At 68.5% G+C, this 110379-nt stretch carries 125 protein-coding genes, 1 tRNA gene and 1 pseudogene (2 of these 127 running past the window's edge); 91 read left to right on the top strand and 36 right to left on the bottom strand.

The window, feature by feature from the left end:
- A protein-coding gene (locus AB4070_RS08780; protein ID WP_441979738.1) for an alcohol dehydrogenase catalytic domain-containing protein crosses the window boundary here: on the top strand, window positions 1-375 show its 3' end. The gene continues 714 nt to the left of window position 1, outside the view; the window shows 375 of its 1089 coding nt (coding positions 715-1089); the start codon falls outside the window, past its left edge; it ends in the stop codon at window positions 373-375.
- 101 nt (window positions 376-476) lie between these two features.
- Here the strand turns inward: AB4070_RS08780 and AB4070_RS08775 are convergent, their stop codons facing one another.
- Window positions 477-1028, bottom strand: a complete 552-nt coding sequence (locus tag AB4070_RS08775) for a CinA family protein (protein WP_441979737.1) — start codon at window positions 1026-1028, stop codon at window positions 477-479.
- A gap of 25 nt (window positions 1029-1053) precedes the next feature.
- Window positions 1054-1533: a hypothetical protein gene (locus AB4070_RS08770; RefSeq protein WP_441979736.1), complete on the bottom strand. Its 480-nt coding sequence runs from the start codon at window positions 1531-1533 to the stop codon at window positions 1054-1056.
- A gap of 186 nt (window positions 1534-1719) precedes the next feature.
- Between AB4070_RS08770 and AB4070_RS08765 the strand changes: the two genes are divergently transcribed.
- The 3 genes from AB4070_RS08765 to AB4070_RS08755 all read left to right on the top strand — a co-directional run bounded on the left by AB4070_RS08765 (window position 1720) and on the right by AB4070_RS08755 (window position 4116).
- Window positions 1720-2067, top strand: a complete 348-nt coding sequence (locus tag AB4070_RS08765; protein WP_058632365.1) for a DUF7882 family protein — start codon at window positions 1720-1722, stop codon at window positions 2065-2067.
- Window positions 2068-2194: 127 nt separating this feature from the next.
- Window positions 2195-3079: an SDR family oxidoreductase gene (locus AB4070_RS08760; RefSeq protein WP_441979735.1), complete on the top strand. Its 885-nt coding sequence runs from the start codon at window positions 2195-2197 to the stop codon at window positions 3077-3079.
- A 119-nt stretch (window positions 3080-3198) separates the two neighbouring features.
- Window positions 3199-4116, top strand: a complete 918-nt coding sequence (locus AB4070_RS08755) for an EamA family transporter (RefSeq protein ID WP_441979734.1) — start codon at window positions 3199-3201, stop codon at window positions 4114-4116.
- On the opposite strand, the gene AB4070_RS08750 is transcribed toward AB4070_RS08755, so the two are convergent.
- Both AB4070_RS08750 and AB4070_RS08745 read right to left on the bottom strand, forming a co-directional pair.
- Window positions 4088-4867, bottom strand: coding sequence for a YidC/Oxa1 family membrane protein insertase (locus tag AB4070_RS08750; RefSeq protein WP_441979733.1), 780 nt, complete (start codon window positions 4865-4867; stop codon window positions 4088-4090). The two genes, AB4070_RS08755 and AB4070_RS08750, sit on opposite strands and share 29 nt — an antisense overlap.
- A gap of 66 nt (window positions 4868-4933) precedes the next feature.
- The gene (locus AB4070_RS08745) at window positions 4934-5206 is read right to left on the bottom strand and encodes a DUF6412 domain-containing protein (protein ID WP_441979732.1); all 273 of its coding nucleotides are present in this window, start codon (window positions 5204-5206) and stop codon (window positions 4934-4936) included.
- Window positions 5207-5351: 145 nt separating this feature from the next.
- Here AB4070_RS08745 and AB4070_RS08740 point away from each other — a divergent pair, with 145 nt between their 5' ends.
- Complete coding sequence (locus AB4070_RS08740) at window positions 5352-6398, top strand: NAD(P)H-dependent flavin oxidoreductase (RefSeq protein WP_441979731.1); 1047 nt, start codon at window positions 5352-5354, stop codon at window positions 6396-6398.
- 135 nt (window positions 6399-6533) lie between these two features.
- Here AB4070_RS08740 and purU read toward each other — a convergent pair whose 3' ends face one another.
- Window positions 6534-7385, bottom strand: coding sequence for a formyltetrahydrofolate deformylase (purU, locus tag AB4070_RS08735; protein ID WP_378874075.1), 852 nt, complete (start codon window positions 7383-7385; stop codon window positions 6534-6536).
- Between the two features lie 116 nt (window positions 7386-7501).
- Between purU and AB4070_RS08730 the strand changes: the two genes are divergently transcribed.
- Together AB4070_RS08730 and AB4070_RS08725 are read left to right on the top strand one after the other, a co-directional pair.
- On the top strand, window positions 7502-8716 hold the full coding sequence (locus tag AB4070_RS08730) for a cation:proton antiporter (protein ID WP_441979730.1): 1215 nt from the start codon (window positions 7502-7504) through the stop codon (window positions 8714-8716).
- Window positions 8713-9180, top strand: a complete 468-nt coding sequence (locus AB4070_RS08725; RefSeq protein WP_441979729.1) for a glutaminase — start codon at window positions 8713-8715, stop codon at window positions 9178-9180. The genes AB4070_RS08730 and AB4070_RS08725 overlap by 4 nt, the downstream gene beginning before the upstream one ends.
- A gap of 1 nt (window position 9181) precedes the next feature.
- On the opposite strand, the gene AB4070_RS08720 is transcribed toward AB4070_RS08725, so the two are convergent.
- From AB4070_RS08720 to AB4070_RS08705, 4 genes are read right to left on the bottom strand one after another with little or no spacing between them, the layout of a single operon-like run.
- A complete protein-coding gene (locus AB4070_RS08720; RefSeq protein WP_441979728.1) occupies window positions 9182-9898 on the bottom strand; it encodes a glutamine amidotransferase-related protein in 717 nt (238 codons plus the stop codon).
- Window positions 9899-9938: 40 nt separating this feature from the next.
- Window positions 9939-10679: a substrate-binding domain-containing protein gene (locus AB4070_RS08715; RefSeq protein WP_441979727.1), complete on the bottom strand. Its 741-nt coding sequence runs from the start codon at window positions 10677-10679 to the stop codon at window positions 9939-9941.
- Window positions 10680-10689: 10 nt separating this feature from the next.
- A complete protein-coding gene (locus tag AB4070_RS08710; protein ID WP_441979726.1) occupies window positions 10690-11022 on the bottom strand; it encodes a hypothetical protein in 333 nt (110 codons plus the stop codon).
- Complete coding sequence (locus tag AB4070_RS08705) at window positions 11022-12611, bottom strand: PspC domain-containing protein (RefSeq protein ID WP_441979725.1); 1590 nt, start codon at window positions 12609-12611, stop codon at window positions 11022-11024. Before AB4070_RS08705 ends, AB4070_RS08710 begins: the two co-directional genes overlap by 1 nt.
- Before the next feature lie 114 nt (window positions 12612-12725).
- Between AB4070_RS08705 and AB4070_RS08700 the strand changes: the two genes are divergently transcribed.
- Both AB4070_RS08700 and AB4070_RS08695 read left to right on the top strand, forming a co-directional pair.
- Window positions 12726-13970, top strand: coding sequence for an ATP-binding protein (locus tag AB4070_RS08700; RefSeq protein WP_441979724.1), 1245 nt, complete (start codon window positions 12726-12728; stop codon window positions 13968-13970).
- Window positions 13963-14622, top strand: coding sequence for a LuxR C-terminal-related transcriptional regulator (locus AB4070_RS08695; RefSeq protein WP_441979723.1), 660 nt, complete (start codon window positions 13963-13965; stop codon window positions 14620-14622). The genes AB4070_RS08700 and AB4070_RS08695 overlap by 8 nt, the downstream gene beginning before the upstream one ends.
- Window positions 14623-14639: 17 nt before the next feature.
- Here the strand turns inward: AB4070_RS08695 and AB4070_RS08690 are convergent, their stop codons facing one another.
- The 4 genes from AB4070_RS08690 to AB4070_RS08675 form a co-directional block, all read right to left on the bottom strand.
- Window positions 14640-15047, bottom strand: a complete 408-nt coding sequence (locus tag AB4070_RS08690; RefSeq protein WP_017829277.1) for a DapH/DapD/GlmU-related protein — start codon at window positions 15045-15047, stop codon at window positions 14640-14642.
- 80 nt (window positions 15048-15127) lie between these two features.
- Window positions 15128-15901: a DNA-formamidopyrimidine glycosylase family protein gene (locus AB4070_RS08685; RefSeq protein ID WP_441979722.1), complete on the bottom strand. Its 774-nt coding sequence runs from the start codon at window positions 15899-15901 to the stop codon at window positions 15128-15130.
- Window positions 15901-16734, bottom strand: coding sequence for an EI24 domain-containing protein (locus AB4070_RS08680; protein ID WP_441979721.1), 834 nt, complete (start codon window positions 16732-16734; stop codon window positions 15901-15903). Before AB4070_RS08680 ends, AB4070_RS08685 begins: the two co-directional genes overlap by 1 nt.
- A 23-nt stretch (window positions 16735-16757) precedes the next feature.
- Complete coding sequence (locus tag AB4070_RS08675; protein WP_441979720.1) at window positions 16758-21338, bottom strand: ATP-dependent helicase; 4581 nt, start codon at window positions 21336-21338, stop codon at window positions 16758-16760.
- Between the two features lie 71 nt (window positions 21339-21409).
- Between AB4070_RS08675 and AB4070_RS08670 the strand changes: the two genes are divergently transcribed.
- The 4 genes and pseudogenes from AB4070_RS08670 to AB4070_RS08655 all read left to right on the top strand — a co-directional run.
- Entirely contained in the window at window positions 21410-21817 is a 408-nt protein-coding gene (locus tag AB4070_RS08670; protein ID WP_441979719.1) for a DUF6157 family protein, read from the top strand.
- Between the two features lie 150 nt (window positions 21818-21967).
- Complete coding sequence (locus tag AB4070_RS08665) at window positions 21968-22741, top strand: DUF998 domain-containing protein (protein ID WP_441979718.1); 774 nt, start codon at window positions 21968-21970, stop codon at window positions 22739-22741.
- 35 nt (window positions 22742-22776) lie between these two features.
- Window positions 22777-24048, top strand: coding sequence for a sensor histidine kinase (locus tag AB4070_RS08660; protein ID WP_441979717.1), 1272 nt, complete (start codon window positions 22777-22779; stop codon window positions 24046-24048).
- A pseudogene (locus AB4070_RS08655) lies at window positions 24003-24398 on the top strand (response regulator); the annotation flags it as partial. The gene AB4070_RS08660 and the pseudogene AB4070_RS08655, both read left to right, overlap by 46 nt.
- Window positions 24399-24598: 200 nt before the next feature.
- Here the strand turns inward: AB4070_RS08655 and AB4070_RS08650 are convergent.
- On the bottom strand, window positions 24599-26290 hold the full coding sequence (locus AB4070_RS08650) for an ABC-F family ATP-binding cassette domain-containing protein (protein WP_441979716.1): 1692 nt from the start codon (window positions 26288-26290) through the stop codon (window positions 24599-24601).
- A gap of 288 nt (window positions 26291-26578) precedes the next feature.
- Between AB4070_RS08650 and AB4070_RS08645 the strand changes: the two genes are divergently transcribed.
- Complete coding sequence (locus tag AB4070_RS08645; protein ID WP_441979715.1) at window positions 26579-26869, top strand: hypothetical protein; 291 nt, start codon at window positions 26579-26581, stop codon at window positions 26867-26869.
- Here the strand turns inward: AB4070_RS08645 and AB4070_RS08640 are convergent, their stop codons facing one another.
- A complete protein-coding gene (locus tag AB4070_RS08640) occupies window positions 26870-27526 on the bottom strand; it encodes an alpha/beta hydrolase (RefSeq protein ID WP_441979714.1) in 657 nt (218 codons plus the stop codon).
- Window positions 27527-27646: 120 nt separating this feature from the next.
- Between AB4070_RS08640 and AB4070_RS08635 the strand changes: the two genes are divergently transcribed.
- Complete coding sequence (locus AB4070_RS08635) at window positions 27647-28252, top strand: NUDIX hydrolase family protein (RefSeq protein ID WP_045264599.1); 606 nt, start codon at window positions 27647-27649, stop codon at window positions 28250-28252.
- 12 nt (window positions 28253-28264) lie between these two features.
- On the opposite strand, the gene AB4070_RS08630 is transcribed toward AB4070_RS08635, so the two are convergent.
- Window positions 28265-29338: a threonine aldolase family protein gene (locus tag AB4070_RS08630; protein ID WP_441979713.1), complete on the bottom strand. Its 1074-nt coding sequence runs from the start codon at window positions 29336-29338 to the stop codon at window positions 28265-28267.
- Between the two features lie 55 nt (window positions 29339-29393).
- On the opposite strand from AB4070_RS08630, the gene AB4070_RS08625 reads away from it, so the two are divergent.
- Window positions 29394-30938 (top strand): MFS transporter, encoded by a 1545-nt coding sequence (locus AB4070_RS08625; protein WP_441979712.1) that lies wholly within the window; start codon window positions 29394-29396, stop codon window positions 30936-30938.
- A 41-nt stretch (window positions 30939-30979) separates the two neighbouring features.
- Here the strand turns inward: AB4070_RS08625 and AB4070_RS08620 are convergent, their stop codons facing one another.
- Together AB4070_RS08620 and AB4070_RS08615 are read right to left on the bottom strand one after the other, a co-directional pair.
- The gene (locus AB4070_RS08620) at window positions 30980-31660 is read right to left on the bottom strand and encodes an SDR family NAD(P)-dependent oxidoreductase (RefSeq protein WP_441979711.1); all 681 of its coding nucleotides are present in this window, start codon (window positions 31658-31660) and stop codon (window positions 30980-30982) included.
- A 143-nt stretch (window positions 31661-31803) separates the two neighbouring features.
- Complete coding sequence (locus AB4070_RS08615; protein WP_441979710.1) at window positions 31804-33243, bottom strand: DUF6421 family protein; 1440 nt, start codon at window positions 33241-33243, stop codon at window positions 31804-31806.
- A gap of 72 nt (window positions 33244-33315) precedes the next feature.
- Between AB4070_RS08615 and AB4070_RS08610 the strand changes: the two genes are divergently transcribed.
- Window positions 33316-33774 carry an Lrp/AsnC family transcriptional regulator gene (locus AB4070_RS08610; RefSeq protein WP_441979709.1) on the top strand — a complete coding sequence of 153 codons (459 nt, stop codon included), beginning with the start codon at window positions 33316-33318 and terminating at the stop codon, window positions 33772-33774.
- A gap of 15 nt (window positions 33775-33789) precedes the next feature.
- Here AB4070_RS08610 and AB4070_RS08605 read toward each other — a convergent pair whose 3' ends face one another.
- The gene (locus AB4070_RS08605) at window positions 33790-34815 is read right to left on the bottom strand and encodes a DUF5937 family protein (RefSeq protein WP_441979708.1); all 1026 of its coding nucleotides are present in this window, start codon (window positions 34813-34815) and stop codon (window positions 33790-33792) included.
- 45 nt (window positions 34816-34860) lie between these two features.
- On the opposite strand from AB4070_RS08605, the gene AB4070_RS08600 reads away from it, so the two are divergent.
- From AB4070_RS08600 to AB4070_RS08590, 3 genes are read left to right on the top strand one after another with little or no spacing between them, the layout of a single operon-like run.
- Window positions 34861-35223, top strand: coding sequence for a cupin domain-containing protein (locus AB4070_RS08600; RefSeq protein WP_441979707.1), 363 nt, complete (start codon window positions 34861-34863; stop codon window positions 35221-35223).
- Window positions 35224-35237: 14 nt separating this feature from the next.
- Window positions 35238-35528, top strand: a complete 291-nt coding sequence (locus AB4070_RS08595; RefSeq protein ID WP_441979706.1) for a DUF4287 domain-containing protein — start codon at window positions 35238-35240, stop codon at window positions 35526-35528.
- Window positions 35529-35579: 51 nt separating this feature from the next.
- Window positions 35580-36554, top strand: a complete 975-nt coding sequence (locus AB4070_RS08590; RefSeq protein ID WP_441979705.1) for a 1,4-dihydroxy-2-naphthoate polyprenyltransferase — start codon at window positions 35580-35582, stop codon at window positions 36552-36554.
- 16 nt (window positions 36555-36570) lie between these two features.
- Here the strand turns inward: AB4070_RS08590 and AB4070_RS08585 are convergent, their stop codons facing one another.
- Window positions 36571-36876, bottom strand: coding sequence for a DUF4229 domain-containing protein (locus AB4070_RS08585; protein WP_441979704.1), 306 nt, complete (start codon window positions 36874-36876; stop codon window positions 36571-36573).
- 9 nt (window positions 36877-36885) lie between these two features.
- On the bottom strand, window positions 36886-37893 hold the full coding sequence (locus tag AB4070_RS08580) for a hypothetical protein (RefSeq protein WP_441979703.1): 1008 nt from the start codon (window positions 37891-37893) through the stop codon (window positions 36886-36888).
- A 301-nt stretch (window positions 37894-38194) separates the two neighbouring features.
- Here AB4070_RS08580 and AB4070_RS08575 point away from each other — a divergent pair, with 301 nt between their 5' ends.
- The 5 genes from AB4070_RS08575 to AB4070_RS08555 all read left to right on the top strand — a co-directional run bounded on the left by AB4070_RS08575 (window position 38195) and on the right by AB4070_RS08555 (window position 44128).
- Window positions 38195-39175 carry a glycosyltransferase family 2 protein gene (locus tag AB4070_RS08575; protein ID WP_441979702.1) on the top strand — a complete coding sequence of 327 codons (981 nt, stop codon included), beginning with the start codon at window positions 38195-38197 and terminating at the stop codon, window positions 39173-39175.
- Window positions 39172-40521: a polysialyltransferase family glycosyltransferase gene (locus AB4070_RS08570; protein ID WP_441979701.1), complete on the top strand. Its 1350-nt coding sequence runs from the start codon at window positions 39172-39174 to the stop codon at window positions 40519-40521. Before AB4070_RS08575 ends, AB4070_RS08570 begins: the two co-directional genes overlap by 4 nt.
- Before the next feature lie 35 nt (window positions 40522-40556).
- Window positions 40557-41717: a cytidylyltransferase domain-containing protein gene (locus AB4070_RS08565; RefSeq protein ID WP_441979700.1), complete on the top strand. Its 1161-nt coding sequence runs from the start codon at window positions 40557-40559 to the stop codon at window positions 41715-41717.
- Window positions 41718-41810: 93 nt separating this feature from the next.
- Window positions 41811-42683, top strand: a complete 873-nt coding sequence (locus AB4070_RS08560; protein ID WP_441979699.1) for an N-acetylneuraminate synthase family protein — start codon at window positions 41811-41813, stop codon at window positions 42681-42683.
- A 41-nt stretch (window positions 42684-42724) separates the two neighbouring features.
- Window positions 42725-44128 (top strand): DUF6716 putative glycosyltransferase, encoded by a 1404-nt coding sequence (locus AB4070_RS08555; RefSeq protein WP_441979698.1) that lies wholly within the window; start codon window positions 42725-42727, stop codon window positions 44126-44128.
- A 158-nt stretch (window positions 44129-44286) separates the two neighbouring features.
- On the opposite strand, the gene AB4070_RS08550 is transcribed toward AB4070_RS08555, so the two are convergent.
- On the bottom strand, window positions 44287-45066 hold the full coding sequence (locus tag AB4070_RS08550; RefSeq protein ID WP_441979697.1) for an ABC transporter permease: 780 nt from the start codon (window positions 45064-45066) through the stop codon (window positions 44287-44289).
- Window positions 45063-46118, bottom strand: coding sequence for an ABC transporter ATP-binding protein (locus AB4070_RS08545; protein ID WP_441979696.1), 1056 nt, complete (start codon window positions 46116-46118; stop codon window positions 45063-45065). Before AB4070_RS08545 ends, AB4070_RS08550 begins: the two co-directional genes overlap by 4 nt.
- Window positions 46119-46181: 63 nt before the next feature.
- Here AB4070_RS08545 and AB4070_RS08540 point away from each other — a divergent pair, with 63 nt between their 5' ends.
- The 3 genes from AB4070_RS08540 to arfB all read left to right on the top strand — a co-directional run bounded on the left by AB4070_RS08540 (window position 46182) and on the right by arfB (window position 47855).
- A complete protein-coding gene (locus AB4070_RS08540; protein ID WP_441979695.1) occupies window positions 46182-47168 on the top strand; it encodes a helix-turn-helix transcriptional regulator in 987 nt (328 codons plus the stop codon).
- 87 nt (window positions 47169-47255) lie between these two features.
- Window positions 47256-47331 (top strand) — tRNA-Met (locus tag AB4070_RS08535).
- An 83-nt stretch (window positions 47332-47414) separates the two neighbouring features.
- The gene (gene arfB / locus AB4070_RS08530; RefSeq protein WP_441979694.1) at window positions 47415-47855 is read left to right on the top strand and encodes an alternative ribosome rescue aminoacyl-tRNA hydrolase ArfB; all 441 of its coding nucleotides are present in this window, start codon (window positions 47415-47417) and stop codon (window positions 47853-47855) included.
- A 15-nt stretch (window positions 47856-47870) separates the two neighbouring features.
- On the opposite strand, the gene AB4070_RS08525 is transcribed toward arfB, so the two are convergent.
- Window positions 47871-48476: a TetR/AcrR family transcriptional regulator gene (locus tag AB4070_RS08525; protein WP_441979693.1), complete on the bottom strand. Its 606-nt coding sequence runs from the start codon at window positions 48474-48476 to the stop codon at window positions 47871-47873.
- A 71-nt stretch (window positions 48477-48547) separates the two neighbouring features.
- Here AB4070_RS08525 and tet(42) point away from each other — a divergent pair, with 71 nt between their 5' ends.
- Entirely contained in the window at window positions 48548-49834 is a 1287-nt protein-coding gene (tet(42), locus tag AB4070_RS08520) for a tetracycline efflux MFS transporter Tet(42) (RefSeq protein ID WP_441979692.1), read from the top strand.
- 3 nt (window positions 49835-49837) lie between these two features.
- Here the strand turns inward: tet(42) and AB4070_RS08515 are convergent, their stop codons facing one another.
- The 5 genes from AB4070_RS08515 to AB4070_RS08495 form a co-directional block, all read right to left on the bottom strand.
- On the bottom strand, window positions 49838-50653 hold the full coding sequence (locus AB4070_RS08515) for a nucleotidyltransferase domain-containing protein (RefSeq protein ID WP_441979691.1): 816 nt from the start codon (window positions 50651-50653) through the stop codon (window positions 49838-49840).
- Window positions 50654-50703: 50 nt separating this feature from the next.
- Window positions 50704-52779: a bifunctional lysylphosphatidylglycerol flippase/synthetase MprF gene (locus AB4070_RS08510; protein WP_441979690.1), complete on the bottom strand. Its 2076-nt coding sequence runs from the start codon at window positions 52777-52779 to the stop codon at window positions 50704-50706.
- A 45-nt stretch (window positions 52780-52824) separates the two neighbouring features.
- The gene (locus AB4070_RS08505; RefSeq protein ID WP_441979689.1) at window positions 52825-53637 is read right to left on the bottom strand and encodes a tyrosine-protein phosphatase; all 813 of its coding nucleotides are present in this window, start codon (window positions 53635-53637) and stop codon (window positions 52825-52827) included.
- An 89-nt stretch (window positions 53638-53726) separates the two neighbouring features.
- Window positions 53727-54380 carry a DsbA family protein gene (locus AB4070_RS08500; RefSeq protein ID WP_441979688.1) on the bottom strand — a complete coding sequence of 218 codons (654 nt, stop codon included), beginning with the start codon at window positions 54378-54380 and terminating at the stop codon, window positions 53727-53729.
- Window positions 54381-54451: 71 nt separating this feature from the next.
- The gene (locus tag AB4070_RS08495; protein ID WP_441979687.1) at window positions 54452-54880 is read right to left on the bottom strand and encodes a hypothetical protein; all 429 of its coding nucleotides are present in this window, start codon (window positions 54878-54880) and stop codon (window positions 54452-54454) included.
- A gap of 75 nt (window positions 54881-54955) precedes the next feature.
- Between AB4070_RS08495 and AB4070_RS08490 the strand changes: the two genes are divergently transcribed.
- The 3 genes from AB4070_RS08490 to AB4070_RS08480 are packed head-to-tail and all read left to right on the top strand — an operon-like array spanning window position 54956 to window position 57829.
- Entirely contained in the window at window positions 54956-55306 is a 351-nt protein-coding gene (locus AB4070_RS08490; RefSeq protein WP_282848466.1) for a PLD nuclease N-terminal domain-containing protein, read from the top strand.
- A 14-nt stretch (window positions 55307-55320) separates the two neighbouring features.
- Complete coding sequence (gene menD, locus AB4070_RS08485; protein WP_441980557.1) at window positions 55321-56970, top strand: 2-succinyl-5-enolpyruvyl-6-hydroxy-3-cyclohexene-1-carboxylic-acid synthase; 1650 nt, start codon at window positions 55321-55323, stop codon at window positions 56968-56970.
- A gap of 16 nt (window positions 56971-56986) precedes the next feature.
- Entirely contained in the window at window positions 56987-57829 is an 843-nt protein-coding gene (locus AB4070_RS08480; RefSeq protein WP_441979686.1) for a polyphosphate kinase 2 family protein, read from the top strand.
- 13 nt (window positions 57830-57842) lie between these two features.
- On the opposite strand, the gene AB4070_RS08475 is transcribed toward AB4070_RS08480, so the two are convergent.
- On the bottom strand, window positions 57843-59111 hold the full coding sequence (locus AB4070_RS08475; protein WP_441979685.1) for an isochorismate synthase: 1269 nt from the start codon (window positions 59109-59111) through the stop codon (window positions 57843-57845).
- 56 nt (window positions 59112-59167) lie between these two features.
- Between AB4070_RS08475 and AB4070_RS08470 the strand changes: the two genes are divergently transcribed.
- From AB4070_RS08470 to AB4070_RS08450, 5 genes are all read left to right on the top strand, one after another.
- Window positions 59168-59731 (top strand): DUF402 domain-containing protein, encoded by a 564-nt coding sequence (locus tag AB4070_RS08470; protein ID WP_441979684.1) that lies wholly within the window; start codon window positions 59168-59170, stop codon window positions 59729-59731.
- Window positions 59728-60447, top strand: coding sequence for a class I SAM-dependent methyltransferase (locus AB4070_RS08465; protein ID WP_441979683.1), 720 nt, complete (start codon window positions 59728-59730; stop codon window positions 60445-60447). The genes AB4070_RS08470 and AB4070_RS08465 overlap by 4 nt, the downstream gene beginning before the upstream one ends.
- A 46-nt stretch (window positions 60448-60493) precedes the next feature.
- On the top strand, window positions 60494-61555 hold the full coding sequence (locus AB4070_RS08460; protein WP_282848462.1) for a polyprenyl synthetase family protein: 1062 nt from the start codon (window positions 60494-60496) through the stop codon (window positions 61553-61555).
- A gap of 61 nt (window positions 61556-61616) precedes the next feature.
- The gene (locus tag AB4070_RS08455; protein WP_441979682.1) at window positions 61617-62990 is read left to right on the top strand and encodes an FAD-dependent oxidoreductase; all 1374 of its coding nucleotides are present in this window, start codon (window positions 61617-61619) and stop codon (window positions 62988-62990) included.
- Between the two features lie 71 nt (window positions 62991-63061).
- Window positions 63062-64069, top strand: coding sequence for an alpha/beta hydrolase (locus AB4070_RS08450; protein WP_441979681.1), 1008 nt, complete (start codon window positions 63062-63064; stop codon window positions 64067-64069).
- Between the two features lie 4 nt (window positions 64070-64073).
- Here the strand turns inward: AB4070_RS08450 and AB4070_RS08445 are convergent, their stop codons facing one another.
- The 3 genes from AB4070_RS08445 to AB4070_RS08435 form a co-directional block, all read right to left on the bottom strand.
- On the bottom strand, window positions 64074-64706 hold the full coding sequence (locus AB4070_RS08445; RefSeq protein ID WP_441979680.1) for a GntR family transcriptional regulator: 633 nt from the start codon (window positions 64704-64706) through the stop codon (window positions 64074-64076).
- Window positions 64707-65175: 469 nt separating this feature from the next.
- Window positions 65176-65664 (bottom strand): YajQ family cyclic di-GMP-binding protein, encoded by a 489-nt coding sequence (locus AB4070_RS08440; RefSeq protein WP_045264630.1) that lies wholly within the window; start codon window positions 65662-65664, stop codon window positions 65176-65178.
- Between the two features lie 13 nt (window positions 65665-65677).
- Window positions 65678-66109 carry a hypothetical protein gene (locus AB4070_RS08435; protein ID WP_441979679.1) on the bottom strand — a complete coding sequence of 144 codons (432 nt, stop codon included), beginning with the start codon at window positions 66107-66109 and terminating at the stop codon, window positions 65678-65680.
- A gap of 185 nt (window positions 66110-66294) precedes the next feature.
- Between AB4070_RS08435 and AB4070_RS08430 the strand changes: the two genes are divergently transcribed.
- The 22 genes from AB4070_RS08430 (at window position 66295) to AB4070_RS08325 (ending at window position 87884) form a co-directional block, all read left to right on the top strand.
- Window positions 66295-67503, top strand: coding sequence for a sugar ABC transporter substrate-binding protein (locus tag AB4070_RS08430; protein WP_441979678.1), 1209 nt, complete (start codon window positions 66295-66297; stop codon window positions 67501-67503).
- A 69-nt stretch (window positions 67504-67572) separates the two neighbouring features.
- On the top strand, window positions 67573-69177 hold the full coding sequence (locus AB4070_RS08425) for an ABC transporter permease subunit (protein ID WP_441979677.1): 1605 nt from the start codon (window positions 67573-67575) through the stop codon (window positions 69175-69177).
- 1 nt (window position 69178) lies between these two features.
- Entirely contained in the window at window positions 69179-70117 is a 939-nt protein-coding gene (locus AB4070_RS08420; RefSeq protein WP_441979676.1) for a sugar ABC transporter permease, read from the top strand.
- Window positions 70118-70218: 101 nt separating this feature from the next.
- Window positions 70219-70551: a PadR family transcriptional regulator gene (locus tag AB4070_RS08415; protein ID WP_282848454.1), complete on the top strand. Its 333-nt coding sequence runs from the start codon at window positions 70219-70221 to the stop codon at window positions 70549-70551.
- Entirely contained in the window at window positions 70548-71204 is a 657-nt protein-coding gene (locus tag AB4070_RS08410) for an HAAS signaling domain-containing protein (protein ID WP_441979675.1), read from the top strand. Before AB4070_RS08415 ends, AB4070_RS08410 begins: the two co-directional genes overlap by 4 nt.
- 71 nt (window positions 71205-71275) lie before the next feature.
- Window positions 71276-71428, top strand: a complete 153-nt coding sequence (locus tag AB4070_RS08405; RefSeq protein ID WP_164734115.1) for a hypothetical protein — start codon at window positions 71276-71278, stop codon at window positions 71426-71428.
- A 109-nt stretch (window positions 71429-71537) separates the two neighbouring features.
- Window positions 71538-72569, top strand: coding sequence for an ABC transporter (locus tag AB4070_RS08400; protein WP_441979674.1), 1032 nt, complete (start codon window positions 71538-71540; stop codon window positions 72567-72569).
- Window positions 72570-72634: 65 nt separating this feature from the next.
- Window positions 72635-73069: a hypothetical protein gene (locus tag AB4070_RS08395; RefSeq protein ID WP_441979673.1), complete on the top strand. Its 435-nt coding sequence runs from the start codon at window positions 72635-72637 to the stop codon at window positions 73067-73069.
- Between the two features lie 81 nt (window positions 73070-73150).
- Window positions 73151-73798, top strand: a complete 648-nt coding sequence (locus tag AB4070_RS08390; RefSeq protein WP_441979672.1) for a spermidine/putrescine ABC transporter substrate-binding protein — start codon at window positions 73151-73153, stop codon at window positions 73796-73798.
- A 217-nt stretch (window positions 73799-74015) separates the two neighbouring features.
- Window positions 74016-74384 (top strand): 30S ribosomal protein S12, encoded by a 369-nt coding sequence (gene rpsL / locus AB4070_RS08385; protein ID WP_017201609.1) that lies wholly within the window; start codon window positions 74016-74018, stop codon window positions 74382-74384.
- Between the two features lie 5 nt (window positions 74385-74389).
- Window positions 74390-74860, top strand: a complete 471-nt coding sequence (rpsG, locus tag AB4070_RS08380; protein WP_017201608.1) for a 30S ribosomal protein S7 — start codon at window positions 74390-74392, stop codon at window positions 74858-74860.
- An 87-nt stretch (window positions 74861-74947) separates the two neighbouring features.
- Window positions 74948-77062 carry an elongation factor G gene (fusA, locus tag AB4070_RS08375; RefSeq protein ID WP_046747809.1) on the top strand — a complete coding sequence of 705 codons (2115 nt, stop codon included), beginning with the start codon at window positions 74948-74950 and terminating at the stop codon, window positions 77060-77062.
- A 169-nt stretch (window positions 77063-77231) separates the two neighbouring features.
- Window positions 77232-78422 carry an elongation factor Tu gene (tuf, locus tag AB4070_RS08370; RefSeq protein WP_046747810.1) on the top strand — a complete coding sequence of 397 codons (1191 nt, stop codon included), beginning with the start codon at window positions 77232-77234 and terminating at the stop codon, window positions 78420-78422.
- A gap of 255 nt (window positions 78423-78677) precedes the next feature.
- Window positions 78678-79265 (top strand): hypothetical protein, encoded by a 588-nt coding sequence (locus tag AB4070_RS08365; protein WP_441979671.1) that lies wholly within the window; start codon window positions 78678-78680, stop codon window positions 79263-79265.
- Complete coding sequence (locus AB4070_RS08360) at window positions 79262-81070, top strand: polysaccharide biosynthesis protein (RefSeq protein ID WP_441979670.1); 1809 nt, start codon at window positions 79262-79264, stop codon at window positions 81068-81070. The genes AB4070_RS08365 and AB4070_RS08360 overlap by 4 nt, the downstream gene beginning before the upstream one ends.
- Complete coding sequence (locus tag AB4070_RS08355) at window positions 81067-82203, top strand: DegT/DnrJ/EryC1/StrS family aminotransferase (RefSeq protein WP_441979669.1); 1137 nt, start codon at window positions 81067-81069, stop codon at window positions 82201-82203. The genes AB4070_RS08360 and AB4070_RS08355 overlap by 4 nt, the downstream gene beginning before the upstream one ends.
- Entirely contained in the window at window positions 82200-82823 is a 624-nt protein-coding gene (locus AB4070_RS08350) for a sugar transferase (RefSeq protein ID WP_441979668.1), read from the top strand. The genes AB4070_RS08355 and AB4070_RS08350 overlap by 4 nt, the downstream gene beginning before the upstream one ends.
- Window positions 82816-83478, top strand: a complete 663-nt coding sequence (locus AB4070_RS08345; RefSeq protein WP_441979667.1) for a NeuD/PglB/VioB family sugar acetyltransferase — start codon at window positions 82816-82818, stop codon at window positions 83476-83478. The genes AB4070_RS08350 and AB4070_RS08345 overlap by 8 nt, the downstream gene beginning before the upstream one ends.
- A complete protein-coding gene (locus tag AB4070_RS08340) occupies window positions 83475-84407 on the top strand; it encodes an NAD-dependent epimerase/dehydratase family protein (RefSeq protein WP_441979666.1) in 933 nt (310 codons plus the stop codon). The genes AB4070_RS08345 and AB4070_RS08340 overlap by 4 nt, the downstream gene beginning before the upstream one ends.
- Window positions 84383-85540 carry a glycosyltransferase family 4 protein gene (locus AB4070_RS08335; protein ID WP_441979665.1) on the top strand — a complete coding sequence of 386 codons (1158 nt, stop codon included), beginning with the start codon at window positions 84383-84385 and terminating at the stop codon, window positions 85538-85540. Before AB4070_RS08340 ends, AB4070_RS08335 begins: the two co-directional genes overlap by 25 nt.
- Window positions 85537-86865 (top strand): oligosaccharide repeat unit polymerase, encoded by a 1329-nt coding sequence (locus AB4070_RS08330; RefSeq protein ID WP_441979664.1) that lies wholly within the window; start codon window positions 85537-85539, stop codon window positions 86863-86865. The genes AB4070_RS08335 and AB4070_RS08330 overlap by 4 nt, the downstream gene beginning before the upstream one ends.
- Window positions 86862-87884 carry a hypothetical protein gene (locus AB4070_RS08325; RefSeq protein WP_441979663.1) on the top strand — a complete coding sequence of 341 codons (1023 nt, stop codon included), beginning with the start codon at window positions 86862-86864 and terminating at the stop codon, window positions 87882-87884. The genes AB4070_RS08330 and AB4070_RS08325 overlap by 4 nt, the downstream gene beginning before the upstream one ends.
- Here the strand turns inward: AB4070_RS08325 and AB4070_RS08320 are convergent.
- Together AB4070_RS08320 and AB4070_RS08315 are read right to left on the bottom strand one after the other, a co-directional pair.
- Window positions 87863-89017, bottom strand: coding sequence for a hypothetical protein (locus tag AB4070_RS08320; RefSeq protein WP_441979662.1), 1155 nt, complete (start codon window positions 89015-89017; stop codon window positions 87863-87865). The genes AB4070_RS08325 and AB4070_RS08320 overlap by 22 nt on opposite strands.
- Window positions 89014-90267, bottom strand: a complete 1254-nt coding sequence (locus AB4070_RS08315; RefSeq protein ID WP_441979661.1) for a nucleotide sugar dehydrogenase — start codon at window positions 90265-90267, stop codon at window positions 89014-89016. The genes AB4070_RS08320 and AB4070_RS08315 overlap by 4 nt, the downstream gene beginning before the upstream one ends.
- Before the next feature lie 90 nt (window positions 90268-90357).
- Between AB4070_RS08315 and AB4070_RS08310 the strand changes: the two genes are divergently transcribed.
- From AB4070_RS08310 to rplQ, 32 genes are all read left to right on the top strand, one after another.
- Entirely contained in the window at window positions 90358-92169 is a 1812-nt protein-coding gene (locus AB4070_RS08310; RefSeq protein WP_441979660.1) for a DUF4012 domain-containing protein, read from the top strand.
- A gap of 104 nt (window positions 92170-92273) precedes the next feature.
- Complete coding sequence (locus AB4070_RS08305) at window positions 92274-92486, top strand: hypothetical protein (protein WP_045264638.1); 213 nt, start codon at window positions 92274-92276, stop codon at window positions 92484-92486.
- A gap of 870 nt (window positions 92487-93356) precedes the next feature.
- Window positions 93357-93665, top strand: a complete 309-nt coding sequence (gene rpsJ / locus AB4070_RS08300) for a 30S ribosomal protein S10 (protein ID WP_017201594.1) — start codon at window positions 93357-93359, stop codon at window positions 93663-93665.
- Between the two features lie 8 nt (window positions 93666-93673).
- Entirely contained in the window at window positions 93674-94333 is a 660-nt protein-coding gene (rplC, locus tag AB4070_RS08295) for a 50S ribosomal protein L3 (protein WP_021201123.1), read from the top strand.
- Between the two features lie 2 nt (window positions 94334-94335).
- Complete coding sequence (gene rplD / locus AB4070_RS08290) at window positions 94336-94998, top strand: 50S ribosomal protein L4 (protein ID WP_021201122.1); 663 nt, start codon at window positions 94336-94338, stop codon at window positions 94996-94998.
- Window positions 94995-95318, top strand: a complete 324-nt coding sequence (gene rplW / locus AB4070_RS08285) for a 50S ribosomal protein L23 (protein ID WP_017829206.1) — start codon at window positions 94995-94997, stop codon at window positions 95316-95318. Before rplD ends, rplW begins: the two co-directional genes overlap by 4 nt.
- Window positions 95319-95338: 20 nt before the next feature.
- On the top strand, window positions 95339-96178 hold the full coding sequence (rplB, locus tag AB4070_RS08280; RefSeq protein WP_017201590.1) for a 50S ribosomal protein L2: 840 nt from the start codon (window positions 95339-95341) through the stop codon (window positions 96176-96178).
- 12 nt (window positions 96179-96190) lie between these two features.
- Entirely contained in the window at window positions 96191-96472 is a 282-nt protein-coding gene (gene rpsS / locus AB4070_RS08275) for a 30S ribosomal protein S19 (protein WP_017829205.1), read from the top strand.
- Window positions 96472-96870 (top strand): 50S ribosomal protein L22, encoded by a 399-nt coding sequence (gene rplV / locus AB4070_RS08270; protein ID WP_045264641.1) that lies wholly within the window; start codon window positions 96472-96474, stop codon window positions 96868-96870. Before rpsS ends, rplV begins: the two co-directional genes overlap by 1 nt.
- A complete protein-coding gene (gene rpsC, locus AB4070_RS08265) occupies window positions 96870-97625 on the top strand; it encodes a 30S ribosomal protein S3 (RefSeq protein WP_017201587.1) in 756 nt (251 codons plus the stop codon). Before rplV ends, rpsC begins: the two co-directional genes overlap by 1 nt.
- A complete protein-coding gene (gene rplP, locus AB4070_RS08260) occupies window positions 97625-98044 on the top strand; it encodes a 50S ribosomal protein L16 (protein ID WP_045264642.1) in 420 nt (139 codons plus the stop codon). The genes rpsC and rplP overlap by 1 nt, the downstream gene beginning before the upstream one ends.
- A complete protein-coding gene (rpmC, locus tag AB4070_RS08255; RefSeq protein WP_017829202.1) occupies window positions 98044-98361 on the top strand; it encodes a 50S ribosomal protein L29 in 318 nt (105 codons plus the stop codon). The genes rplP and rpmC overlap by 1 nt, the downstream gene beginning before the upstream one ends.
- The gene (gene rpsQ, locus AB4070_RS08250; RefSeq protein WP_247625175.1) at window positions 98361-98678 is read left to right on the top strand and encodes a 30S ribosomal protein S17; all 318 of its coding nucleotides are present in this window, start codon (window positions 98361-98363) and stop codon (window positions 98676-98678) included. The genes rpmC and rpsQ overlap by 1 nt, the downstream gene beginning before the upstream one ends.
- On the top strand, window positions 98675-99043 hold the full coding sequence (gene rplN, locus AB4070_RS08245; protein ID WP_017201583.1) for a 50S ribosomal protein L14: 369 nt from the start codon (window positions 98675-98677) through the stop codon (window positions 99041-99043). Before rpsQ ends, rplN begins: the two co-directional genes overlap by 4 nt.
- Before the next feature lie 2 nt (window positions 99044-99045).
- A complete protein-coding gene (gene rplX / locus AB4070_RS08240) occupies window positions 99046-99405 on the top strand; it encodes a 50S ribosomal protein L24 (protein ID WP_045264644.1) in 360 nt (119 codons plus the stop codon).
- Window positions 99405-99995 (top strand): 50S ribosomal protein L5, encoded by a 591-nt coding sequence (rplE, locus tag AB4070_RS08235; RefSeq protein WP_045264645.1) that lies wholly within the window; start codon window positions 99405-99407, stop codon window positions 99993-99995. The genes rplX and rplE overlap by 1 nt, the downstream gene beginning before the upstream one ends.
- 132 nt (window positions 99996-100127) lie before the next feature.
- Entirely contained in the window at window positions 100128-100526 is a 399-nt protein-coding gene (gene rpsH, locus AB4070_RS08230) for a 30S ribosomal protein S8 (RefSeq protein WP_021201117.1), read from the top strand.
- Window positions 100527-100532: 6 nt separating this feature from the next.
- Entirely contained in the window at window positions 100533-101069 is a 537-nt protein-coding gene (gene rplF / locus AB4070_RS08225; protein ID WP_045264646.1) for a 50S ribosomal protein L6, read from the top strand.
- Window positions 101070-101071: 2 nt separating this feature from the next.
- On the top strand, window positions 101072-101431 hold the full coding sequence (gene rplR, locus AB4070_RS08220; RefSeq protein ID WP_017201578.1) for a 50S ribosomal protein L18: 360 nt from the start codon (window positions 101072-101074) through the stop codon (window positions 101429-101431).
- Between the two features lie 20 nt (window positions 101432-101451).
- Entirely contained in the window at window positions 101452-102132 is a 681-nt protein-coding gene (gene rpsE, locus AB4070_RS08215) for a 30S ribosomal protein S5 (protein WP_269430495.1), read from the top strand.
- On the top strand, window positions 102132-102317 hold the full coding sequence (gene rpmD, locus AB4070_RS08210) for a 50S ribosomal protein L30 (RefSeq protein WP_017201575.1): 186 nt from the start codon (window positions 102132-102134) through the stop codon (window positions 102315-102317). Before rpsE ends, rpmD begins: the two co-directional genes overlap by 1 nt.
- Window positions 102317-102952, top strand: a complete 636-nt coding sequence (gene rplO / locus AB4070_RS08205; protein ID WP_061016850.1) for a 50S ribosomal protein L15 — start codon at window positions 102317-102319, stop codon at window positions 102950-102952. The genes rpmD and rplO overlap by 1 nt, the downstream gene beginning before the upstream one ends.
- Before the next feature lie 183 nt (window positions 102953-103135).
- Complete coding sequence (gene secY, locus AB4070_RS08200; RefSeq protein ID WP_046747821.1) at window positions 103136-104458, top strand: preprotein translocase subunit SecY; 1323 nt, start codon at window positions 103136-103138, stop codon at window positions 104456-104458.
- Window positions 104455-105060, top strand: coding sequence for an adenylate kinase (locus AB4070_RS08195; protein WP_282848433.1), 606 nt, complete (start codon window positions 104455-104457; stop codon window positions 105058-105060). The genes secY and AB4070_RS08195 overlap by 4 nt, the downstream gene beginning before the upstream one ends.
- A gap of 1 nt (window position 105061) precedes the next feature.
- Window positions 105062-105913, top strand: a complete 852-nt coding sequence (map, locus tag AB4070_RS08190; protein WP_441979659.1) for a type I methionyl aminopeptidase — start codon at window positions 105062-105064, stop codon at window positions 105911-105913.
- Window positions 105913-106581: a DsbA family protein gene (locus AB4070_RS08185; protein ID WP_441979658.1), complete on the top strand. Its 669-nt coding sequence runs from the start codon at window positions 105913-105915 to the stop codon at window positions 106579-106581. Before map ends, AB4070_RS08185 begins: the two co-directional genes overlap by 1 nt.
- A gap of 165 nt (window positions 106582-106746) precedes the next feature.
- Window positions 106747-106968 (top strand): translation initiation factor IF-1, encoded by a 222-nt coding sequence (gene infA, locus AB4070_RS08180; RefSeq protein WP_017201569.1) that lies wholly within the window; start codon window positions 106747-106749, stop codon window positions 106966-106968.
- A 64-nt stretch (window positions 106969-107032) separates the two neighbouring features.
- Window positions 107033-107149 (top strand): 50S ribosomal protein L36, encoded by a 117-nt coding sequence (gene rpmJ / locus AB4070_RS08175; RefSeq protein ID WP_005050492.1) that lies wholly within the window; start codon window positions 107033-107035, stop codon window positions 107147-107149.
- A gap of 178 nt (window positions 107150-107327) precedes the next feature.
- The gene (gene rpsM, locus AB4070_RS08170) at window positions 107328-107702 is read left to right on the top strand and encodes a 30S ribosomal protein S13 (protein WP_017201568.1); all 375 of its coding nucleotides are present in this window, start codon (window positions 107328-107330) and stop codon (window positions 107700-107702) included.
- Between the two features lie 31 nt (window positions 107703-107733).
- Window positions 107734-108132, top strand: coding sequence for a 30S ribosomal protein S11 (rpsK, locus tag AB4070_RS08165; protein ID WP_017829189.1), 399 nt, complete (start codon window positions 107734-107736; stop codon window positions 108130-108132).
- Between the two features lie 134 nt (window positions 108133-108266).
- On the top strand, window positions 108267-109256 hold the full coding sequence (locus AB4070_RS08160) for a DNA-directed RNA polymerase subunit alpha (protein WP_021201111.1): 990 nt from the start codon (window positions 108267-108269) through the stop codon (window positions 109254-109256).
- A 33-nt stretch (window positions 109257-109289) separates the two neighbouring features.
- Entirely contained in the window at window positions 109290-109847 is a 558-nt protein-coding gene (gene rplQ / locus AB4070_RS08155; RefSeq protein WP_378874237.1) for a 50S ribosomal protein L17, read from the top strand.
- A 69-nt stretch (window positions 109848-109916) separates the two neighbouring features.
- Here rplQ and AB4070_RS08150 read toward each other — a convergent pair whose 3' ends face one another.
- A protein-coding gene (locus tag AB4070_RS08150) for an AMP-binding protein (RefSeq protein WP_441979657.1) crosses the window boundary here: on the bottom strand, window positions 109917-110379 show its end. The gene runs 1112 nt beyond the window's last position; 463 of the gene's 1575 nt are visible here — the last part of the coding sequence; the start codon falls outside the window, past its right edge; its stop codon occupies window positions 109917-109919.

Raw genomic sequence — 110379 nt, 5'->3', positions numbered from 1 at the left:
GCACGGTTCGGCGCGACGCATCTCGACCGGGATCCTGATGTGGTGATCGAGGCGTCGGGGCATGCCGTGCAGGAGGCACTCGCCGGCGTGGCGGTCGGGGGGACAGTCGTGCTCGTCGGGAGCGTATTCCCCGCGGATCCGGTTCCGTTCGACGCCGAGAGCATCGTGCGCCGACTCGTCACCGTCGCGGGCATCCACAACTACACGGGAGCAGAGCTGGCTGCAGCGGTGGCGTTCCTCGCGGGCCGGGGGCGCGCCTATCCCTTCGCCGATGCCGTCGGCGCGGTGCGGCCGCTCTCCGAGATCGATGCGGCGCTGCGCGAGGCGACCACCCCACAGGCGCCCCTGCGGATCGGACTCCTGCCCGGCCAGTGAACAGGCGGCTAGTGAACAAGCGGCCAGTGAACAGGCGGCCGGTGAAGTTCCGGCCAGTGCACCGGCGGCCAGGTCAGCTGCGGCTCGTGACGATGACGTGGTCAGCGCGGGCGACGGTCTTCGCCGTCGTCCTCCTGACCGCGCCGCGGACCCAGCGGTCGCAGCCCTTCGGCGTGGAACGCCAGCAGGCCGACGGCTGCCCCGACGGTCGACGCGAGCACCTCTTCCGGGTCGCCGACCAATGCCAGTCGACGGTGGCCCACGTCACCACCGGCCGTGGCCCAGCCCAGATAGACGGTCCCCGCCGGGTGCCCGCCCTGGGGTTCCGGGCCGCCCACACCGGTGGTCGAGACCGCCAGGTCGACGTCGAAAAGGGTCCGTGCACCGGCGGCGAGCTGCTCCGCACAGGCGGCAGAGCACGGATCCGTTCCCGGCGTCAGCCCCAGCACGCGCTCCTTGACATCGGTGAAGTAGGCCACGATGCCCCCGGCGAACCAGCCGGAGGCGCCGTCGCCGGCGCCGATCGTCTCCGCGAGCATGCCCGAGGTCAGCGACTCGGCCACTCCGATGCGGAGCTCCCGCTCGGCGGCGAGTTCGCTCAACCGCACGATATGGCTCTGCGTGTCCGTGTCGAGATCGTCGAGAGCGGTCACCCTGCTGAACGTCCCTTCTCGAGGGTCATCGCTCTTCGCTCTCGTCGTAGTCGGGACGAGGGGGCTGCAGCGGCTGGTCCGAGTACTCTCCGCCCGCGCGCCCGCCGTAGGGGCGTCCGTGGTCGGCGAACTCGTCGCGGGCGAACACCAGGGTCCACGGGCCCGCCGTGAAGTGTGCGCCCGTGCGCAGGGTCTCGGAGTTCTCATCGACATGCGTCGCGTCCACGCCGAGGCTCGCGTTCGTCTCGCCTTCGCCGTGCAGAGTCAGCACGTACTCGTCGCGGTCGTCGTGCGTGATCGTGGCGTGCACCGGGTCGGTGCCGGCGAGGCGCAGTTCGTTGCCCTCGGCCGAGCCGACGCGGACGACGTCGTCTTCGAGAGCGAACTCGGTGCGCTCGTCGTCCCTGGTGATGCGCAGACGGGGGTTCCCCGCGCCCCACGACGCGTGCGTCGTGCCCGGGGTGTTGCCCTCGTCCGGGCGGTCGTCGATGTGTCGATCGTTCATGGCAGTGCCCTCCTCGGGGTCGAGTGGAATGAGATTATGCGCCCCTCGTCATCTCGCCGAGGGGGTTGACTTCGCTGCAGCGACCCGGCATCGGATCCGGCGGTCGAAGGACCGTGTGGCCGTGGGCTGTTTGGGGAACAATGGGTCGCAACCGTCGTCCCCACAGCCACGATCGAGGAGCAGCGCATGGGAAAGTTCGTCTACGAAGGCAGCGTGAAGACCGAGATCGAGGACCGAGCGCTCACGCATCTGCAGCTCGTCATCACCGCCAAGCTGCGTCGCGGTGAGCCCTTCCCGTTCAGCTGGCGAGAAGACACCAGCGTGGGTGGTGGGCGCACGACCGTCTGGATCCAGCCCGGCAGCGCGCTGGTCTTCAAGTACTTCGGCAGCCGGCAGCCCTCCATCAACCGTGCCTGGATCGAGGCCCTCGCCTTCACGGCGAACGCCCCGAGCGGGCTCTACCTCGTTCCCGAGCCCGCGGAATCGGGAACGGAGCCGGGCACCGAGGAAGTCCCGGTCACCCCTCCCGTGTGATCCCCTCACCCCTCGCGCAGGGCGGACCTGTCAACCCCCCTGACGGGAGGACGGCCGTCGGGGAGAGTCGCTCGTACGACGACACGTTCCACGAGACGACACGTTCCACGAGATGAGGAGGATCGCCATGACCGACGACACCACCGACCCCCGGCACGCGCACCGCGAGGAGGGCTTCCCCGCGCAGCACCAGGATCAGCCGGGGCTGACGGAGCGGACCCGGCCGGAGCCCGACCACGGCGAGCAGACCTACGTCGGCCACGGTCGCCTCGAAGGACGCCGTGCTCTGATCACGGGCGGGGACTCGGGCATCGGCCGCGCCGTCGCGATCGCCTTCGCCCGTGAGGGCGCAGACGTCGCCATCGCACACATGCCCGAGGAGCAGGACGATGCGGAGGACACACTCGCCCTGGTTCGCGAGGCCGGCCGGATCGGGGTGGGATTCGCGGGCGACCTGCGCGACGAGGCGTTCGCGACCGAGATCGTCGCCAAGACCCGGAGCGAGCTGGGCGGACTCGACGTGCTCGTGCTCAACGCCGGCTACCAGCACGACATCGACGGCTTCGCGTCGCTGGAGACCGACCGGATGCGCCGGGTCTTCGACACGAACCTGGCCGGAATGCTGTTCTCGGCACGTGCGGCCTATCCCGACCTCGAACCCGGTGCGAGCATCATCGTCACCGCGTCGGTGCAGGCCTACAACCCCTCGCCCGGTCTCATCGACTACGCCATGACCAAGGCCGCACAGGTGGCCTTCGTGAAGGCGCTCGCCGAGGAAGCAGGGCCCCAGGGCATCCGGGTCAACGCCGTGGCCCCCGGACCGATCTGGACACCGCTGATCCCCGCGACGGGCTGGGATGCAGAACGCCTGGCGACCTTCGGTGCCGACACCCCGCTCGGACGGGCAGGGCAACCCGCGGAACTCGCCGGGGCGTACGTGTACCTGGCGTCGGACGAGTCCTCGTACACGTCGGGATCGGTCATCGCGGTCACGGGCGGCAAGCACCTCTGACACGCACAGGCATCCGTCGAGACCCATCGTCGTCGCCGACACCCACGCGCGGCTCGGCATCCGACGTGGGGTCTCGCCGGGGGCGATGGGTCTGGACGCCCGCCGCCTAAGCTTGTCTGGTGCAGAAGCCCGCCGCGTCCGGTCCCCTCGTGGGGGTCGCGCTCGTCATCGGCTCCTGCCTCTCGCTTCCCTTCGGTGCTGCAGTCGCGGCCCAGCTCTTCCCGGTGCTCGGACCGTGGGGGGTGACCTCCCTGCGCGTGGCGATCGCCGCGGTGCTGCTCGTCGTGATCGTGCGGCCGCGGCCGGGGAAGTGGACCCGCCCTCAGTGGCTTGCCGCGGTGCTCTTCGGCGTCTCGCTCGCCGCGATGAACGGCTTCTTCTACGCCGCGATCGATCGCATCCCGCTGGGGCCCGCCGTCGCGATCGAGTTCCTCGGTCCGCTCGTGCTCGCCGCCGTGCTCACCCGGAAGGTCAGGGATTTCGCCTGGGTCGGCATCGCCCTGCTCGGCATGGTCGTGCTCGGCATCGACGGGCTGATCGGGGCCGAGCCGCTCGATCCGCTCGGGGTGGTCTTCATCCTCATCGCCGCCGGCTTCTGGGCCATGTACATCCGGATGAGCGCCCGTGTCGGCGCCCTCATCCCCGGCAGCAGCGGCCTGGCGATGGGACTCGTGGTCGCGGCCGTGCTGCTGATCCCGGTCGGCATCCCCGCCGTGTCGACCGTGGCGATGGATCCGCAGCTCCTGCTGCTCGCGGCGATCACCGCGGTGCTGTCGTCGGTCATCCCCTACAGCTTCGAGCTCGCGGCGCTGCGGCGGCTTCCGCAGCGGGTCTTCGGGGTGCTGCTGAGCTTGGAGCCGGCGTTCGCCACCCTCGCCGGGTGGCTCATCCTCGGCCAGGATGCGACGCCGCTGCGCATGCTCGCCATCGCTCTCGTGATCGCCGCAAGTGTCGGCACCACGCTCGGTGTGCGGAGGGACCGCCGAGACGGCGGCCCCTCCGGTCCCTTCACCGCGCCGATACCGCTGCCCGACTGACAGCGGGCGTCGGCAGCGGGAACCGCCGCCGCAGGATGACGCGCTGCACGAGCGTCCACACCACCGTGACCGTCAGGTACAACGCGGCGGCGAGCGGCACGAACGCGGCGAACACCGCTGTGAGGTAGTGCATCGCCGAGACGACGCGCAGCATGGCGGGGGAGTTCATCGGCGAGTCGTCGCCCTCGACCGGAGTAGGACGGAACACGCGGCGGGTGACCTCTGCGACCGCGACCATGATCGCCAGCAGGACTCCGAACACCAGGAACGTGGCGGGTGTGGCCGAGCCGCCGAAGATCGCGGACACCAGGCTCGTGCCCAGCGGGGCGCCGAACAGGTCGTGCGCGAGCAGTTCGTTCGGATGTCCGGCGATCTCCGGACGCAGGAACAGCGTGTAGAGGATGCCGACCACTGGTGCCTGCGCCAGCACCGGAAGCATCCCGGCGAACGGCGAGGTGTTCTCGGCCTTGTAGAGCGCCAACGTCTCCTTCTGCAGGCGCTCGGGGTTCTTCTTGTGGCGGCGCTGCAGCTCACGCAGCTTCGGGGCGAGGCGCGCCCTGGTCTGTTCGGCCTTGGCTTGGGATATGCCGACGGGGATGAGCAGCGCCCGCACCAGCAGGGTGACGAGCACGACGGCGAGAGCGGCCGCCGAGGCGCCGGCGAGAGGGGTGAGGAGGTCGGAGAGCCCGGTCATGGCGCCGTAGGCGGCGTCGAGGAGGGCAGCGAGAGGGGGGAAGGCGAAGATGTCCAAGAGAGTGTCCGTTCATGGCGTCGGGAAGGGTCGGCGAAAGCCGCGCTGTCCCGTCGTACGAACGGGCTACGCGGCGGTCGCGACTCCCGGCGCCCGAGGGCGCGGATGCCCGGCGGCATCGGGATCACTCTGCGTGAGGAGGGTGCCGACGTCGATGGCCCGCAACGGATGCGGGGCGTCGGCTGTGGCCTCGGGGCGCACGCTCAGGACGATGGCGAGCGTGAGGGCGGTCACGGCGAGCAGCGCGATCGCGACGCCGAGGGCCGCCGCATCGGGCATCGAGACCAGGCCGAGTGCGGTCGCGACGAAGCTCAGCATCTGCCCGAACCACTCGCTCATGTGCGCACTCCTTCCTGCGACGAGGGTATCACCGGGGTCTGGGTGAGGTTCGAATCGCTCAACCGGTTCCGTCCGGGCAGCGGATACGACCTGTTGCGCGATTCGAACGCGGCCCCATGGCCGGCCGCGGGCGTAACGTCGAAGCATGAGTGAGCTTCGCACCCTGCTCGGGATCGAGCATCCGATCGTTCTCGGCCCGTTCGGCGGGCTGTCCTCGACTGCGCTCACCGCCGCGGTCAGCAACGCGGGTGGACTGGGTTCGTTCGGGCTCTACGGTTACGACGGCGATCGCATCCGTGCGACCGGGGCAGAGCTGCGTACCCTGACCGACCGACCCTACGCCGTGAACGTCTGGCTTCCGACGGGGGACGAGGTCGAGCCGAACCCGCAGCACACCGTGTTCGCGCAGGCCCTGCAGCCGTTCTACGAAGCCGTGGGCGTGGAGGTCCCCGCCCGGCCGGAGCAGTACACCCCGACGCTGGAAGAGCAGCTCGAGGCCGTCTGGGAGGTCGGCCCCGCGGTCCTCAGCGTGGTGTTCGGGGTGCCGTCGGATGACCTGGTCGAGGAGGCCCATCGCCGCGGCATCCTCATCGTCGGGACGGCGACCACGGTGGCTGAGGCCGTCGCGCTCGATGCAGCGGGCGTGGACGCCGTGGTCGCGAGCGGCGCCGAGGCTGCGGGTCATCGGGTCTCTTTCCTGCGTTCAGCGGAGGAGTCGCTGGTCGGGACGTTCGCCCTGGTGCCGCAGGTGGTCGACGCTGTCGGGGTGCCCGTGATCGCGGCAGGAGGCGTCGCCGATCGTCGTGGGGTGGCCGCGGCGTTCGCCTTGGGCGCGGCCGGCGTGCAGGTGGGAACGGCGTTCCTCGCGACAGCGGAGTCGGCCGCGAACCAGGCGCACCGCGACGCGATCCGCTCGACCGCCGCCGACGAGACCGTGCTCACGCGCGCGATGAGCGGGCGCCTGGCTCGTGGCGCACGCAACCGCGTGGTGCGGGCGATCGAGGCGAGCGGCACGATCGCGCCGTTCCCGATGCAGAACTGGCTGACCGGCCGCTTCCGCACCGCGGCGGGGGCGCAGAACCTGGGCGCGCTGCAGTCGCTGTGGATGGGGCAGGCAGCGCCGCTGGTGCGTCAGGACTCCGCGTCCGAGGTGCTCGCCGAGCTGGTTGCCGGGCTTCCGACCGCGCCGTGATCATCGCCTGTTCCCAGATCGCGGGCTGCACCGAATCGTGGACGAACGACCGACGCCTCGCAGCCGCCTCCACGGGCTCGCTGTCGATGTCCTGAGCGACCGCGACTGACCCGAGCCCTCCCGGGTTCGACCGGACTAGAGGATCACGGTGGACTTGCCGTGCACGATCACGCGGTCCTCGGCGTGCCACTGCACGGCGCGGGCGAGCACGAGGCGTTCGACGTCGGCACCGCGACTCTGCAGCTCGGCGGCCGACTCGGAGTGGGTGACGCGTGTGACGTCCTGCTCGATGATCGGTCCCTCGTCGAGGTCGGCCGTCGCGTAGTGCGCGGTGGCGCCGATCAGCTTGACGCCACGGTCCTTGGCGCGGGCGTACGGGTTCGCTCCGATGAACGCGGGCAGGAAGGAGTGGTGGATGTTGATGACCGGAGCCTCGAGGCGCGTGATGAAGTCGTCGGTGAGGATCTGCATGTAGCGGGCGAGCACGACGAGATCGACGTTCCCGCGCAGCAGTTCGAGCTGGCGCTCCTCCATGGCGGCCTTGTCGCCGGAAGGGATGTGCACGAACGGCACGCCGAACGAGCGGACGGCCTCGGCCAGGTCGGGGTGGTTGGACACCACCATGGTGATGTCGATGTCGAGCTGTCCGCGCTGCGTACGCCACAGCAGCTCCATGAGGCAGTGATCGTACTTCGAGACGAAGATCGCGACGCGCTTGCGGCGGGCGACGTCGTGCAGCGACCACTCCATGCCGAAGCGCTCGGCGACGGCCGCGATGTCGGCTTCGAGTGCCGGGCGCGCCGCTGCCAGACCGTCGAGGTGGATGACCGTGCGCTGGAAGAAGCGTCCGCCCTCGGAGTCGGTCGAGTGCTGGTCGAGCGAGATGATGTTCGCGCCGTGGTGAGCGAGCACGCCGGCGACGGCGGCGACGATGCCGGGCTGGTCGTCGCAGGCGATGAGCAGGCGGGCGGTATCGGGCTGAGACATGGGGGCTCCTCGAGGGTGTGCATCGATTCTGCCGTGGATGCGCCGAGCGGGCGAATCGCGAAAGATCACCCGCTGCACTGCCTGCGCACCGCACCGCTCTCACCTACCCTGAGAGCATGAATGCGAGTGACCTCGGCCTCGTGCTGATCCCGCTGCTCGCCGTGGCGGCGCCGCTTCTCGCACGCGGCGTGCGGCCGGTGGTCCGGGTGCCCATCGTGGTGTTCGAGCTCGTGCTCGGCATCCTCGTCGGACCGGCCGTGCTCGGCTGGGTCGAACCGGGCCCGCTGCTGGAGAAGCTCAGCGACTTCGGCCTCGCGCTGCTGTTCTTCGTCGCCGGAACCGAGATCGACTTCAAGATGGTGGCGGGAAAGCCACTCGCCCGCGCATCACTCGGCTGGCTGCTCAGCGTGCTCCTGGGCATAGGCCTGGGCTTCTTCTTCGCGCCGGGCGAGGGGATGGTGGTGATAGGCATCGCGCTCAGTTCCACGGCGCTGGGCACCCTGATGCCGATCCTCCGCGACGCCCGTGAGCTCGACACCCCCTTCGGTCGTGCCATCAGCGCGATCGGCGCGGTGGGCGAGTTCCTGCCGCTGATCGCGATCTCGATCTTCCTCAGCACACGGACGACTCCGATCGCCACGGCCGTGCTGCTGACCTTCGTGGTGCTCGCCGGGCTCGCGGTGCTGTTGGCGCACCGCGTGCCGCACGGGCGGCTGCACGGCATCGTGCGCGCCACACTGCACACCTCGGATCAGTTCGGCGTGCGCTTCGTGATCCTGCTCATCGCCGCTCTCGTCGGGCTGAGCGTCATGCTCGATCTCGACATGCTGCTCGGGGCTTTCGTGGCCGGAGCGGTCTGGCGCATCATCATGGCGCGTGCGCCGAAGAAGGACGCGGAAGAGGTCGAGAGCAAGATCGAGGCGATCGCCTTCGGGTTCCTCGTGCCGATCTTCTTCCTCTACACCGGGGTCACGTTCGATCTGCAAGCGCTGCTGTCTTCGCCGACGGCGTTGGGGCTGGTCCCGATCTTCCTGATCGCCCTGCTCGTGATCCGCGGATCGGCGGCGCAGCTCTCGGCGCCGGCGGGGATGAGCGTGCGCGACCGCGCGGCCCTCGGACTGCTCGCCGCGACCGGCCTGCCGATCATCGTGGCCGTCACCGCCATCGGTGTGGATCAGAAGATGCTCGACACCGGCACGGCGGCGGCGCTCGTCGGCGCAGGAATGCTCTCAGTACTGTTGTATCCGCTGATCGGGATGACGCTCCGTGGTGACCGTGCGGAGGTCGTGGGCCCGCAACTGGCCGACAAGACACGACAGGGAGAGCTGTGACCACCGCATCCGCGCTGCTGACACAGGCCGTGCACGACCTGAAGGGCGCTCCGAAGGAAGGGCTCGGCGAACAGCGCGACTCCCGCTGGCGCGGGCGTCGCATCGTGCGGGTCGGGGAGGCGTGGCACCTGGGCGTTCTGCTGTTGACCGAGACACATGCCCTGGCGACGGCCGAGGTCCTGCGTGCGGCGGACCCTGGACGTCGCGGCTACACGGCAGAGTCGGCCAGGGAGCGGGCGGAACGCAGAGCCGAGGCGCTGCGCGGCGGCTTCGACGAGGGCGACGTCGTGCACGTGGGGTGGAGCGTCATCGACGTCGACGCCGTGGACGCCGGAGGTTCATCCGGTCCGCTCGCTCAGGTCGATGGCGTGCCCTCCGTGCGGTGGAGCACCGCGGGAGGATTCATGCCGTTGGAGGCATACCTGGGCGAGCGCGTGTCGCTGCTCCGCGACTCGGCGAGCTGATTCAGGCGAAGGTCTCGGCGAAACGGCGCAGCAGGGCTGCCCCCTCGGTGACAGAGGCTGCGAGAACCTGCTGCTGCACGGCGTCGAATTCCTCCGGATCGAAGTATCCGGTGGTGCGGTAGAACGTCATCCGGTCGGCGAAGTCGCGGGGTGTGGGCTCGGGGTGGAACTGCGCCGCATACAGGTGCGTACCCACGCGGTACGCCTGCACGGGGCAGGCCGCGTTCGTGGCCAGCAGCACGGCGCCGGGTGGGGTCGCCGCCGCGCTCTCCTTGTGAGCCGTGAAGACCGTCAGAGCGGAGCCGCTGGGTCCGAACACCGGATCGGCCGCGCCCGCCTGGGTGGTCTCGATGACCGTGGCGCTCGCGGGCTCCGGAGTGTCGGTCACCACCTCGCCGCCGAGCATGCGGGTCACGACACCGATGCTGAAGCAGGTGAAGAACACCGCGACCTCGGCGGCCATCGCCGCGTCGGCCAGCGTGCGGAGGTCGGCTTCGACGCGAAGCTGCTCGGCGGACTTCACCGCATCGGAGACGTTGAACGGCGAGCCCCCGACGACGATGCCGCGATACCCCCGCAGGCGTTCCATCGGCAACGCCCCGTGCAGCAGATCGAGCCGATCGACCACATCGACGCCCAGCGCCCGACGGAAGGAGGCATGCTCGGCATCCGCCGCCCCGGTTTCGGGTCGCACGCAGACGTAGAGAAGCGAGGCCATCAGGAGATTCTAACGATCGCGCGGGGTCGAGCCGACGCGGTCACCGCGAGGAGTTCGCCGTGCGACCGCGGACGATGCCCACGAACGTCTCGACGTCGTCCGTGGTGCGCGCCCGGGGCCACACCAGCGCGACGGTCGAGGTCGGTCCGTGCGCGAGGACGCGGTGATCGGCGTCCTTGCGGTGGTGCAGACGCGCGAGGGACATCGGGACGACGACGATCCCGACGCCGGATGCCGCCGTCGCGATCGCCTCGTCGGTGGGGAGGGGATCGAAGGTCGCCGGGACTGTCCCCGGGAGCTCAGGAGAACCCAGGACGTCGTCGGTCAGCGCGATCACGACCTCGCCTTCGAGGTCGGCCGCGGTGAGCTGCTCCGCGGCCATCAGATGCGAATCGACTGCTGCGACCACGACCGGGACCTCGTCGTACAGGGGGATGATGTGCAGCGACTCGTCGGTGAGGGGCAGACGAAGGAGCGCCGCATCGACGTGGGCGAGGGCCTCGCGCTGGGCGGCGGGGTCGATCGTCACGAGCTCGAGCGGAACACGCGGCATCCGCTGCTTCCAGGCATCGATCCACTTGCCGGGGGTCGCGCCCGGCACAGCACCCAGGCGGAAGGTGCGCGGCGCCTCCGGTTCGGGCTGCGGGGCATCGAAGACGACCTTGGAGGTCGGCTTCTTCGGCTTCTGCGGGGGATACCGCTCGGCGGGAGCTGCCTTGTTCCGGCGCACCGGGGTGCCCTTGCCAGCGCCCTTCGCGGGCCGTCTTCCCTGGTTCGCCATGCGGTCAAGGCTACTCGGCGGGAGAGCCTGGCACCTCCGTCGGCGCAGCGGGGTCGGTGGCGGAGAGCTTCCGCTGTGCGCGACGGACGAGCCCGGCGGCCCCGCCGACCAAGAGCAGCACACCGACGGTCAGCAGCGCGACCGTGACGGCGGTCGTCGGGGTGAGGGCCAGCAGGGCGTCGGTGACCGCATCGCGGCGGTCGGCGTCTGCCAATGTCCAGAGGGCTGTCGCCGCGATCGCGGCGAACAGGAGGCCCCAGATGATGGCAGCCCAGCGGGTGCGGGGCAAGGTGGTCGCGGTGCGGGGCACGGTGGTGGTCTCGGCGATCGTCGGAGTGCTCATCACTGGTCTTCCTTCGCGGGCTCGGCGACGGCGATGGAGATGTCACCGCTGTTCTGATCGAGGGTGATCGGTTGGATGGTCGTCGGGGACGCGGTGTCGGACGAGATGCTCTGGACGATCACCGTCTCCTCTCCTGCGCGCTCGCCTCGGTCGCGTGTGCCGCGCCACGTGCCGGAGTCGACGATCGCTCCCGAGTCGCCCTCCACGCGGGTCCAGGTCACGGATGCCGTGTCCACCGTCGCTCGGAGCTGCAGCTCGACGCCGGGATCGACATAGATGTACGTCCCCCCGGAGGACTTCTCGATCACGATCGGTCGCGGCGCGCCGTCGTGCTGATAGAGGGTGACGGAGAGGTCGCCGAATGGCTGACGGATGTGCTGCTCCCGGTTGTTGGTGACCGAGGCCCACCCGAAGGTCAGGTCCTGCAGCGTGGAGAACGCTCCGGCCACCAGTCCGCCGACGAGGGTGATCACCGTGACGAAGGCCAGAAAGCCGCTGCGCCGGCGGAACGCCCCGGCGACGATCATCCCGAGCGCGAGGATCAGGGCTGCGGCGAGGAGGCCGAGAGCTCCGCCGAGCTGGGCTCCGCCGGTCGCCAGTCCCACGGCAGCACCCGTGATGATCGCGAGCCCCACCATCGTCGCCACGAACGCGAATCCGGCGCGCGGGTTCGACGCCCGGCGGCTGCGACGGCGTTCGGCGGCTTCGGCGGCGAACACGGCGGCTTCGGCCTGGCGCTCCCGGCGCAGCTGGTCGCGGGCTGCGCGCTCGACGTCCTGCTGCTGACGTCGCCACGCCTGATCCTGCTCCTTCCATGCGGCGTGCTGGGTGCGCCAGGCTTCGAGGGCTGCGGGATCCTGCGAACCGGGCGGCAGAGGCGCCGGCGGTGCCGGCGGGATCGGGCCGAGCGCGGGATCCGGTGACATCGGCTCTGCTGCGGTGCCGGCGTCGGATTCCGCGGCGGCGGAGAGAGTGGCGTCCGCCCCCTCGGCGGTACCCGAACCGGCGAGGGGGGCGGACGCGGCCGGGGCCGTCTGATCTGCGGAAGCCATCGGCAGATCAGACGCGGAAGCGCCCGGGGTGCGGCTGGCAGCACGCACGATCAGGAAGAGCAGGCCGGCGACGAACACGAGCCCGACGATCCAGCTGAGGAGGGAGAGGGCCGACCAGTCGCCGTAGCCGAGTCCGAACAGGCGGCCAGCGAGCGGCGCGGTCGGGAACAGCCCGATGACGGCCATCGCCAGGATGCCCCACTGCACGGGCTGGTAGTCGCGACGCAGCAGGTCGCGCAGGTGCACCCGTCCATCGATGTCGGGCAGCAGCGCCCACGCGGCGGCGTACAGGAAGATCACCGGCAGTCCGAAGAGCGCGGCCACCACCAGCACCCCTCGCACGATGAGCGGGTCGATGCGCAGGCGTGCGGCGATGCCGGCGGCGACGCCACCCAGCCAGCCCTCGGAGCGGGCGACGCCGAGACCGGCGACCCAGAGCAGGAAGCGGTCGGCGCCGCGCGGGATGCCCGTGCCGGAACCGCCGATCGCCGGAGCGTCGGGATCGGCAGGGGGCGGAGGCGCAGTCGGAATCGTCATGCTTCGATCCTGGCGGTGGCGCGGGGCGCTGTGCCATGGGGGGAACCCCTGAGCGGCCCCTGATTCTCGTCGGGGGAGCACCCGGAGCATCGGCGCGGATGATTGGATGGCGACATGTCCTCTTCGGCGCACGCTCCCGCGCGGCCCCCGCGGGTCGCCGCTCCGCCGCGCCCGTCGCTGACCCGCGATCGCAACTGCCTGGTCGCCGGTGTCAGTGCCGGACTCGCACGCCACCTGGGCGCACGGCCGTGGATGGTGCGCGCTCTGTTCATCGCCCTCACGCTGTGCGGCGGCGCGGGGGTGCTGCTCTACGCCTGGTGCTGGATGTTCACGCCATGGGCGGAGGGTGAGGACGCGCCGACCAGACGGATGCCCGTGGCGTGGCTGCTGCTGGCTCCCGCGGCCGTGGGGATGCTCGTCGTGCTGGTGTGGCGTGGCGGCAGCGATTGGCTGACCGGGTCGATCCCTCCCGATATCGCGGCGGTCGTCGTCGGCGGAACGGTGGTCTTCGCGACCGGCGCCGGGCTCTGGGCGACGCTGATCGACAGCACCGACACCGCACGGGGACCCCGGCACACGCTGAGCATCCGGGTCCTCTCGATCGTGCTGCTGGCCCTGCTGTTCACGATCCTGCTGTCCTGGCCGGTGGCCCGGTCGGGCGTGGCGCTGGTGCTGCTCCCACTGGTGGGACTCGCGGCCGTGGTGTCCTCGTCGTTGATACCCCGATGGCGCGAGCTGTCCGGCGAGCGGGTGCGCCGCATCCGCGAGGAGCAGCGCAGCCAGATGGCCGCCCATCTGCACGACTCGGTGCTGCAGACACTGGCGCTGATCCAGAACAGGGCGGGGGCCTCCAGCGAAGCCGCCCGCCTGGCCAGGGCGCAGGAGCGCGAGCTGCGTGCCTGGCTGTATGACGGCGATGCCCCGGCCGACAGTGATCTTCCTACCGACCTGCGCGACTATGCCGGAGCGTTGGAGCTCGACTACCCGGTGCGCATCGACGTGGTCTCCGCCGGCCTGTCGACCGAGCGTGCGAGCGGGGAGCTCGCCGCGGCCGCCAGGGAGGCGATCCTGAACGCGGCCCGCCACGCGGGAGGCGAGATCTCGGTGTACATCGAGGGAAGCGCGTCGGGCGTCGATGTGTTCATCCGCGATCGGGGCCAGGGATTCCAGCTCGATGAGGTGCCCAGCGATCGGTTGGGCGTGCGCGAGTCGATCATCGGGCGTATGCGCCGTGCCGGTGGCAGTGGAGGGGTTCGCAGCGACGAGAACGGCACCGAGGTGCATCTGCGCATCATGACGCCGTCCCACCAGGACCGGCCTGCACCGCGTGCGATGGCTCGGGAGGAGCAGAATGACTGAGACCATCCGTGTCGTGATCGTCGACGATCACTCGATCTTCCGCTCCGGCCTGCGGGCAGACCTCGATGCGGGCGTCGATGTGGTGGGCGAAGCGGCCGACGTGCCATCGGCGATCGCCGTGATCGGCGAGACACGACCGGATGTCGTGCTGCTCGACGTGCATCTCCCGGGCGGCAACGGCGATGACGCGGCCGGAGGGGAGGCGGTGATCAGAGGATCGTCGCCGACCGATGCCCGCTTCCTCGCGCTGAGCGTGTCCGACGCCGCGGCCGATGTGGTGCGGGTGATCCGCGCCGGAGCGCGGGGCTACATCACGAAGGGGTCATCCGGCGTCGAGGTGAGCAGCGCGGTGCGGGCCGTGGCCGAGGGTGATGCGGTCTTCTCACCGAGGCTCGCCGGCTTCGTGCTCGACGCCTTCGGGGCGGTCGCCGGCGAGACCGCGACCGCGACGGACGAACTCGACCGACTCTCGGCACGCGAGCAGGAGGTCATGCGACTGATCGCTCGCGGCTACGCGTACAAAGAGGTCGCGTCGGAGCTGTTCATCTCGATCAAGACGGTCGAGACCCATGTGTCGTCGGTGTTGCGCAAGCTTCAGCTCTCCTCACGACACGAACTCACGGCATGGGCCTCGGAGCGGCGCCTGCTGTGACGCCCGGCTGAGGTCGCTCAGGCCGCGAGCCACAGACCCTTCTGATCCGTCGCGATGGTGAGTCCGGCCGCGACCGTCTCGTCGTCGCCGATCCTGGCGCCGCGGACGATACGCGCCCCGGCGCCGATGTCGGTGCGGACGCCCACGTAGGCGTGGTCGCCGATCGCCGCGCCGTGGCCGACGTGCGCGTGCGCGTCCACGAACGCGCCCTCGCCGATCACGGCGTCTTCGTCGATCCAGGCACCGCGGGCGATGGTCGCTCCGGCACCGACGCGCGCCCCCGGTTCGATATAGGCACCCGCCTCGATGTGTGCCTTCGGGTGCACCTTCGCGCCGTGCGCGACGAGACCCCGGCCGTTCGCGTGCTTGCGATACCGCAGCGTCGCGCCCTGGTCGTTCTCGATGTCGACGTAGTTCTTGCCCACGATTCCTCCCGTGCTCCGGAGTTCTCCGGATATATCAACAACCACGACAGGGGCGGATTCATTCCCGCGGATGGATGTGGTCAGTGTTGACAGGAGGGGCACCAGAAGGTGATGCGTTCGCGGGTCGGATCGGCGCCCTGCTCGCCCCGTCGGATCAGGGTGCCGCAGCGTCGGCACGGACGTCCGGCGCGGCCGTACACCCAGGTGCCCTGACCCGGCCGATCGACGCCGGTGAAGGTGCGGTGACGGCGGTCCCGGTTGGCGCGGATCGTGCGCACACCGAGGTCGAGGAGGGCGACGACATCGACCTCCGGCGTCGGTGTGGTCGGCAGGATTCCTCGCAGGAACAGGAGTTCTGCGGCGTACTCGTTGCCGAAGCCCGCGACGTTGCGCTGATCGAGGAGGGCGACGTGGATGCTGCGGGCGTCGGCCTCGAGACGTCGGACCGCCTCTACCGCATCCCAGTCGTCGGCGAGCGGATCAGGTCCGAGGTAGCCGACGAGCTGATCCTCGTCACGGGTGGGGACGACCTCGATCTCGGCGATGTCGACGCCCACGGCTTCGCTCCGCGGGGTACCGACGACCGCACGCACCTTGAACGCCGGGTGCCGCCACTTCTCGCCGGGACGATAGGTGAACCACGCGCCGTCCATGCGCAGATGCGAATGCAGTGTGCTGTCGCCGATGCGCATGAGTAGATGCTTGCCGCGGGGGATCACGGCATGCACCGGCTGGCCGGTCAGGTCGAGCGTGGCGAACCGCGGGACGCGCAGGTCGAATCGGGTGACCTCCGCGCCGGCCAGAGCCTCGTCGAGTCGTCGTGCCGTGCGGAAGACGGTGTCACCCTCGGGCATCAGGGGGCGCCGATGGGTGTGGGCGGCGGCGGAGTGCGCGGCGACACGGTGGGCGGCGCGGCGGGCGGTGTCGTGGGCGGTGCGGCGGGCGGTGTGGCGGATCCGGCGCGCGCGAGCATGTCTCGTGCGAGCATCGTGCTCCCGGCCACGGCTGCCGGCATGATCGCGACGGCGCCGCCCGGGATCAGGAAGCAGAGCTGTGTCGCTACTCCGAAGCCGAGAACCCGTGCCCGGCTGCCCGAGAACAGGGCGGCACGCTGGGCGGGACTGAGATCGCGGGCATCGAAGGCCCGCCCCGTGAGCTCTCGGGCCAGCAGGCGACCGGTCAGGACGACTCCGGCCACAGGTCCGAAGAACCCGCCGACGGCAGGGATCAGACCGATGAGGAGCACGACGATCGCGATCAGGATGCCGAGCAGGACCAGGCGGAGTCCCTCACCGAGCGTGGTCCAGAAGCTGCCGCCGTCGGCCGGGGGCGCGTCGCCGAGGTCGGCCTCGACCGCGTGCCAGATGCGCTGGTAGAACGGATCCCCGATGGTCAAGGTGAGGGCGCTGAAGACCACGCTGGCCAGGGCGAGTGCGGCCGCGACGATCACGAAGCTCACCGCCGACCGCAGCAGGCCACGCCACGGTTCGAGCCACCCCTCGGCGAACGGCGTCAGCCAGGTCGAGACCGACGGCAGGCCGATGATCAGCGGTACGAGGGCGGCGGCGAGCAGGAGCAGGGCGATGATCGCAGGGACCAGTCCGAGCAGCATGAGTCCCGGCCGGGTGCGCCACAGTCCGAAGCCGCGCAGCAGTGTGCGGATACCGGTGGCGAACTCGCGGATCATGGCTTCCAGCGTAGGCGTAGTGCTCAGACGACCTTGCGGAGCGTGTACCCGCGCGGGGTCGCCACGAAGCCGGACTCCTGCAGGGCGAGGGCGAGCTCGGTGCCGTAGACGCCCTCTCCGTTGAGCTTCTCGACGGTGAGCGTGTCGAGGCGTCGGGCGCGCGCGGTGGCGGCAAGGTCGGAGGCTGCGGCACGCAGCACCTCGGCGTCGTCGCTGAAGGACAGCACCGTGCGGCCGCCGCGTTCGAGGGACAGCACCAGTGCGCCGTCGACAAGCACGACCAGACCGCCCGCTTTGCGCCCTGGACGATGCGAGACCCCGTCGAGCTTGGGCCAGCCGAGGGCGGCGCCGTAGGGGTTCGCCGGATCGGTCGATGCGAGGGTCACTGCCTTGCGCGGCGGCGGGTCCGCGAGGCCCGCATAGGTGCGCAGCCGGTCGACGGTGCCGGACGCGGCGAACTGCGCAGCGCCGAGCTTCTCGATCACGTAGCCCCGGCGGCAATGACCCGCCTCTTCGAAGCCCGCGAGCACCCGATAGGCCTGGGCGAAGCCGCCGGGCACACCCTCGGCCTGCACAGCGCCGCGCGTGACGACGCCGTAGCGGTCGAGCAGGAGCCCTGCGGTGACGGTCGCCCGGCGGGCCGGATCGGTCTCGAGCGCGGGCAGCAGCGACCAGCGGCCGCCGATCGAGGGCGGGCGGGGTGCCGCCGTCCCGGTGAAGGACACCCCTCGGTAGGTGCGGGCGCGGGGCGCACGGCGTTTGACCTTGTGCGCCTGCGAGCCGCCGGTGAGGAGAGAGCGGATCGGGGCGAAGGTGTCGTTGGTGACGTAGCCCGCCCAGGTCAGAGACCACAGCGCTTCGAGCACCGACTGCTCGTTCTCGGCCGCCGCCATGTCTCTCAGCTGTCCGGCGAAGTAGGCGCCCCCGACGTCGAGCGCGATGAGGATGCGCGACTCCAGGGAGTCGGACGCGATCTCGGTGTCGCGCTCCGGGAGGGTGAAGGGCGCGATGTCGGCCGGATGCAGCGACACCCAGCCGTCCCGTCCCGGGAGCGTGCCGTGTCCTGACCAGATGACCTCGCCCGATGCCGTCAGCTCGTCGAGCATCGCAGGGGAGTAGTCGCGTACGCGTGAGGGCAGGACCAGCGACTCCCACGCACTCGCGGGGATCGGCACTCCGGCGAACTGCTCGATCACGTTCAGCACGCCGTCGACGCCCTCGAGCGGCCGACCGACGTGCTGCCAATCCGGGAGGAACCGGGCGTACGCCTCGGGAGAGACCGGCTCGACCGAACCGCGGATAGCCGCCAGCGAGCGCATCCGGAGCCGACGCAGCACTTCGGTGTCGCACCACTCGATCGCGTCGCCGCTGCCCGCCGCCTCGGGGAGGAAGTACCCGCTCGTGAGCCGTCCTGCCGTCTCGAGCCGCTGCAGCGTGTGCCGGGCGACGGCGGCACCGAGCCCGAATCGCGCGGCGACGGCGTCCGTCGTGAACGGCCCGTGCGTGCGGGCATGGCGAGCCACGAGGTCGCCGAGCGGATCGGCGACCGGTTCGAGGAACGCCACCGGGATTCCCGTGGGCAGCGCCGCGCCGAGCGCATCGCGCAGCCGACCGGCATCCTCGATCGCCGCCACCCTGGTCGCCCCGGCGATCGTGACGGGGATCGCCCGTCGCGCGGTGACGAGGTCGTCCAGCAGAGCGGCCGCCGAGGTGCCTGCCGTCGATTCGGGGTCGAGGCGTGCAGTGACCTCTTCGGCGTCGAGCGGGCCGAGCATCCGGAGCAGGTCGGCGACGCCCTCGAGCCCGCGGGCGCGGCGGTCGGGATCGAGACGCTGGGCCTCGCGTTCGAACTGTGCGATCACGTCGGGGTCGAGCAGTTCGCGCAGTTCGACCGTGCCCAGCAGCTCTCCGAGCAGAGCAGGGTCGACCGAGAGTGCAGCGGCCCTCCGTTCGGCGAGCGGAGAGTCTCCCTCGTACATGAACGCGCCCACGTAGCCGAACAGCAGATCGCGGGCGTACGGCGACGGCTGGCCCGGCTCGGTCTCGACCAGGCGGATGCGCCGGTCGGCGATCGAGGTCGCGAGCTTGCGCAGCGACGGCAGATCGTAGACATCCTGCAGCACCTCGCGCAGGGTCTCCAGGATCACCGGGAACGTCGGATGGCGCCTGGCGACCTCGAGCAGTTGGGCCGAGCGCTGCCGCTGCTGCCACAGCGGTGTGCGCTTGTTCGGGTTCATGCGGGGCATGAGCAGCGCTCGCGCGGCGCACTCCCGGAATCGGGAGGCGAACAGCGCGGAGCCTCCGACCTCCTGGGTGACCAGGAGCTCCAACTCCTCGGGGTCGAACACGAACAGCTCGGCGCCGGGCGGCTCGGCCTCGGCATCGGGGATGCGCACGATGATGCCGTCGTCGCTCGCGACCGCCGATCCTTCCACACCGAGACGCTCGCGCACCCGGGCATTGATCGCCAGAGCCCAGGGCGCGTGCACCTTCATGCCGTACGGGGAGTGCAGGATCACCCGCCAGTCGCCGACCTCGTCGCGCCCGCGCTCGACGGTGAGCGTGCGGTCGGTGGGAAGCGTGCCCGTCGCCTCGTGCTGTTCGGTCAGGTGCGCCATGAGGTTCGTCCGCGCCTGTTCGTCGAGCCCCGCATCGATGAGCCGCTGCGCCGCCTTCTCCGGGGTGGCCGCCGACACCTCGCGCGAGAACGCGCCCAGTGCCTCACCCAGTTCGAACGGGCGACCGATGCCGTCGCCGTGCCAGAACGGCACCTTGCCCGGCTGCCCGTAGGCGGGGATCACGTTCACGCGGTCGTGGGTGATCTCGGCGATCCGCCAGCTCGTCGTGCCCAGGGTGAACACATCGCCCACCCTCGACTCGTAGACCATCTCCTCGTCGAGCTCTCCGACCCTGGCGCCGGTCGTCTCGCCGGCGACGAACACGCCGAACAGACCGCGATCGGGGATCGTGCCGCCGCTGGTCACCGCGATGCGCTGCGCCCCCGGCCGTCCGGTCAGCGTGCCGGCGTCGCGATCCCATACGAGGCGTGGCCGCAGTTCGGCGAACTCGTCCGAGGGGAAGCGGCCCGCCAGCAGATCGAGCGTCGCCTCGTAAGCCGAACGCGGAAGCGCCTGGAAAGGCGCCGATCGGCGAACGGTCTCGAACCACTCCTCGACGCCGATGGCTCCCAGCGCGCTCGCCGCGACGGTCTGCTGGGCGAGGATGTCGAGCGGGTTGCGCGGCACCTGGATCGCCTCGATCTTGCCCGCCAGCATGCGCTCGGTCACGATCGCGGTGTGCAGCACGTCGCCGCGGTGCTTCGGGAAGAGGGCGGCTCGGCTGATCTCGCCCACCTGGTGCCCGGCGCGGCCGACCCGCTGCAGACCCGAGGCCGCGGACGGTGGAGCCTCGACCTGGATCACGAGGTCGACGGCACCCATGTCGATGCCGAGCTCGAGGCTGCTCGTCGCCACGACGCACCGCAGCACTCCGGACTTGAGCTCCTCCTCGACCTGTGCCCGCTGCTCTTTCGACACCGATCCGTGGTGCGCCTTCGCGAGCACGGGATCGGCACCCGCGGTGGCTCCGGCCTGCGCCATCATCGCGGCGGGCACGGTCGCATCGGGGAGCGGTACGCCGATCCGCTCGGAGTAGATCTCGTTCAGTCGTCCGGTGAGGCGCTCGGCCAGACGGCGGGAATTGGCGAACACGATCGTCGAGTTGTTCTGCAGGATGCGATCGACGATCGCTTCCTCGACGTGCGGCCATACCGAACCGGTGACCTCGGAGTACTCTGCTTCGTCGGGGTCTCCCGGAACTCCGGGCGGTGGAGGCGGATTCGTCATGTCGTCCATCGGGACGACCACACCGAGCTCGAAGGTCTTGGAAGCGGGCGGAGCCACGATCTCGACCGGGGCAGAGCCGCCGAGGAATCGGGCCACCTCGTCGATCGGCCGCACCGTGGCGGAGAGACCGATGCGCTGAGCCGGTGTCTCGACGCCGTTCGCGCGGCGCAGGGCGTCGAGCCTCTCGAGACTCACGGCCAGGTGCGCTCCGCGTTTGGTGGCGGCGACGGCATGCACCTCGTCGATGATCACGGTGTGCACGCCACGCAGCGTCTCACCGGCGCGACTGGTGAGCATGAGATACAGCGACTCGGGGGTGGTGATGAGGATGTCGGGCGGGTCGGACACCAGCTTGCGTCGGTCGCTCGATGTCGTGTCGCCGGAGCGCACCCCGACCGTGACCGCGGGGGACGTCACCCCGAGCCGTCTGGCCGACTGTCCGATGCCGATCAGGGGGGAGCGGAGGTTGCGCTCGACGTCGACACCGAGCGCCTTCAAGGGAGAGATGTAGAGGATGCGCGTTCGGGGCTCGCCCTTCGCCGGTGGCGTGGTCTCGCCCATGCGTTCGCGGAACACGCTGTCGATCGCCCACAGGAACGCGGACAGCGTCTTGCCCGATCCGGTGGGGGCGACCACGAGGGCGTGCTTGCCGGCCGAGATCGCGTTCCAGGCACCGGCCTGCGCGGGAGTGGGCGCGGGGAACGCCCCCCGGAACCAGTCCTGCGTGGCGGGAGTGAAGCGGTCGAGCACGTCGCTCATCCTTCCATCATCGTCGAGGCCGCCGACATCGGGGTCGTGACGATGTCGGCGGAAAGGAGGATGCTGGGGGAATGGCGCACACCACGAACTACATCGACACGTTCATCGAGGTCGCGGAGGACTGCCCGATCGCGCACGCGACCGAGCCGCCGGTCGCCGTGCAGCCCTCCATCGCGGCGATGCACTACCGTCTGATCGCCGAGCAGCCTTACGCGCGCACCTCCGACGACGTGATCTTCGAGACGTTTGCGTTGCGCAACGACATCGCCGTGGACGACACCGCCGCACGGGAGTCCTTCTTCTCGAAGGGGCAGCCCTGCCTGCGCTCCTCGCCGCTGGGAAAGCGCTACGGATGGGGCATCCATCACGACGCGGAGGGTCGGGTCGCGCTGGTGCCGCGGGACTCGGAGCAGTACACGGCGCTCGCCGCAGACCCCGCACTCGCGCACACTCGGGCGATGCGGAGTCGGCGGGCGTGAGGCCTCATCACGCTCGACGAGGAGACGGCAGAGGCCCGCACCGGCGAAGCTGACGCGCAGTGGAGGGCGTCGTACTGAGGTACGACGCCTCGCGACAGTGGGCACTTCGGGCCGACGCGACGGGGTGGCCCCCGCTCCTACCGTCGCCCTATGCCCGTCGAGAACACCGCCCCTGACTCCGCCCTTCGCCCCGCCGCCAGCGCTCTCCGTGTCATCGCCTCGATCGTCGGAGGCGTGCTCGTCGCCGCCGCTCTGAGCATCATCTGGGTCGCCCGTCTGAGCATCGACCGGGTCCTGTACGTGAGCGGCCTCGGCGCCGACGGAGAGCCGACGGCCGGATGGTTCGAGCTCGCCCTGCTGCTCCTCGTCGTGGGTGGTCTCTCGGTCGCGTGGGCGGCACGCGGACTGCGGTCGACCGTGCCTTGGCTCAGCATCTGGACGCCGTCGTTCTCGGTGGCGATGGCGTCCGCGCTGTTCCTGGTGGCCTCCCAGGTCACGTGCACGACCGGATGCCCGCTGCCGGTGGGGCCCGCGTTCACCTGGCAGGACCTGGTGCACACGACCGTCGCCGTCCTCGCGTTCGCGTTGGCCGCGTTCGCGATGCTCCAGGTGTCGTTCGTCGACGGGAGGCGCACGCTGCGGGTGCTCTCGTTGGCGGCAGGAGTCTCGACCGCGGTGATCGCGGCGGCCGGCGGCCTCCTCTCGCTGCTGCAGTTCCGCACCGACATCGGCAGCATCCTCGAGCTCGTCGCGACCACGATCGGCATGGGCTGGCTCGCGATCCTCGGGATGGACACCGCGTTCGCCCAGCGTGCAGGTGCGGCGCGCAGGCGGACGTGGGTCCGGGTCTCGAAGGAGAGGACCGGCGCTCTGGTGGGGGAGCGTCGCACCGCGACCGGATCACTCCTCGTCGTCTCTCGCTGACGAGGCGACCACGATGCGGTGCGTAGAGTCGTCCCATGCGAGAGCCAGCACCCGTCGCCGCCGGCGAGGCCAGAGCGATGGGTCTGCCTCGGCCTCCCGGTGCGCTGGGGCGGTTCTGGAAGACGCACCCCTGGCTCCTCGACGGGCTCCTCGCCGCCGGCTACCTGATCGTGAGTGTGTTCTGGTCCCTGGTCACTCCGCTGTCCTCCGGCGTATGGTCGCCCGCGTGGCCGTACGTGGTCCCGCTGGTCGTGAGCGTGGTGACCTCCGCCTCCCTGGTGTTCCGCTCCCATCGCCCCTGGCTCACGTTCGCGGTGTTCGGAGCGGGTGCGGTCGTCGCGCTGGTCACCGATACCGTCGTCGAGACGTTCGGCGTGGGCCTCGCGGTCTACGCGCTGTTCGTCTACCGGTCGAATCGCAGCGGCTGGATCGCGTTCGGCATCACCGTGGGGGGAGGGGTCCTCGTCCTCCCTGCCCTGGACTGGCTGCGCGAACCCGATCCGGAACGTCTCTTCGCCTCAGTGCCCACGAGCGTGCTCTTCCTCGCCGTGATGCTGATCGCCGCTCTGCTCGGTGTCAACGTGGGTGACCGTCGGCGGTACATCGGAGCGATCCTCGATCGCGCGAACCAGCTCGCCCGCGAACGTGATCAGCAGGCACGCATCGCGACCCTGGCCGAGCGTGCCAGGATCACCCGCGAGATCCACGACGTCGTGGCGCACAGCGTGTCGGTGATGGTGTCGCTCGCGGACGGCGCGGACGCGCTGGCCGAGAAGGACCCGCAGCGATCGAGGGACGCCGTGCAGGAGATCGGCGAGATCGGACGGCAGTCGCTCGTCGAGATGCGGCAGCTGCTCGGTGCCCTGGGCGACGACACCGTCGCGGGCGAAGAGGATGGTCCGATGCGACCGAATCCGGGACTTGCCGAGCTCGTGCCTCTCGTCGAGACCTTCCGCACGGCCGGGCTCCCCGTGTCGATACGCATGGAGGGGAGCGCGCCCTCGTCACCCGCTCTGCAGAACACGATCCACCGCATCGTGCAGGAGGCGCTCACGAACGCGCTGCGCTACGCGAAGGATCCGCGTGAGGTGCGGGTGCTGCTCGACTTCCGCGACGGCGTCCTCGTGATCGAGGTCACGGACGACGGGCAGCCGGGACCACCGGCCGCCTCGGTCGGATCGGGTCGCGGGCTCGTCGGCGTGCGTGAGCGGGCGCGGCTGGCCGGCGGAACAGTGGAGACCGGACCTCTGCCCGACGGCGGATGGCGCGTGCGGGTGGAGATACCCGAACAGGAGGACCAGCGATGACCGAGGAACCGAACCCGATCCGGGTGCTCATCGTCGACGATCACGAGTTGATCCGGCGAGGGATGAGGATGGTGCTCGACGCCGAAGACGACATGAAGGTCATCGGCGAGGGGGCCTCGGGAGCCGAGGCCGTGCACATGGCCGGAGATCTGCGCCCCGACGTGATCCTGATGGACATCCGGATGCCGGAGATGGACGGCATCGAGGCGACCAGGCGCATCGTCAGGGGCACTCCGGCGAGCAGGGTGCTGGTGCTCACGACGTTCGACCTCGACGAGTACGCGTTCGGGAGCCTTCGTGCGGGGGCGAGTGGTTTCCTGTTGAAGAACACCCCGCCGGCGCAGCTGACCGCGGCGATCCGTGCGATCGCCGCCGGTGACGCTCTGGTCTCCCCACGCGTGACGCGGTCGATGCTCGATCTGTTCGCCACACGCCTGCCCCGACAGGCGGAGCGTGAGGATGCGCGCCTGGACGTGCTGACCGAGCGGGAGCGCGACGTGTTCCTCGCCATCGCCAAGGGGTACAACAACACCGAGATCGCACGTCCGCGTCAGGGCTGGAGCGTCACCTCCTGCAGTGCGCCTTCGCCGTCGATCTCGAGCGTCAGATCGAGGTCGAGGCGACGCAGGAATGCGTCGTCGTGGCTCACGACGAGCACGGCGCCTCGGTAGGCGCGGAGGGCTTCGACGAGCTGGTCGACCGTGTCGAGGTCGAGGTTGTTCGTCGGCTCGTCGAGCACCACGAGGTGCGGCGCCGGGTCGGCGAGCAGCAGCGTCGCCAGCGCGACGCGGAACCGCTCACCGCCGGAGAGGGACGCCACGGGGCGCTCGGCCGTGGCTCCTCGGATGAGGAACCGGGCAAGCCGGTTGCGCAGCTCCTTCTCCGGCACATGGGGTGCCGCAGCGGCGATGTTCTCGAACACCGAGGTCTGCTCGTCGAGTCCGTCGACCCGCTGCGGCAGGTAGCCGATCAGGTCAGTGTGGGCCTCGGCGTGCAAGGTCAGCCGTGCAGAACTCCTCACTTCCGTGGTCGATCCCGCCGTGGGGCCAGTGTTCCCCGCGCTGAGGCCGTTTTCTGAGGAGTTGTTCACGCCACCGGCGACCAACCGCTCCAGCAGTGTGGTCTTGCCCGCCCCGTTCCGGCCGATCAGCGCGACCCGCTCCGGACCCTGGATCACCCAGGCTCGTTCGTGATCCCCGACCGTCGCGATGCGGCGGCTGCGGGACACCTGCGGGTCGGGCAGCTCGATCTTCATCGATGCATCAGAGCGCACTCGGCGCCCCGCTTCATCGAGGAGCGACCGCGCCGCGTCCTCCTTCGCGCCGACCTCGGTGCGCAGTCGGCCTGCCGAGACCTCAGCGGCCATCTTGCGCCCGTGGGCGACGATCTTCGGGACGCGCTTCTCTATCTCCGCCTTCTTCGCGGTGCGTGCGCGGTGGGCGAGCTTCACCTCGGCTTCGATCCGCTGACGTTTCTCCTTGCGGAGCACCTGGGCGGCGGTGACCTCGGCTTGTCTCGCCGCATCCTGCTCGGCGTCCAGCCACGCCCTCCACTCGGAGTACGGACCGCCGAACACGCTCAGCGTCTGGGCGTAGAGCTCGGCGGTGTCGTCCATCAGCTCGAGCAGCGACAGGTCGTGACTCACGACGATGAGCGTGCCCTTCCAGGCTCGCACCATCGCCGCGAGCTTCGCCCTGGCGTCGCGGTCGAGGTTGTTGGTCGGCTCGTCGAGGACCGTGATGGGCGCGCGGCGCAGACGGATGCCGGCGATCGCGACGAGCACCGCCTCCCCTCCCGAGAGCTCGCCGACCGTGCGGTCGAGGAAGTCCGGGGCCAGTCCGGCCTCGGCCAGCGACGCCTCCGCGCGCGCTTCGATGTCCCAGTCGTCCCCGACCGCATCGAAGTGGGCCGGGTCGACGTCGCCCGTGCCGATCGCCCGCACGGCATCGAGGGCGTCGGACACCCCGAGGAGGTCGGCGACGCGGCGGTCGACGTCGAGCGTCAGCTGCTGCGGGAGGTACGCGACCTCGCCGGATGCGGTGACGACGCCCGAGGTGGGGTCGAGCTCACCGGCGATCAGTCGAAGCAGCGTGGACTTGCCGGCGCCGTTGCGTCCGACGAGCCCGGTGCGTCCCGAGCCGAAGGACCCGGAGACGCCGTCGAGCGCGATCGAGCCGTCGGGCCAGGTGAAGGTGAGCCGGTCGAGGACGACCGAGGCATGAAGAGTTGTGGGGGTTGACATGGGTGTCTCCTGTCGAGTGCGAGGGTGCACTGACGCCGAGCCCCTGCCGGGCCGTGACATGCGTCACAGGATGCGGAGGAGTGGGTCTGCCGTGGAGTCGGCGATCGTCGGGTCAGCGCGCGGAAAGGTGAGCGCGGAGGCGACGGATCAGATCAAAGGACTTCCAGACACGGCGGACAGGACTCCCCGACGATACCCGGGCGTGTCGCGATCGCGCAACCCCGGGCGTGTCGGAGAGTCCGTCGCACGGGGGATGCCCTCGGCTCCACGCGTCCGTAGCGTGGAGGCATGGCAGATCATGATCCGAGTCCGCAGGAGTCGCGTTCGCGCATGGGCCTGGGGGTCGGGCTCGCGCTCGGAGTGGCGATCGGGGCGTCGCTGGGCGCCGCCCTGCAGAACTGGGCGCTCGGAATCGGAATCGGAGTGGCGATCGGCGTGGCCCTCTCCGTCGCCATCACCTCGGGCGGCGGAGCCGGTTCCCGCGAGCGCGAGGACGGGGACCAACGCGAGGGCGGCGACGAGACTGACGAGCGCCCTGGCGACGACAGCGGTGCGTCCGAGGAGGATCCGGAGCGCTGATCAGCTCGCGGCGATTCCCTCGACCCACTTGGTGAGGAAGCGGTGCACGTCGGTCAGCTCCTCCTCCGAGATGCTGTGCGTGAGTCCCGTGTACACCCGACCGGACAGCTCGGAGTGCGTCGGCAGCCATTGGGCCGTGTGGTCGACCAGCGCGGGCGGGATGACGTCGTCGTGCGTGCCCCGACCCCAGAACACCGGTGGGCGCAGCTCGGCCAGCGCCTCGTCGTTCGGAAGGTCTCCCGGTGCGGCGTATCCACTCAGCGCTGCCACCGCGCCGAAGCGTTCCGGAGCCAGGCGGAGGGCCTGCAGCGCCACTGCCGCACCCTGCGAGAAGCCGAGCAGCGCCACCGAGGGGGCATCGGCGGCAGCGGAGTCGAGCCAGCGCAGGAAGGCGTCGGCCGCGGCGGTGACCGCCTCCGAGCTGCGTCCGCCGAGTCCTTCGATCGGGTACCAGGAGCGCCCCGGCATGGGCCACGGAGGGGCGAGCGGAGCGGCGACAGAGGCCACGGCGATGCCCTCGGGAAGGTAGGGGATGAGTCCGAAGAGGTCGTGTTCGTCCGCACCGTAACCGTGCAGGAGGACCAGCAGAGGCGCCCCTGCGCGGTCGGTGGACGACCATCTGGTCGCGGAGTCGTCGATCGTCAGGTTCTCGCTCACACCGTCATCCTGCCAGGGGCCACCCTCATCGTCTGCTCCGCCGGCGCGCGTCGGTCGTCCACTCGGGGCGCACGGCCGGGTGCGGTGTCGGTTCTGAGGGACGGCTGGTAGAAAGGACACATGGCGGTCCGCACACCTGATCCTGATCCGGAACCCGACGACGACGGTCTCGGCGAGTTCCCGGATTCGAATCGCCCTGCGCCCGATGCGAACCCCGGCTGGTTGAGCGAGTTCGAGCTCGAAGAGGCTCGGCGTCGACTGCCGATGCTCTATGTCGAAGCGATCCCGGTGCGTACCGACGGCTCCGGCCAGGTGACCGAGATCGGCATCCTGCTGCGCTCCACCCCGATGGGGGAGATGACCCGCACGATCGTCTCCGGTCGCGTCCGCTTCGGCGAGACGATCCGCGACGCCCTCTTCCGCCACGTCGAGAACGACCTGGGCCCGATGGCCTTCCCGCTGCTTCCGCCCCAGCCGCTGCCGTTCACGGTGGCCGAGTACTTCCCGATCCCCGGCGTGAGTGCCTTCCACGACGACAGGCAGCATGCGGTGTCGCTGGCCTTCGTCGTGCCGGTGACCGGCACTTGTGAGCCACGGCAGGATGCGCTCGAGGTCACCTGGTTCTCGCCGGAGGCTGCCGGGTCCGACGCGGTCGCCGCCGAGATGGAGAACGGTCGAGGCACTCTCATCCGCCAGGCTCTCGCGAGCCTCGGTCTGCTGCGCTGATACCTGCTGCGCTCAGGCGCCGGCGGTGGTGAGGCGCGAGAGCTCGGCGACGAACGCGTCGACGTCGGCTTCTTCGGTGTCGAAGCCGCACATCCAGCGCACCTCCTTGCGCGCCGCGTCCCAGTCGTAGAAGCGGAACGAGTCGCGCAGCCGGTCGGCGACGCCGTCGGGGAGCGTGGCGAAGACGCCGTTGGACTGGGTCGGCTGCGTGAAGTCGACGCCGCGGATGGACCCGTCGGCGATGCCCGCCTCGATCTCCGAACGCAGACGCGCCGCCATGGCGTTCGCGTGCTTCGCGTTGCGCAGCCACAGGTCGCTCTCGAGCAGCGCGATCAGCTGCGCAGACACGAACCGCATCTTCGACGACAGCTGCATGTTGAACTTGCGCGAGTACTTCAGGCCGTCGGCGGCGTCGGGGTTCAGCACGACGATGGCCTCGCCGAGCATGGCGCCGTTCTTGGTGCCGCCGAAGGTCAGCACGTCGACGCCGGCGTCGCGGGTGAACGCACGCAGCGGCAGGTCGAGGGCCGCTGCCGCGTTGGAGAGGCGCGCACCGTCGAGATGCAGCTTCATTCCGCGCTCGTGTGCGTGGTCGGCGATCGTGCGGATCTCCTCGGCCGTGTACAGCGTGCCGAGCTCGGTGGTCTGGGTGATCGAGACGACCAGCGGCTGCGCGCGGTGCTCGTCGCCCCAGCCCCAGGCTTCGCGGTCGATCAGCTCGGGCGTGAGCTTGCCGTCGTCGGTGGGCACCGTCAGCAGCTTGAAGCCGCCGATCTTCTCCGGGGCCGCGGCCTCGTCGACGTTGATGTGCGCGGTCGAAGCGGCGATCACGGCGCCCCAGCGCGGCAGCATGGACTGCAGGCCGGTCACGTTGGCGCCGGTGCCGTTGAACACCGGGAACGCCTCGACGCCCTCGCCGAAGTGCTCCTGGAAGACCTCCTGCAGGCGCGCGGTGTACGCGTCCTCGCCGTAGGCGCTCTGGTGGCCTCCGTTCGCCGCGGCGATGGCCGCGAGGACGTCGGGGTGGATACCGGAGTAGTTGTCACTGGCGAAGCCACGGATCGCGGGGTCATGCTGGATGCTCACCGCTCAAGCCTAATCGCCCTTCCGGATGTCCCCGCCCCGCTCTACCCTCGAAACCATGGAGCGCACGGCAGCGAAGAGAGCCTTCGCCAACGTCCTCGTCAACACGCTCATCGCGAACGTGACGACGAGCTTCCTGTGGTTCGCGCTGACGTTCTGGGTCTACATCGAGACGCAGTCGGTGCTGGCCACGGGCATCATCGGCGGCGCCTACATGCTGTTCGTCGCGTTCTTCGCGATGGTGTTCGGCACGATCGTCGATCGCAACCGCAAGCACACCGTCATGGTGATCTCGAGCATCATCTCCGCGGTCTCCTTCCTCGTCGCCGGGGTGCTCTACCTCTGGCAGCCCGAGGCGGCGCTGCTCGATCTGGGAGGGCCGTGGTTCTGGCTGTTCTCCGGCATCATCCTCTTCGGCGGCGTGATCGAGCAGCTGCGCAACATCGCGCTGTCCACGACCGTCACCCTGCTCATCCCCGAGGAGAAGCGAGCGAACGCGAACGGTCTGGTCGGCACCGTGCAGGGCATCGCCTTCCTGGTCACCAGCGTGTTCTCTGGACTGTCGATCGGCTTCCTCGGCATGGGATGGACCCTGGCGATCGCCATCGCCGCCATGGCGCTCACCTTCGCGCACCTGCTGTTCATCCGCATCCCTGAGGGCGCTCCGGAGCCCGACCCGAACGCCTCCAGCGCCCTCGACTTCCGGGGAAGCGTGCAGGCCATCCGGCTGGCTCCCGGGCTGTTCGCCCTGATCATCTTCTCCACGTTCAACAACCTCATCGGCGGCGTCTACATGGCGCTCATGGACCCCTACGGGCTCACGCTGTTCGATGCCCAGACCTGGGGGTTCGCGCTGGCTTTCGCCTCGACCGGATTCCTCGTCGGCGGCGGGCTGGTGGCCAAGTTCGGCCTCGGTCCCAAGCCCATGCGCACGATGCTGCTCGTGGTCATCGCGATGGGGCTGCTCGGGTCGGTGTTCATGCTGCGAGAGTGGTGGCCGCTCTACGTGGTCGGCATGTGGGTGTACATGGCGCTGGTACCTCCGGTCGAGGCCGCGGAGCAGACCGTGATCCAGAAGGTCGTGCCGTTCCAGCGCCAGGGTCGTGTGTTCGGTGTGGCCGCGGCGATGGAAGCGGCTGCGGCTCCGCTCACGGCCTTCCTCATCGCGCCGATCGCCGAGTTCCTGATCATCCCCTACATGAGGACCGCCCAGGGGCAGCAGCAGTGGGGGTGGCTGCTGGGCGAGGGGGAGGCGCGGGGCATCGCACTGATCTGCCTGTTCGCCGGACTGATCATGGTCGTCGCGGCCACGCTGGCCTTCTTCACGCGCTCCTATCGCAAACTCACCGATCTCTACGCCGAAGCTCCGGATCAGGAGATCGACGCTCCGGAGCCGGAGGGTGCGGATGAGGGCGGAGATGAGTTCGCAGACGTAGACGCAGACGCAGACGCAGACGCAGACGTAGACGCAGACGCAGACGCGGACGCAGACGCGGACGCGGACGCGGTCTCGGTCGACCGGGAGCGTGCGCGAGACGTCGGCGAGGCTCGACGTGCGGATGCTCCGCCCGTGGTTCCCGGGATGCCTCCGGATTCCCGCTGACGCTGACCGCCGTCCAGGAGCGGGGCGTGTCGGGACGACGATCAGCCCAGGTCGAGCACTCGGTCGTTGAGCGCGGTCGCGTCCTCATCCCACAGCGCGACGATCCGGGCGGCCAACGCGTCAGGATCGAGCGCCTTGGCACGGAACACCACGGACGCGGTGCGCAGGGGCTCGTCGGCTTCGCGTGCGGCCTTGGCGTAGCCCTGGGCTACCGCTCGCGCCCAAGCCTCGCTCGCGGCCTTGACCGCGGCGTAGTTCGCGCCGCCGGCGAGGGGGCGCGCGACGGCGGTGGATGAGACGATCGCGAAGCGTCCGGCGTCGGAGGCACGCACCGCACCGTCGAATGCCCGGCTCGTGGCGCGCACAGCGTCGAGCGCAGGGAGCAGAGCGGCGAAGTCCTCGTCGGACTGTCCGGCCAAGCCCCCGCCTCCGCGCCAGCCACCGACCAGCGGAACCACCGCGTCCACGGGGCCGAACCGCGAGGCCAGGGCGGTCATCTCGTCGAGAGAGGTCGCATCGGCGACCTCGACCTGAGCGCCGGCATCTGCGAGCTCCCGCAGGCGTTCCTCCGAGCGGCCGGTCGCGACGACCCGTGCTTTCGCGGAAACCAGCGCACGCGTCACGGCGAGGCCGGCCGCACTGGTGGCCCCGGCGAGCAGGACGATGCGTCCGGAAGCCGTCGATTGGGTGCGTCCAACCCCGTCAGCTACGTGTTCAGCCATGTGTTCAGCCATGTCGTCCACTCTTCCGGATCGGAGGGGCTTCTGCGGCCGGGACCTGCGGGAGATCCCGCACGAGAGGTTCCGGCCGCAGCGCGGTGCGCCCCAGCGTCACACTCGGAACGCGCGCGGTGCGCGCGTGGTCATCAGTCGTCCGTGCCGCGGATGCCCACGGTCGACTCGATGACCGGCTTCATCTTCTTGTCGAGGGTCTCGAAGAACATCGACAGCGGGAACTCGTCATCCATCACCGCATCCGTGTAGCCCTTGGGTGCCCCGGCGAGGATCTCGTCGGGCAGGCCTCGGGCCCACTGCGAGGCCGGGTGCGGCGTCAGCGTGCCGCGCACGAGCTCATAGGCGGCGAGCCAGTGAGCGACCTTGGGACGGTCGATCGAGTGCCAGTACAGGTCGTCGATCGCATCGCCCAGCGCCACCACGGCGTCCGGCACGTTCTCCCAGTCGAAGGCGAGGGCCGTGTCGGTCCAGTGCAGCACACCGCGCTGGTGCAGCCACGCGAACAGCAGCTGGCCGCCCACCGCGTCGTAGTTGCGCGTGCGGGTGCCGGTGATCGAGAAGCGGAAGATGCGGTCGAAGATCACGGCGTACTGCACGAGGTGCGCGTAGTCGTGCATCTCCTGCTCGGTCGCGGTGAGCTCCTCGCCGGCTTCGATGCGCGCCGCGAGGGCGCGCTCGATCTTCACGGACTCGCGGAACGCCGTCATGTCGCAGCGCATCTCCTCCAGCGAGTAGAGGAAGAACGGCATCCGCTGCTTGATCATGAACGGGTCGAACGGCAGGTCGCCTCGCATGTGCGTGCGGTCGTGGATGATGTCCCACATCACGAACGTCTTCTCGGCCATCTGCTGATCGTCGAGCATCGCGCTCGCGCGCTCCGGCAGGTCGAGGTTGGTGATCTCGGCGGCTGCGCGCGTGACGCGGCGGTAGCGGGCGGCCTCGCGGTCCTGGAAGATCGCGCCCCACGTGAACGTCGGGATCTCGCGCATCGCGACGGTCTCGGGGAACAGCACGGCCGAGTTGGTGTCGTAGCCGGGCGTGAAGTCGACCAGGCGCAGCGAGACGAACAGCTTGTTGCCGTAGTCGCCGGCTTCGAGCGCGGCGATGAACTCCGGCCAGATCGTCTCGACGATCAGCGCTTCGACCAGGCGGTCGCTCGATCCGTTCTGCGTGTACATCGGGAAGACGACGAGGTGACGGATGCCGTCGACGCGGTTCTGCTGCGGCTGGAAGGCCACGAGCGAGTCGAGGAAGTCGGGCACGCCGAAGTCTTCCGAAACCCAGCGGTCGAAGTCGACCACGGAGGCGGCGAGGTACTCGGCGTCATGCGGGAAGGCGGGCGCGAGGGCTCGGATCGCGGCGGTGATCGCGGCGACGAGTTCGCGGGCGGCCGCGTGGTGCCCGAGGTCCGGGATCGAGCCGTCCTTGATCTGCATCTCCCGGATGGCGATCGCGGCGTCCTTGAGCTGCGCCCAGGCCGCGGACTGCTCGGCGATCGATGCGTCCTCGACGACCTCGGGTTCGCCGACGATGGCCTGGACAGCGGAACTGTTGGCGGAAAGAAGGGACATCGGGACCTCCGATCGGAGTATTCAACGGAAAGATTCCTGTATAAACGGAATCCTGACGATAATCTTACAGCCATGGATGACTCTGTCGACCGCGCGATCCTGACCGCCATCTCCCGCGACGGCCGTGCCACGCTCTCACAGCTGTCCGACGCCGTGGGGCTGTCGGTGTCGGCTGTGCAGTCGCGCCTGCGCAGGCTGGAGACGCGGGGTGTCATCTCCGGCTACCGGGCGATCCTCGACCCCGAACAGGTGGGCACGCCGCTCTCGGCGTTCATCGAGATCACGCCGCTCGACCCCGCCCAGCCGGACAACGCCCCGGAACTGCTCGAGCACCTCGATGCCATCGAGGCCTGTCACTCCATCGCCGGCGATGCGAGCTACATGCTGTTCGTGCGGGTGCCGTCGCCGCGCGCGCTCGAGCAACTCGTGCGCGATGTGAGACTCGCGGCGAACGTCAGCACGCGGACGACCGTGGTGCTGCAGACCTACTACGAGCACCGTCCGATCATCCCGGTGAGCTCCGCGGAGTAGCCCCCACGGCGGGCGTCAGAGCGCGGCGCCCACCAGAGCCTCGCCCAGCGGCGTGCGCAGATGGTGCATCCGGGTGCCGTCGCGTTCGCTGGCGACGAGGCCGGCGTCTCGAAGAACCGAGAGGTGATGCGAGGCCGTCGATATCGCGAGGCCCGCATCGTGCGCGACCTGCGTCGTCGTGCGGGCCGCGCCGGCCCGGAGCAGGATCGCCGCCCGCGCCGGTCCCAGCAGGGCGCCGAGAGCGTCCTCGATGTCCGCGGCATCTCGGGCCCAGCCTGCGGTGACTCCGCGGGCCGGATAGAACAGGGTGGGTTGCGCCGGAGGCTCGGTGAGCACCATGCACCCCCACGACGACATGACCGAGGGCACCAGCACCAACCCGCTTCCACGGCAGTCGACCTGCTCGCTGTGGCGGCGGAGGGAGACGCGGACGGCGCCCGCGCCCCAGGTCACCTGCCGGTGCAGGTCTCCTGCCATCCCGGCGATACCCGCAGTCGCGATGGTGCGGGCGCGCACCGCGATGTCTGCGCGCAGCAGACGTTCGAGCTGCGGCCACACCGGGGCGAGTGCCGCCTCCCATACGGCGGCCCACCCGTCGGCGATCATCCCGCGGGCGCGCTCGGGGTGATCCTGCATCTCTCGCAGGGCCTGTCGGCGGGCGCCGGTCGAACGCTGCACCATCTTCCCGAAGTCGACGCGCATCGGGTCGAGAGGTGCCGCGCGCAGCTCGTCGAGCTCGGCCTCGGGAGTCAGATCCCACCGGGGCGTGGTCGTGAGGAAGTCGGGCAGGTAGCCGTCGTCGCCGATCACGGTGGCGAGCAGTGCGAAGTCGTCGCGCGGGAGCCGGTCGCGCACGGCGCGCAGCCATCCCCACTGCAGCGGATGGGCGGACGGGCGTCGCAGCACCCTCACCGCGTGCGCCAACTCGTGCCCGGGGGAGATGCCGAACCGCACCGCCTCGACGTCGCCGGGGCTCAGGTGGAACTCGACCCGATGGTCCGGGTGCTCGATGCCTTCGACCGGACGGGAGTTTCGATCCACATCGAAACTCTAGGGACTGCCGGCGACTCTGTCGAGACTGGAGCCATGAACAGCACGCCGCCTCTCTCCGCGGTCGTCGCCGGCGCCGACATCCGCATCGGCACGGGGCGCAGCCGCCGGTTCGTCGGTGCCGAGCACGGCGCCGCCGTGTCGTACTTCTTCGTGGAGAACCAGCCGGGGGAGGGGCCGGGGCTGCACTGGCATCCCTATCCTGAGACCTGGGTCGTGATCGAGGGCATCGCCTCGATCACGGTGGGCGAGGAGACCTTCGTGGCCGGGGCGGGCGACACCGCGACCGGACCCGCGTACGTGCCGCACCGCTTCACCAACGCCGGCGACGGGGTGCTCAAGATCATCGGCATCCATGCATCGGCCACCATCATCCAGACGTTCCTCGACGAGGACTGAGCATCGGAGCAGACATGTCCTTCCAGGCATACCTCGACAACATCGAGACCAAGACCGGCCTCACCCCGCGGCAGTTCATCGAACTCGCCACCGAGAAGGGGTTCGACCAGACGACGAAGGCGACGCCGATCGTCGCGTGGCTCAAAGAGGACTACCAACTGGGACAGGGCCACGCGATGGCCCTCGTGCACGTGATCACCAAGGGGCCGCAGATCGGCGACAAGCACGTGGGCAAGGGCGGCGCCCACGGCGACCGGTCCGACACCCTGTGGCTCGATGGCAAGGACACCAACCCGAACCCCTGATGCGCCGTCCCGCTGAGGCCCGACATCGGGTCGGCCAGTAGGATTCCCTGCGTGGCAGCATCCTCCCAGCGCAAGAAGAAGAACCCGACCGCGAAGCGCACGCCGGTACGCACGAGTGGCAACCCGGCGAAGCGTCCGGCGGTCGAAGCCGGGCCTGTGACGGTGGGGGACTGGATCGGTGCCGCACGCCTGCGCACCCTCCCGCTCGCGATCGCACCGGTCGTGATCGGCACGGGGGCTGCGCGCAGCACGGGCCCCGAGTTCCACTGGGTCATCGCGCTCGCGTGCCTCGCCGTGGCGGTGCTGCTGCAGATCGGCGTGAACTTCACGAACGACTACAGCGATGGCGTCCGTGGCACCGATGCCCACAGGGTCGGGCCTGCGCGCCTGACGGCCTCGGGGCGGGTGAAGCCGCGCACCGTGCTGATCATCGGCCTGGTGTTCTTCGCGCTGGCCGCTCTCGTGGGTCTGGGGATCGTGATCCGCACCGGGCAGTGGTGGATGCTGGCCGTCGGCGCCGCCTGCATCGTCGCCGCATGGTTCTACACCGGCGGCAAGCGGCCCTACGGGTACTACGGCTTCGGCGAGGTGTTCGTGTTCGTGTTCTTCGGACTCGTCGCCACGCTCGGCACCACCTGGGTGCAGATCTTCGCCCTGCCGCAGCAGGCGTGGCTCGGCGCGATCGCGACAGGTCTGTTCGCCTGCGCCGTGCTGCTCGCCAACAATCTGCGCGACATCGACCAGGACCGTGAGGTGGGCAAGCGCACCCTCACGGTGCTGATCGGCCGCAGGGCCACTCAGGTGCTGTTCACGCTCTTCGTGCTCGCGCCGTTCGGCATCGCGGCATTCCTGGCACTGGGATTCCCGATCGCGTGGATCTCCCTGCTGGCGCTGCTCGCCGGGCTGCCGGCGATCGCCATCGTCTGGTCGTATCGGCAGCCGAAGGAGCTGGTGACCGCTCTCGCGCTCACCTCACTGACGTCGCTGCTGTACGCCGGGGCCCTGTTCTGGGCGTTCGTGGGCTGATCCGGCCCGCCGGGCCTCAGGCCCTGGCGTCGCCGTCGACGGGATCGTTCGACTCGTCGATCGCCTGGTCCTCGGCGTCGGCGTCGTCCTGACCGCCGGATGAACGGCTCTCGCGGCGCTCCTGCAGGCGGGCGGACGCGTCGGTGAGCGGTGTGCGCAGGAACAGCATCGAGATGCTCATGCCGATGAGCGCGGCGAAGATCGCGGCGAGCCACCAGAACTCTCGGAAGATCGGGAAGAAGAACCAGAGGATGGCGAGCGGGACGAGGAACGCCAGCAGCCGCAGCACGGTGTAGACGAGGAAAGGCGCGGGCTTCTTCACCCCTCCAGTCTACGTTCGTCGTCGGGAGCCCTCGTCGCCGATCCCGAGCCTGGCCACGGGGATGCCGCGCACCACCCGTCGCCACGGATGCTCTCCGAGCGACCACAGCAGTCCGGCCTCGAGGTCGAGAGCCAGGTCCTCGCACCCGACGGGGAGAGGGACGGGGTCCGGAGCCAGGGCCTCGCGTCGGCCGCTCCAGAGTGTGCCGGGGTGCAGGCGGTCGGACTGCGACACGAAGTGATGCCGGCCCCAGCGGACGGCGCCCTGCATCCGCGCGATGCCGGGGGTGAAGCGGTCGAGCTCGGTGAACTCGCCGGCGAGGTCGACGGGGATCGCGAACTCGCCGATCCTTCCGCTCTCATCCCGGCGATGCTCGCCGATGAGCACGCGTGCGAGCGGGGCGCCCTCGTCGTCGAACACCCGCCCGAGGTACGAGCAGCGCAGGGCGATGGGGTGCACTTCGGTACGCACGGCGACGAGTGCGGTGCTGCGGCCGCCGCGCCGGTTCGACCCGGCGAGTCGCTGCGCGAGAGCGCCGCGCACGGTACGGATGTCCGACAGATCGAACTCCCAGATGCCCTGGCCCGTCGCAGCGGCGAACAGCCGATCCCCGAACCACGCGAGTCCGCCGGCGTGGATCCGCGCCGGGTGCAGTTCGCCCTCGTCGTCGGCGGTCGCGAGCAGGACGTCGAGGTGACGCGAGCGCTCGAGATCGACGAGCGTCACGCGGGAGGCGAGATGCTCTCCCGACAGCTCCTGGCGGAACCAGCTCACGGCAAGCGTGCGTCGGCCGCGCCATTCGCCGACGTCGACGCCCTGCGGGTACCAGCGCCTGGTCCAGGTCCTGGCGCTGAGCCAGCGCAGGTCGACGGTGTCGCGCCGCCGCTGTCGCACGGGACGCCAGGTCGATCCGAAGGGCCACAGCATCTCCCCATCGTCGCCGATCCGGCCGGTGGGGGCGAACCGGACCACGGGAGTCGCGAGACGGAGTGCAGCCGGGATGCTGACATGTATCATGTTACTGTCGGGTCGCGCTCTCCTCTCATACGGGGCGGCGCGACGACCAAGAGCGTCTCGTGGTCGTCTGATGGGGGTCAGTCGGCCGCGTGGCAGGCGGTGTCGCATCTGCGACACCGCGTCCCGAACGTGTCTCGTTCGGCAGTGCGATGCACTGGGAGGTGTGGTTCCGTTCGGGTACGGGACCACACCTCAGTGCCTGCTTCCCGAGTGCACGGACACCCGTCGTTCACCTCCGCGTCGCCGTCCGGCAAGGACCGCCTGCGACCATTCCCGCACACCGTCCCCGTCCTGGAGTCCTGTGCGCACACCCCTCGTCACCGTCATCCTGCCCGCGAAAGACGCCGGCGCGTACATCGGGACGACGCTCGAGACGCTCACTCGTCAGTTCGATGATCTCGGAGCGGTGAAGCTCGTCGCGATCGACGACGGCTCGCGCGACGACACGGGTGCTCTCATGCGGCGGTACGCGGAGCGGTTCCCCCGCGCCGAGGTACTGCGCAACGAGTCCGCGCGCGGGTTGGCGACGGCCCGCAATCAGGGGCTGCCGCACGTCGAGGGGGACGCCTTCTGCTTCCTCGACGGCGACGACTGGATGCAGCCGCGTCGGCTCGAGGTGCTCGCCTCGCGGCTGCGAGAGCTCGACTGCGATTTCGTGCGCACCGACCACGTCACGGTGAGGGGTGGGACGCGCGCTCTCGTCCGGGCGCCGTATCCGTGGCGCGATCGGGTCCTTCCTCCGCGAGACGCGATCCTGCCGGAGCACGAGTCGACGATGGTCGACTACCCGTACGCCTGGGCGGGGCTCTTCCACCGCCGGCTCATCGACCGTGGCCTGGCGGCGTTCACCGAAGGGCTGTTCACCGCAGAGGACCGACCGTGGATCTGGCGACTGCATCTGCAGGCGGAGTCGTTCGCGGTGGTGGATGCGCCCGCGCTGCTCTACCGGCGGGGCGTGGCCACATCGCTCACCCAGGCCCGCGACCGGAGGCAGCTCGACTTCGCCAGGGCGATGGACGAGGTCATCTCGCTCGTCGAACGGGATCGCGAGGCTGAGCGGTTTCTCCCGAAGGTCGTCTGGACGGTGCTCGCCCTCAGCTCCCACCACCTCGTGCGCGCCCGCCGCATGAGCCCGCAGCTGCGCGGCGAGGTGCGCACGGGGATCCTCCGCATGCTCCGTCGACTTCCGTCCGATGAGGTGGCCATCGTGCTGGGCCGCCTCGACGGACCGCGCCGGCGGGTCCTCGCGCGCGTCCTCCGTCGGGCGGGACGTGCCGGATGACGCAGGTCTTCGCGCTGCACAGCGCCTATGGACTCGCGACCGCGGTGGCCGCGATGGATGCCGGACTGATCGACGACGAGGCCCGCGGCGAGCGCATCCTTGTGCCCTTCACCTCCTCGACGGTGCCCGAGACCGTCACCGGGATCGCGGATGATGCGGCGCTCGTGTCGCTGCGCGCGCGGTTCGACCGCACGGAGCCGCTCGATGAGATGCTCATGCCGCGGCATCCGCGTTCCTGGGAGCCGAAGGCCGCTGATCTCCCGATGCTCGAGCGCCTGTTCGCGCGCGCGTGGGGTGTGGACCCTCGCGAGCTGGAACTGTTCGTGCAGAGCCCGCAGGTGGCACCCGCCAGGACGTTGGTGGCATTGTTCCCCCGGGCGCGGATCACGATCATCGGGGACGGGCTGATGACCTATGCGCCGATGCGGGTGCGGATGCCGTATCCCGTCGCCGCACGCATCGAGCGGGTCGTCCATGCCGACGTCGTGCCGGGCGTCAAGCCGCTCGTGGGATCGCCGGGTGCGCGGATCGTGCCGGTGCCGCCGGCGTCGTTCGCCGCGGTTCTGCGGGAGACGGACGTCGGGGAGTCTTCGCTCCTGGAGGCTTCCCCCTCGACGGTGCTCGTGCTCGGCCAGTACCTGTCGGCGCTCGGCCTGGTCTCGGTGGCCGAGGAGATCGATCTGCAGAAGCGTCTGATCGACCGCGCGGCGCAGTGGCGACCACGACGCATCGTGTTCAAGCCGCATCCGGGCGCGCCGCCCCTCGTGACGACGGCCGTCGGGGCGCGTGCGATCGAGCGGGGCATCGACTTCGTCGAGTATCGCGGTCCGCTCGCGGCGGAGCTGCTCGCCGAGCGGATCGATGCCCTGGCCGTCGTCGCCGGGTTCTCCACCGCGCTGCCGACAGTACGCACGCTCTTCGGGCGCGCGATCGGGTCGGCCGGCAACGACGCGGTGCTCGCGGCACTGAAGCCGTTCGAGAACAGCAACCGGATTCCCGTGACTCTGGTCGACGCCCTGACGCGCGAGGGTTCGCCCTACACCGACCCCGCCCGACTCCAGCTGCTGATCGACGCGGTCGGCTATGCCATGCAGCCGGAGATCGCCGGACATCTGCGGGGGCGGGCCGAGGAGCTGCTGCACGATCTCGACCCGGCCGAGCGGGATCGGTACTTCTCGTCGCGAAGGCTCGCCGAGCTGCGGCTACCCGGCGCGCCGGTCGAGAACGCCGTGCGTCGTGCACTGCGACCCGCCGGAGGTGTGGGCAGGATCGAGGAGTGGCGACTGCACGTCCTCGGTGCGCGGCGGCGTGCGGGGCGCGTCTGGCGGGCGGTGCGCGGACGATGACGACGAGGATGACGACGAGGACGAGGACCAGGACGATGGAAGAGCAGGGACCCCTCACGGTGGCGATCATCCCGGCACGCGGCGGATCGAAGCAGGTGCCGCGCAAGAATCTGCAGCGCGTCGGTGGTGTGCCGCTGGTCGAACGCGCGGTGCGCGCGGCCACCCGTGCCGCGGGCATCGACCTGGTCGTGGTCTCGACCGACGATGACGAGATCGCCGCGATGGCGACTGCCGCGGGTGCCAGGGTGGTCCGGCGCCCCGCGGAGCTCGCGGGAGACACCGCGACCTCGGAGAGCGCGATCCTGCACGCTCTCGACGCCCTCGAAGCGAGCGGCGACCGCGTCGATGTCGTGGCATTCCTGCAGGCGACGTCCCCGTTCATTCCGAGCGATGCGCTCGCCGCCGCCGTGGAGGAGGTCCGCGCCGACCGTGCCGACAGCGTCTTCGCGGCCCACGAGACGTACGGGTTCCTCTGGCGGGAGAACGAACACGGTGAAGCTGCGGCGATCAACCACGAGGCCGCGCATCGTCCGCGCAGGCAGGATCGCGAGCCCCACCACCTCGAGACCGGGGCGTTCTACGTGTTCAGGGCCGCCGGATTCCGAGAGAGCAGGCACCGCTTCTTCGGCAGGATCCGTATCGCCCCCGTGCCGGAGTGGACCGCGATCGAGATCGACGATGCGGAGCAGCTCCGTGTCGCCCGTGCGCTCGCCGCTCTGCACGACGTGTCTGAGCCCATCCCGGTGCGCGCGGTGGTCACCGACTTCGACGGCGTGCACACCGACGACACCGCGATCGTCGATGCCGACGGCGGGGAGCAGGTGCGGGTCAGCCGGGAAGACGGCATGGGTGTCGCGCTCCTGCGTCGGGCCGGCGTGCCGCTGCTGATCCTGTCGACCGAGGTCAACCCGGTGGTGCGTGCTCGTGCAGACAAGCTCAGGGTGCCCGTGCTGCACGGCATCGATGACAAGGAGAGCGCGCTGCGCACCTGGTCGCACGAGAACGGGGTGCCGCTCGCCGACATCGCGTATCTCGGCAACGACGTCAACGACCTGCCGGCCATGCGGATCGTCGGGTGGCCGGTCGCGGTCGCGAACGCGCATCCGCTGGTGATCGAAGAGGCTCGTGTGGTCCTGCGCCGCCGGGGCGGAGAGGGCGCCGTGCGCGAGCTGATCGAACGGGTGTTGTCGAGCTGACCGATGCCGGTAACCCGGCGGTCTCCCGGTGTTCATCCTCGGCCCGTAGTCAGGAGGGAGGGGTTGCACCAACGCTCGAACACCGGAGGAATCATGACTGTCAGCATCGGCTCACGAGTGATCGGCGGCGGTCGTCCGGCCTACGTCATCGCGGAGATCGGCCTCAATCACAACGGCGACGTCGACATCGCGAAGAAGCTCATCGATGTCGCGGCTCGGGCCGGCGCCGATGCGGTGAAGTTCCAGAAGCGGACACCGGAGATCTCGACTCCTGAGCACATGCGCGACGTCCCCCGCGAGACGCCCTGGGGTGTGATGAGCTACCTCGACTACCGCCGGCGGGTCGAGTTCGGTCGTGAGGAGTACGTCGAGATCGGCGACCACGCGACGATGCTCGGGCTGGACTGGTTCGCCTCCCCGTGGGATGTGCCCAGCGTCGACTTCCTCGAGGACCTCGGCGTCGTGGCTCACAAGGTCGCCTCGGCGAGTCTCACCGACACCGAGCTGCTGATCGCGCTGCGCGAGACCGGCAAGCCCGTGATCCTCTCCACCGGCATGTCGACCATCGAGCAGATCGACCGTGCGCTCGAGACCCTCGGCACCGACCGCGTGGTGCTCATGCACGCGACCTCGACCTACCCGCTGGAGCCCGAGGAGGCGAACCTGCGCGTGATCGCGACGCTGCGCGACCGCTATCCCGGCGTGCCCGTCGGCTACTCCGGGCATGAGCGCGGATTGCAGATCTCGCTGGCCGCGGTGGCCATCGGGGCGGTCGCGGTCGAGCGGCACATCACGCTCGACCGCACGATGTGGGGGTCCGACCACGCGGCATCGCTCGAGCCGACGGGGCTGGAGCACCTCGTGCGCGATATCCGGGTGATCGAGCGCGCGACCGGCGACGGGGTCAAGCGGGTGTTCGACAGCGAGCGGGCGCCGATGGCGAAGCTGCGCCGCGTCGCCGTATGACAGAGGCGGGTATGACAGAGGCGGGCATGACGAAGGCTGGCATGACGAAAGCTGGCATGACGGAGGCCACCGGTCTGCGCGTCGTCGCCATCGCGGACGCCGACTCGTTCGTGAAGTGGGCGGCGTCCCTGCTCGGCGCGGTGCCGGGGCTGCGTCCCCATCTGGTGCTCGTGCGCACCCCGCTCACCGCGAGTGCCGAGCAGGAGCGGTCGGCGCTGGCCGGGACGGGCCTCGGACCGCGGGACGTCACCCGCCTCGGGTTCGCGGAGACGGCGGACTGGTTGACGCGTCAGCGCCCCGATGTGGTGCTGCTCGCCGGGCGCGGACCTTTCGTGCGCCTGCTGGGACGTGTGATCGACGCCCTTCCGCATCGACCTGTGACCGTCTCGGGGCTGCCGGGCATGGCGATCCCCGCACAGCGCGGTGCACTCGACTATCGCCGTCACACCGACCTGCTCGTGGTGCATTCCCACCGTGAGGTGCGCGCCTTCGAGGAGCTCGGAGATCGGATCGGGGTGCAGACGCCGGTGGCGCTCGCGACCCTTCCGTTCGCCCGGCTTCGTCAACGGATGCTGCGCCCGGAGCGGCTCAGGGTCGACGCCGTCGTCAGCAGTCGAGGCGGTGTCGCCGTCGCCGAGCGCCCGGCCCCCACCGCGCCGGTGCGGCCGCCCGCGACGGACATCGTCTTCGCCGCGCAGGCTCTCGTCCCTGCGGCGAAAGAGCATCGCGCCGAGATCGCGGCCCTGCTCGTGCGGGCAGCCGAGGCCGAGCCCCGACGCCGAGTGGTGGTCAAACTCCGTTCGCGGCCCGGGGAGTCGGAGACGCACCTGGAACGCGAACCGTATGCGGGGCTGCTGCCGTCTCGCCTTCCGGAGAACCTGGTGTTCTCCTACGACTCGATGAGCACCGCACTGCAGAGGGCCGCAGGACTCGTCACCGTCAGCTCGACCGCCGCGATCGAGGCCACGGCTCTCGGCATCCCCGTAATAGCGCTCGACTCGTTCGGGGTGAGCAAGAGCCTGTTGAACACCGTGTTCGTCGGCAGCGGTCTGCTCGGCGGCCGCAGCGAGGTCGTCGCAGGGCGCTTCCGGCATCCGCACCCCGACTGGCTGCGCGACAACTACTTCCACCCCGAGAGCGAGTCGACGTGGTGGGAGCGGGTCGAGCGACTCGTGGCGCTGCGGCGCTCAGGGGCACTGCCTGCGCGGCGGGTGCCGGCGGCCAGGGGCGGATCGCTGCACGAGGCCTGGCACCGGGCGAGTGTGCTCGGCACCGAAGAGCGCACGGTGCGCGGAAGAGCGGCGCTCGCCGTGGGAGTGCCTGCGACGAGGGCTCTCGCCGCCCTGCGTCGACACCGGGTCCCCGCGAACGGCGGCACCTGGGCGGACGCCTCGACCGACTACACGCTCGAGCCCAATCCGTTCGACGACTCCCTGCGCCGCTGAGTGCGCCTTCCGCCGGCGGCCGCGGCTGCCCGCCCGCGGCTGTCGCTGCCAAAACCCAGACCGAGCGTGATGTCGGCGGTGTGTCGAGGCGGGACACGCCGATGGTGCGCCGCGGCGTCTGGGTTTCGGCCCTTCGCCGCGGCGCCCCACGGACGGGCTCAGCTGCTGCGACGGATCGCGCGCACCCCGACGATGAGTCCGACCACGGCGACCGCGAGTGCCGAGACCCAGCCCCAGAGCACGGTCGCGTCGCCGAGGTCACCAGCGAACAGTGCACGCTCGGCCTGAACCACCCAGTTCACGGGGTTCACAGAGGCGACGACCTGCATCCATTCGGGTGCTGCGTCGAGCGGCAGCAGCATGCCGGAGAGGATCAGCAGCGGGAAGATCAGCGACTGCTGCACGCCCCAGAACAGCCACTCCCGGTCTTTCGTCGCCAGCGCGAGCGAGTATGACAGCGACCCCAGGCCCACCCCGAAGACCGCCAGCAGCGCGAGCCCGATGAGCAGCCCGGGGATGTCGGCCGCGAAGCCGAACGGCCAGGCGATCAGCACGATCACCAGGGCTTGCACGACGATCGGTGCGATCTCCTTGAGAGCGCGTCCGACCAGCAGCGAGGAACGGGCGAGCGGAGCGACCAGGGTCCGCTCATGCGAGCCGGTCATCATCTCGTACTGCAGGTTCGACCCTGTCGATCCGGTGCCGAACAGCACGATCATCACGAGCACTCCAGGGACGAACCAGGCCAGTGTCTCGCCGGCGGGCTGCCCGGAGTCGCCGATCAACAGCGGGGCGAACAGCCCGAGGAAGATGAGCGGCTGCAGCAGGCTGAAGATCAGCGTGAACGGATCGCGGATCACGGGCCGGAGCTCGCGAGTCAGGACGTTCTTCGTGTCGCGTGCGAGGTTCGGGCGCACGAGGGTGTCGGTGGCGGTCATGAGAGGACTCCTGTCGTGCTGTTCTGGGAAGCGCTGTGGGTGTCGGCAGCGGCGGCCGAATCGGATGCGTCGCCCGTGGCATCGGTTCCTTCGCCGGCCTCGCGCAGAGTGCGGCCGGTGAGGGCGAGGAAGACGTCGTCCAACGTCGGCGGCACGCCGGTCGCGCGGCGGACGAGGATGCCGGCGCTGTCGAGTTCGCGCACGATCACCGGCAACAGTCGATCGCCGTCCTGCACCGCGAGCGAGATCGCGGCGTCGTCGACCGCGATCTCGGCCGGGCTAAGGCGGGCGACCACGGCGCGGGCCCTCACTGCCTCGGAGGCATCCTCGAATCCGAAGGTGAGCACGTCACCGGCGAGTGTGGCTTTGAGGGAGGCGGCGTCGTCGTCGGCGATGATGCGCCCCTTGTCCATGACCATCACGCGCTCGGCATAGCGGTCGGCCTCCTCCAGATAGTGCGTCGTCAGGAACACCGTGGTGCCGTGCTGGGTGCGCAGATCCAGGATGTGCTCCCAGAGATTCGCTCTGCTCTGGGGATCGAGTCCGGTGGAAGGCTCGTCGAGGAAGATCAGGGGAGGTGCGTGCATCAGGCCGAGCGCGATGTCGAGCCGGCGCTTCTGCCCTCCGCTCAGTTGCTGAACGCTGCGCGCCGCGAACGACGAGAGATCGAGCGACTCGATCAGCTCGTCCGCCCGCCGGATGCTGTCGCGCCGCGACATCCCGTAGAACGCACCCTGACTCAGCAGTTCATCGCGCACCCGCTGCGAGAAGCTGCCGCTGGTGAGCTGGCCCACGTAGCCGATGCGTGCGCGGACTCCCGCGGCATCGGTGCGGATGTCGTGCCCGACGACCTTCGCTCGGCCCGACGTGGGCGGGATGAGGGTCGTCAGCATCCGCAGGGTCGTCGACTTGCCGGCGCCGTTCGGCCCGAGGAAGGCGACGAGTTCTCCGCGCACGGCGGTGAAGGAGACATCGGTCACGGCGTGCACCGGCGTCTTCTTGACGGTGAAGACCTTGGTCAGGCCTTCGGTCTCGATGAGGGATTCGTTCATGGAGGAGAGGCTAGAAACAAATGCGGACAGATCATGTCCGCATCATCTGGCAACCTGAAACGCATGACCGACACCACCTCCCGCGCGTTGGCCCTGCTCAACCTGCTGCAGACGCACCGGCACTGGCCGGGAACCGAGCTTGCCACGCGGCTGGGAGTGACCGAGCGCACCGTGCGCCGCGACGTCGACCGTTTGCGCGAGCTCGGATATCGCGTGGAATCGACCCCAGGGGCGGCCGGCGGCTACCGGCTCGAAGCGGGGAGCGCCGTCCCTCCGCTGCTGCTCAACGACGACGAGGCGGTGACGATGGCGATCGGGCTCCGCGTCGCGGCGACCCAGCAACTGGTCGGCGGACCCGAAGTCACGCTCACCGCCCTGGCGAAGCTCGAGCAGGTGCTGCCGTCGGCACTGCGGCAGCGGGTGAACGCGCTCGCCGCATCGGTGCAGGCGCCGCGCATCGGAGAAGGCCCCGTGGTCTCGCCAGAGGTGCTCGGGGAGATCGCCCTCGCCACCCGCGACACCGAACGCCTGCGACTGCGCTACGTGGACGGCGAGGGGCGGGAGAGCGTCCGGCGCACCGAACCGCATGCCCTGGCCCCCGCCGGGCGCAAGTGGTTCCTGCTGTGCTGGGACCTCGACCGCGAGGACTGGCGCACGTTCCGCGTCGACCGCATCGTCGGGGTCGAGCACACCCGCGTGCTGTTCGTGCGGCGCGAGATCACGGAGGAGGAGATCGAGCAACGGGTGCTCGTCGCCTCGTCGTGGTCGCCGCAGAAGGTCGAGGCCGCCGCGGTGATGGAGCTGCCGCTCGCCGAGATGCAGGAGCACTTCGGGCCGTGGTGGCAGGGCGCGACGGCTGCGGGCGAAGACCGCACGCGGTGGCCCGTTGGGGGTTCCGACTGGCGCGAGGCGATGTACGGACTGCTCTGGATCCCCGAGGGCGTCGAGTACACCGTTGCGCTGTCTGATCCGCATCGGAGTGAGCTCCGCGAGGCCGTCGGACGCCTGCTGCGCGCCCTGGACGCTCCGGATCCGGATGACGCCGAGTGACGCAGCGACGTCATCCCGGGACTCATAGGGTTATCCCAGGCAACGGTCCTGGCGGGTCAGATCACGCCCGGGTAACGTCATTCCCATCGCGGCGATCCGGGCGGTCCCGGGCCTCAGTTCATACCTGATGGCGTTGCGGGTTCGACTCCCGCCGTCGCGTCCATTCCATCGGTGCATCCCGGTTCCCGAGATGCCGCCCCTTCCCGGGTGCGGTGCGGGTGCTCCGCGAGGGCGGATGATGGAGGTATGCCCTCCGCCCATCGCCCCGGTCTGCGGGTCTCGTCGGGTCTCATGATCCCCGAGGCCGAGCTGTCGTGGCGCTTCTCGCGGTCGTCCGGTCCGGGCGGTCAGGGTGTGAACACGGCCGATTCCCGCGTGGAGCTGGTCTGGGATGCGGCGCGCTCGCCGGTGCTCTCACCGCATCAACGCGAGCGACTGCTCGACCGGCTGAGCGGTCGTCTGGTCGACGGCGTGCTGACGATCGCCGCCTCGGAGCACCGTGCGCAGCTGCGGAACAGGGATGCGGCGCGCGATCGACTCGTCGCTCTCGTGGGCGATGCACTGCGACCGCCGGCTCCGCCGCGACGTCCGACGAAGCCGAGTCGGGGATCGAAGGAACGTCGGCTGAAGGCGAAGCAGCGGCGCACCGACGTCAAGAGCCTGCGTCGGCGCCCCCGCGACGACTGAACCTGCGACGCCGGCTCAGTCGTTGAGGCCCGCTTCGACCGGGGCCCAGCCGTTCTCGAGGATCACGAATCCCGCTTCGAGTGTTCCGAACGGGTCGTCGTTCTCGTTCACGAGCAACTGCATCTGCAGGATGAACCGCGAGTACACCCGGATCTCCGGGGTGGGGGCGTCGAGCCCCAGCTCGTCGGCGATCGCGTCGGAGAGGGCGTCCTCGTGCCGGAGCCACATCTTCGCCGCGTAGTCGCGCAGCGCCGGCGTCTCGTTCAGGAAGCGCATGAAGGTGCGAGTGACCTCGTCGCCGTGCTCGTCGACGTTCGCGCGGAGCTCGGAGGCGTAGAAGTCGTGGATCGCGCGATTGATGGTGCTCCCCGACGGGCGCTCGCGGACCGCGGCGACCAGGCGATCGCGCTGCTCGTCGTCCTCGTCGAACACCAGCGCCTCCTTCTGGGGGAAGTGCGCGAACACGGTCGTGGGGGAGACGTCTGCGGCATCGGCGACCTCGCGGATGCTCACCTCGTCGAAGCCGCGTTCCAGGAACATGGCCGTCGCGACGTCGGAGATCGCCTTGCGGGTCGCGGCCTTCTTCCGTTCGCGGCGACCGAGGGGTGCGGAGTTCGTCATACCCGACAGCCTATCGTGAACCGACTATAAAACTGGCTTGACGCCAAAACTGGTATGACTACACTTCTGGTATGAATTCACCCACTTCTCTCACGCGACGGGACCAGAACCGCGCGTGGATCATGCTCATCGTGCTCACGATGCTCACCGTCATCGGCATGACGGTCGTCCTCCCCGTCCTGCCTTTCGTCGTGCTCCAGTACGTCTCGCACGAGAGCGACCTGGCCATCTGGGTCGGCGTGCTCGAAGCGGTCAACGGCCTCTGCGCCTTCCTGGTCGCACCTTTCCTCGGGCGCCTCTCCGACCGCTTCGGCCGCCGCCCCGTGATCATCGTCGCCGCGTTCGGCGCCGCGTTCTCGATGGCGCTCTTCGGATTCGGCGGCGCCCTCTGGGTGCTCGTGCTCGCCCGGGTCGTCCAGGGCCTCACCGCGGGTGACCTGCCCGCCCTCTTCGCCTATCTGGCCGATATCACTCCGCCCGAGCAGCGGGCCAAGCGCTTCGGCCTCCTCGGTGCGCTCTCGGGGATCGGCACCATGATCGGTCCGGCCATCGGAGGACTGCTCGCCGCGATCAGCATCCAGCTTCCGGTGTTCCTCACCGCCGCGGTCGCCCTCACGATCGCGATCCTCAGCATCTTCCTCCTCCCGGAGAGTCTGAAGCCGGGCAATCGCATCGCGACCATCAAGATGCGCGACGTGCAGCCCTTCGCCGTCTTCAAGGAGGCGTTCGGACGCAAGGAGCTGCGCGGGCTGATGATCGGCTTCGGTCTGCTCGCGCTGCCGTTCGGGTTCTTCGTGAACAACTTCAGCGTCCTCGCCCTGGACTCCATCCAGTGGGGACCGACCCAGATCGGACTCCTGACCGCGGCCGTCGGCATCATCGACATCCTCATCCAGGGTGTGCTGCTGGGCATCCTGCTTCCGCGCATCGGCGAGCGCGGAGTGATCGTGAGCGGCATCGTCGCGCAGATGATCGGTCTCGCCGCCCTCGCCGTCGTGGCTTCCGTCTTCGCGCAGCCGTGGGTGTTCATCGTCGGCGCCCTCATGCTGGCCGCCGGCCAGGGGGCCTCGCAGGCCGCGATGGATGGAGCGATGTCCAATGCCGTCGGCGACGACGAGCAGGGTTGGCTCGGCGGAGCCACCCAGTCGCTGAACGCGGCGATGGGCACGGCGGCCCCGCTCATCGCGGGTGCGCTCTACGCGCTGGTCAGTCATGCGGCGCCGTACTGGCTCGGCGTCGCGCTCATGATCGTCGCGGTGATCGTCGTCAGCCGCGCGCACATCGCGAACACCGCGAAGCGCCCGGCCGGCGAGCCCACGGGCGACGCGCCCGCGGCACTCGTGGAGACGGCCGGCTGAGGTTCAGTTCGAGGGGGTTGCCGGGCGAGGCAGCCCCCTCAGCGCTGCGATCGACGCCAGCAACTCGTCAGGCGAGGTCCCGATGCATCCGAGCACCGCGGCGGCTGCGGCGCTGAACCCCGCCGTGTCGATCGAGAGGCGTGCCACGTTCGGCACCAGTCCCTTCTCGTTCGTCACCCACTGGCCGGCAACCGCATGCCAGGCGTGGGCGATCAGCATGGTCGTCGTGGTTCCGCACAGCGCCACGTAGGCGACATCGCTCGCCTTCGCGCCCTTCGTGGCTGCGTTCAGCAGGAAGTCGACCTGCCAGAGATTCTCGACGAACGCCGCGCGGAGGGCGTCGGGATAAGGAGTCACGCTGCGAGCCAGCGCGGCGAGGATGCCGTCCTGGTCGCAGAGCGGCACACTTGTCGCCACCTCACCCGCATAGGCGACGTCGAGGAAGCCGAGCGGATGTCCCGGCTGGGTGTGGAAGGCGAACTCGCCACGGACGGCGCGGGCGCACTGCTCCGCGACGCGGGTCACGTCGCGGAGGATGAGGTCGACCGGTGCGCCGTCGACGATCAGCCAGGTCCCGCTGTCGACCCATGGTCCCCATCCGCCGCGGCCGGCGATCTCGACGTCTTCACCGGTCCATCCGCTCGCCGCCTCCGCGAGGGCGGCCCTGTCGACATCGGCGTCCACGTAGAGACCCAGATCGATGTCGGAGTCGGGGCGGTGTGTCCCTCGGGCGCGGCTGCCTCCCAGCGCGACGGCTCGCACCCCGGGCACCCGGCCCAGGTCGTCGGCCATGGAGCGGAGGCGGTCTTCGTCGAGCACGACACCGATCGTACTCGTGCGGTTCGCCGCCGGTGCGGATCGGGCCGGCGTCAGTCCTTGCCGCCGCGGACGAGCTCGAGCCCTGCACCGGCGAACTGCCGCAGGGTCGCGTCCGGGAGGAAGGCCCTGGTGAGCGCTCCGCCGATGCGGGTGAGGTCGCTCTCGTCACGGAACAGCAGGTACATGGTCTCGTACCGCGGGTGGAACTTCTGCTTGAAGCGGTGCAGCGACCCGAAGCCGTACACCGGTTCCAGGGCCTCGGCGAGCCGGTCGCTGAGCGCCGCGATCATCCCGGCATCCGGTGGGTAGTCGTGCGCGAGCGGTGCCCCTGAGAGCGACATGATCTGTGCGCCCTCGTCGGCGAACTGGCGGGCGGAGGAGCCGATGAGGTACTCCATCACCGGCCCGAAGCCGCCCTCGCGACGCCGCATGAGGTCGAGGGTCCAGCCGCGCACGACGCCGCCTTCGCCGTAGACCGGCAGCCACGACAGGAACCCGTCGACGTCGCCGTTCGGAGCGAGGGCCAGCGCGAGTCGCACCTCCGGGTCCTCCGCCTCGTCGAGTGTGCCGAGTGTGAAACGCATCTCCGGGAGATCCTTGTCTCCCACCCAGGCCTCCGAGATCGCGCGCAGCTGCTGCTGCACACCCCACGGCTCGGCCTTCAGGTGCGTCATCCGGAACGTCATCTCCTCGCGGCCCGCCTTGTTGAGCGAGGTGCGCACGGAGTTCCAGCGCTTGCCGGTGAACTCCAGGCCGGGGAGGTCGACGATCGTGTCGTCCGCCACCACGATGCTCCGCCACGTCGAGGGGACGGCGGCGCGCGTGGCTTCGTCGGCGCTGAAGAAGCACGGCACGAGACCGGCCAGTTCCGCTGCGTGGATGAAGTCGGTCACGGCCTCGGCGCGCGTCTGCGCCGGTCCGATCGGGTCGGCGAGGGCGAGGGCGACGCCGTTGCGCCGCTGGTAGGCCACGATGCCGCCGATGACTCTGGCGTAGCTGTTGCCCTCCCATGTCGTCATCCATGACAGTGTGCCGCCCCCGTGCGTGCGGAGCTGCTGCTTCATGTCGTCCACGGTGGGGGCGGGCTGCATGCCGAGCTTGGCTCGCCGCTTGGCGCGGAAGGCGCGGCGTACCCAGATCAGGTACACGAGCATGATCAGCCAGAGGAACCCGTTCGCCAGAGCGAGCTCGGTGTCTCCATCCCAACGGAAGTCGACCTGAGCCTGGCTGTAGACCGTGATCAGGATCAGCACGAGCGTCGCGGTGAGGACGTTGAAGATCCCCAGCAGCAGCGCGAGCACCCAGGTCCAGCGGCGCCCGCGCCGCAGGCCGTTCACGAGCACGAGGATCACGACGAGGTCGATCGCCAGGTCGATGAATCCGCCGGACGCGGGATCGGTCTGGCCGAAGGGGCCGTCGGTCGCGACGAACGTGGTGATGATCTCGACGGCGCCGAGGACGAGCATCGCGACCACGGCGATCAGCCGCTGCTCGCGGACGGTGGTGTGGCGCACCCGAAGCGACCGGTCGACGATGAGGATCAACAGCACCGCGAGGAGGTGTTCGAGGTCGGCGACCTTGCCCCAGAACAGCATCGCGATGAAGACGAAGCCGAGCAGGATGAGCCAGCCGCGCACTCGCCACGGCGGACGGAACAGCCCGACCGCGGCGGCGATGCAGGCCATGGTGCCGCCGGATGCCCCCACGTCGAGTGCCTGGGCCTGCTCCGTCGCCCAGGCCCAGGGGAACTGCGACAGCACGAACAGCAGCAGCGCGGTGGCGAAGATCGCGAACAGCTGCCCGATCCAGTAGTAGGCGAGCGCGACGCGCGACCCGCGACGGAACTCCAGGTAGGCCATGCCCCAGAAGCCCGCGAGGGTGAACACATACACCCATGGCTCGTTGACGAAGAACGTGCCGGTGAGCGGAGTCCACCACTTGCCATCGGTCAGGCTGGGCAGACCGTAGGCGACGGTCGGGAAGAGTGCGGTGTCCTCGAACGGTGTCCAGAGTCCGCGCGAGGCCACCCCGACCACGAGGATCAGCAGCACCATCGTCAGCGTCGCGGGGATGCGCCGTACGACGGCGATCGCGGGATGCGGAGAGGGGGAGTGCTCCTCGGTCATGCGCTCAGCGTAGCGAGGGAGGTGGCGCCGCCGCGGAGGGCGCTCCTACTCGCCGCGGAGAACCCGGCGGAGGTCGGCGATCTCCTCGTCCGTCATGCCACCGCTGCGCAGGTACCCCGACACATCTCCGTGATTCGCGGTGATCCACTCCATCGCCGCTTCGATCGCCGACGCCGGCGACTCGGTGGCGAGGGTCTTCAGCGCCGGGGTGAGGGGGACCCCGAGCGAGGTGATCAGCGCGGTGAGGGCCTCGGCGAATCCGCGCGCGAGGTTCTTCTCCGTGAGGGTGTAGTCCGCGACGATCTCCTCACGAGGAACCTCCGCGACGAGCAGCAGGATCGCAGCAGCGAGGCCGGTGCGGTCCTTCCCCGCGGTGCAGTGGAACAGCACTCCCGGCCGCTCGGTGCGCGCGGCGGCGAGCACGGTCCTGGCGATGGTGGCGAACTGCGGGGCACTGGACTCCAGGATCGAGGTGTAGAGCTCCTCCAGAGTCGGCACCTGCTTCAGCACCTCGGCGACCTGGGTCACGGAGAGACCCGCGCTCCCGGCCGCGGGGAGGAACCTCTTGACCATCTCGTCCATCGCCCCACCCTGCATGGGAAGTTCGATCAGCGTCACGCTGCCGTCGTCGGGCAGTCGGTCGGCGGCACGGGAGCGCTCGCCGTCCGTGCGCAGGTCGATGACCGTGCCGATACGCAGATCGGTCAGGGCCTGCATCCCCTCATCCGTCAATGCAGCCAGCGCGTCCGACCGGAAGAGGAGGCCGGAGGCGAGCATCCCGCCGTCGGAGGTCGGGAGCCCCGCGAGTTCGCGGGCGTTGTGGGTCGTCTGCAAGGCGGTCGAGATGTCGATGGTCATTCTGGCCTCTCCTGGGTGTGCGGCCAGAATATCGGTGTGACGAGAGCGCGCGGCTTCGACACGGAAGCCGCGCGCGCCCGCCCGCCGTCTCAGCCGTTCACGGCCTTCTCGATGGCCTGCTCGAGGTCATCCCACTCCTGCAGCACGACCTTCTCCCCGGCGACGAAGAAGGTCGGCGTGCTGTTCACCCCGAGCTTCTCACCGTCCGTCTTGTCGGACTGCACGCGCTCCGCGGTGGCCGGATCGGCGATCGCGGCGTCGTAGGCGGCCATGTCGAGGCCGAGTTCCTCGGCGAAGCCTCGGAACACCTCAGGGGTCTCCTCGGGCTGCTCGCCCCACTGCGCCTGGGTCTCGAACAGGCGGTGGTACATGTCCTCGAAGCGGTCCTGCCGAGCAGCAGCCTCGGCGGCCAACGCGGCCTGCGTGGAGTTGATGTGACCGGGAAGCGGGAAGTAGCGCACGACGTAGGTGATGTCGCCCTCGTACTTCTCGCGGAGGTCTTCCACCACGGGGTAGAAGGCACCGCACGCCTCGCATTCGAAGTCGAGGAACTCGACGACGGTCACCGCGCCGTCGCCCCCGTCGTCGAGCACATGCGAGTCGGTGCGGACGGTCTGCTGCGGTTCTCCTTCTGCCGAGGGTGCGGCGGGTTGCTGCTGGCTGATCGCGAACACGATCCCGGCGATCAACAGGACGATGGCGACGGCGATGGCGACCAGGGTCGCTTTGACAGAGTTCTTCATGGGGTCTCCAGACACACGGGTACGACGAGGGAAGGGTGCCGCCTGCGGGCGGCGCGGACGCCTGCCGTCGATCAGGTGCGGGAGATGGAGAGCTGCGTGAGGGTGAGAGCGGAGACGAGGATCCCCGGGCCCGCCCGGCTCGGAGTCGCCGCCCGCGGAGAGTGGACGTCGAGCGTTCGTGTGGCATGGCCGGTGAGCCGGCGGAACAGCAGGATCAACGCGACGGACCCCAGTACCGCGAGCAGGCAGATCCCCACGCCGGAGGAGAGCGCATCGACCGTCGCTGCGCCCTCGACATCGGCTGAGGTCGGGGCAGTCGCGGCCGACTCCGAGACGCCGGAGGCGAGACACAGTGTCGCGTGCACGTCGGCGGAACCCCGAGACGTCGACCAGGCGCCGACGACGAGCAGGAGCGCGAGGCCGACGGCGATGATCACACGGGCGATCAGCAGCCGTTCGGCCCCCGCTCGCGGCGACGGATCAGGCGATGGGGGCAGCATTTCCCGCGCAGTCTAGCAACGCCGCCTCTGTCCTCTCCGGGGCCGGAGAGGTCGCGACACGCCTAGACTGGAGGGGTGGCGAGACTACTGATCGTCGGCGGCTTCCTCGCCGCCGTGTTCTGGGTGTTCAGCATCGTCGACTGCGCAGTGCAGCCGGCGACGCGACACCGGGGCGTGTCCAAACCGCTCTGGATCGCGATCGTCGTACTCCTTCCCGTGATCGGCGGCATCCTCTGGTTCGTGATCGGCCGCCGTCGGGCGAACGATCCCGGTGTCCGTCCTGCCGTCGCACCGGATGACGACCCCGCCTTCCTCCGCAGCATCAGCAAGTCCGAGCAGGATGCGCGTATCCGCCGCCTCGAGGAGGAGCTCGCACGCCTCGACGACGAGACCGACGAGCCTCCTGCCACGGACCAGCGCCCGTGACGTCGTCGCCGGCGATGGACGCCGCGGCGACCCTGATCGCCGAGCTCGTCGCCCAGGGTGTGCGCGACATCGTGGTGTCGCCGGGCTCGCGGTCGCAGGCACTCGCGCTCGCCGCTGTGCGTGCCGCCGATGACGGACACCTCCGCGTGCACGTCCGCATCGACGAGCGGGTCGCGGGGTTCACCGCCCTCGGCATCGCCAGGGAGACGCGCGTGCCCGCAGCGGTGGTGTGCACCTCGGGAACGGCCGTCGGCAACCTGCTTCCCGCGGTCATGGAAGCGTTCCACTCCGGGGTCCCGATGCTCCTGCTCACCGCCGACCGCCCCCCGGAGCTGCGCGGCGTCGGCGCCAACCAGGCGACGCTCCAGGAAGACCTCTTCCGTCCGTGGGTGCGTGACGCGCTCGATGCTCCCGTGCCGGGCGAGGGTGACTGGGCCGGACTCGCCGAACGGGCGGTCGCCGCGTCGATGGGGGCACGCGAGGTCGAGAGCGGCCTCCGTGGCGTCGCCGGGCCCGTGCACCTGAACCTTCCCACGAGAGAGCCCCTCTCGGGGAACCTTCCCTCCATCGATCTCGTCCAGGGCGAGGCTCCTTCGGCGCTGAGGGAGGAGCCGTTCGAGCTCGACCGCAGCCGGCGCACCGTCGTGATCGCAGGTGCCGATGCCGGCCCCGACGCCGAAGATATCGCGCATGCCGGTGGGTGGCCGCTGATCGCCGAGATCGTGAGCGGTGCGCGGTTCGGGCGTCAGATCGTGCACGGCTATCGCCGTCTGCTGGCTCGCGAAGACCTCGGCGGACGCATCGAGCGGGTGGTGGTCCTGGGCCATCCGACTCTCAGCCGCGAGGTGGCCGCGCTTCTCGCGCGACAGGACGTCGAGATCATCGCCGTGCGCCGCGGGGGGGAGCAACTGAACCTCAACCATCGCACGCGCGGAGTCGACGCGGTCGCGGTCGCCCCGGGGGCCGCCGATCGCGACTGGCTCGGCGAGTGGATGCGCGCGTCCGCCGCCGAGGTCGTGGACCTGAGCGAGCACGCCCCCGACCCGGAGGCGCTGGCATCCGCCGACTTCGCGGCGCGCAGAGAAGCGGTGAAGGCCGAGCTCGACGCGGTCCGCCGCCCGCTCGATCGTGAGCTGCTCGTCGATGCCGTGTGGCGCGCCACCTGGCCGCACGATCGCCTGATGTTCGGATCCTCGCGCCTGGTGCGCGTCGCCGATCAGGTGCTCGGCGGCAAGAAGGTCCCCGTCCACGCCAACCGTGGTCTCGCCGGCATCGACGGCACGATAGCCACCGCCACAGGTATCGCGATCTCCAGTCAGGCTGCCGGAGCCCCCGGAATCACCCGTGTGCTGCTGGGTGATCTGGCCTTCCTGCACGATGTCGGCGCACTGCTGCTGCCGCCGGACGAGACGGAGCCTCGGCTGCAGGTCATCGTCGGCAACGACGGCGGTGGCACGATCTTCGATGCCCTCGAGGTCGCATCCTCCGCGCGGCCGGGCGACCTCGACCGTGCCTTCTACACGCCGCACACCGTGCGCCTCGAACACCTCGCCCTCGCCTACGGCTGGGAGTACCAGCGGGTCACCACCCGCACGGCCCTCGATCAGGCGCTGACCTCGCCGCGCGGCGGCCGTCAGATCATCGAGGTGCCGCTGGCGCGTTGACTGGCAGGATGTGCGTATGAACGCGCACACCTGGACGCAGAAGCTGCGGGTCGGCGAAGGGTTCCGTCTCGCCGACGTCGACCCCGATGCCAAGCCCGGCTACGACCACGGCAAGTCGCACGGGGTCTCCGACCTCGCGGCAGGTCTGGCGGACCTCAACGTGCTGCAGGAAAGGCTGTTCGCCGAGAGCCGCGTCGGCGTGGCGAAGGACGCCGTCCTCCTGGTGCTGCAGGCGATGGACTCCGCGGGCAAGGGCGGCATCGTGCGGCACGTGGTCGGCGGTGTCGATCCGCAGGGCGTCGCGCTCGCCGCATTCAAGGCGCCGACGGCGGAGGAACGCGAACACGACTTCCTCTGGCGCGTCGAGAAGCGTCTGCCGGAGCCGGGCTTCATCGGGGTGTTCGATCGCTCGCACTACGAGGATGTGCTGATCGGGCGCGTGCGCGAACTCGCGCCGCCTGCGGAGATCGAGCGCCGCTACGACGCCATCAACGAGTTCGAGGCGCGCGTCGCCGCATCGGGCACCAGGATCGTGAAGGTCATGCTGCACATCTCGCCCGAAGAGCAGAAGGCGCGGCTGATGGAGCGCCTCGAACGTCCGGACAAGTACTGGAAGTACAACCCGGGTGATGTGGACGAGCGGATGCTGTGGCCGCAGTACATGGAGGCGTACCAGACCGTCTTCGACCGCACGTCGACCGACGCGGCACCGTGGTTCGTGATCCCGGCGAATGCGAAATGGTACGCGCGTCTCGCGGTGCAGGAGCTGCTGCTCGCGGCACTGGAGGACATCGATCCGCAGTGGCCGAGCGCCGACTTCGACGTCGAGGCCGAGAAGAAGCGCCTCGCCGCCAGCTGACCGTGCGCCGCGGTCAGGCCAGCGCGTCGACCAGCGGGCGGAACTTCACGCGCGTCTCGAGCAGTTCGCTCTCCGGGTCGGAGCCGGCAACGATACCGGCGCCCGCATAGGCGGTCACGCCGATCTCTCCCGCCCGTGCGGTGAACTGGGCGCAGCGGAGCGCGATCGCCCACTCGCCGTTGCCTGCGGCGTCCACCCAGCCGACGGGGCCCGCGTAGCGCCCCCGGTCGAAGGGTTCGAGCTCGCGGATCGCCGCGATCGCCGCCGGTGTGGGGGTGCCGGCCACGGCCGCAGTCGGGTGCAGCACGCGGACGAGGTCGAGTGCCGTCTCGCCGGAGGCGAGCTCGCCTTCGACATCGGTCGCCAGATGGAACAGGTTGGGGAGCTTCAGCAGGAAGGGCTGCTCGCTCGCGGCCAGAGCCCTGGTGTGGGCGCGCAGCGAGGCGAGCACACTCTGCACGGCGTACTGGTGCTCGTCGAGATCCTTCACGCTCGACGCCAGATGAGCGGACGCGGCGGTGTCGGCATCCGCATCGGCTCCGCGGCCGATCGTGCCCGCCAGCACCCGCGCGGTCACCGTCCCCCCGTGCACGGTCACGAGCGTCTCCGGGCTCGCGCCGATCAAGCCGTCGACGGCGAAGGCCCAGGTGTCGGGGTAGCCGGTCGACAGGGCGCGCACCAGACGACGCAGGTCCGATCCGGCGGGGATGCTGCCGGTGAGGTCGCGTGCGAGCACGACCTTGCTCACCTCGCCATCGGCGATGCGGGTGAGGGCACGGCGCACCGAGTCCTGGTAACCCTGAGGCGTCTGGGCCCCCGGACCCACTGTGCCGGCCCAGTGCGGCCCATAGGGCTGCGTGACCAGGTCGACCGGGTGTTCCGGCGCACCTGCCTCCTCGGTGCCGGCGAAGCGGATCGTGGTGCGCCAGAAGCGGTCGCCGTGTCGTCCGATCACCTGCGTCGGGATCACCAGCACGCTGTCGGCTGTCGAATCCTCATCGAACGCGATGGTCCCGAAGGCGACGAGCCCGGTACCGGGAAGCTCCATCGGGTCGGAAACCTCGGCATGCGCGGCCATGTCCCGCCAGGCGCTCGCGAGGGACGTGACCCGGGACGCTTCCGCATGTGCGGGAGGCCGGATCTCGCTGAGGGTCTCGCCGACGGCGACGATCCCGTCTCCGCGCCGCAGCCAGGCCAGAGGACGGGCGGGGTCGGCGTACGCCAGGAGGTCTTCGACCGGGTCGATCTCGCGGGTCTCCACGACCAGGTGGGTGGTGTGCACGCATCCAGCCTATGCCGCTCAGGGGGCAGGGATCCGCGTGGCCGTAGGGTGAGCGGATGAGCGATGCACGCCCCGCACCCGGCACCGAGATGGTCTTCCAGTGGCGCAAGTGGGACGGCTCGCCGCACTGGCGGCACGAGTGCGTGTATCTCGGTGCCGACGAGTGGGGCGATTGGCTCGGACAGCCCGTGGGGTGGCACAGCGTGCGACCGGGCGCGGAGTTCCACGCCGGGGGTCCGAACGTCACCCTGGTTCCGGCCGACGGCGACCATGCCGTGACCGTCAACCGCCGTCACCGCAGGGGCATGCGCATCTACATCGACCTGGGCTGGGACATCCACTGGTCCGACGATCCGCTCCTCGTGACCGGGATCGACATGGACCTCGACGTGGTGCGGGTCGCGGGCGAGCGCGGCACCTGGGTCGACGACCGCGACGAGTGGGCCGACCACAGCGCGCGCTACGGGTATCCCGTGGACGTCATGGCCCATCTCGAATCCCTGGCCCTCGACCTCGAGACGCGGGTGCGTGCGCAGGTCGCCCCGTTCGACGACGCCACCGTCGACCCCTGGCTCGACCGCCTCGAAGCGCTGGGCCTCCCGCCTAGACTGGACTCGTGACCTCGAACGAGAAGAACCGCGCCGATCTCGGCAAGGACCCCGCCCGCGTCAGCGGCATGTTCGACCAGGTCGCCGCGGGCTACGACCGCACGAACACCGCCATGACGTTCGGCAACGACGTGCTCTGGCGGGCGGCCACCACTCGAGCCGTGGCTCCGAAGCCAGGCGAGCGCATCCTCGACCTCGGTGCCGGAACGGCGTCGTCGTCGGCCTCCCTCGCGCGCAGCGGCGCCGAGGTGGTCGCAGCCGACTTCTCCCCGGGGATGCTCGCCGAGGGGGAGCGGCGGCACGGCGCGATGCGCAACTTGTCGTTCGTGCAGGCCGACGCCACCGATCTGCCGTTCTCCGACGCCTCGTTCGACGCGGTCACCATGTCCTATGCGCTGCGCAACGTGAACGATCCGAAGAAGGCGCTTCGCGAGCTGTATCGGGTCACGAAGCCCGGGGGCCGGCTCGTGATCAACGAGTTCTCGACGCCGCCGGGAAAGCTCTTCCGCAGCGCATACAGGTTCTACAACGCGCAGGTGCTGCCCCGTGTCGCCCGCGTGGCCGGCACCAACGGCGATGCCTACGACTATCTGAACGAGTCGATCAGGGAGTGGCCCGATCAGAAGCGGCTCTCCGCGTGGATCCGCGAAGCGGGCTGGAGCGAGGTCGCGTACCGCAATCTCTCGTTCGGCATCGTGGCCCTGCACAGAGCGCGAAAGCCGGAGTGAACCGTCCGGGCGAAACCGTGACATCGGACGAAGGTAGGCTGAGAACGTGACTTCGAGCCCCATCGCCCCGGGTTCGCGACTGGCGAGCCGTCTCGGCTTCAGCGATCGCGTCTTCATCGGCCCCGCCGCCCGCCGCGTCGCCCGCGCCATCGAGGACGGGCTGGAACTCGTCGAGACCGGCCTGGCCGACGACGTCCGTGTCGCCGACCCTCTGGCCGATGCCGCGAGTCGCTATCTGTACGAGGCCGGTGGCAAGCGCATCCGCCCCGTGCTCACCCTCCTCGCCGCCCAGCTCGGCGACGGCAACACCGCCCAGGTCATCGACGTCGCGAAGGCGCTCGAGATCACGCATCTCGGATCGCTCTATCACGACGATGTCATGGACGGAGCCGATCGCCGTCGCGGGGTACCGGCTGCTCACGCCGTGTGGGGCAACAACATCGCGATCCTCACGGGCGACATCCTGTTCTCCCGTGCCAGCCAGTTGATGTCCCGACTCGGTGAGCGCGCGATCCGTCTTCAGGCCGATACCTTCGAGCGGCTCGTCCTCGGTCAGATGCACGAGACGCTGGGCCCGCAGGAGGGCGACGACCCGATCGAGTTCTACATCCAGGTGCTCGCCGACAAGACGGGTTCATTGATCGCTGCGGCCACGCAGGGCGGAGTGATCTTCTCGAACGCTCCTTCGGAGTACGAGGAGCCGCTGCGCGTGTACGGCGAGAAGATCGGCGTGGCGTTCCAGCTGCTCGACGATGTGATCGACCTCTCGGCGAAGCCCGAGGAGACCGGCAAGGTGCCGGGCACCGACCTGCGCGCCGGCGTTCCGACCATGCCCTACCTCCTGTTGAAAGCGGAGGACGACGCGGGTGCGGTCGATCTCGCGGCGCGCATCGACGACGGTGTGGCCCTGATCGCCGACGGCGCGGACTCCGCGATCCTCGACGGCCCGCTGGATGAGCTGCGCGATCACGCGGTCACGCAGAAGACCCTCGAGCTCGCGCACGCCTGGACACAGGATGCGATCGATGCCCTCACGCGCCTCCCGCGGGGGACGGTGCGCGAGGCGCTGACCCGCTTCGCAGAGACCCTCGCCGAACGCTCCAGCTGAATCCGCGCTGGCGGCCCGTCGGGTCGCGCGCCTGTTGTGACGGCTTACGAAAGGACCTCCCATGACCAAGCTCAGACTGGCCATCGTCGGTGCAGGCCCCGCCGGCATCTACGCCGCGGACATCCTGCTGAAGGCGGAGCGCAAGTTCGACGTCTCGATCGATCTGTTCGAGCAGCTTCCCGCGCCCTACGGTCTGGTGCGCTACGGCGTGGCCCCCGACCACCCTCGCATCAAGGGCATCATCACGGCCCTGCGCGACGTTCTCGACCGCGGTGACATCCGCCTGTTCGGCAACGTGCGCTTCGGCGAGGACATCACCCTCGAAGACCTGAAGAAGCACTACAACGCGGTGATCTTCGCCACGGGCGCCATCCGCGACACGTCTCTGGACATCCCCGGCATCGACGCTGTCGCCTCCTACGGAGCGGCCGATTACGTCAGCTGGTTCGACGGACACCCCGATGTTCCGCGCGAATGGCCGCTGGACGCGGCATCCGTCGGCGTGCTGGGCAACGGCAACGTTGCGCTCGATGTCGCGCGCATGCTGGCCAAGCACGCGGAGGATCTGCTGGTCACCGAGGTGCCGTCGAACGTCTACGAGGGCCTCAAGGCCAGCGAGATCACCGACGTGCACGTGTTCGGCCGCCGCGGACCGGCGCAGGTGAAGTTCACGCCGCTCGAACTGCGCGAGCTCGGCGAGCTGCGGGACGTCGACATGGTCGTCTACGACGAGGACTTCGACTACGACGATGCGGCGAAGGATGCTGTCGCCAGCAACAAGCAGGTCATGGTCATCGACCGCATCCTGCAGTCGTGGCGCAAGCGCGATTCGGTGAACAACGCCGGCGGTACCGCGTCGCGACGCCTGCACCTGCACTTCTGGGCGAAGCCGGTCGAGGTCCGCAAGGACGAGAACGGTCGCGTCGCGGCTCTCGTCTACGAGCGCACCCAGCCCGACGGCCAGGGCGGCGCGATCGGCACCGGTGAGCTGCGCGAGGTGCCCCTGCAGGCCCTGTACCGGGCCATCGGCTACTTCGGCTCGCCCCTTCCCGGTGTGCCGTTCGACAAGAAGCACGGCGTGATCCCCAACCGTGAGGGCCAGGTGCTCGCGAAGGACTCGAACGAGCGCGTCCCGGGCATCTACGCCACGGGGTGGATCAAGCGCGGACCGGTGGGTCTGATCGGGCACACCAAGTCCGATGCGATGGAGACCGTGCGCCACATCATCAACGACCAGGGCTCCTGGTGGCACCCGGAGGACCCCTCCGAGGAGGCCGTCGTCGAGCTCCTTCAGGAGCGCGGTGTGCGCTGGACCGACCTGGATGGATGGCACCGCCTCGACGAGCACGAGATCGCTCTCGGTGCGCCCGAGGAGCGGGCCCGCGTCAAGGTGGTCCCGCGCGACGAGATGGTCCGCGTCTCCCGCGGCGAATAGCGTCGTCCCGGTCAGGCCTCCCCGTCCCCTCCGCACGCTCGGCTAGCCTGGCGTGAACGGGGGAGGAACGCATGGCCGACTGGATTCCCGATGTGCTCGGTGACGAGTTCCAGCAGCGCACCCTCGACCTCGGTGTCGACGATCAGGGTCCGGTCGTGGCCACGCTGGTGCGCGCGCTGCCGACAGAGCCGGGTCTCTGGGACAGGGTGCGCGGACACCGCCCGCTCCTCGACGGAGTCGACGTGCTGTACGTGCACGGCTGGTCCGACTACTTCTTCCAGAAGCGTCTGGCCCGTTTCTGGACTGCGCGGGGCGCCCGTTTCTTCGCGCTGGATCTGCGCAAATACGGCCGCAGCCTCCGCGACGGGCAGACGCCGGGATACATCGCCGATCTCGCGACCTACGACGAGGACATCGCCGCAGCACTGGACGCGATGGGGCGTGCGAACGGAGGCGCCGAATCCGACCGGCGCCTCATCCTGCTCGGACATTCCACGGGTGGTCTGACGCTGAGCCTGTGGGCGTCTCGGCATCCAGGAGCGGCCGACGCGGTGATCCTCAACAGTCCCTGGCTGGAGTTCCAGTTCGCTCCGGCGAGAGCGGCGATCGCCCCGATGGTCGAACTGCAGGCGAGGATCCGTCCGATGGAGGTGGCACCGCAGGTCGACCTCGGCTTCTACACGCGAGCACAGCAGGAGGTGGCCGACCCTGACGACCCGATGGAGGTGAACCAGGTCTGGCGCCCGGCGCAGACCATGGCCGTGTACGCGGGGTGGCTGCACGCCATCCTGTCGGGTCACAAGGCCGTGGCATCGGGCCTGTCGATCACGGCGCCGGTGTGCGTGCTGCTCTCCGCGCGATTCGTGCCCCCGACGCGATGGTCGGAGGACCTCACCTCAGCCGATTCCGTGCTGGTCGTCGACGACATCGCCCGTGCGGCACTCCGTCTCGGCCCCAGCGTCACCGTGGAGCGCATCGACGGTGCGCTGCACGATGTGTTCCTCTCCCGGCACGAGGCGCGGGAAGACGCCTACCGACGGCTGGACCGCTGGGCCACCGCATGGCGAGCGGTGCAGTGAGCTGTCACAGGTAGTACATCGCCCGGACGAGGCGCTCTGCGGTGTCGCCGTCCGCACTTCGAACGGCATCGCCGAAGTCGGAGTACACCTGACCCATGCGCGCGCGATCCGACGGCGGGACCACCCAATCGCGGAGGTTGCGGAACAGCACCATGCTGGCGTCGTCGATCAGCGTGCGATGCTGCGAGTTGCCGCTGTGATCGCCGAGGTAGGAGAACACCGCCCAGCGCGCATTCGACGTCTCGGTGCCGTCCTCGAGTGATGCGTGCAAGCCCTCGATCAGGGCGACGACGTGCTCGCGTTGGGCCATCGTGATCCTCGGTACGGCCAGTCTCGCGGCGATGCCTGCCTGGTAGCCGGCGAACTCGAGCGACTGCGCCACGGTCTCCGGTGTCACCGCCGTCACCTCCGTGTACCGGCTCGGATACATCGTCACCATCCCGAGGCGTTCCAGTCGCTGGAGCGCCTCCCGCACCGGTGTTCGTGACACGTGCAGCTCCTCCGCCACGTCGACGTCACGGATGCGCTCACCCGCGGCCAACGTGCCGTCGATGATCTGTCCGCCGATGTGGTGGAAGACTTCTTCGGCCAGGAGCTGCTTGCTCTCGCCGATGTTCGTCGATCCGGTACTCCCCATGGATCCGCCCCCAGTTGCCCTTCTGATCCCGAGCGCCCCATGATTCGCCCGGGAGGGCAACTACATCATGAAGTCGCGTCGGATGCCAATATCCCCCACCGGAGTCCGCGGTCCGCGTGGGGGCGCGCAGCGCGGGCCCCGGTGGGTTCTTCTTACGTGTGGTCGTCCGCTCGCGGTTTCCGTGGCCGGCGGATGCTCAGCATCCGCCGGCCACCGAAGACGCGAGCGCATGGAACTGCCGCGGCCTCGTCCCCACGAGGGCAAGCTCGCAATACCGAAATCGCGCAGCCCTACGACGGCAGTGCGTCACGCGGCGTTCGCGTCGTCGGTCGAGTCGACCGCTTCCCAGTCTTGGGTACGGAAACCCATATATTGGTATGCAATTCAACAATCTGGAACGCAGTCCAGAAATGACGACGGAGGGGCCGGATGCGATCGCATCCGGCCCCTCCGTCGTCGAGCGCGACGCCTACCGGTAGTTGATGAACTGCAGGTCGAGATCGAGGTCGGCGCCCTTCAGCAGCGCGATGACCGACTGTAGGTCGTCGCGGCTCTTGGACTGCACGCGCAGCTCGTCGCCCTGGATCTGGCTCTTCACGCCCTTGGGGCCCTCGTCGCGGATGATCTTGTTGATCTTCTTCGCGTTCTCGGAGGAGATGCCGTCCTTGAGCGTCGAGACGATGCGGAACTCCTTGCCGCTGGCGAACGGGTCGCCCGACTCGAGGCTCTTCAGCGAGATGCCGCGCTTGATGAGCTTGGACTGGAACACGTCGAGCACGGCCTTGGCGCGTTCCTCGGAGTTCGCGATGATGAGGATGCTCTCGCCGCTCCAGGCGATCGACGCGCCGGTGCCCTTGAAGTCGTAGCGCTGCTCGATCTCCTTGCGGGCCTGGTTCAGGGCGTTCTCGGCCTCCTGGTGGTCGACCTTCGAGACGATGTCAAATGAGCTGTCAGCCATGGCTTCATCCTACTCAGGGGCTCAGCGCGTAGACGTTGTCGGAGACACGGGTGGCTCCGTCCGGCGTGGGGTAGTCGTCGGGGACTGTCACGAAGTGTCCGGCGGGCCCGCTCATCTCCACGGGGGCGCCTTCTCCGCCGCACGCCATGCTCCACTCGTCGTCCCCCGGGAAGGCGAGCACGCATACCGTTCCCTGTTCGACGCCGCGCAGCAGCCAGATCGAGCTGCCGGAGTGTTCGCCCACCAGGCGGGCCGATGACAGGTCGGCGACGTCTCCGGAGTCCTGCTCCGCCACCGCGTCCGGCACGGCGTCTGCCGGCTCGGCTTCTCGATCCAGGACGCCATAGCTCGGGGCGAACACGGTGCACCCGCTCAGCCCCATCGCGGTGAGCGCCAGCACGAGACCTGCCGTGATCCGGACGATGCGAAGTGAGCTTCGAGACATGCCCACAGTCTACGGAGCGGGTTTCGGCGGTTCCATGGAAGCGTTTCCATCCGTGTGATGCGAGTTTCGGTCCATCACGGGTTGATATCGACGCCCTCTCTCATTGCAAACACCCTTGATTTCGATGCATACTGTAAGCGCTTGCAGTCCTTGCAGGTGATCAGCACTGAGAGAGGCACACACCAATGAAGGTGAACAAGAGGGGCATCGTCGCCGCGGGCGCGATCGCCATCGTTTCGACTCTGACGCTTGCCGGCTGCTCCACGGGGACCAGCAACGACGACACCTCCGGCTCCGACGACAGCGGTGCGCTGGTCGTCTGGGTCGATGCCGAGCGGGTCGACGCGCTTCAGGGCGCCGCAGATGCCTACGAGGAGAAGACCGGCGTCAAGGTCCAGCTCACGGGCAAGTCGGTCGACGACATGAAGGACGACTTCATCCAGCAGGTCCCGACCGGCAAGGGCCCCGACATCGTCATGGGCGCGCACGACTGGCTGGGCGAGCTCTCCACGAACGGCGTGGTCGCTCCGATCGAACTCGGCGACAGTTCCGAGGACTACCTCCCCGTCGCGCTGCAGGCGGCGACGTACGACGGCACCGTCTACATGCTTCCGTACGCCGTGGAGAACATCGCCGTGCTCCGCAACGCCGACCTGGTCCCGGCTCCCGCGACGAGCTTCGACGACATGATCTCCAAGGGCAAGTTCGTCGTCGAGCAGGGGACCGAGGGCAACCCGTACCACCTGTACCCGTTCCAGACCGCGTTCGGCGCCCCGGTGTTCGGCACCGACGACACCGGCAGCTACGACTCCACCGATCTCCAGCTCGGCAGCGAGGGCGGCTTCGCCTTCGCCGACTGGCTTGGCGCACAGGGTGCCGCCGGCGTGCTCAACACCGACGTCGACGGTGAGATCGCCAAGCAGCAGTTCCTCGACGGCACGGCCGCCTTCTGGCTGACCGGTCCGTGGAACGTGGGTGCCGCGACCGACGCCGGTATCAACGTCGCGATCGACCCCATCCCGAGCCCGACCGGTGAGACCGCATCGCCGTTCGCCGGAGTGAAGGGCTTCTTCGTGAGCTCGGAGTCGAAGAACAAGGTCGCCGCGAACGACTTCCTCGTCAACTACATCGGCACCGAAGACGTGCAGCTCGAGCTGTTCAAGGCCGGCAACGTGCTGCCGGCGCTCACCGCTGCTGCCGACACCGCGGCCTCCGACCCGATCATCGCCGGCTTCCAGGCCGTCGGTGCCGACGCCGTGCCGATGCCCGCCATCCCGGCCATGGGTGCGGTCTGGCAGTACTGGGGCGTGGCCGAGGCCGCGATCATCAACGGCGAGGACCCGGCGACGACGTGGCAGAAGCTCGTCGACGACGTGACCGCCGCGATCAAGTAACAGCCAGCACACTGACTCTGCCGGGGTGGGCGTCTTCGCCCGCCCCGGCAGGATCATGACGAGGACGACATGACTGACACCGAAGAGCGCACAGCTCCTCCGACCAAGCGCCAGCGCCAGGCCGCCAAGATCGCGGAGGCCGCATCCGGGCCGATCGGCTGGATGCTGCTGAAGATCCTCCTGCTGGCGGTCGTCGATGCGATCGCCCTGTACGCCGCGTTCGTGCTGTTCGCGCACCAGGAGTGGTTGATCCTCGGCATCGTGGTCGTCGTCGCTGTCCTGGTCAACTACATCTACTTCTCCCGCAAGCGCATCGCGGCGAAGTACCTGACGCCCGGCATCATCTTCCTGGTCGTGTTCCAGGTCTTCACACTGCTCTACACCGGGTACATCGGCTTCACGAACTACGGCACCGGCCACAACGGAACCAAGGAGCAGGCGATCTCCTCCCTCCTCGCATCGGCTCAGGAGCGGGTCGAGGATTCGCCGACGTATCCCGTCACCGTGGTCGAGCAGTTCGGCACCTACGGTCTGCTGGCGACCGACCCGGACACCGGCGATGCGCTCCTCGGCACGGCGGAGCAGCCGCTCGCAGAGGTCGACGCGCAGTTCGAAGGTGACAAGGCCGTCGCGGTCGACGGGTGGACCACGCTTCCCCTCGCCACCGTCTTCACGCTGTCGGAAGAGCTGGAGCAGCTCTCCGTCCCGTTCAGTGACGATCCCAACGAGGGCAGCCTGCGTGCTCCGGACGGGCAGAAGGGCTACCTGTACGTCTCGACGCTCGAGTACGACGAGGCTGCAGACACGATCACCGACACCACCACCGGGATCGTCTATTCCGACACGGGTGACGGTGCGTTCACAGCCGAAGGGGGAGAGCAGCTCCTCCCCGGATGGCAGACGACGGTCGGCTTCGACAACTTCGTCCGCGCTGTCACCGACTCCTCCATCCGCGGCCCGCTCATCTCGGTGACGCTCTGGACCTTCGCGTTCGCGCTGATCTCGGTCGCGACCACGTTCTTCCTCGGTCTGCTGCTCGCGCTGGTGTTCAACAACACCCGGATGCGCTTCCGCAACGGCTACCGCATCATCCTGATCCTCCCGTACGCGTTCCCCGCGTTCCTGTCCGCGTTGGTCTGGGCGGGCATGATGAACGAGAGCTTCGGCTTCATCAACCAGGTGATCTTCGGCGGCGCCGCGATCCCGTGGCTGACCGATCCCACGCTCGCCAAGGTGTCGGTGCTGCTGGTGAACCTGTGGCTCGGGTTCCCCTACATGTTCCTGGTCTGCATGGGGGCGCTGCAGGGCATCCCGGAGGACGTCAACGAAGCCGCCGTGATGGACGGCGCGAATCCGTGGCAGGTCTTCCGCCGCATCAAGCTGCCGCTGCTGCTCGTGACCGTCGCGCCGTTGCTGATCTCGTCGTTCGCGTTCAACTTCAACAACTTCAACCTGATCTACATGCTCACCAAGGGAGGCCCGCGCTTCAGCGACGTGTCCATCCCCGTGGGCCACACCGACATCCTGATCTCGATGGTCTACAAGGTGGCCTTCACGGGCCAGACCCGCGACTACGGTCTGGCGTCGGCCTTCACGATCCTGATCTTCATCGTGGTCGCGACGATCTCGATCATCAGCTTCCGCAAGACCAAGGCCCTCGAGGAGCTGAACTGACATGAGCACCGACAGCCCCATCACCGAGCGTCCCGCGACCACCCGCTCCGCCGACGGAGTGCAGAACCTCGCTCCGCGCCGCCGCAGCTTCGGCGCCTGGTTCGCCGACACCGGATGGCGTCACCTCGTGGCGATCGTCGTGAGCGCGTTCGCGCTGTTCCCGCTGCTGTACGTCGTCTCGGCGTCGTTGAACCCGAAGGGGACGCTGACGGGCTCGAACCAGTTGTTCTCCGCGATCGGGATCGACAGCTACGTGCGCATCCTCAGCGACCCGCAGAACCCGTACGGCACGTGGTTCCTCAACACGCTGCTGATCGCCGTCGTCACGGGCGCGGTCACGGTCTTCATCGGAGCGTGCGCGGCCTACGCCTTCTCGCGCATGAGGTTCGCCGGGCGCCGCGTGGGCCTCGTGACGATCGTGGTCGTGCAGATGTTCCCGCAGCTGCTCGCCGTGGTCGCGATCTTCCTCCTCATGTCGACGCTGGGGGACTGGTTCCCGGCCATAGGTCTCAACACCCACACGGGTCTGATCCTGGTGTACCTCGGCGGAGCGCTCGGTGTGAACACCTACCTGATGTACGGCTTCTTCAACACGATCCCCAAGGAGATCGACGAGGCTGCCCGCATCGACGGCGCCGGCCACGCGCGCATCTTCTTCACGATCATCCTTCGTCTGGTCGCGCCGATCCTCGCGGTGGTCGGGCTGCTCTCGTTCATCGGCACCGTCAACGAGTACGTGATCGCGAGCGTCATGCTCGTCGACGTGGATCAGCAGACGCTCGTGGTCGGTCTGACGAAGCTCGTCGCGAACCCGCGCTACGCGGACTGGTCGGCGTTCTCGGCGGGCGCCGTGATGGCCGCGATCCCGGTGATGATCCTGTTCCTCTTCCTGCAGAAGTACATCGTCGGCGGCCTGACGGCCGGAGCGACGAAGGGCTGAGCCCGGGGGTCTGCCCGCCGGGCCTCGTGGCCCGGTGGGTACGGGTGCCCGCATGATCGGAGTCCTCGCGCTGTCTTGTCTCGCATGCTACCTTGTCTTGCATGACAGCTGATGTCGGCGCTCAGATGCGCAAGGGAGTGGTCGAGTACTGCGTGCTCGGGCTGCTCGCGCGCGAGCCGATGTACGGCTGGCAGCTGGCCGACGCGCTCACCGGCGCGGGCCTGATCGCCAGCATCGGCACGCTGTACCCGTTGCTCGGGAGGCTGAAGGACAACGGGTGGGTCACCACGTTCGACCAGCCTTCCGGCAGCGGTCCGGTGCGCAAGTACTACCGGCTCACCGGCAGCGGGATCGATCAGCTGGACCGTTTCCGCGCCCAGTGGACACCATTCGCCCGTGTCGTCACGGGCATCGTCGGAGAGGGACGACCATGACAGAGCTCACCGCGGACGACCTCCGCACGGAGTACCTCGCGCGGCTCGACGAGGCCATGCGCAACCTGCCGCACGGTGTCGCGAGCGACATCCGAGCCGGCATCCTCGAAGAGCTGCAGGGGCTCGATGCCGAAGCGACGGCGGCGCGCATCGCGGATCTCGGCGATCCTGTCGCGATCGCCGAGGGGGCTCAGGCGGAAGTCCCCTCCGGGCCGACGATCATCGGCACGCCCGCGGTCGCCGCGCCCCCGGTGCCGCGTCTGCCGGCGACCTCGACGAGAGGGTTCGCGATCGCTGCGGCGCTGACGTTGAGCTTCGGAGGGATCGTCGTGCCCGTGCTCGGCTGGTTCGTCGGCGCCGCGCTCGTGAGCGCGAGCTCGCTCTGGAGGACGTGGGAGAAGGTGGTCGCGGTCGTCGTGCCGTTCGTCGTCACCGGCATCTCGTTCCTCACGGTCTCCACGCTGACGGCGTTCTCCTCGTCGGAGTCGGGTGGCAGCTCTTCCGGGACCGGGACGCCCCCGGAGGTCCCCGCCATCAACCCGCTCGTGCCAGGAGTGGGGGAGTGGCACGGCCTCATCCTCCTCGGATTCCTCCTCGTCCCGCTCTCCGGGCTGTGGCTGCTGTGGCGACTTCGGGGGCGCGCCGCAGGATGAAGCGGCGTGCCGCGCACCGGACATCGGCGTTGCTCCTCGGGGGATCGGCGCTTCGGGCCTAGCGTGGAGTCATGGCACGGGTGGGGGGTCGCAACCTCGGGATGAGCTGGTTCGCCGGCATCGTGTGCGTCGGCGTCATCGGCGCCCTCGTGTGGCTGTCGCTTCCGATGGTCCCCGTGCTCGCCCAGTTCGCCGGGGATGCGCTTCGCACCGCTCTTCCCTGACCTGGAACGACGTATCCGCATGAATGCCGACACGTCGGCACGCCTCCGCGAGCGTCCGTTCGCGCGGAGGTACCCTCGCAATGCACGATTCCGATGAGAGGCGCACCCCATGAGTGACCCCGACGTTCCCCAGCCCGAGAAGCCGGCTGACGTTGACGACGTCGTCGGCAGCGCGAACGCGGGTCTGGATGCCGCCGCGGCCGCAGGTGCGGATGTTCCCGGCTCCGGCGAGACCGCGGCAGACGGTGGCGACGCCCAGCCGGCCGCCGCACCCGTTGATCCCGACCTCGCCGCTTTCGAAGCCGCCGAGCGCGAGCACCCCGGAACCTTCGCATCGCCGCCCCCGGCGGTGACCCCCGCTTCCTCCACCTCGTCGTACGACCGCGCCGAAGAGGTCAGGGCTCAGGCCGACGCCGAGACCACCTCCTTCTACCCGGAGCCCGTCGTGGGCGAGCCCGTGCCCTTCGGCCACGAGCAGTCCGGCATGGCGGGAGCCGCCTACGCCCAGTACGGCGATGAGGCCGACACGCGTGTCGTCCCCTCGGAGCCGCTGGCGGTAGCGGCCGCGGCGCAGCCGCAGCCGATCTTCGTCCAGGCTCCCGAGCCTCCCCGCGACCGGGGCAATCGCGGCACGGCAGGGGCCATCGGGCTTCTCGCCACTCTCGTCTTCGCCCTGCTGTACCTCGGTGCATGGCTCGGTCTCGGTGCGATCGCCGGTGACGTGACCGGAGAGAACATCGGTCAGAGTGCTGTCGCCCCGCTGACCACCTGGGGGTTCTGGACGCCCGTCGTCGTGTTCTTCCTCGGGTTCTGGCTGCTCGGCGCGATCATCAACCGCGGTCGTTGGGGGCTCTGGGTCGTCTTCGGGCTCATCGTCGGCGTCATCGCCTACGGCGGCCACATCCTCGGACAGCTCTTCGAAGCCCCGTTCTGGAAGCTCAGCTCGAGCCAGGGCCTCGACCTCGTCGGCGAGCAGCTGCTCGCCCCGCTCGCGATCGCGGCATTCGTGTTCGCCCGCGAGCTCACGATCTGGTTCGGCGCCTGGGTCGCCCGCAGCGGCGCACGCAAGACGGAGCTGAACGCCGAAGCACAGCGCGAGTACGAGCGCACGCTCGAAGCCGGCCCGACGCTGGCGAGGTAATCACGAACTCCACCACGCCGAACCCCCGCGGACCCGAGTCCGCGGGGGTTTCGGCCATCCTGGCGGTGGTCCTCGCCACCATCGGCTTCTTCGCGCTCGCCGTCTTCGGGCTCGGAGCGGTGAGCGTCACCACGGACACCGACATCATCGCGGTTCCGAACCTGGGCCAGGTTCCGGGGGTGGCCGGGATGATCGCCGCCGTCCTCTCCTTCGCCCTCGTCCTGTGGTCGACGCTGCGTCGGTCGCAGCCGTCCTATGTGGCGACGGTCGCGATCGCACTGGCGGCGGGACTCGCCCACCTGGTCGTGGTCTGGGTCGCCGTGCTCATCGGCGACGGAGACCTCGTGCTCGCGACCGCGGTCGCCGGAGACCTGGTGCGCGGCGGCGCGAGCGCGGTCATCGTGTTGGCTGCGCTGATCGCCGGGTGGGGCGGTATCGCCCTGCGGCGCACCCGTGCGGAGCATCCGCGCTGGCCCTGGGAGCGCGAAGAGGAGGAGTGACCTTCGGGTGCTCGTCCGTCTTCGCCCCGCCGGGCTGGGGAAATCGCGGCGGTGAGGGGCGGCGCGCCGTACGCTGGTGGAGTGGAGCGCTCGTTGGAGACGCAGGTCGACCAGGCCGTCGAAGCCTGGTTGCGCTGGGTGCCGCGCTGGGAGCCGGCGACCCACCGTGGTCGGGTCGCGCCGTGTCGTCGGTGTCTCGGCTCACCGATCCTCTCGGCGGCGGGCATCGGGGCGAACGTGCCGCACGGGGTGCAGCACGGACTGTCGACCAGGATCAAGACCATCGTCGATCATGCCGTCGCGGAGTACACGGCGAGGAACCTGCCGATGCTGCAGCGCGAGCTCGACCAGCAGGCCGCGCGCAACCGCGCGCGCAGCTATCGACCGGCGGAGGATCTCGACCCCGAGTTCGACGGCCTCCCTCTCGATCCCGATCCGGTGCCGGGCGCCCCGTTCCTGTTCACCATCGCCGGCCTCGCGGACGACTCGGCCGCGGAGCTCCCGGCGCTGCCCCCTCTCACGGAGGAGGCCAAGATCGCGCTCCGGCAGGAGGTGGCACTCGCCGACGAGTACGCCAACCTGGTCGGCCGAGAGATCTGCGGCATCCTGCTGCGGCATCGGATCTCGATCCAGGCCGCGGTCTCCCAGCACGTCGAGCCGCAGATCGAGGCGCTGCTGGCCGAGCTGACCGACTCGCTCGACTCGCCGTTCGACCCTGACCTGCCCTGACGCGCGACCGCAGGCACGCTCATTTGACCGCCACGTTACGCGGCATTACACTTGATCAGGTGTGTGCACGCCTCAGCGTGCGCACTGGGCGCCGGCACCTGTCGGTCTGCCCCCACGGCATACCCATCACACCAAAAGCTCGCCGGTTCCGGCGTGCCGGTGGGTCATGATGTGAAACCCATCACGCTGTCACCGTGCAGCACTATGAGGAGAGAACGTGCCAACCATTCAGCAGTTGGTTCGCAAGGGTCGCTCGCCCAAGGTCACCAAGACCAAGGCGCCGGCGCTCAAGTCGAACCCGCAGCAGGCCGGGGTCTGCACCCGCGTCTACACCACCACGCCGAAGAAGCCGAACTCGGCGATGCGCAAGGTCGCTCGTGTGAAGCTCCGCAACGGTACCGAGGTCACCGCGTACATCCCCGGTGAGGGCCACAACCTGCAGGAGCACTCGCTCGTGCTCGTGCGTGGCGGTCGTGTCAAGGACCTCCCCGGTGTGCGTTACAAGATCGTCCGCGGCGCCCTGGACACCCAGGCAGTCAAGAACCGTAAGCAGGCTCGTTCCCGCTACGGCGCGAAGAAGGGTTGAGTTAGATGCCTCGTAAGGGACCAGCCCCCAAGCGCCCCGTCGTCAACGACCCGGTATACGGCGCACCGATCGTCACCTCGCTGGTGAACAAGATCCTCGTCGACGGCAAGAAGTCGCTGGCCGAGTCGATCGTCTACGGCGCCCTCCGCGGTGTCGAGGCGAAGAACGGTCAGGACGCTGTCGCCACCCTGAAGAAGGCGCTCGACAACGTGCGCCCGACTCTCGAGGTCCGCAGCCGCCGCGTCGGTGGCTCGACCTACCAGGTGCCGGTCGAGGTCAAGCCTCACCGCGCCAACACGCTCGCCCTGCGCTGGCTCGTGAGCTACGCGAAGGGCCGTCGTGAGAAGACGATGACCGAGCGTCTGCAGAACGAGATCCTCGACGCGTCGAACGGCCTGGGTGCCGCGGTCAAGCGCCGCGAAGACACGCACAAGATGGCCGAGTCGAACCGCGCGTTCGCTCACTACCGCTGGTAAACAGCTCCGCCGGCCCCTCGGCCATTCGCCGAGGGGCCGGCACCCCCTCTTCGCAGTACACCTGCTCCAAAAGATAAGGACACTCCTGTGGCACAAGACGTGCTCACGGACCTGAGCAAGGTCCGCAACATCGGCATCATGGCGCACATCGATGCCGGCAAGACCACGACGACCGAGCGCATCCTGTTCTACACGGGCGTCAACCACAAGCTCGGCGAGACGCACGACGGCGCCTCGACCACCGACTGGATGGAGCAGGAGAAGGAGCGCGGCATCACGATCACGTCTGCCGCCGTGACCTGCTACTGGAACAAGAACCAGATCAACATCATCGACACCCCCGGCCACGTGGACTTCACGGTCGAGGTGGAGCGTTCGCTCCGTGTGCTCGACGGTGCGGTCGCCGTGTTCGACGGCAAGGAGGGCGTCGAGCCCCAGTCCGAGACCGTCTGGCGTCAGGCCGACAAGTACAACGTCCCGCGCATCTGCTTCGTCAACAAGATGGACAAGCTCGGCGCCGACTTCTACTTCACGGTCGACACCATCATCAACCGCCTCGGCGCCAAGCCGCTCGTGATCCAGCTGCCGATCGGCGCGGAGAGCGACTTCATCGGCGTCGTCGACCTGATCGAGATGCGTGCCCTGGTCTGGGCCGGAGACTCCAAGGGTGATGTCACCATGGGCGCCTCCTACGAGATCCAGGAGATCCCGGAAGACCTCAAGGAGAAGGCTGCGGAGTACCGTCAGCAGCTCCTCGAGACCGTCGCCGAGACCGACGACGCGCTGCTCGAGAAGTTCTTCGGTGGCGAGGAGCTCACGGTCGCCGAGATCAAGGGCGCGATCCGCAAGCTGACCGTCGCCAGCGAGATCTACCCGGTGCTCTGTGGTTCCGCGTTCAAGAACCGTGGCGTCCAGCCGATGCTCGACGCGGTCGTCGACTACCTCCCGAACCCGCTCGACGTGGGCTCGATCGAGGCCCACGACCCGAAGGACTACGACACGATCATCGAGCGTCACCCCGACGCCAATGACCCGTTCGCCGCCCTCGCGTTCAAGGTCGCCGTGCACCCGTTCTTCGGTCGCCTCACCTACGTGCGCGTCTACTCGGGTCACCTCGACTCCGGTTCGGCCGTCGTCAACTCGACCAAGAACAAGAAGGAGCGCATCGGGAAGATCTTCCAGATGCACGCCAACAAGGAGATCCCGGTCCCCTCGGTCACCGCCGGCAACATCTACGCGGTCATCGGCCTGAAGGACACCACCACGGGTGACACGCTCACCGACCCGACGGCTCCGGTCGTGCTCGAGTCGATGACGTTCCCCGAGCCCGTCATCGAGGTCGCCATCGAGCCGAAGACCAAGGCCGACCAGGAGAAGCTGGGTGTCGCCATCCAGAAGCTCGCTGAGGAGGACCCGACCTTCCGCACGGAGCTCAACCCCGAGACCGGTCAGACGACCATCAAGGGCATGGGCGAGCTGCACCTCGACATCCTCGTCGACCGCATGAAGCGCGAGTTCAACGTCGAGGCCAACGTCGGCAAGCCGCAGGTGGCGTACCGCGAGACGATCCGCAAGACCGTCGAGAAGCACGACTACACGCACAAGAAGCAGACCGGTGGTTCTGGACAGTTCGCAAAGATCCAGTTCACCATCGAGCCGCTCGACCTCGACTCCGAGAAGACCTACGAGTTCGTGAACGCCGTCACCGGTGGTCGCATCCCTCGTGAGTACATCGGCTCGATCGACGCCGGTTTCCAGGACGCGATGAACGTCGGTGTGCTCGCGGGCTACCCGATGGTGGGCGTCAAGGCGACCATCGTCGACGGTGCGGCCCACGATGTCGACTCCTCGGAGATGGCGTTCAAGATCGCGGGCTCCATGGGCTTCAAGGAGGCCGCGCGCCGTGCCAACCCCGTGCTGCTCGAGCCGCTGATGGCCGTCGAGGTCCGTACTCCGGAGGAGTACATGGGCGACGTCATCGGCGACCTGAACTCGCGTCGTGGCCAGATCCAGTCGATGGAAGACGCCGCCGGCGTCAAGGTCGTCCGCGCTCAGGTCCCGCTGTCCGAGATGTTCGGCTACATCGGCGACCTGCGCTCGAAGACCTCGGGCCGTGCCGTCTACTCGATGGAGTTCCACAGCTACGCTGAGGTGCCCCGCGCTGTGGCCGACGAGATCGTCCAGAAGACCAAGGGCGAGTAATCGCTCTTCTGGGGGCCCTGGGTTGCTGAGCCTGTCGAAGCAACCCGGGGTTCCCAGGTCACCTACAACTTCACATTCCCTCTCTACTAAACTGAGAACCTAACCCGTAGAGAACCGGTCGCAAACCAGTGCCCGGTCACCTCTACAACGACGTCCTGAGGAGGACCCAGTGGCTAAGGCCAAGTTCGAGCGGACCAAGCCGCACGTCAACATCGGAACGATCGGTCACGTCGACCACGGCAAGACCACGCTCTCCGCAGCGATCTCGAAGGTGCTTGCTGACAAGTTCCCGTCCGACACCAACGTGCAGCGTGACTTCGCTTCCATCGACTCGGCGCCGGAAGAGCGCCAGCGTGGAATCACCATCAACATCTCGCACATCGAGTACGAGACCCCCAAGCGCCACTACGCGCACGTCGACGCTCCCGGCCACGCCGACTACGTCAAGAACATGATCACCGGTGCGGCTCAGATGGACGGCGCGATCCTCGTGGTCGCCGCCACCGACGGCCCGATGGCTCAGACGCGTGAGCACGTGCTGCTCGCCAAGCAGGTCGGCGTTCCGTACCTGCTGGTCGCGCTGAACAAGTCCGACATGGTCGACGACGAGGAGATCCTGGAGCTCGTCGAGCTCGAGGTCCGCGAGCTGCTCGCCGGCCAGGGCTTCGACGAGGACGCTCCTGTCGTCCGCGTCTCCGCTCTCAAGGCCCTCGAGGGCGACGAGAAGTGGACCCAGGCGATCCTGGACCTGATGCAGGCTGTCGACGACAGCGTTCCGGACCCGGAGCGTGACCGTGACAAGCCGTTCCTGATGCCCGTCGAGGACGTCTTCACGATCACCGGTCGTGGCACCGTCGTCACGGGTCGCGCCGAGCGTGGCACGCTGGCCATCAACTCCGAGGTCGAGATCGTCGGACTCCGTCCGACCGTCAAGACCACGGTCACGGGTATCGAGATGTTCCACAAGCAGCTCGACGAGGCCTGGGCCGGCGAGAACTGTGGTCTGCTGCTCCGCGGCACCAAGCGTGAGGACGTCGAGCGCGGCCAGGTCATCGTCAAGCCGGGTTCGGTCACGCCGCACACCGACTTCGAGGGCACCGCGTACATCCTGTCCAAGGACGAGGGTGGCCGTCACAACCCGTTCTACACGAACTACCGCCCGCAGTTCTACTTCCGCACCACCGACGTCACCGGCGTCATCTCGCTGCCCGAGGGCACCGAGATGGTCATGCCCGGCGACACCACCGACATGACGGTCGAGCTGATCCAGCCGATCGCCATGGAGGAGGGCCTCGGCTTCGCCATCCGTGAGGGTGGACGCACCGTCGGCGCCGGTACGGTCACGAAGATCATCAAGTAAGCATCTGCTTTCTCGCAAAGGGGTCGGACCTTCGGGTCCGGCCCCTTTGTCGTACAGCGGGCGCTTACGACGGCGTCGGGCTCGGGCGATGTCGGCGTGGGGTGCGACATTTCATCCAATAGAATGACTAGACCGCGCAGGAGCGGCAGCGTCGTACATCGGGATTGTTGGCGTGTTTTGACCGTCCGACCCCGATGTATTGGGATGCTGGATAACAGAGTCGTTCCGTGCCCATGTGGTTCGAAGAGGAGAAGCATGTCGCCGGAGGAGTGGTTCGGCGCGTTCAGACGCGCATGGGTGGGGATGACGTCCCTCTTCCTGCTGAGCGTGCTCGCTTCGACGGCGGTTCTCTTCTTCACGCCTCCGACCTATGAGGCGGAAGCGGAGATCGTGTTCAGCGCGGGCGACACCCGGGAGACCTTCGTCCCTCGCACGGTGGCTTCGAATGCTGCCGTCCGCGCGCGTTCGGAGAGCGTCATCGCCCCGATCGCGAAGGACTTCGGGGTGTCGCGGAGCGAACTCGCCGACCGCGTTTCCGCAACGTGGCGTCCGGAGACCTCGATCACCGCGGTGACCGTCTCGCACACGGACCCTCGGACGGCGGCGGCTATGGCGACCGCGATCGCCGAGTCCGCGGCGGAGCAGGCCGGATCTGGTGTCAGCGCGGAGACGTTCGAAGCGGTGACGCCGGTGGCGCCCGTCCAGCCGCTCGCGGTGACCGTGCTCCCGGTGGGGGCACTCATCGGCCTGGCGCTGGCCGTCGCATACGCCGGTCTCCGCTTCGTGATGAGGGGCCGCGCGACGGTCGGAGCGAGGGCCGAGCAACACGGAGGGAACGAATGAGCATCGGAGAAGGTACGGGTATCCGTACGGTCAATCGGCTGATACCGGACGCGGTGGCGTGGGCCATCGCCGCGTTGCTGGTGGTGCTGCTGCGCTATGACTTCCTCGTTCCGCTGACGGTGTGGCCGTTCGCGTTGATCGTGATCGCGGGCCTCATCGCCGCGCAGTTCGCTGCCGGGTTCGTCCTTCACCTGTATCGCGGGCGCTATCTGTACGGGTCCATCGAGGAAGTCCGCGCACTGGGGCTCGCTGCGCTCCTCGTGGGTGTCCTCATGGGAATCGTGCTGCTCGTCTGGATGCGTCAGCCCGCGGAGGCCCTTCGTACCGCCCTCTCCGTGACGGCGATCGCGCTGGTTCTGATGCTGGTCTTCCGCTACGTGCCGCTCGTCTTCAGCCGGAAGAGCGAGGACGTTCCGGGAGGATCGCGCAAGGTGCTGGTGTTCGGCGCCGGGTGGGTGGGCCAGCAGCTGATCAGCCGCATGCTCAACGAGACGAAGGAGCCGGTCTTCAGCCCCGTCGGTCTGATCGACGATGACCTGAAGAAGCGGAACCTGCGGGTCAAGGGGGTTCCCGTCCTCGGGACGCTCGCTCAGCTGAGGGCTGCCGTCGAGCTGAGCGGCGCGACGGAACTCATCATCGCGGTAGGACGCGCCGACGCCGCACTGCTGCGCCGCGTCACCGATGCGGGCAACGCTGCCGGTCTCAACGTGCTCGTGCTCCCGGAGCTCGACAAGGTCCTGCAGGGCGCGAGCCGCATCCGGGACCTGCGGGATGTCAGCATCGAAGACCTCATCGGTCGTCAGCCCGTCGACACCGACGTCAAGTCGATCGCGGGATACGTGACAGGGAAGCGTGTGCTCGTCACGGGGGCCGGCGGGTCGATCGGCGGCGAGCTCTGCCGCCAGCTCTCGCAGTTCGGTCCGGACGTGCTCGTCATGCTCGACCGCGACGAGAGCGGCCTGCAGGGAAGCCAGCTCAGCATCTCCGGTCACGGCCTTCTCGACACCGAGGACGTCGTCCTCGCCGACATCCGTGATGTCGAATCGCTCCGCGAGATCTTCCGTCGTCATCGCCCTGAAGTCGTCTTCCACGCTGCGGCGCTGAAACATCTGCCCATGCTCGAGCAGTATCCCGAAGAGGCCTGGAAGACGAACGTGCTCGGCACCCGGAACGTGCTCGAAGCCGCCCTCGACGTCGATGTCGAGACATTCGTGAACATCTCCACCGACAAGGCGGCGAACCCCTCGAGCGTCCTCGGACACTCCAAGCGCGTGGCGGAGAAGCTCACGGTGTGGGCCGCGAAGAGCTCGCGTCGGCGGTACCTCTCCGTGCGCTTCGGCAACGTGATCGGCAGCAGGGGCTCCATGCTCCCGATGTTCCGGACCCTGATCGAGGCCGGCGGGCCCGTGACCGTGACCCACCCGGAGGTCACTCGATACTTCATGACGATCTCCGAGGCGTGCCAGCTGGTGATCCAGGCCGGAAGCATCGGCCGGCCGGGCGAGGTGCTCATCCTCGACATGGGTGAGCCGGTGAAGATCCTCGACATCGCGAAGCGCATGATCGCGATGTCCGGCGAGTACATCGAGATCGTCTACACGGGTCTTCGCCCAGGAGAGAAGCTGCACGAGGAACTGGTCGGTGAAGACGAGGTCGTCGAACGGCCCTTCCACCCCCAGATCCAGCACACGTCGATCGGGAGCATCAGCCCGGAGGCGCTCGATCTCGGCGGCTGGATGCGCCGGCTGGTTCCCGCAGAGGCTTCCGTGTCCGCCCATGGTCGAGAAGGAGACCTCCCGCGATGAACGACCGGATCTACATGTCGTCTCCCGATGTCGGCGAGCTCGAGGAGAAGGCGATCGTCGCCGCCCTGCGGTCCGGATGGGTCGCTCCTCTCGGTCCGGACGTCGACGCCTTCGAGCGTGAGATGTGCGACAGGGTCGGTGCGCGCCACGCGGTCGCGCTGAGCTCGGGGACGGCAGGGCTCCACCTCGGGCTTCTCGCGCTCGGGGTCGGTGCCGGCGACATCGTCGTCACGTCGAGCTTCACGTTCGCGGCCACCGCCAACGCGATCGCCTACACGGGCGCGACGCCGTACTTCATCGACGCGGACCCGGTGACAGGCAACATGGATGTGGGCCTGCTCCGTGAGGTCATCACGGAACTCGAGGCGAAGGGCACGCCACCGAAGGCGATCGTCCCCGTCGACCTGCTCGGCAAGGTCGCCGACCTCGAGGCGATCGAGCAGATCGCCGACCAGTACGGGATCCCGGTGCTCGCCGATGCCGCCGAGTCGCTCGGAGCCCTCCGCGGCGGACGGCCCGCAGGCAGCTTCGGGCGCGCGTCGGTCTTCTCCTTCAACGGCAACAAGATCATGACGACCTCCGGCGGCGGCATGCTGGTGACGGATGACGCGGAGATCGCAGATCGCGTCCGCTATCTCGCGACGCAGGCGCGACAGCCGGTCGCGCACTACGAGCACACCGACATCGGCTACAACTACCGGCTCAGCAACCTCCTCGCCGCGCTCGGTCGCGCACAGCTGTCCCGCCTCGACGACATGATCCGTCGGCGCCACCGTTGGCGCGACGAGTATCGGGCTCTGTTCGCCGACGTCGACGGGGTCTCGGTGTTCGGCGGAGACGACGATGCCGAGGACAACGCGTGGCTCACCGCCGTGCTCGTCGACGAGGGCGTCACCGGCTGGAGTGCGTCCGAGCTCTCCGCGCACCTCGGTTCTCATGACGTCGAATCCCGACCGCTGTGGAAGCCGATGCACCTGCAGCCCGTCTTCGCCGACGCCCCGGCCGCGGTGAACGGGGTATCGGAGCGCTTCTTCCGCGTGGGCATCACGCTGCCGTCGGGGTCGGCGTTGTCCGAGGAGCAGATGGAGCGGGTGCAGACCCTGATCCGCGTTTTCCTGGCTGAGCGCGCATGAGCAGGATCTTCTTCGACGCGGCCAAGCGCACGCTCGATCTCGGTGTCGCCGCCGTGGTGCTGATCCTCTCCCTTCCTCTGCAGATCATCGTGGCCGCGCTGGTGCTGGTGAACCTCGGTCGCCCGGTGATCTTCCGGCAGCCGCGCCCTGGACGCGGCGGGAAGGTCTTCACCCTCTACAAGTTCCGTACCATGCGCCCCGCCGATCCCGCGGTCGGCACCGCCGACGACGCGGCACGGCTGACCGGATTCGGGCGTCTGCTGCGCGGCACCAGCCTCGACGAGCTGCCGACCTTCTGGAATGTGCTGCTCGGCGACATGAGCCTGGTGGGTCCGCGCCCTCTCCTCGTCTCCTACCTCGACCGGTACACGCCCGTGCAGGCTCGTCGGCACGAGGTGCGACCGGGGGTCACCGGGTTGGCACAGGTGAGCGGCCGCAACTCCGTCGACTGGGATGAGCGGCTGCAGCTCGACGTGAAGTACGTCGACACACGATCGATGAGGCTCGACCTCTGGATCCTGTGGCGCACGGTCGCCGTCGTGGTGCGCCGTGACGGTGTCAGCGCCGACGGGCACGCGACGATGCCGGAGTTCCGAGGCCTGAGGGATGCCGATGCGTGAGTTGATCATCCTCGGCGCGGGAGGTTTCGCGCGCGAGACGCTGGATGTCGTCGAAGCCCTGAACGCGGTGTCGCCCCGCTTCGACGTGCTCGGTTTCGCCGACGATGCTCCCAGCCCTCTCGCACTGGAGCGTCTGGCCGCTCGGGGCCATCGCCATCTCGGCGCCATCGATGCGGCACTCGCCGCGCACCCGGCGTCGTCCTTCGTCATCGCGGTGGGTTCGCCGGAGCATCGCGCGCACATCGCCGCGCGGGTGGGGAGCGACCGCGCGGAGACGCTGGTGCACCCCGGCGCGTCGATCGGATCCCTGACGACGATCGGCGTCGGCACGGTCGTGTGCGCCGGTGTGCTGGTGTCGACGAACGTCCGGATCGGACGACACGCGCACGTGAATCCGGGAGCCATCGTCGGCCATGACAGCATCCTCGCGGATGCGGTGTCCCTGAACCCGGGATCGGTGGTATCCGGGGACGTGCGCATCGGAGAGCGCGTGCTCATCGGCGCGAAATCGGTCGTGTTGCAGGGACTGAGCATCGGTGCGGACTCCACGGTCGGGGCGGCTGCGTGCGTGACCAAGGACGCGCCCCCACGGGTGACACTGGTGGGAGTGCCCGCTCGTGTCCACAGAACAACAGGAAAGAGTCACAGCTCGTGAAGGTAGTCATCACCGGCGGTGCCGGGTTCATCGGTTCGAACCTCGTGCGACGGTTCAACGACGAGGCGCCCGATGTCGACGTCCACGTGCTGGACGACTTCAGCACGGGACGCGAGTCCAACCTCGCCGGAACGCGGATCACGCTGCACCGCGGGTCCGTCGCCGACGCCGAAGCAGTCGCCGCCGCCACGGTCGGCGCGGACGCGATCGTCCACCTCGGCGCGCTCGGCAGCGTCCCGCGGTCCATCGACGACCCGATCGCCTCTCACGTCGCCAACCTGACGGGGACGCTGACCGTGCTCGAAGCGGCCCGGCGCGAGAACGCCTATGTGGTGATGGCTTCCTCGAGCTCCGTTTACGGCGCCAACCCCGCTCTGCCGAAGTCGGAGTTCGACTGGACGCGGCCGATGAGCCCGTACGCGGCGACCAAGCTCGGGGGAGAGGCCTACGTGCTGGCCTACCAGTACTCCTACGGTCTTCCGACCTTGGCGTTCCGCTTCTTCAACGTCTACGGTCCCTACCAGCCGGCCGATCACGTGTACGCCGCAGTGATCCCGAGGTTCGTCGACGCCGCCCTCGCCGGGCGGCCGCTCACCATCCACGGCGACGGCCTGCAGTCGCGGGACTTCACGAGCGTCGACACGGTGACGCATGCGCTCATGGTTGCGGTCCGAGACCGCGTGACGTCGGGACATCCCGTGAATCTCGCGTTCGGAACCAACACCACACTGCGTGAGCTGGTGTCCGTCATCGAGGACCAGACCGGCCGCACGGTGACCGTCGAGCACGTCGACCCGCGTCCTGGGGATGTACGCGCCTCCCAGTCCGACGGCGTTCGTCTACGGGAGCTGTTCCCCGACGTCCAGCCCGTCCCACTCGAGGAAGGGATCGCGAAGACCGTCGCGTGGTTCCGGAGCAAGGACTCGTGATCCCGGCCGCGACAGCTCGCATATTGATCGGCGTCACGGCGGACGTCTCCATCGGCCTGCTGTCCGGGCTGCCGCAGCGGCTGGTCGCTGACGGATGGGATGTGCACGTCGCGAGCTCGCCCGGTGAGAGGCTCGACGCGCTCGCATCGTCTCCCGGAGTCTCGGTGCACCCGCTCCCCATGGCCAGGGAGATCGACATCGTCGGGGACGTCCGCGGGCTGCGTGACTGGATGCGGCTGATCCGCCGCCTCCGGCCAGACGTGGTCTTCGTCGGCACCCCGAAAGCAGGTCTGCTCGGCATCACCGCCGCCCGGCTGCTCGGCGTGCGCACTCGTGTGTATCACCTGCGCGGGCTCCGACTGGAGACCGCAGCGGGGATGACTCGGCGGGTGCTGACGATCATGGAGCGTCTGACGATCCGCCTCGCGACCACCACGCTGGCCGTGAGTCCGAGCCTCAGACAGCGCGTCGTGTCCATGCGGCTTGCGCCGGCCGCACGCATCACCGTGCGCGGCAGAGGCAGTTCCAACGGTGTGGACGTGGACCGCTTCGCCCCAGGCAACACGGCGGCACAGGTCGATGGCCTCCTGCCCGGTGTCCCCGTCATCGGCTTCGTCGGCAGGCTCAACCACGACAAGGGCCTCGAGGTCCTCGCCGAGGCCTGTCGCCTCCTGGACGACCGCGGAGCGGAGTACCAGCTGCTGATCGTGGGCGGCGTCGACGGTGCGGAACTGGATTCCTTCTCGCGACTGCGGCGCGCCCCGATCGTGCTCGGCGCCGTACCAGACACGTCGATGTACTATCCCCTGATGCGAGCCCTCTGCCTCCCGACCCTGCGCGAGGGCTTTCCCAACGTCGTGCTGGAGGCGGGGGCGACAGGGATCGCCGTCGTCACGACGGATGCGACCGGAGCGGTGGATTCCGTGATCCCCGAACGCACCGGACTGATGGTGCCGGCGGGGGACGCTGGTCAGCTCGCCGACGCTCTGCAGCGGGTGATCGAGGATCCGCAGCTCGCGGCGGATCTGGGCGCGAACGCTCGCGACTTCGTGGTCGAGCATTTCCGACGTGACGCCGTCCATGCCTCGGTGTCCGGCTTCCTTCGGAGTCAGATGGAGCGGGGCCAGCGATGACGGACGTCTCCAACGGCGTCGGCGCGCTCGTCGTCGTCGCCGTGCTCATCGGACTGACCGTCCTGACCTGGTTCATCGCGCGACGAGCGTTCCTTCCCGTGGTCGTGCACAACGCGGTGTGGGCGGTCACGCTGGTCCTCGTCGGGTCGGGGCTCATCGCCTATCACGGTGCATCGATCGCCGCGTGGGGTGCGCTGCTGGTCGGTATCGCGTTCTTCTCCGTCGGGGCGTGGGGAGGTGTCGCGCTCGCAGCCCGTAGGGCACACAGCGCCGACCTGGCGCCGCGGGATCATGCGCTCGTCAGTCGGCGGGCCCTGCTGATCCTCGCCGGGGCCTATGCGCTGGGTTTCGGGGTGTACATCTGGACGATCCTCCAGCGCTTCGGGTGGGAGACCTTCTGGTTCCATCCCGGAACGATCCGTGGCGCTGCCGAGTCGTACCTCGCCGGAGTGCCCCTGTGGGCGCGTCTGCTGATGTACGTCGGACCTCTTCTCCTCGCGATCCTCATCGTCCCCGGGTCGGTCCGGAACGGACTCGCGTGGTGGTGGCGCGCTCCGGCCGCGGTCCTGCTCGCCGCCTCGATGCTCGCCCTGTTGCAGCGGACGAACCTCTTCGCGGGAATCCTGCTCGCGATCGGCGCCCTTCTGCTCCTCTACGCGCGCTCCTGGCGCGGCGGCCGCGCGCGGGCGTGGTATCTCCGACCCTGGGTGATGATGGTGTCAATCGTAGCCATCGGCGCCGGTGCGCTACTCGCCTTCCAGCTGCTCGCGGGCGCGCTGGGCAAGACGGGTGATGTCGGCAGCAACGTCTCGCCAGTGCTGAGCGCCTCCGGGCTGTCCAGCCCGTTCATCTATCTGACCGCGGGCGTCCCCGCGTTCCTGTCCCTGGTGGATTCCACCAACGGCGCTTGGCCGCCGGTGGGCGGGCCTCGCATCGTCTACGGCGATTTCAACCCGCAGACCTTCGGCACGGCGTTCTTCGAGCCCATCCTGAGTCTTGTCCCCGGACTGCGCACCTGGAACCCTGTGGCGCCGTTCGTCGACGTGGGAACCCTGACGAACGTGTACACATGGTTGGAGCCGTTCTACCGGGACTGGCGGGTCGTCGGCGTCGCCCTCGGCGCGGCAGCGATCGGTGCGCTCGTCGCCTACCTCTACTCCACGCGGCGGGCGTCCCCGGCGCGCTGGTGGCTCTCGGCCCTGCTGCTCTCCACGCTCTTCCTGGTCACCTTCACCCAGAAGACCAACAACACGCTGTATCTCGTGACGGCCGCGATCATCGTGGTGCTCGGGGTGATCGGCTCTCGCCGGCGGGCGACATCATGACGGCGCTGCACACGTACACCAGTTACGGGCGCCGCGCGGGAAGCGCACGGGTCCGCGTCTTCGACTGGCTCGACAGGGTGGACGTGCCCGCGGTCACGCACTCGTACCTCGACGGCGCGACCAACTCCGGACGGTCCCTCCTGAAGTCTCCTCGGCGCCTGCTCGCGGCCGAGGCGGAGGTGCGTCGCACTCCTCCGCGCGACGCGCGGGTGCTCGTGTCGCGGCAGGCGAGCCCTTTGAGTCGCGGCGGGGTGGAGAGACGCTTGCTGCGTGGCGAGCGCGTCGGGATCTACGATTTCGATGACGCCCTCCACCTCGACCGTCGAGGTCCGTTCCCGAAAGCGGCGATCTGGCGGAAGGCTGTCGGCGCGGCCGATGTCGTCATCGCCGGAAACGCCGCGCTCGCCGAGGCGGCGAGCCGCATCAATCCTCGCGTGACGGTGATCCCGAGCTGTGTGGATCCGGCGGACTACTCGCGCAAGACGAGCTTCGACATCGGGGACACGCCCCGCGCGACATGGATCGGCTCGCCCGCAACGGAGCGCTATCTGCGCGACATCGAGTCTGCGCTGCTGTATGCGCATGAGCGGACGGGCATGCGGCTCACCGTCGTCAGCGCGGGGGACGCGGAGCTCGGTCCGCTGGATGCGATCGTCGACCGGGTGGCGTGGTCGCCGCAGACCTTCGGTGCCGTGCTCGCCGACGCCGACCTCGGGCTGATGCCGACACCGGATTCCGCCTGGTCGCGAGGCAAGTGCGGCTACAAGCTGCTGCAGTACGGCGCGGCGGGGCTCCCGATGATGGGCGACCCGGTCGGGGTCAACGCCGAGATCCTCCGCAGAGGTGACGGCATCGCCCCCGAGGGCACGAACGACTGGGCGGACGCCCTCGTCGGCTTCTTCTCGGAGAGCGCGACGCGACGCGGGGAGCGGGGAGCCGCGGGCCACCGCACAGTGCGGGACCACTACAGCTTCTCTGCGTGGGAGTCGGCCTGGCTTCAGGCTGTGACCGGCAGCTGATCCGCGCGTCGGGCGACGAGCAGCCAGAAGAGCGACGACAGCAGGGTGGAGAGGGCGTATGCCCAGATCGCCCCGCTCAGTCCGCCCAGCAGAGCCCCCACGAGTGGTCCGACGACGCCCAGCGCGGTCTGGACGAGCCGCGCGGCGAGCAGGTCGCGTCGTGAGGCCCGCAGTCGGGACACGATGTAGAAGGTGTGCCCCACCATGTTCGCCATGACGAAGATCGCAGTCGGTGCGGCGAACGGAACGAGGTCTCGGAGAGTGCCGAGCGGCCAGGACGTCTCGCCGAGCAGCAGCAGCACCCCGGCGGCGAGACCGCCGAGCACGACACCGCCCGCGATCACCGCCCCGACGGTCGACACAGACATCCGCAGTCGGGCGATACGCGGCCGGATCGGGTTCAGCAGCAGGCGCACCGGTGCGGCGACGTTCGACACGGCGCGGTAGACACCGAACGGGCCGACTCCGAGGATCGGGGCCAGCGCGTAGGGCGTACCGATCGATGAGGCATCCATGATCAGGGAATCGCGCACGAGGGGAGCGATGGCGGTCCAGCGTTGACGGGTCCAGCGCGCGAGCACGCCAGGGCGACTCAGCGCAGGCCACCGCGAGAACACGGCGGCGACGACGCTCGACGCCGCCCAGGTGCCGAGGACCCAGGAGAGCTCGCCGCTGTGGAGGGTGAGGGTCAAGATGCTGAGGGCGACCGCGACGACGGCGGCGATGACGTCGCCGAGGACCGATCCGCGCGCGTCGCCGTTCTCGACCGCGTAGAACCGTGCGGTCGAGCGGTATGCGCTGCCGCCGATGGCGAGCGCGATCAGCCACCAGTACGGCGTCAGGGGCGAGTCCGTCAGGGAGACGACGAGTGCGGAGACAGTGGCGAAGATCAGGGCGAACTCCGTCGACGCACCGCTGAAGTCCGCCCAGGAGGTGGGGACGTCCTGGCGCGAACGGGTCGCCGCCTCGCAGATGAGTGAGAGCGCGAGCGACAGCGCGAAGGCGCCGGCGAGATAGACGATCGAGAAGAGCCCGAAGTCCGTGGGGGCGAGGGTGATGAGGCCGAGGACCTGAACGGAGAGCGTCGCGACCGCGGCAGCCGAGGACGTGAGGATCAGGCGCAGCGAGCTCACAAACGAACGACCCTGGGTCCCGAGAGCCGGCCCTTGGTGTCGAGCACCGGCGTCGGGGACTCGTGCAGCAGCGTCAGGTCGAAGTCCGAGTGATCGGTCACCAGGATGACCAGATCAGCGGCCTCGACTTCCGCGGCGGAGAGCTCCACGCGCTCGACGGCGGCCGGCCACCGGTGCGACTCGACGTGGCGGTCCGCACCGCGGATGGACGCACCGAAGGAGGTGAGCAGCTCGATGAGGCGCAGGGAGGGCGATTCGCGGATGTCGGCGGTGTCGCGCTTGTAGGCGAGTCCGACGAGCAGGATCGTCGACCCGTTCAACGAGCGCTGATCTTCGTTGAGCAGCTCCATGGAACGCTGGGCGACGTAGTCCGGCATATGGTCGTTGACGTCGTTGGCGAGTTCGACGAAGCGGAAGCTGCGGCCGAGCTTGCGCCGCACCTGCCACGAGAGGTAGCTCGGATCCACGGGAAGGCAGTGTCCGCCGACACCGGGGCCAGGGGTGAACTTCATGTACCCGAACGGCTTGGTCGCCGCGGCATCGATCGATTCCCAGATGTCGACGCCGAGCTCGTGCGCGAACACGGCGAGTTCGTTCACGAGGGCGATGTTGACGTGGCGGAACGTGTTCTCCAGAAGCTTGGTGAGCTCAGCCTCCTTGGGCGTGGTCACGCTCACCGTCCGGTCCACGAGGAGGTCGTAGAAGGCCTTCACCTTGCCGAGCGACTGCTCGTCGATGCCGGAGACGACCTTCGGGGTGTTGACGAAGCCCCATGTGGGGTTGCCAGGGTCGATCCGCTCCGGGCTGTAGCCGACGGCGAAGTCCTGTCCTGCCCGGAGTCCGGACCCGGCCTCGAGGAGGGGGACGAGGATCTCCTCTGTCGTGCCCGGGTAGGTCGTGGACTCGAGCACGACCGTCGCCCCGCGGGTGAGTCGGGTCGCCAGCGAGGCGCCAGCCGACTCGATGTAGGAGATGTCGGGGAGACCCTCGCGGAGCGGAGTGGGGACCGTGATCACCGCGACGTCGAAGCCCTCGGTGTCGTCGTAGTCGGAGGACGCGAGATAGCGACCCGAAGCGATCGCCTCCTTCAGCTGCTCCGACGAGATGTCATCGACGTACGACTCACCGGCATGCAGAGCGCCGATCCGCACGCTGTCGACATCGAGTCCGACGACCGTCATGCCCACCTGCACGGCGCGCATGGCTACAGGAAGCCCGACATATCCCTGACCGACGATGACAGCTTTCACGTGCACTCCTCCATGGTGTGGGCGAACCCCGCCATGGGCGTGCGTCGCGGTCTGCGACGCTGCTCAGGTCCACCTCGGTAGTATATTGCGGTGACCCGAGACTCCAGACGCGCGCGTCGAGCCCAGAACGAGCAGCAGCGTCGAAAGAGTCGCCGCACCCGGATCATCCTGTGGGTGGTGGGCGTCGTGCTCGCACTGCTCATCGCCGTCGCCGTGATCGCTGCGATCCTCATTCCGAAGGCGCTCGACGCCAAGGACAAGCTCGAGGCTTCGGTGCCGCTGGCCCAGAGCATCCCCGGGCTGATCGCCTCCGGCGACACCGCGGGCGCGCAGGCAGCGGCGGAGGAGCTGACCAAGACCGCCGCTTCCGCGCACGAGCAGACCAGCGGGTTCCTCTGGGAGTCGCTGGAGTGGGTGCCGGTGGTCGGCCCGAACCTCCATGGCGTCCGCATGGCGACCGCGGCCGTCGACGAGCTGGCCACCAAGGCGCTCCTTCCCGCTTCGGCGATCGATATCGCTGCACTTCGTCCTTCCGACGGCGGGCTCGACCTCCAGGCGATCCACGGCATCGGGGACATCGCGAGGTCGGCCGACAAGGCCGTGCGCGATGCCTCGTCGATGCTGGCGGGCGTCGATCATGACGCGCTCCTCGGGCCCGTGGCGTCCGGTGTCGAACGTATCGAGAAGGTTCTGAAGCCGGCTGCGAGCACACTCGCCGGCGTCATGCCGCTTGTCGAAGCCCTCCCCGAGATGCTGGGAGAGGGGGGACCCCGCGACGTGCTGGTCATCTTCCAGAACAATGGTGAGGTGATGTCCGGTGGCGGCACGATCGGCTCCATGGCCCAGGTGCACATCGACAACGGCGCCATCTCGATCGTGAACCAGTCGTCGGCTTCCGGCCGCGACTTCCCGAACTTCCGTCCACCGGTCGGGGGAGTGACACAGGAGGAGACCGACCTGTACGGCTCGCTGTTCGGCAGCTACGTTCAGGCGCTCACCCGCTCGCCCCGCTTCGACAGGACGTTCGAGATCGCACGCGACATGTGGCGTGAGGCCAAGGGCGTCGAGGTCGACGCGGTCGTCTCCCTCGACACCGTCGCCCTGAGCTACCTCCTGGTCGCGACCGGGCCGGTCGCGATCCCCGGCGGCCCGGAGATCTCGAACTCCAACGCGGTGGCGATGCTGCTCGGAGACCTGTACAAGACATACGAGCCCGCAGAGGTCGACATGATCAACCAGGTCTTCGCTGGGCTGACATTGCAGAAGCTGATGGGCGGTCAGGTCGATTTCGCCAAGCTGTCCTCCGTGCTCGGGCTCGCGGCGAAGGAGGGCCGGATCGCGATCTGGAGCGCGCGCGAGTCGGAGCAGCAGCTCATCGCCGGCACGGACCTCGACCGTCGCGGCCCGAGGGCTGTGGAAGGTACGGAGGCATTCGGTGTCTACTTCATCGACTGGACGCCAGGGAAGATGCAGCGGTACATGACCCAGTCGATCGACGTGAGTCAGCCGATCTGCGCCGCCGACGGACGCCGTCACGTGTTCGTGACGGTGACGCTTGCCAACACCGTCGATCCCGCTTCGGTGCGAGGGCTTCCCGAGTACGTCACCGGCGTCGGGATCGAGACCCCGAAGGGATCGATGCAGGTGGAGACCCTCGCCTTCGCCCCTCCGGGATACTCGCCGGTCGGGCAGAGGGCGGACGCCGAGCTCGCGCAGTCGGAGGTGCGCAAGGACCAGGAGTTCACCGTCGGAACGATGCGGTTGACACTGGCGCCGCAGGAGACCAGGACACTCACCTACGAGTTCGTCGCGGACTCCGACGCCCCCACGAAGATCGAGCTCGACAGCACCCCGGTCGTCACTCCGACGGTCCTCACGCAGGACGCCGTCACCTGCCAGTGACCGACGCCACGGGGTGCTGCCTCTGCCGCTGTCCTTCCTCTGGTGATAGCGCGGCCCTTCGTGCAGACTAGACGCACATCGCACACCGCCTCCGAAGGGGAATTATGGGTATCGAGGACGCCGTCAACAAGGGCAAGGACCTGTACGAGCAGAACAAGGACAAGATCGCCGAGGCGGTCAAGAGCGAGCAGGCCGAGGACATCAGCGACAAGGTGCTCGACGGCGTGGCCGACTTCGCCAAGAAGATCGCTCCCGGCGCCGCAGACAAGATCGACGAGATCCGCGACAGCGCCGACAAGGCCGTCGGCAACGAGTAGCACTCAGCACAGCCTCTGAGCGGCGATCCACTCCGGTGGGTCGCCGCTCTTCTGCGCCCGCCCGGCGGTTTCCGCGTCGTCTGCCCGGCGGCTTCGGCTTCGGAATGTCTTCGGATGTGGCGCATCCACAGATGTATCCAGTAGGATCATCGAGACCGCCTGGGGATCTTGCGGTCGGGGAAGCCGAAGGGGTTCGGTTTCCCGAAGCACGCGGACTTCCGCGTACGAAACTGGGGACAAGCGATCTTGGGGATCATCGTGCGACGCGCGCCGTCACGGCGCCTGAGCGTCTCCCTGCCTGCGCGGCGGGTCTTCCGCCGCGCCCTCGGTCGAGGAGTTCGGCGTCCCTTCACGCCGGGCTACTCGCGTTCGGTGTGCCCCCTCGCACTGAACGCCCTCCCCAAGCGGGGCGAGGCATGGGGATGCCTCGCCCCGCTATCTCCGTCGATCTGACCCGTTTCGCACGCGTCATCGCGACTACCGGACGAGCGCGACACGCCCGGGTTTGCGCAAGTGAAATCAGCCGTGGCAGAATAGACAGGTTCGATATTCCGTCGCCGCTGTGCGCGCGAGGGATCACTGCCAGGGCAGTGCATAGACGGCGCCTCCTTCGGGACGGTGCAGGGTTCTAGGCCGCGGGTAGCAGAACACAACCCCGACACCCCTCAACATGAAGGGTTTCTGCCGTGCGCGGCGGAAGGTCGGCATCCGGTCGCTTCACGGCGTCCGGCTGACAGAAGAACAGTGGTGCAGCAGATCGACTCGCAAGAGCCGTTCTCGTGCCGAGGCGCGAACAGCGCCGACGTGCGTCCAATGCCCCAGGGCCACCCGGTCCCGGACGGTAAGACGCTTAAAGAGAGAGAGCAGACAATGGCGGGACAGAAGATCCGCATTCGCCTGAAGTCGTATGACCACGAGGTCATCGACACGTCCGCACGCAAGATCGTCGACACCGTGACCCGTGCGGGCGCAACCGTCGTCGGCCCCGTGCCCCTTCCGACCGAGAAGAACGTCGTGTGCGTCATCCGGTCGCCGCACAAGTACAAGGACAGCCGCGAGCACTTCGAGATGCGCACCCACAAGCGTCTGATCGACATCGTCGACCCGACGCCCAAGGCCGTCGACTCGCTGATGCGTCTCGACCTGCCGGCCGATGTCAACATCGAGATCAAGCTCTGAGGTTCGACATGGCTGACATCAACTCCAAGGTTTCCAAGGGCATGCTGGGCACGAAGCTCGGCATGACCCAGGTGTGGAACGAGAGCGGCAAGCTCGTTCCCGTCACCGTCATCGAGCTGGCACCCAACGTGGTCACCCAGGTCCGCACGCCCGAGAAGGACGGCTACAACGCCGTGCAGATCGCGTACGGCCAGATCGACCCCCGCAAGGTGAACAAGCCGCTCTCCGCCCACTTCGAGGCAGCCGGCGTCACGCCGCGTCGTCACGTCACCGAGATCCGCACCGCGGACGCCGGCGACTACAACCTGGGCCAGGAGCTCACGGTCGACGGCACCTTCGAGGCCGGCCAGCTCGTCGACGTCGTCGGCACGAGCAAGGGCAAGGGCTTCGCCGGTGTCATGAAGCGTCACAACTTCAAGGGCGTCTCGGCTTCGCACGGTTCGCACCGCAACCACCGCAAGCCCGGCTCCATCGGCGCATCGTCGACCCCGAGCCGCGTCTTCAAGGGCATGCGCATGGCCGGCCGTATGGGTGGCGAGCGCGTGACCGTCCTCAACCTCACGGTGCACTCCATCGACATCGAGAAGGGACTCATGCTCGTCAAGGGCGCCGTCCCCGGTGCTCGTGGCCGCATCGTCTATGTCCGCAACGCAGTGAAGGGTGCCTGATCATGGCTGACTCCACTCTCGCGCTCGACGTCCTCAAGGCAGACGGCAAGAAGGCAGGCTCGATCGAGCTTCCCGCCGCGCTGTTCGACGCCAAGACGAACATCCCGCTCATCCACCAGGTCGTCGTCGCGCAGCTCGCGGCGGCTCGCCAGGGCACGCACTCGACCAAGCGTCGTGGCGAGGTCTCCGGTGCCGGCCGCAAGCCCTTCAAGCAGAAGGGCACGGGTAACGCCCGTCAGGGTTCCATCCGCGCGCCGCACATGACCGGTGGTGGCATCGTGCACGGCCCCAAGCCGCGCGACTACTCGCAGCGCACCCCCAAGAAGATGATCGCCGCCGCCCTGCTGGGCGCGCTCAGCGACCGCTTCCGCGGTGACCGCATCCACGCCATCGAGTCCTTCGGGATCGACGGCACGCCTTCGACCAAGACCGCGGTGAACTTCCTCACCAACGTCGTCTCGTCGAAGAACGTGCTCGTCGTGATCGAGCGCAACGACGACGTGACGCTGAAGAGCATCCGCAACCTGTCGAACCTGCACGTGCTGACGTTCGACCAGCTCAACGCATACGACGTGCTCGTCTCCGACGACATCGTCTTCACCCAGGCCGCGCTCGAGGGCTTCATCGCCTCCAAGTCCGGCGCCAACCAGGAGGTCTCCGCATGAGCGAGCAGGCATCTGTTCTCCAGACGGCCCTGAACAAGGACCCGCGCGACATCATCCTGAAGCCGGTCGTGTCCGAGAAGAGCTACGGTCTGATCGACGAAGGCAAGTACACCTTCCTCGTGGACCCGCGCGCTTCGAAGACCGAGATCAAGCTCGCCATCGAGAAGATCTTCGGCGTCAAGGTCGCAGGGGTCAACACCCTCAACCGCGTCGGCAAGGCTCGTCGCACCCGCTTCGGCACCGGCAAGCGCAAGGACACCAAGCGCGCCATCGTCACCCTGAAGTCGGGCACCATCGACATCTTCACGGCAATCGGCTGATCCGGGGGATAAGGACAATAATGGCTATTCGCAAGTACAAGCCCACGACCCCGGGCCGTCGCGGCTCGTCGGTGGCTGACTTCGCCGAGATCACTCGATCGACGCCGGAGAAGTCGCTGCTGCGCCCGCTCTCGAAGACCGGTGGTCGCAACAACCAGGGCCGCATCACGACCCGTCACATCGGTGGTGGCCACAAGCGCCAGTACCGCGTCATCGACTTCCGTCGTAACGACAAGGACGGCGTCAACGCCAAGGTCGCTCACATCGAGTACGACCCCAACCGCACCGCGCGCATCGCGCTGCTGCACTACTTCGACGGTGAGAAGCGCTACATCCTCGCTCCGGCGAAGCTGAAGCAGGGCGACATCGTCGAGTCGGGTGCCGGGGCTGACATCAAGCCGGGTAACAACCTCCCGCTGAAGAACATCCCCACCGGTACCGTCATCCACGCGATCGAGCTCCGCCCCGGCGGCGGCGCGAAGATGGCACGTTCGGCCGGCGCGTCCGTCCGTCTCGTCGCCAAGGACGGCCCCTACGCCCAGCTGCGTCTGCCCTCGGGCGAGATCCGCAACGTCGATGCGCGCTGCCGCGCGACCATCGGCGAGGTCGGCAACGCCGAGCAGTCGAACATCAACTGGGGCAAGGCCGGCCGCATGCGCTGGAAGGGCGTCCGCCCGACCGTGCGTGGTGTCGCGATGAACCCGGTCGACCACCCGCACGGTGGTGGTGAGGGTAAGACCTCTGGTGGTCGTCACCCCGTCTCCCCTTGGGGTCAGGCTGAGGGTCGTACCCGTCACGCCAACAAGGAAAGCGACAAGTACATCGTGCGTCGTCGTAACGCCGGCAAGAAGCGTAAGTAGGAGTAAGAGAAGATGCCTCGCAGTCTTAAGAAGGGCCCCTTCGTCGACGATCACCTGCTTCGCAAGGTGGTCGTGCAGAACGAAGCCGGCACCAAGAACGTCATCAAGACCTGGTCCCGTCGGTCCATGATCATCCCGGCCATGCTGGGCCACACGATCGCGGTCCACGACGGACGCAAGCACATCCCTGTGTTCGTGTCCGAGACCATGGTCGGTCACAAGCTGGGCGAGTTCGCGCCCACCCGCACCTTCCGCGGCCACGAGAAGGACGACAAGAAGGGGCGGCGCCGCTAATGGTCGAATCGATCGCACGCGTGAAGCACATTCGCGTGACCCCTCAGAAGGCTCGTCGTGTCGTCGCGCTCATCAAGGGCAAGCAGGCCCAGGAGGCTCTGGCGATCCTGAAGTTCGCTCAGCAGTCCGCCAGTGAGCCGATCTACAAGCTCGTCGCGTCGGCCATGGCCAACGCGCAGGTGAAGGCAGATCGCGACGGCGAGTTCCTCGACGAGAAGGACCTGTACGTGGCCAACGCGTACGTCGACGAGGGCACCACGCTCAAGCGTTTCCAGCCCCGTGCACAGGGTCGCGCTTTCCAGATCAAGAAGCGCACGAGCCACATCACGGTCGTGCTCTCGACGCCTGAGGTGGCTCCGGCCGCCGCGGGCGACAGCAACAAGAAGGCGAGCAAGTAATGGGACAGAAGGTAAACCCGTACGGCTTCCGTCTCGGCATCACGACGGACCACGTCTCGCGTTGGTTCTCTGACTCGACGAAGCCGGGTCAGCGCTACGCCGACTACGTCGCCGAAGACATCAAGATCCGTAACCTGCTCAAGACGCAGCTCGACCGCGCCGGTGTCTCGAACATCGAGATCGAGCGCACCCGTGACCGCGTCCGCGTCGACATCCACACCGCCCGTCCGGGCATCGTGATCGGTCGTCGTGGAGCCGAGGCCGAGCGCATCCGCGGCGACCTCGAGAAGCTCTCGGGCAAGCAGATCCAGCTGAACATCCTCGAGGTCAAGAACCCCGAGGCCGATGCACAGCTCGTCGCACAGGGCATCGCCGAGCAGCTCTCTGCTCGTGTGGCGTTCCGTCGTGCGATGCGCAAGGGTCTGCAGGGCGCTCAGCGCGCCGGCGCCAAGGGCATCCGCATCCAGGTCTCCGGCCGCCTCGGCGGCGCCGAGATGAGCCGTTCGGAGTTCTACCGCGAGGGTCGTGTGCCGCTGCACACGCTGCGCGCGAACATCGACTACGGCTTCTACGAGGCCAAGACCACCTTCGGTCGCATCGGCGTGAAGGTCTGGATCTACAAGGGCGACCTGACCGCGAAGGAGCTCGCTCGCGAGCAGGCCAACGCACCCAAGGCTCGTCGTGACGACCGTGGTGGCGACCGCCGCCGTGCCCCGCGCAACGAGGCACCTGTCGCAGAAGGAGCGTCGGCATAATGCTCATCCCCCGTAAGGTCAAGTTCCGCAAGCAGCACCACCCGGGCCGCTCGGGTCAGGCCACCGGCGGCACGAAGGTCTCCTTCGGCGAGTTCGGCATCCAGGCCCTCACGCCCGCTTACGTGACGAACCGTCAGATCGAGTCCGCTCGTATCGCGATGACCCGTCACATCAAGCGTGGTGGAAAGGTGTGGATCAACATCTACCCCGACCGTCCGCTCACGAAGAAGCCGGCCGAAACCCGCATGGGTTCCGGTAAGGGTTCCCCCGAGTGGTGGGTCGCCAACGTCAAGCCGGGCCGTGTCCTCTTCGAGGTCGCGGGTGTCGACGAGGAGCTCGCTCGCGAAGCTCTGACCCGTGCAATTCACAAGCTGCCGCTCAAGGCACGCATCATCAAGCGCGAGGAGGGCGACGCGTAATGGCGATCGGCACCAAGGAGCTCGCCCCGGCAGAGCTCGACACATTCGAAGACCAGCGCCTCGTCGAGGAGCTGCGCAAGGCCAAGGAGGAGCTGTTCAACCTCCGTTTCCAGTCGGCCACCGGCCAGCTGGAGAGCCACGGCCGCATCCGCGCCGTCAAGCGCGACATCGCGCGCCTGTACACCGTGATCCGCGAACGCGAGCTGGGCATCCGTGCGACGCCCGCTCCGGTCGAGGCTCCGGCCAAGAAGGCGACCAAGTCGAAGGCGAAGAAGGCGGACTCCGCCGACGACGCCGTGAAGGAAGAGGCTGAGTGATGGCCACCAAGAAGGAAGCCGCCGTCGAGGCTGAGCACGCTGCTCACGATGTGCGCGATGCGGATGCCCGTGGGTACCGCAAGTCGCGTCGTGGCTACGTCGTCAGCGACAAGATGGACAAGACCATCGTGGTCGAGGTCGAGGACCGCGTGAAGCACCCGCTTTACGGCAAGGTCATCCGCCGCACCTCGAAGGTCAAGGCGCACGATGAGGCGAACACCGCCGGCATCGGCGACCTGGTCCTGATCAACGAGACCCGCCCGCTGAGCGCCACGAAGCGCTGGCGCCTGGTGGAGATTCTGGAGAAGGCCAAGTGATCCAGCAGGAATCCCGACTCAAGGTCGCCGACAACACCGGCGCCAAGGAGCTGCTCACCATCCGTGTCCTCGGTGGCTCGAAGCGTCGCTACGCGGGCCTCGGCGACACCATCGTCGCGACCGTCAAGGACGCGATCCCCGGTGGCAACGTGAAGAAGGGCGATGTCGTCAAGGCGGTCATCGTCCGCACCAAGAAGGAGGTCCGTCGTCCGGACGGCTCCTACATCAAGTTCGACGAGAACGCCGCAGTGATCCTGAAGAACGACGGGGAGCCCCGCGGCACCCGTATCTTCGGGCCGGTCGGTCGTGAGCTTCGCGACAAGAAGTTCATGAAGATCGTCTCGCTGGCGCCGGAGGTCATCTAATCATGGCGAAGATCAAGAAGGGTGACCTGGTTCAGGTCATCACCGGTGCCACGCAGGAGCGTGGCGGCGACCGTGGCAAGCAGGGCAAGGTCCTGGATGTCCTCGCGGACAAGAACCGCGTGATCGTCGAAGGCGTGAACTACGTCACCAAGCACACCCGCGTCGGCCAGACGCAGCGTGGCACCAAGACCGGAGGCATCGAGACCGTCGAAGCCTCCATCCACATCTCGAACGTCGCACTCGTCGACCCCTCGACCAAGAAGCCGACCAAGGTCGGCCACCGGGTCGAGGAGCAGACGAAGGACGGCGTGAAGCGCACCGTCCGTGTGCGCTACGCGAAGAAGAGCGGTAAGGACCTCTGATGAGCACCGACACTGCCGCGCCGGCTGGCAAGATCCAGCCGCGCCTGAAGCAGAAGTACAACACCGAGATCAAGAAGGCTCTGCAGGAAGAGTTCGGCTACGCGAACGTCATGCAGATCCCCGGACTGGTCAAGGTCGTCGTGAACACCGGTGTCGGCGAGGCAGCTCGCGACAGCAAGGTGATCGATGGCGCGGTCGACGATCTCACCAAGATCACCGGCCAGAAGCCGATCGTCACGAAGGCTCGCAAGTCCATCGCGCAGTTCAAGCTGCGCGAGGGACAGGCCATCGGCGCGCACGTCACCCTCCGTGGTGACCGCGCGTGGGAGTTCGTGGATCGCCTCGTCTCGCTCGCTCTGCCCCGTATCCGCGACTTCCGCGGTCTCTCGGGCAAGCAGTTCGACGGCAACGGCAACTACACCTTCGGTCTCCAGGAGCAGAGCGTGTTCCACGAGATCGATCAGGACAAGATCGACCGGGTTCGCGGTTTCGACATCACCGTCGTCACCACCGCGAAGACGGATGACGAGGGTCGGGCACTGCTCCGCCACCTCGGCTTCCCGTTCCGCTCGGAAGACGCACAGGCGTAACACCCTCGACGGGCTCAGTGGTCTCGTGTCACTGAGCCCGTCGATGTGCACGTACAATTGAAAATTGCGTGTCATCGCAGGCCGTCTGTCGTGTAACGGCAGCCGGAACCTCATGAACAAAGGAAAACAACAATGACAATGACAGACCCGGTCGCAGATCTGCTGACCCGTCTGCGCAACGCGAACTCGGCGCACCACGATTCCGTGACCCTGCCGTCGAGCAAGCTCAAGACGCACATCGCTCAGATCCTCCAGCAGGAGGGCTACATCGCCGGCTGGGAGACCTCTGACGCCCGCGTCGGACAGAACCTCACGCTGACGCTGAAGTACGGTCCCAACCGTGAGCGCTCCATCGCTGGCATCAAGCGCGTCTCGAAGCCCGGTCTCCGCGTCTACGCGAAGTCGACCGAGCTCCCCACGGTCCTCGGTGGCCTTGGCGTGGCGATCCTGTCCACCTCCTCCGGTCTTCTCACCGACCGTCAGGCAGAGCAGAAGGGCGTGGGCGGAGAAGTTCTCGCCTACGTGTGGTAATTCGAAATGTCGCGTATTGGACGACTTCCCATCGACGTTCCCGCGGGCGTGACCGTTTCGGTCAACGGCCGTGAGGTCGCGGTGAAGGGCCCCAAGGGTGAGCTCACCCTCACGGTGGCCAGCCCCATCGAGGTCGCGGTCGAGGAGAACCAGGTTCTGGTCTCCCGTCCCGACGACGAGCGCGAGTCGCGGTCGCTTCACGGCCTGACCCGCACGCTCATCAACAACAACATCATCGGCGTGACCCAGGGCTACACCAAGGGTCTCGAGGTCGTCGGCACCGGTTACCGCGTGCAGCAGAAGGGCAGCTCGGTCGAGTTCGCCCTCGGCTTCTCGCACCCGGTCCTGATCGACCCGCCCGCCGGCATCACGCTCACGGTCGAGGGCACCACGAAGCTCACCGTCAGCGGGATCGACAAGCAGGCTGTCGGCGAGGCAGCTGCCAACATCCGCAAGATCCGCAAGCCCGAGCCGTACAAGGGCAAGGGTGTGCGCTACGCCGGCGAGAACGTGCGTCGCAAGGCCGGAAAGAGTGGTAAGTAACCATGGCTCTCAAGTCAAAGTCTGACGCCCGCGCGCGTCGTCACGCCCGCCTTCGCAAGAAGGTCGTCGGCACCGAGGCGCGTCCGCGTCTCGTCGTCAACCGCTCGGCCCGCCACGTCTTCGTGCAGCTGGTCGACGACAGCAAGGGTCACACCGTGGCGTCGGCTTCGACGCTCGAGACCGACCTGCGCTCGCTCGAGGGTGACAAGACCGCCAAGGCCCGTAAGGTCGGCGAGCTCCTCGCCGAGCGTGCGAAGGCTGCCGGCGTTTCCGAGGCAGTGTTCGACCGTGGCGGCAACCGCTACGCCGGTCGTGTCGCCGCCATCGCCGACGGCGCCCGCGAGGGGGGTCTGGCACTGTGAGTGACAACAAGGAGAACGAAGTGACCGAAGCGGCTGCTGCCACTTCCGAGACGGCCGCCGGCACCACGCAGGCCGAGCCGGCTCGCGACTCGCGTGACGGCCGCCGCGGCGGCCGTGGCGACCGCAACCAGGGTGGCGGTCGTGACCGCAACTCCCGTGACCGCGGCGACAACCAGTTCCTGGAGCGCGTCGTCACCATCAACCGCGTCTCGAAGGTCGTGAAGGGTGGTCGTCGCTTCAGCTTCACCGCCCTCGTGGTCGTCGGTGACGGCAACGGTCTGGTCGGCGTCGGCTACGGCAAGGCCCGCGAGGTCCCTCTGGCGATCTCGAAGGGTGTCGAAGAGGCCAAGCGCAACTTCTTCCGCGTTCCGCGCGTCGGCAGCACCATCCCGCACCCCGTGCAGGGTGAGGCCGCCGCCGGTGTGGTCCTGCTCCGTCCGGCTGCCGCCGGTACCGGTGTCATCGCCGGTGGTCCGGTCCGCGCCGTGCTCGAGTGCGCCGGTATCCACGACGTGCTGTCGAAGTCGCTCGGCTCGTCGAACACGATCAACATCGTGCACGCGACGGTCACCGCCCTGAAGCAGCTCGAGGAGCCTCGTGCGGTCGCCGCACGTCGTGGCCTCGAGTTCGACCAGGTTGCCCCTGCGCGTCTCGTGCGCGCCGAGGCAGACGCCATCGCCGCACAGAAGGTAGGTGCCTGATGGCCGCGCGACTGAAGGTCACGCAGATCAAGTCCAAGGTGAGCGAGAAGCAGAACCAGCGCGACACGCTGCGCAGCCTCGGTCTGAAGCGGATCGGTGACACCACCGTCCGCCCCGACGACGCGCAGACGCGCGGTTACGTCAAGACCGTCGCCCACCTCGTCAAGGTTGAGGAGATCGACTAATGGCCGAGAAGAACGAGGCCGTCGAGGCTGAGAAGGCCCCGAAGAAGGCCGCGGCTCCCAAGGCCGCCGCCGAGAAGAAGCCGGCTGCGAAGAAGGCTCCGGCCAAGACCGCTGCCGCCGACGCCAAGGCTGAGGGCGCTGCCAAGAAGCCTGCCGCCAAGAAGGCGACGCCGGCGAAGGATGCTCCGGCATCCCGCCCCGGCGTGCTGAAGGTGCACCACCTGCGTCCGGTCCCTGGATCCAACACCGCCAAGACTCGCGTCGGCCGTGGTGAGGGCTCCAAGGGTAAGACCGCTGGTCGTGGAACCAAGGGCACCAAGGCGCGCAACACCGTTCGCGTCGGCTTCGAGGGTGGGCAGATGCCGCTGCACATGCGCACCCCGAAGCTGCGCGGGTTCAAGAACCCGTTCCGCGTGGAGTACCAGGTCGTGAACCTGGAGAAGCTCGCGGAGCTGTACCCGAAGGGTGGCGACGTCACCGTCGGCGACCTGGTCGCCAAGGGTGCCGTTCGCAAGAACGAGAAGGTCAAGGTTCTCGGAAACGGCGACATCGCCGTGAAGCTCACCGTTTCGGTCGACAAGGTCTCGGGTTCTGCCGAGCAGAAGATCGTCGCGGCTGGCGGATCCGTCAAGTAACCGCACAGCAAGAGGGGCCGGAGATTCTCCGGCCCCTCTTGTGGTTTCACACTCCGAGACCTTGCTCTGGGGCCGCATCCGGCGGGCCTGGTATCGGTGGCGAATTCCGGGAAGCCCGGTTTGCGTTACCCTGGTCTTTCAGCCGTCCTTCGGGAATCGGCAACCTTTTCAGGAGGAACGTCCTTGTTTAGCGCCATCGCGCGGATCTTCCGCACCCCAGACCTGCGGCGGAAGATCGGTTTCACTCTCGCCATCGTCGCGATCTACCGACTCGGCTCCAACGTCCCGGCTCCGTTCGTGGACTTCCCGAACGTCGAGGAGTGTCTCGCCGCCAACGCCGGCACCGATGGCCTGCTCGGGCTGGTCAACCTGTTCTCCGGTGGTGCACTGCTGCAGCTGTCGATCTTCGCGCTCGGTGTCATGCCGTACATCACCGCGACGATCATCACGCAGCTCCTGCGCGTGGTCATCCCGCACTTCGAGGCGCTGCACAAGGAAGGACAGGCCGGTCAGGCCCGTCTGACGCAGTACACGCGTTACCTCACGATCGCCCTCGCGCTGCTCCAGTCGACGACTCTCGTCACGGTGGCGCGCAGCGGCCAGCTCTTCGGAACGACGGACCTCGCTGCCTGCCAGCAGCTGCTGACGAATGACGTGTGGTGGGCGCAGCTGCTCATCATCATGGCGATGACGGCCGGTACCGGTCTGATCATGTGGTTCGCCGAGCTCGTCACCGAGCGCGGCATCGGCAACGGCATGTCGCTGCTCATCTTCACCTCGATCGCCGCGACGTTCCCCGGCGCCATGGGTCTGATCTGGCAGACCAAGGGCTTCGAGGTCTTCCTGTTGGTTCTCCTGGTCGGGATCATCGTGATGGGGCTCGTCGTGTTCGTCGAGCAATCCCAGCGACGGATCCCCGTGCAGTACGCCAAGCGCATGGTCGGTCGACGCACCTACGGCGGCACGAACACCTACATCCCGATCAAGGTGAACATGGCGGGTGTGATCCCCGTGATCTTCGCCTCGTCGCTGCTGTACATCCCGGCTCTCATCGCGCAGTTCAACACCCCGCAGGACGGATCGACTCCGGCCGCCTGGGTGACCTGGATCACGACGAACTTCACGACCGGCAACAGCCCCGTGTACATGGCCGCCTACTTCCTGTTGATCATCGGCTTCACGTACTTCTACGTGGCGATCACCTTCAACCCGGTCGAGGTCGCGGACAACATGAAGAAGTACGGCGGGTTCATCCCCGGCATCCGTGCGGGGCGTCCGACGGCCGAGTACCTCGACTACGTGCTCACCCGCATCACGCTTCCCGGCTCCCTCTACCTCGGTCTGATCGCGCTCATCCCGCTCATCGCCCTGGCCACCGTCGGCGCCAACCAGAACTTCCCGTTCGGCGGCGCCTCGATCCTCATCATCGTCGGTGTGGGTCTCGAGACGGTCAAGCAGATCGATGCGCAGCTGCAGCAGCGACACTACGAAGGGCTCCTCCGATGACAGCTTCCGCACGTCTTCTCATCGTCGGCCCGCAGGGCTCCGGCAAGGGCACGCAGGGCGTGCGGATCGCCGAGTCCTACGGCATCCCGGTCGTGTCGACCGGCGACATCTTCCGCGCGAACATCAAAGAGGGAACGCCCCTCGGCCAGCAGGTCACGGCGATCCTCGACAAGGGCGACCTCGTTCCGGACGAGCTGACCAGCGAGATCGTGCGCGACCGTCTGTCGCAGGAGGACGCCGCGCATGGTTTCCTCCTCGACGGCTACCCGCGCAACACCGCACAGGTGGCCCACCTCGAGTCTTTCCTCTCCGAGCGGGGCGAGGCGCTCGACGCCGTCATCCTCCTCGACGTGCCGCGCGAGGAGAGCCTGGAGCGTCTGACGCTCCGTGCGACCGAGCAGGGACGCTCCGACGACACCCCCGAGGCCATCGGTCACCGTCTCGACATCTACGAGAACGAGACCGCCCCGATCCTCGAGGTCTACGGCGCCAAGGGCATCGTCGACCGCATCGACGGCGTCGGCTCGCTCGACGAGATCACCGAGCGCATCGCTCAGGCGTTGGCCGCGCGCGGCCTGCGCCCAGCGGTCTCCACCTCCTGAGATGTTCCGCCGGTCGATCTACAAGACCCCGGCTCAGCTGCGGGCCATGGTGGAGCCCGGGCTGATCACGGCAGCGGCACTGGATGCCGTCCGCCCGCTGATCAAGGCCGGAGTCACCACCCTCGAACTCGACACCGTGGCGAACCGCACGATCCTCGCCCGCGGCGCCGAGTCGAATTTCCAGCTGGTGCGCGGTTATCACCACACGACCTGCATCTCCGTGAACGAGCAGGTCGTGCACGGGATCCCGGGGGAGCGCGTGCTCCAGTCCGGTGACATCGTGTCGGTCGACTGCGGTGCGCAGTTCCGCGGATGGAACGGCGACAGTGCGATCACGGTCGTCGTGCCCGACCCGGAGCGGCCGGAGCTCGTCGCCCGCCGCGAGGAGCTCTCCCGCGTCACCGAGGGGTCGATGTGGGCGGGGATCGCAGCCATGGCGTCCGTGTCGTCCATCGACGAGATCGGTGCGGCCATCCAGGACTACATCGAGGCTCAGGGGCCCTCAGCGGTCTCCGGCGAGCCCTACGGCATCCTGCGCGAGTACGTGGGCCACGGCATCGGGCGCAAGATGCACGAGGCACCCAGCGTCTTCAACTACCGCACGCCCGACCGTGGTGAAGAGGTGAAACCCGGTCTCGTGCTCGCGATCGAGCCGATGGTCACCGCCGGCGGAGATGCGACCTTCATCGAGGAGGACGACTGGACCGTCACGACGGTGGACGGTGCGGACGGCTCCCATTGGGAACATAGCGTCGCCCTGCATGATGGGGGTATCTGGGTGCTGACTGCGCCCGATGGTGGAAGAGCCGGACTCGCCCCGTTCGGGGTAGAGCCTCGAGAGATCGGAAAGTAATGGCAGCGGCGAAGAGCAACACCAACTGGTTCGCGATCGGCGTCTCGATCGCCGTCGTCGTGGTGCTGGTGGCGATCGGCGGTCTCGTGGTGTTCCTCAACAACCAGGCCACTGCGCCCGGTGCGACGCCCAAGGCCAACGACACGTTCAACTCCGAGACCGGAGCGATCTCGTTCGGGGACGGCGAAGACACGATCGCGGTGTTCGTCGACTTCCAGTGCCCGGTCTGCAAGACCTTCGAGGACCAGTTCGGTGGACAGCTGGAGGCTGCGGCGGCCGACGGTCGTATCACCCTCGAGTACCACCCCATCGCGATCCTCGACCGGTTCTCCCAGGGGACCGAGTACTCGTCGCGCTCGGCCGGTGCTGCGGTGTGCGTCGCCGAGTCGAACCCGGAGCTGTACCTCGACTTCGCCAAGACGCTGTTCGAGAACCAGCCCGCGGAGAACACCTCGGGTCTGACCAACGACCAGCTCGCGGGCTTCGCGACGCAGGTCGGCGCGGACGACGCAGTGTCGTGCATCACCGATGAGACGTACCGCAAGTTCGGTGCCGCCCAGGCGAAGTCGCACGAGATCGGCGGTACGCCGACCGTCGAGATCAACGGCACCCGCCTCAACCTGCAGGACCAGGCCGACCTGAAGAAGTTCACCGACCTGATCAGCTGAACCGGCTGCTCGTCCGCCGCACGCGGTCAAGTTGCCGGATGGCTCCGGAGCGTCTAACATAGATCTTTGGTGCTTTGTGCCTTGATTCGGCGTGTCCGGCGGCGCAGCACCGCAATCCCATCACCCACCGCAGATCGACCGATCTGCAGAAGCGTCAGCGAGGCTATGGCTAAGAAAGACGGTGTCATCGAGATCGAGGGCGTGATCTCCGAGGCTCTGCCCAACGCGATGTTCCGCGTTGAGCTCAGCAACGGACACAAGGTCCTTGCAACGATCTCCGGCAAGATGCGGCAGAACTACATCCGCATCATCCCCGAGGACCGCGTGGTCGTGGAGCTCAGCCCCTACGACCTGACCCGCGGCCGTATCGTCTACCGCTACCGCTGATCGGTCGAGAAGTAACGGCCTGCCCCTGCCGGGGGCGGTACGAAGACAGCGAACAGGAAACATCATGAAGGTCAACCCCAGCGTCAAGCCCATCTGCGATCACTGCAAGGTGATCCGCCGTCACGGCCGCGTCATGGTGATCTGCAAGAGCAACCCGCGTCACAAGCAGCGCCAGGGCTGAGTCCCTGGCGGGACCGCCGGTCTGATCGACGGGCCCGCGCTGTGCGGCATCGCTCACGCACATCTCACAACTGAAGACACAACGGCAGGATCAGAACCCGCGGAAGCGGGGGACACCTCGGGGCGGAGGCCCGGGCACCGATCCTGTTCCACACCTCCACAACACCCAGGAGAACCGCATGGCACGTCTTGCCGGCGTTGACATCCCGCGCGACAAGCGCGTGGTGATCGCCCTTACCTACATCTACGGCGTCGGCCGTACCCGCTCGGTCGAGATCCTCAAGGCGACGGACATCGACGAGAGCATCCGCGTGAAGGACCTCAGCGACGACCAGCTGATCGCCCTCCGCGACCACATCGAAGGCAACTACAAGGTGGAGGGTGACCTGCGCCGCGAGGTTGCAGCAGACATCCGCCGCAAGGTCGAGATCGGCTCCTACGAGGGCATCCGCCACCGTCGTGGTCTCCCGGTCCGTGGTCAGCGCACCAAGACCAACGCCCGTACCCGCAAGGGCCCGAAGCGCACCGTCGCAGGCAAGAAGAAGGCCCGCTAAGCGCGGCCCCAGGGACTAGGAGAACACTTTCATGGCTGCACCCAAGGCCGCCGCGCGCAAGCCGCGCCGCAAGGAAAAGAAGAACATCGCGCTGGGCCAGGCCCACATCAAGTCGACGTTCAACAACACGATCGTCTCGATCACCGACCCGTCCGGCGCCGTCATCGCCTGGGCTTCGTCGGGTGGCGTGGGCTTCAAGGGCTCCCGCAAGTCGACCCCGTACGCCGCCGGCATGGCTGCCGAGTCCGCTGCCCGTCAGGCTGCGGAGCACGGCGTCAAGAAGGTCGACGTCCTCGTGAAGGGTCCGGGCTCCGGCCGCGAGACCGCGATCCGTTCGCTCCAGGCCGCTGGCCTCGAGGTCGGTTCGATCCAGGACGTCACCCCGCAGGCGCACAACGGCTGCCGTCCGCCGAAGCGTCGCCGCGTCTGATTCGCGTGTCGAGCCGCTCGGCCCCTTCGCGGCCTGAGCGGCTCGACGCCCGCGTGCGGGCATCGATTTCCACAACTCAAAACCTCACCCCACCACATGTCATATAGCGGGCATGTGATCGAAAGGAACACAGAGTGCTTATTGCACAGCGTCCCACACTGACCGAGGAAAAGATCGTCGAGAACCGTAGCCGGTTCATCATCGAGCCTCTGGAGCCCGGCTTCGGTTACACGATCGGCAACGCGCTGCGCCGCAGCCTGCTGTCGTCGATCCCCGGTGCTGCTGTCACCAGCGTTCGCATCGACGGCGTGCTGCACGAGTTCAGCACCATCCCCGGCGTGAAGGAGGATGTCACCGAGATCATCCTCAACATCAAGCAGCTCGTCGTCTCGTCGGAGCGCGATGAGCCCATCACCGCGTACCTGCGCAAGACCGGTGCGGGCGAAGTCACCGCCGCTGACATCTCGGCTCCGGCCGGTGTCGAGGTGCAGAACCCCGAGCTCGTCATCGCGACGCTGAACGACACCGCGAAGTTCGAGCTCGAGCTCACCATCGAGCGTGGCCGTGGCTACGTCTCGGCGACGCAGAACCGCAACGAGTACGCCGAGGCCGGTCAGATCCCGATCGACTCGATCTACTCGCCGGTCCTCAAGGTCAGCTACCGCGTCGACGCGACCCGTGCCGGGGAGCGCACCGACTTCGACAAGCTCGTCCTGGATGTCGAGACCAAGTCGGCGATCAGCCCCCGCGACGCCGTCGCTTCGGCTGCGAAGACGCTCACCGAGCTGTTCGGTCTCGCCCGCGAGCTGAACGTCGAGGCCGAGGGCATCGAGATCGGCCCGGCGCCGGTGGAGGCAGTGAACTCCAGCGAGCTGTCGATGCCGATCGAGGACCTCGACCTGTCGGTCCGCTCGTACAACTGCCTGAAGCGTGAGGGCATCAACACCGTTTCCGAGCTCGTCGCCCTGTCGGAGACGCAGCTCATGAACATCCGCAATTTCGGCCAGAAGTCGGTCGACGAGGTGCGCGACAAGCTCATCTCGCTCGGTCTGTCGCTCAAGGATTCGGTGCCCGGTTTCGACGGCGCCCACTTCTACGGCGGCAGCGAAGACGAGTCCTTCTGATACCCGACCTTTCTGACCAGGAGTTAGACGATTATGCCCAAGCCCACTAAGGGTCCCCGCCTCGGAGGCGGCCCCGCCCACGAGCGCCTGATGCTTGCCAACCTCGCGGCGGCGCTCTACACCCACAAGTCGATCAAGACGACCGAGACCAAGGCCAAGCGCCTTCGTCCGCTCGCCGAGCGACTGATCACGTTCGCCAAGCGTGGCGACCTGCACGCGCGTCGTCGCGTGCTGTCGGTCATCGGTGACAAGGAAGTCGTGCACGTCCTGTTCTCCGAGATCGCGCCGCTCGTCGCGGACCGTGAGGGTGGCTACACCCGCATCACGAAGGTCGGCAACCGCAAGGGCGACAACGCTCCGATGGCCGTGATCGAGCTCGTCCTCGAGCCCGTCACCCCGAAGGCGAAGTCGACCAAGAAGGCCGCCGCTCCGAAGGCCGAGAAGGCGGAGGAGCCGGCTGAGGTCGTCGAGGAGGCTCCCGCTGAGGAGGCTCCCGCCGACGAGACCGTCGAGGCCGGCGCCGAGTCGCAGGCCGAAGGCGAAGCCGCTGAGGCTGCTGCCGAGGACGCTGTCGAGAAGAAGTCCGAGTAAGCACTCGCTCACGGAGAAGCCCGCCACCCTTTCGGGGTGGCGGGCTTCTCCGTGTCAGGGGCGACGTCGTCAACGCGCGCGCAGATCCTTGCGCAGGATCTTCCCCGAGCTCGATTTGGGAATCACATCGATGAACTCCACCTGCCGGACCTTCTCGTGCGGTGCCACGTGTGCGGCCACGTGCGCCATGACCGCCTCGGCATCGAGGTCGGCGCTCGGCTGACGGACGACGAACGCCTTCGGCACCTCCTGCCCGTCTTCATCGAAGGCACCGATGACGGCGGCATCGGCGATGGCGGGGTGCTCGAGCAGCACGGCTTCCAGCACGGCGGGCGCCACCTGGTAGCCCTTGTACTTGATGAGCTCCTTGAGCCGGTCGACGATCCGGTAGATGCCGTCGTGCGTGACGGTCGCCACGTCGCCGGTGTGCAACCAGCCATCGGCGTCGAGCATCTCCGCCGTGGCATCCGGACGATTGAGGTACCCGACCATCACCTGGGGGCCGCGCACCCACAGCTCACCGGGCTCGCTC

It is taken from the genome of Microbacterium sp. 2RAF4 (assembly GCF_052115285.1).
GTDB classification, from domain to species: domain Bacteria; phylum Actinomycetota; class Actinomycetes; order Actinomycetales; family Microbacteriaceae; genus Microbacterium; species Microbacterium oxydans.
This window is presented reverse-complemented; position numbering and strand designations above follow the sequence as displayed.

Coding starts and splice junctions, on each gene's coding strand:
- AB4070_RS08770 (WP_441979736.1), bottom strand. CDS start 1,533: ATGAACGATCGACACATCGACGACCGCCCGGACGAGGGCAACACCCCG.
- AB4070_RS08765 (WP_058632365.1), top strand. CDS start 1,720: ATGGGAAAGTTCGTCTACGAAGGCAGCGTGAAGACCGAGATCGAGGAC.
- AB4070_RS08760 (WP_441979735.1), top strand. CDS start 2,195: ATGACCGACGACACCACCGACCCCCGGCACGCGCACCGCGAGGAGGGC.
- AB4070_RS08745 (WP_441979732.1), bottom strand. CDS start 5,206: ATGAGCGAGTGGTTCGGGCAGATGCTGAGCTTCGTCGCGACCGCACTC.
- AB4070_RS08740 (WP_441979731.1), top strand. CDS start 5,352: ATGAGTGAGCTTCGCACCCTGCTCGGGATCGAGCATCCGATCGTTCTC.
- purU (WP_378874075.1), bottom strand. CDS start 7,385: ATGTCTCAGCCCGATACCGCCCGCCTGCTCATCGCCTGCGACGACCAG.
- AB4070_RS08730 (WP_441979730.1), top strand. CDS start 7,502: ATGAATGCGAGTGACCTCGGCCTCGTGCTGATCCCGCTGCTCGCCGTG.
- AB4070_RS08720 (WP_441979728.1), bottom strand. CDS start 9,898: ATGGCCTCGCTTCTCTACGTCTGCGTGCGACCCGAAACCGGGGCGGCG.
- AB4070_RS08715 (WP_441979727.1), bottom strand. CDS start 10,679: ATGGCGAACCAGGGAAGACGGCCCGCGAAGGGCGCTGGCAAGGGCACC.
- AB4070_RS08710 (WP_441979726.1), bottom strand. CDS start 11,022: ATGAGCACTCCGACGATCGCCGAGACCACCACCGTGCCCCGCACCGCG.
- AB4070_RS08705 (WP_441979725.1), bottom strand. CDS start 12,611: ATGACGATTCCGACTGCGCCTCCGCCCCCTGCCGATCCCGACGCTCCG.
- AB4070_RS08700 (WP_441979724.1), top strand. CDS start 12,726: ATGTCCTCTTCGGCGCACGCTCCCGCGCGGCCCCCGCGGGTCGCCGCT.
- AB4070_RS08695 (WP_441979723.1), top strand. CDS start 13,963: ATGACTGAGACCATCCGTGTCGTGATCGTCGACGATCACTCGATCTTC.
- AB4070_RS08685 (WP_441979722.1), bottom strand. CDS start 15,901: ATGCCCGAGGGTGACACCGTCTTCCGCACGGCACGACGACTCGACGAG.
- AB4070_RS08680 (WP_441979721.1), bottom strand. CDS start 16,734: ATGATCCGCGAGTTCGCCACCGGTATCCGCACACTGCTGCGCGGCTTC.
- AB4070_RS08675 (WP_441979720.1), bottom strand. CDS start 21,338: ATGAGCGACGTGCTCGACCGCTTCACTCCCGCCACGCAGGACTGGTTC.
- AB4070_RS08670 (WP_441979719.1), top strand. CDS start 21,410: ATGGCGCACACCACGAACTACATCGACACGTTCATCGAGGTCGCGGAG.
- AB4070_RS08665 (WP_441979718.1), top strand. CDS start 21,968: ATGCCCGTCGAGAACACCGCCCCTGACTCCGCCCTTCGCCCCGCCGCC.
- AB4070_RS08660 (WP_441979717.1), top strand. CDS start 22,777: ATGCGAGAGCCAGCACCCGTCGCCGCCGGCGAGGCCAGAGCGATGGGT.
- AB4070_RS08650 (WP_441979716.1), bottom strand. CDS start 26,290: ATGTCAACCCCCACAACTCTTCATGCCTCGGTCGTCCTCGACCGGCTC.
- AB4070_RS08645 (WP_441979715.1), top strand. CDS start 26,579: ATGGCAGATCATGATCCGAGTCCGCAGGAGTCGCGTTCGCGCATGGGC.
- AB4070_RS08635 (WP_045264599.1), top strand. CDS start 27,647: ATGGCGGTCCGCACACCTGATCCTGATCCGGAACCCGACGACGACGGT.
- AB4070_RS08625 (WP_441979712.1), top strand. CDS start 29,394: ATGGAGCGCACGGCAGCGAAGAGAGCCTTCGCCAACGTCCTCGTCAAC.
- AB4070_RS08620 (WP_441979711.1), bottom strand. CDS start 31,660: ATGGCTGAACACGTAGCTGACGGGGTTGGACGCACCCAATCGACGGCT.
- AB4070_RS08615 (WP_441979710.1), bottom strand. CDS start 33,243: ATGTCCCTTCTTTCCGCCAACAGTTCCGCTGTCCAGGCCATCGTCGGC.
- AB4070_RS08610 (WP_441979709.1), top strand. CDS start 33,316: ATGGATGACTCTGTCGACCGCGCGATCCTGACCGCCATCTCCCGCGAC.
- AB4070_RS08600 (WP_441979707.1), top strand. CDS start 34,861: ATGAACAGCACGCCGCCTCTCTCCGCGGTCGTCGCCGGCGCCGACATC.
- AB4070_RS08595 (WP_441979706.1), top strand. CDS start 35,238: ATGTCCTTCCAGGCATACCTCGACAACATCGAGACCAAGACCGGCCTC.
- AB4070_RS08580 (WP_441979703.1), bottom strand. CDS start 37,893: ATGATACATGTCAGCATCCCGGCTGCACTCCGTCTCGCGACTCCCGTG.
- AB4070_RS08570 (WP_441979701.1), top strand. CDS start 39,172: ATGACGCAGGTCTTCGCGCTGCACAGCGCCTATGGACTCGCGACCGCG.
- AB4070_RS08565 (WP_441979700.1), top strand. CDS start 40,557: ATGGAAGAGCAGGGACCCCTCACGGTGGCGATCATCCCGGCACGCGGC.
- AB4070_RS08560 (WP_441979699.1), top strand. CDS start 41,811: ATGACTGTCAGCATCGGCTCACGAGTGATCGGCGGCGGTCGTCCGGCC.
- AB4070_RS08555 (WP_441979698.1), top strand. CDS start 42,725: ATGACGAAAGCTGGCATGACGGAGGCCACCGGTCTGCGCGTCGTCGCC.
- AB4070_RS08550 (WP_441979697.1), bottom strand. CDS start 45,066: ATGACCGCCACCGACACCCTCGTGCGCCCGAACCTCGCACGCGACACG.
- AB4070_RS08545 (WP_441979696.1), bottom strand. CDS start 46,118: ATGAACGAATCCCTCATCGAGACCGAAGGCCTGACCAAGGTCTTCACC.
- AB4070_RS08540 (WP_441979695.1), top strand. CDS start 46,182: ATGACCGACACCACCTCCCGCGCGTTGGCCCTGCTCAACCTGCTGCAG.
- arfB (WP_441979694.1), top strand. CDS start 47,415: ATGCCCTCCGCCCATCGCCCCGGTCTGCGGGTCTCGTCGGGTCTCATG.
- AB4070_RS08525 (WP_441979693.1), bottom strand. CDS start 48,476: ATGACGAACTCCGCACCCCTCGGTCGCCGCGAACGGAAGAAGGCCGCG.
- AB4070_RS08510 (WP_441979690.1), bottom strand. CDS start 52,779: ATGACCGAGGAGCACTCCCCCTCTCCGCATCCCGCGATCGCCGTCGTA.
- AB4070_RS08505 (WP_441979689.1), bottom strand. CDS start 53,637: ATGACCATCGACATCTCGACCGCCTTGCAGACGACCCACAACGCCCGC.
- AB4070_RS08500 (WP_441979688.1), bottom strand. CDS start 54,380: ATGAAGAACTCTGTCAAAGCGACCCTGGTCGCCATCGCCGTCGCCATC.
- AB4070_RS08495 (WP_441979687.1), bottom strand. CDS start 54,880: ATGCTGCCCCCATCGCCTGATCCGTCGCCGCGAGCGGGGGCCGAACGG.
- menD (WP_441980557.1), top strand. CDS start 55,321: ATGGACGCCGCGGCGACCCTGATCGCCGAGCTCGTCGCCCAGGGTGTG.
- AB4070_RS08480 (WP_441979686.1), top strand. CDS start 56,987: ATGAACGCGCACACCTGGACGCAGAAGCTGCGGGTCGGCGAAGGGTTC.
- AB4070_RS08470 (WP_441979684.1), top strand. CDS start 59,168: ATGAGCGATGCACGCCCCGCACCCGGCACCGAGATGGTCTTCCAGTGG.
- AB4070_RS08455 (WP_441979682.1), top strand. CDS start 61,617: ATGACCAAGCTCAGACTGGCCATCGTCGGTGCAGGCCCCGCCGGCATC.
- AB4070_RS08450 (WP_441979681.1), top strand. CDS start 63,062: ATGGCCGACTGGATTCCCGATGTGCTCGGTGACGAGTTCCAGCAGCGC.
- AB4070_RS08445 (WP_441979680.1), bottom strand. CDS start 64,706: ATGGGGAGTACCGGATCGACGAACATCGGCGAGAGCAAGCAGCTCCTG.
- AB4070_RS08440 (WP_045264630.1), bottom strand. CDS start 65,664: ATGGCTGACAGCTCATTTGACATCGTCTCGAAGGTCGACCACCAGGAG.
- AB4070_RS08435 (WP_441979679.1), bottom strand. CDS start 66,109: ATGTCTCGAAGCTCACTTCGCATCGTCCGGATCACGGCAGGTCTCGTG.
- AB4070_RS08430 (WP_441979678.1), top strand. CDS start 66,295: ATGAAGGTGAACAAGAGGGGCATCGTCGCCGCGGGCGCGATCGCCATC.
- AB4070_RS08425 (WP_441979677.1), top strand. CDS start 67,573: ATGACTGACACCGAAGAGCGCACAGCTCCTCCGACCAAGCGCCAGCGC.
- AB4070_RS08420 (WP_441979676.1), top strand. CDS start 69,179: ATGAGCACCGACAGCCCCATCACCGAGCGTCCCGCGACCACCCGCTCC.
- AB4070_RS08415 (WP_282848454.1), top strand. CDS start 70,219: ATGACAGCTGATGTCGGCGCTCAGATGCGCAAGGGAGTGGTCGAGTAC.
- AB4070_RS08410 (WP_441979675.1), top strand. CDS start 70,548: ATGACAGAGCTCACCGCGGACGACCTCCGCACGGAGTACCTCGCGCGG.
- AB4070_RS08405 (WP_164734115.1), top strand. CDS start 71,276: ATGGCACGGGTGGGGGGTCGCAACCTCGGGATGAGCTGGTTCGCCGGC.
- AB4070_RS08400 (WP_441979674.1), top strand. CDS start 71,538: ATGAGTGACCCCGACGTTCCCCAGCCCGAGAAGCCGGCTGACGTTGAC.
- rpsG (WP_017201608.1), top strand. CDS start 74,390: ATGCCTCGTAAGGGACCAGCCCCCAAGCGCCCCGTCGTCAACGACCCG.
- AB4070_RS08365 (WP_441979671.1), top strand. CDS start 78,678: ATGTCGCCGGAGGAGTGGTTCGGCGCGTTCAGACGCGCATGGGTGGGG.
- AB4070_RS08360 (WP_441979670.1), top strand. CDS start 79,262: ATGAGCATCGGAGAAGGTACGGGTATCCGTACGGTCAATCGGCTGATA.
- AB4070_RS08355 (WP_441979669.1), top strand. CDS start 81,067: ATGAACGACCGGATCTACATGTCGTCTCCCGATGTCGGCGAGCTCGAG.
- AB4070_RS08350 (WP_441979668.1), top strand. CDS start 82,200: ATGAGCAGGATCTTCTTCGACGCGGCCAAGCGCACGCTCGATCTCGGT.
- AB4070_RS08345 (WP_441979667.1), top strand. CDS start 82,816: ATGCGTGAGTTGATCATCCTCGGCGCGGGAGGTTTCGCGCGCGAGACG.
- AB4070_RS08330 (WP_441979664.1), top strand. CDS start 85,537: ATGACGGACGTCTCCAACGGCGTCGGCGCGCTCGTCGTCGTCGCCGTG.
- AB4070_RS08325 (WP_441979663.1), top strand. CDS start 86,862: ATGACGGCGCTGCACACGTACACCAGTTACGGGCGCCGCGCGGGAAGC.
- AB4070_RS08305 (WP_045264638.1), top strand. CDS start 92,274: ATGGGTATCGAGGACGCCGTCAACAAGGGCAAGGACCTGTACGAGCAG.
- rpsJ (WP_017201594.1), top strand. CDS start 93,357: ATGGCGGGACAGAAGATCCGCATTCGCCTGAAGTCGTATGACCACGAG.
- rplC (WP_021201123.1), top strand. CDS start 93,674: ATGGCTGACATCAACTCCAAGGTTTCCAAGGGCATGCTGGGCACGAAG.
- rplD (WP_021201122.1), top strand. CDS start 94,336: ATGGCTGACTCCACTCTCGCGCTCGACGTCCTCAAGGCAGACGGCAAG.
- rplW (WP_017829206.1), top strand. CDS start 94,995: ATGAGCGAGCAGGCATCTGTTCTCCAGACGGCCCTGAACAAGGACCCG.
- rplB (WP_017201590.1), top strand. CDS start 95,339: ATGGCTATTCGCAAGTACAAGCCCACGACCCCGGGCCGTCGCGGCTCG.
- rpsS (WP_017829205.1), top strand. CDS start 96,191: ATGCCTCGCAGTCTTAAGAAGGGCCCCTTCGTCGACGATCACCTGCTT.
- rplV (WP_045264641.1), top strand. CDS start 96,472: ATGGTCGAATCGATCGCACGCGTGAAGCACATTCGCGTGACCCCTCAG.
- rpsC (WP_017201587.1), top strand. CDS start 96,870: ATGGGACAGAAGGTAAACCCGTACGGCTTCCGTCTCGGCATCACGACG.
- rplP (WP_045264642.1), top strand. CDS start 97,625: ATGCTCATCCCCCGTAAGGTCAAGTTCCGCAAGCAGCACCACCCGGGC.
- rpmC (WP_017829202.1), top strand. CDS start 98,044: ATGGCGATCGGCACCAAGGAGCTCGCCCCGGCAGAGCTCGACACATTC.
- rpsQ (WP_247625175.1), top strand. CDS start 98,361: ATGGCCACCAAGAAGGAAGCCGCCGTCGAGGCTGAGCACGCTGCTCAC.
- rplX (WP_045264644.1), top strand. CDS start 99,046: ATGGCGAAGATCAAGAAGGGTGACCTGGTTCAGGTCATCACCGGTGCC.
- rplE (WP_045264645.1), top strand. CDS start 99,405: ATGAGCACCGACACTGCCGCGCCGGCTGGCAAGATCCAGCCGCGCCTG.
- rpsH (WP_021201117.1), top strand. CDS start 100,128: ATGACAATGACAGACCCGGTCGCAGATCTGCTGACCCGTCTGCGCAAC.
- rplF (WP_045264646.1), top strand. CDS start 100,533: ATGTCGCGTATTGGACGACTTCCCATCGACGTTCCCGCGGGCGTGACC.
- rplR (WP_017201578.1), top strand. CDS start 101,072: ATGGCTCTCAAGTCAAAGTCTGACGCCCGCGCGCGTCGTCACGCCCGC.
- rpmD (WP_017201575.1), top strand. CDS start 102,132: ATGGCCGCGCGACTGAAGGTCACGCAGATCAAGTCCAAGGTGAGCGAG.
- rplO (WP_061016850.1), top strand. CDS start 102,317: ATGGCCGAGAAGAACGAGGCCGTCGAGGCTGAGAAGGCCCCGAAGAAG.
- AB4070_RS08195 (WP_282848433.1), top strand. CDS start 104,455: ATGACAGCTTCCGCACGTCTTCTCATCGTCGGCCCGCAGGGCTCCGGC.
- map (WP_441979659.1), top strand. CDS start 105,062: ATGTTCCGCCGGTCGATCTACAAGACCCCGGCTCAGCTGCGGGCCATG.
- AB4070_RS08185 (WP_441979658.1), top strand. CDS start 105,913: ATGGCAGCGGCGAAGAGCAACACCAACTGGTTCGCGATCGGCGTCTCG.
- infA (WP_017201569.1), top strand. CDS start 106,747: ATGGCTAAGAAAGACGGTGTCATCGAGATCGAGGGCGTGATCTCCGAG.
- rpmJ (WP_005050492.1), top strand. CDS start 107,033: ATGAAGGTCAACCCCAGCGTCAAGCCCATCTGCGATCACTGCAAGGTG.
- rpsM (WP_017201568.1), top strand. CDS start 107,328: ATGGCACGTCTTGCCGGCGTTGACATCCCGCGCGACAAGCGCGTGGTG.
- rpsK (WP_017829189.1), top strand. CDS start 107,734: ATGGCTGCACCCAAGGCCGCCGCGCGCAAGCCGCGCCGCAAGGAAAAG.
- rplQ (WP_378874237.1), top strand. CDS start 109,290: ATGCCCAAGCCCACTAAGGGTCCCCGCCTCGGAGGCGGCCCCGCCCAC.